Source organism: Streptomyces sp. NPDC052114 (genome assembly GCF_040680155.1).
Classification (GTDB): domain Bacteria; phylum Actinomycetota; class Actinomycetes; order Streptomycetales; family Streptomycetaceae; genus Streptomyces.
Genome location: NZ_JBFAWC010000008.1, coordinates 227582 through 342611, shown reverse-complemented (window position 1 = coordinate 342611; position 115030 = coordinate 227582). Strand labels below are relative to the sequence as shown.

94 protein-coding genes, 2 tRNA genes and 1 riboswitch (2 of these 97 cut by a window edge) are annotated in these 115030 nt (G+C 72.4%); of the genes, 41 read left to right on the top strand and 55 right to left on the bottom strand.

Annotated features, from left to right (window positions below):
* The 3 genes from AB0L89_RS20120 to hutU all read right to left on the bottom strand — a co-directional run.
* On the bottom strand, nucleotides 1–576 hold the 5' portion of the coding sequence (locus AB0L89_RS20120; protein WP_365142573.1) for a formimidoylglutamate deiminase. It extends 786 nt beyond the left edge of the window; only the first 576 of its 1362 coding nucleotides appear in the window; the start codon lies at nucleotides 574–576; its stop codon lies beyond the left edge, outside the window.
* Nucleotides 573–1775, bottom strand: coding sequence for an allantoate amidohydrolase (locus tag AB0L89_RS20115; RefSeq protein ID WP_365142571.1), 1203 nt, complete (start codon nucleotides 1773–1775; stop codon nucleotides 573–575). Before AB0L89_RS20115 ends, AB0L89_RS20120 begins: the two co-directional genes overlap by 4 nt.
* 101 nt (nucleotides 1776–1876) lie before the next feature.
* The gene (hutU, locus tag AB0L89_RS20110) at nucleotides 1877–3541 is read right to left on the bottom strand and encodes a urocanate hydratase (RefSeq protein WP_365142569.1); all 1665 of its coding nucleotides are present in this window, start codon (nucleotides 3539–3541) and stop codon (nucleotides 1877–1879) included.
* Nucleotides 3542–3689: 148 nt separating this feature from the next.
* Here hutU and AB0L89_RS20105 point away from each other — a divergent pair, with 148 nt between their 5' ends.
* On the top strand, nucleotides 3690–5108 hold the full coding sequence (locus tag AB0L89_RS20105) for a diaminopimelate decarboxylase (RefSeq protein WP_365142567.1): 1419 nt from the start codon (nucleotides 3690–3692) through the stop codon (nucleotides 5106–5108).
* A gap of 134 nt (nucleotides 5109–5242) precedes the next feature.
* Nucleotides 5243–6604, top strand: a complete 1362-nt coding sequence (locus tag AB0L89_RS20100) for an APC family permease (RefSeq protein ID WP_365142565.1) — start codon at nucleotides 5243–5245, stop codon at nucleotides 6602–6604.
* Between the two features lie 42 nt (nucleotides 6605–6646).
* On the opposite strand, the gene AB0L89_RS20095 is transcribed toward AB0L89_RS20100, so the two are convergent.
* Both AB0L89_RS20095 and AB0L89_RS20090 read right to left on the bottom strand, forming a co-directional pair.
* Nucleotides 6647–7480 carry a MurR/RpiR family transcriptional regulator gene (locus tag AB0L89_RS20095; protein ID WP_365142563.1) on the bottom strand — a complete coding sequence of 278 codons (834 nt, stop codon included), beginning with the start codon at nucleotides 7478–7480 and terminating at the stop codon, nucleotides 6647–6649.
* 10 nt (nucleotides 7481–7490) lie between these two features.
* Nucleotides 7491–9056 (bottom strand): aromatic amino acid ammonia-lyase, encoded by a 1566-nt coding sequence (locus AB0L89_RS20090; protein ID WP_365142561.1) that lies wholly within the window; start codon nucleotides 9054–9056, stop codon nucleotides 7491–7493.
* 164 nt (nucleotides 9057–9220) lie between these two features.
* Between AB0L89_RS20090 and AB0L89_RS20085 the strand changes: the two genes are divergently transcribed.
* Both AB0L89_RS20085 and AB0L89_RS20080 read left to right on the top strand, forming a co-directional pair.
* On the top strand, nucleotides 9221–10648 hold the full coding sequence (locus AB0L89_RS20085; RefSeq protein WP_365142559.1) for a cytosine permease: 1428 nt from the start codon (nucleotides 9221–9223) through the stop codon (nucleotides 10646–10648).
* Between the two features lie 11 nt (nucleotides 10649–10659).
* Nucleotides 10660–11076 carry a hypothetical protein gene (locus AB0L89_RS20080; protein WP_365142557.1) on the top strand — a complete coding sequence of 139 codons (417 nt, stop codon included), beginning with the start codon at nucleotides 10660–10662 and terminating at the stop codon, nucleotides 11074–11076.
* Nucleotides 11077–11355: 279 nt separating this feature from the next.
* Here AB0L89_RS20080 and AB0L89_RS20075 read toward each other — a convergent pair whose 3' ends face one another.
* Nucleotides 11356–12747, bottom strand: coding sequence for a cystathionine beta-synthase (locus AB0L89_RS20075; RefSeq protein WP_365142555.1), 1392 nt, complete (start codon nucleotides 12745–12747; stop codon nucleotides 11356–11358).
* Between the two features lie 154 nt (nucleotides 12748–12901).
* Here AB0L89_RS20075 and AB0L89_RS20070 point away from each other — a divergent pair, with 154 nt between their 5' ends.
* From AB0L89_RS20070 to AB0L89_RS20050, 5 genes are all read left to right on the top strand, one after another.
* Nucleotides 12902–13924 carry an SGNH/GDSL hydrolase family protein gene (locus tag AB0L89_RS20070; RefSeq protein WP_365142553.1) on the top strand — a complete coding sequence of 341 codons (1023 nt, stop codon included), beginning with the start codon at nucleotides 12902–12904 and terminating at the stop codon, nucleotides 13922–13924.
* A gap of 269 nt (nucleotides 13925–14193) precedes the next feature.
* Nucleotides 14194–15414, top strand: a complete 1221-nt coding sequence (locus AB0L89_RS20065; protein ID WP_365142551.1) for an acetyl-CoA C-acetyltransferase — start codon at nucleotides 14194–14196, stop codon at nucleotides 15412–15414.
* A gap of 249 nt (nucleotides 15415–15663) precedes the next feature.
* The gene (locus AB0L89_RS20060) at nucleotides 15664–16515 is read left to right on the top strand and encodes a hypothetical protein (RefSeq protein ID WP_365142549.1); all 852 of its coding nucleotides are present in this window, start codon (nucleotides 15664–15666) and stop codon (nucleotides 16513–16515) included.
* Nucleotides 16516–16555: 40 nt separating this feature from the next.
* Nucleotides 16556–17524 carry a class I SAM-dependent methyltransferase gene (locus AB0L89_RS20055; RefSeq protein WP_365142547.1) on the top strand — a complete coding sequence of 323 codons (969 nt, stop codon included), beginning with the start codon at nucleotides 16556–16558 and terminating at the stop codon, nucleotides 17522–17524.
* Nucleotides 17521–18042, top strand: a complete 522-nt coding sequence (locus tag AB0L89_RS20050; protein WP_365142545.1) for a hypothetical protein — start codon at nucleotides 17521–17523, stop codon at nucleotides 18040–18042. The genes AB0L89_RS20055 and AB0L89_RS20050 overlap by 4 nt, the downstream gene beginning before the upstream one ends.
* Here the strand turns inward: AB0L89_RS20050 and AB0L89_RS20045 are convergent.
* Complete coding sequence (locus tag AB0L89_RS20045; protein ID WP_365142543.1) at nucleotides 18039–18350, bottom strand: hypothetical protein; 312 nt, start codon at nucleotides 18348–18350, stop codon at nucleotides 18039–18041. The genes AB0L89_RS20050 and AB0L89_RS20045 overlap by 4 nt on opposite strands.
* A 102-nt stretch (nucleotides 18351–18452) precedes the next feature.
* On the opposite strand from AB0L89_RS20045, the gene AB0L89_RS20040 reads away from it, so the two are divergent.
* Entirely contained in the window at nucleotides 18453–18683 is a 231-nt protein-coding gene (locus AB0L89_RS20040) for a DUF4287 domain-containing protein (RefSeq protein ID WP_365142541.1), read from the top strand.
* 95 nt (nucleotides 18684–18778) lie between these two features.
* Here AB0L89_RS20040 and AB0L89_RS20035 read toward each other — a convergent pair whose 3' ends face one another.
* From AB0L89_RS20035 to AB0L89_RS20025, 3 genes are all read right to left on the bottom strand, one after another.
* Nucleotides 18779–19690, bottom strand: a complete 912-nt coding sequence (locus AB0L89_RS20035) for a Bax inhibitor-1/YccA family protein (RefSeq protein ID WP_365142539.1) — start codon at nucleotides 19688–19690, stop codon at nucleotides 18779–18781.
* Nucleotides 19691–19757: 67 nt separating this feature from the next.
* On the bottom strand, nucleotides 19758–21125 hold the full coding sequence (locus tag AB0L89_RS20030) for an aromatic acid/H+ symport family MFS transporter (protein ID WP_365142537.1): 1368 nt from the start codon (nucleotides 21123–21125) through the stop codon (nucleotides 19758–19760).
* 13 nt (nucleotides 21126–21138) lie between these two features.
* Nucleotides 21139–22326 carry a 4-hydroxybenzoate 3-monooxygenase gene (locus tag AB0L89_RS20025; protein ID WP_365142535.1) on the bottom strand — a complete coding sequence of 396 codons (1188 nt, stop codon included), beginning with the start codon at nucleotides 22324–22326 and terminating at the stop codon, nucleotides 21139–21141.
* Between the two features lie 215 nt (nucleotides 22327–22541).
* Between AB0L89_RS20025 and AB0L89_RS20020 the strand changes: the two genes are divergently transcribed.
* Nucleotides 22542–24230, top strand: coding sequence for an IclR family transcriptional regulator C-terminal domain-containing protein (locus tag AB0L89_RS20020; protein ID WP_365142533.1), 1689 nt, complete (start codon nucleotides 22542–22544; stop codon nucleotides 24228–24230).
* A 92-nt stretch (nucleotides 24231–24322) separates the two neighbouring features.
* Here the strand turns inward: AB0L89_RS20020 and AB0L89_RS20015 are convergent.
* Nucleotides 24323–24405 (bottom strand) — tRNA-Leu (locus tag AB0L89_RS20015).
* Nucleotides 24406–24816: 411 nt separating this feature from the next.
* Here AB0L89_RS20015 and AB0L89_RS20010 point away from each other — a divergent pair.
* Nucleotides 24817–25587 (top strand): ABC transporter ATP-binding protein, encoded by a 771-nt coding sequence (locus AB0L89_RS20010; RefSeq protein WP_365142531.1) that lies wholly within the window; start codon nucleotides 24817–24819, stop codon nucleotides 25585–25587.
* A gap of 108 nt (nucleotides 25588–25695) precedes the next feature.
* The gene (locus AB0L89_RS20005) at nucleotides 25696–28206 is read left to right on the top strand and encodes an FtsX-like permease family protein (RefSeq protein WP_365142529.1); all 2511 of its coding nucleotides are present in this window, start codon (nucleotides 25696–25698) and stop codon (nucleotides 28204–28206) included.
* 86 nt (nucleotides 28207–28292) lie between these two features.
* Here AB0L89_RS20005 and AB0L89_RS20000 read toward each other — a convergent pair whose 3' ends face one another.
* From AB0L89_RS20000 to AB0L89_RS19935, 14 genes are all read right to left on the bottom strand, one after another.
* Nucleotides 28293–29600 carry a cyclopropane-fatty-acyl-phospholipid synthase family protein gene (locus AB0L89_RS20000; protein ID WP_365142527.1) on the bottom strand — a complete coding sequence of 436 codons (1308 nt, stop codon included), beginning with the start codon at nucleotides 29598–29600 and terminating at the stop codon, nucleotides 28293–28295.
* 223 nt (nucleotides 29601–29823) lie between these two features.
* Entirely contained in the window at nucleotides 29824–31227 is a 1404-nt protein-coding gene (locus AB0L89_RS19995; protein ID WP_365142525.1) for an NAD(P)/FAD-dependent oxidoreductase, read from the bottom strand.
* A 470-nt stretch (nucleotides 31228–31697) separates the two neighbouring features.
* Entirely contained in the window at nucleotides 31698–32639 is a 942-nt protein-coding gene (locus AB0L89_RS19990) for a Ppx/GppA phosphatase family protein (protein WP_365142523.1), read from the bottom strand.
* Complete coding sequence (locus tag AB0L89_RS19985) at nucleotides 32636–33178, bottom strand: DUF501 domain-containing protein (protein WP_365142521.1); 543 nt, start codon at nucleotides 33176–33178, stop codon at nucleotides 32636–32638. The genes AB0L89_RS19990 and AB0L89_RS19985 overlap by 4 nt, the downstream gene beginning before the upstream one ends.
* A 23-nt stretch (nucleotides 33179–33201) precedes the next feature.
* On the bottom strand, nucleotides 33202–33681 hold the full coding sequence (locus AB0L89_RS19980; RefSeq protein WP_365142519.1) for a septum formation initiator family protein: 480 nt from the start codon (nucleotides 33679–33681) through the stop codon (nucleotides 33202–33204).
* 99 nt (nucleotides 33682–33780) lie between these two features.
* Entirely contained in the window at nucleotides 33781–35061 is a 1281-nt protein-coding gene (eno, locus tag AB0L89_RS19975) for a phosphopyruvate hydratase (RefSeq protein ID WP_365142517.1), read from the bottom strand.
* Between the two features lie 331 nt (nucleotides 35062–35392).
* Nucleotides 35393–36109: a transglycosylase family protein gene (locus AB0L89_RS19970; RefSeq protein ID WP_365142515.1), complete on the bottom strand. Its 717-nt coding sequence runs from the start codon at nucleotides 36107–36109 to the stop codon at nucleotides 35393–35395.
* A gap of 4 nt (nucleotides 36110–36113) precedes the next feature.
* Nucleotides 36114–36316, bottom strand: a riboswitch (cyclic di-AMP (ydaO/yuaA leader).
* Between the two features lie 194 nt (nucleotides 36317–36510).
* Nucleotides 36511–37596 carry a transglycosylase family protein gene (locus AB0L89_RS19965; protein WP_365142513.1) on the bottom strand — a complete coding sequence of 362 codons (1086 nt, stop codon included), beginning with the start codon at nucleotides 37594–37596 and terminating at the stop codon, nucleotides 36511–36513.
* A gap of 143 nt (nucleotides 37597–37739) precedes the next feature.
* Nucleotides 37740–39056: a cytochrome P450 gene (locus AB0L89_RS19960; RefSeq protein ID WP_365142511.1), complete on the bottom strand. Its 1317-nt coding sequence runs from the start codon at nucleotides 39054–39056 to the stop codon at nucleotides 37740–37742.
* Between the two features lie 140 nt (nucleotides 39057–39196).
* Nucleotides 39197–40207: a nucleoside triphosphate pyrophosphohydrolase gene (locus tag AB0L89_RS19955; protein ID WP_365142509.1), complete on the bottom strand. Its 1011-nt coding sequence runs from the start codon at nucleotides 40205–40207 to the stop codon at nucleotides 39197–39199.
* A 64-nt stretch (nucleotides 40208–40271) separates the two neighbouring features.
* On the bottom strand, nucleotides 40272–40937 hold the full coding sequence (locus AB0L89_RS19950) for a SurA N-terminal domain-containing protein (RefSeq protein ID WP_365142507.1): 666 nt from the start codon (nucleotides 40935–40937) through the stop codon (nucleotides 40272–40274).
* Nucleotides 40938–41140: 203 nt separating this feature from the next.
* Nucleotides 41141–42664, bottom strand: a complete 1524-nt coding sequence (locus AB0L89_RS19945; RefSeq protein ID WP_365142706.1) for a serine/threonine-protein kinase — start codon at nucleotides 42662–42664, stop codon at nucleotides 41141–41143.
* Between the two features lie 53 nt (nucleotides 42665–42717).
* Nucleotides 42718–43332, bottom strand: a complete 615-nt coding sequence (locus AB0L89_RS19940) for a hypothetical protein (protein WP_365142505.1) — start codon at nucleotides 43330–43332, stop codon at nucleotides 42718–42720.
* 100 nt (nucleotides 43333–43432) lie between these two features.
* On the bottom strand, nucleotides 43433–45496 hold the full coding sequence (locus AB0L89_RS19935; protein WP_365142503.1) for an N-6 DNA methylase: 2064 nt from the start codon (nucleotides 45494–45496) through the stop codon (nucleotides 43433–43435).
* A 205-nt stretch (nucleotides 45497–45701) separates the two neighbouring features.
* On the opposite strand from AB0L89_RS19935, the gene AB0L89_RS19930 reads away from it, so the two are divergent.
* Complete coding sequence (locus AB0L89_RS19930; protein ID WP_365142501.1) at nucleotides 45702–46493, top strand: hypothetical protein; 792 nt, start codon at nucleotides 45702–45704, stop codon at nucleotides 46491–46493.
* A gap of 21 nt (nucleotides 46494–46514) precedes the next feature.
* On the opposite strand, the gene AB0L89_RS19925 is transcribed toward AB0L89_RS19930, so the two are convergent.
* Genes AB0L89_RS19925 through AB0L89_RS19915 form a run of 3 tightly spaced genes read right to left on the bottom strand, consistent with a single transcriptional unit; the run spans nucleotide 46515 to nucleotide 48756 of the window.
* Complete coding sequence (locus AB0L89_RS19925) at nucleotides 46515–47264, bottom strand: N-acetyltransferase (protein ID WP_365142499.1); 750 nt, start codon at nucleotides 47262–47264, stop codon at nucleotides 46515–46517.
* Between the two features lie 53 nt (nucleotides 47265–47317).
* A complete protein-coding gene (locus AB0L89_RS19920) occupies nucleotides 47318–48037 on the bottom strand; it encodes an HNH endonuclease family protein (RefSeq protein WP_365142497.1) in 720 nt (239 codons plus the stop codon).
* A complete protein-coding gene (locus AB0L89_RS19915) occupies nucleotides 48034–48756 on the bottom strand; it encodes an MOSC N-terminal beta barrel domain-containing protein (protein ID WP_365142495.1) in 723 nt (240 codons plus the stop codon). The genes AB0L89_RS19920 and AB0L89_RS19915 overlap by 4 nt, the downstream gene beginning before the upstream one ends.
* A gap of 149 nt (nucleotides 48757–48905) precedes the next feature.
* Here AB0L89_RS19915 and AB0L89_RS19910 point away from each other — a divergent pair, with 149 nt between their 5' ends.
* The 4 genes from AB0L89_RS19910 to AB0L89_RS19895 all read left to right on the top strand — a co-directional run bounded on the left by AB0L89_RS19910 (nucleotide 48906) and on the right by AB0L89_RS19895 (nucleotide 51004).
* The gene (locus AB0L89_RS19910; RefSeq protein WP_365142493.1) at nucleotides 48906–49094 is read left to right on the top strand and encodes an antitoxin; all 189 of its coding nucleotides are present in this window, start codon (nucleotides 48906–48908) and stop codon (nucleotides 49092–49094) included.
* Nucleotides 49095–49233: 139 nt separating this feature from the next.
* Nucleotides 49234–49674 (top strand): nuclear transport factor 2 family protein, encoded by a 441-nt coding sequence (locus tag AB0L89_RS19905; RefSeq protein WP_365142491.1) that lies wholly within the window; start codon nucleotides 49234–49236, stop codon nucleotides 49672–49674.
* A 143-nt stretch (nucleotides 49675–49817) separates the two neighbouring features.
* Nucleotides 49818–50576 carry an SDR family oxidoreductase gene (locus tag AB0L89_RS19900; RefSeq protein WP_365142489.1) on the top strand — a complete coding sequence of 253 codons (759 nt, stop codon included), beginning with the start codon at nucleotides 49818–49820 and terminating at the stop codon, nucleotides 50574–50576.
* 53 nt (nucleotides 50577–50629) lie between these two features.
* Nucleotides 50630–51004 carry a MerR family transcriptional regulator gene (locus AB0L89_RS19895; RefSeq protein ID WP_365142487.1) on the top strand — a complete coding sequence of 125 codons (375 nt, stop codon included), beginning with the start codon at nucleotides 50630–50632 and terminating at the stop codon, nucleotides 51002–51004.
* Nucleotides 51005–51041: 37 nt separating this feature from the next.
* On the opposite strand, the gene mfd is transcribed toward AB0L89_RS19895, so the two are convergent.
* On the bottom strand, nucleotides 51042–54572 hold the full coding sequence (gene mfd / locus AB0L89_RS19890; protein ID WP_365142485.1) for a transcription-repair coupling factor: 3531 nt from the start codon (nucleotides 54570–54572) through the stop codon (nucleotides 51042–51044).
* 316 nt (nucleotides 54573–54888) lie between these two features.
* Here mfd and AB0L89_RS19885 point away from each other — a divergent pair, with 316 nt between their 5' ends.
* The 3 genes from AB0L89_RS19885 to AB0L89_RS19875 all read left to right on the top strand — a co-directional run bounded on the left by AB0L89_RS19885 (nucleotide 54889) and on the right by AB0L89_RS19875 (nucleotide 57628).
* Complete coding sequence (locus AB0L89_RS19885) at nucleotides 54889–55392, top strand: SigE family RNA polymerase sigma factor (RefSeq protein WP_365142483.1); 504 nt, start codon at nucleotides 54889–54891, stop codon at nucleotides 55390–55392.
* Nucleotides 55385–55795, top strand: coding sequence for a hypothetical protein (locus AB0L89_RS19880; RefSeq protein WP_365142481.1), 411 nt, complete (start codon nucleotides 55385–55387; stop codon nucleotides 55793–55795). The genes AB0L89_RS19885 and AB0L89_RS19880 overlap by 8 nt, the downstream gene beginning before the upstream one ends.
* A gap of 357 nt (nucleotides 55796–56152) precedes the next feature.
* Nucleotides 56153–57628 carry a DUF2079 domain-containing protein gene (locus tag AB0L89_RS19875; RefSeq protein ID WP_365142479.1) on the top strand — a complete coding sequence of 492 codons (1476 nt, stop codon included), beginning with the start codon at nucleotides 56153–56155 and terminating at the stop codon, nucleotides 57626–57628.
* Between the two features lie 72 nt (nucleotides 57629–57700).
* Here the strand turns inward: AB0L89_RS19875 and AB0L89_RS19870 are convergent, their stop codons facing one another.
* Together AB0L89_RS19870 and AB0L89_RS19865 are read right to left on the bottom strand one after the other, a co-directional pair.
* Entirely contained in the window at nucleotides 57701–60289 is a 2589-nt protein-coding gene (locus AB0L89_RS19870; RefSeq protein ID WP_365142477.1) for an FtsX-like permease family protein, read from the bottom strand.
* Entirely contained in the window at nucleotides 60286–61074 is a 789-nt protein-coding gene (locus tag AB0L89_RS19865) for an ABC transporter ATP-binding protein (RefSeq protein WP_365142475.1), read from the bottom strand. The genes AB0L89_RS19870 and AB0L89_RS19865 overlap by 4 nt, the downstream gene beginning before the upstream one ends.
* Nucleotides 61075–61441: 367 nt before the next feature.
* Here AB0L89_RS19865 and AB0L89_RS19860 point away from each other — a divergent pair, with 367 nt between their 5' ends.
* The 3 genes from AB0L89_RS19860 to AB0L89_RS19850 all read left to right on the top strand — a co-directional run bounded on the left by AB0L89_RS19860 (nucleotide 61442) and on the right by AB0L89_RS19850 (nucleotide 65106).
* Complete coding sequence (locus AB0L89_RS19860; RefSeq protein WP_365142704.1) at nucleotides 61442–62989, top strand: MDR family MFS transporter; 1548 nt, start codon at nucleotides 61442–61444, stop codon at nucleotides 62987–62989.
* A gap of 111 nt (nucleotides 62990–63100) precedes the next feature.
* Complete coding sequence (locus AB0L89_RS19855) at nucleotides 63101–63508, top strand: DUF485 domain-containing protein (RefSeq protein ID WP_365142474.1); 408 nt, start codon at nucleotides 63101–63103, stop codon at nucleotides 63506–63508.
* A 17-nt stretch (nucleotides 63509–63525) separates the two neighbouring features.
* Nucleotides 63526–65106, top strand: a complete 1581-nt coding sequence (locus AB0L89_RS19850) for a cation acetate symporter (protein WP_365142702.1) — start codon at nucleotides 63526–63528, stop codon at nucleotides 65104–65106.
* Between the two features lie 21 nt (nucleotides 65107–65127).
* On the opposite strand, the gene AB0L89_RS19845 is transcribed toward AB0L89_RS19850, so the two are convergent.
* The 3 genes from AB0L89_RS19845 to AB0L89_RS19835 form a co-directional block, all read right to left on the bottom strand.
* Nucleotides 65128–66027, bottom strand: coding sequence for a cellulose-binding protein (locus tag AB0L89_RS19845; protein WP_365142472.1), 900 nt, complete (start codon nucleotides 66025–66027; stop codon nucleotides 65128–65130).
* A gap of 260 nt (nucleotides 66028–66287) precedes the next feature.
* Nucleotides 66288–69137, bottom strand: a complete 2850-nt coding sequence (locus AB0L89_RS19840; protein ID WP_365142471.1) for an SUKH-4 family immunity protein — start codon at nucleotides 69135–69137, stop codon at nucleotides 66288–66290.
* Between the two features lie 7 nt (nucleotides 69138–69144).
* Complete coding sequence (locus AB0L89_RS19835) at nucleotides 69145–70140, bottom strand: SMI1/KNR4 family protein (protein ID WP_365142469.1); 996 nt, start codon at nucleotides 70138–70140, stop codon at nucleotides 69145–69147.
* 283 nt (nucleotides 70141–70423) lie between these two features.
* On the opposite strand from AB0L89_RS19835, the gene AB0L89_RS19830 reads away from it, so the two are divergent.
* A complete protein-coding gene (locus AB0L89_RS19830) occupies nucleotides 70424–70960 on the top strand; it encodes a YwqJ-related putative deaminase (protein ID WP_365142700.1) in 537 nt (178 codons plus the stop codon).
* Between the two features lie 52 nt (nucleotides 70961–71012).
* Entirely contained in the window at nucleotides 71013–71531 is a 519-nt protein-coding gene (locus tag AB0L89_RS19825; protein ID WP_365142468.1) for an SUKH-3 domain-containing protein, read from the top strand.
* Nucleotides 71532–71585: 54 nt separating this feature from the next.
* Here the strand turns inward: AB0L89_RS19825 and AB0L89_RS19820 are convergent, their stop codons facing one another.
* Nucleotides 71586–72914, bottom strand: a complete 1329-nt coding sequence (locus AB0L89_RS19820; protein WP_365142466.1) for a histidine kinase — start codon at nucleotides 72912–72914, stop codon at nucleotides 71586–71588.
* A gap of 167 nt (nucleotides 72915–73081) precedes the next feature.
* On the opposite strand from AB0L89_RS19820, the gene AB0L89_RS19815 reads away from it, so the two are divergent.
* The 7 genes from AB0L89_RS19815 to AB0L89_RS19785 all read left to right on the top strand — a co-directional run bounded on the left by AB0L89_RS19815 (nucleotide 73082) and on the right by AB0L89_RS19785 (nucleotide 78715).
* On the top strand, nucleotides 73082–73861 hold the full coding sequence (locus AB0L89_RS19815) for a hypothetical protein (protein ID WP_365142464.1): 780 nt from the start codon (nucleotides 73082–73084) through the stop codon (nucleotides 73859–73861).
* A gap of 11 nt (nucleotides 73862–73872) precedes the next feature.
* Nucleotides 73873–73943 (top strand) — tRNA-Gln (locus AB0L89_RS19810).
* Between the two features lie 169 nt (nucleotides 73944–74112).
* Entirely contained in the window at nucleotides 74113–75546 is a 1434-nt protein-coding gene (gene glmU, locus AB0L89_RS19805) for a bifunctional UDP-N-acetylglucosamine diphosphorylase/glucosamine-1-phosphate N-acetyltransferase GlmU (RefSeq protein ID WP_365142698.1), read from the top strand.
* A 115-nt stretch (nucleotides 75547–75661) separates the two neighbouring features.
* Complete coding sequence (locus tag AB0L89_RS19800; protein ID WP_150168841.1) at nucleotides 75662–76636, top strand: ribose-phosphate diphosphokinase; 975 nt, start codon at nucleotides 75662–75664, stop codon at nucleotides 76634–76636.
* 234 nt (nucleotides 76637–76870) lie between these two features.
* Entirely contained in the window at nucleotides 76871–77464 is a 594-nt protein-coding gene (locus AB0L89_RS19795) for a 50S ribosomal protein L25/general stress protein Ctc (RefSeq protein ID WP_365142462.1), read from the top strand.
* A gap of 94 nt (nucleotides 77465–77558) precedes the next feature.
* Nucleotides 77559–78161, top strand: a complete 603-nt coding sequence (gene pth, locus AB0L89_RS19790) for an aminoacyl-tRNA hydrolase (protein ID WP_365142460.1) — start codon at nucleotides 77559–77561, stop codon at nucleotides 78159–78161.
* Nucleotides 78162–78253: 92 nt separating this feature from the next.
* Nucleotides 78254–78715: a hypothetical protein gene (locus AB0L89_RS19785; RefSeq protein ID WP_365142458.1), complete on the top strand. Its 462-nt coding sequence runs from the start codon at nucleotides 78254–78256 to the stop codon at nucleotides 78713–78715.
* 222 nt (nucleotides 78716–78937) lie between these two features.
* Here AB0L89_RS19785 and AB0L89_RS19780 read toward each other — a convergent pair whose 3' ends face one another.
* Complete coding sequence (locus tag AB0L89_RS19780; protein ID WP_365142456.1) at nucleotides 78938–81937, bottom strand: hypothetical protein; 3000 nt, start codon at nucleotides 81935–81937, stop codon at nucleotides 78938–78940.
* A 172-nt stretch (nucleotides 81938–82109) separates the two neighbouring features.
* Nucleotides 82110–84854 carry a phosphoenolpyruvate carboxylase gene (ppc, locus tag AB0L89_RS19775; protein WP_365142454.1) on the bottom strand — a complete coding sequence of 915 codons (2745 nt, stop codon included), beginning with the start codon at nucleotides 84852–84854 and terminating at the stop codon, nucleotides 82110–82112.
* A gap of 262 nt (nucleotides 84855–85116) precedes the next feature.
* On the opposite strand from ppc, the gene AB0L89_RS19770 reads away from it, so the two are divergent.
* Together AB0L89_RS19770 and AB0L89_RS19765 are read left to right on the top strand one after the other, a co-directional pair.
* On the top strand, nucleotides 85117–86166 hold the full coding sequence (locus AB0L89_RS19770; RefSeq protein WP_365142452.1) for a fatty acid desaturase: 1050 nt from the start codon (nucleotides 85117–85119) through the stop codon (nucleotides 86164–86166).
* Nucleotides 86163–86849, top strand: coding sequence for a TetR/AcrR family transcriptional regulator (locus AB0L89_RS19765; protein WP_365142450.1), 687 nt, complete (start codon nucleotides 86163–86165; stop codon nucleotides 86847–86849). Before AB0L89_RS19770 ends, AB0L89_RS19765 begins: the two co-directional genes overlap by 4 nt.
* Before the next feature lie 15 nt (nucleotides 86850–86864).
* Here AB0L89_RS19765 and AB0L89_RS19760 read toward each other — a convergent pair whose 3' ends face one another.
* Both AB0L89_RS19760 and AB0L89_RS19755 read right to left on the bottom strand, forming a co-directional pair.
* Complete coding sequence (locus AB0L89_RS19760; RefSeq protein WP_365142448.1) at nucleotides 86865–87233, bottom strand: VOC family protein; 369 nt, start codon at nucleotides 87231–87233, stop codon at nucleotides 86865–86867.
* Entirely contained in the window at nucleotides 87233–88066 is an 834-nt protein-coding gene (locus AB0L89_RS19755; RefSeq protein WP_365142446.1) for a trans-aconitate 2-methyltransferase, read from the bottom strand. Before AB0L89_RS19755 ends, AB0L89_RS19760 begins: the two co-directional genes overlap by 1 nt.
* Before the next feature lie 98 nt (nucleotides 88067–88164).
* Here AB0L89_RS19755 and tamR point away from each other — a divergent pair, with 98 nt between their 5' ends.
* Nucleotides 88165–88662: a MarR family transcriptional regulator TamR gene (tamR, locus tag AB0L89_RS19750; protein WP_365142444.1), complete on the top strand. Its 498-nt coding sequence runs from the start codon at nucleotides 88165–88167 to the stop codon at nucleotides 88660–88662.
* On the opposite strand, the gene AB0L89_RS19745 is transcribed toward tamR, so the two are convergent.
* Complete coding sequence (locus AB0L89_RS19745) at nucleotides 88621–89397, bottom strand: response regulator transcription factor (RefSeq protein ID WP_365142442.1); 777 nt, start codon at nucleotides 89395–89397, stop codon at nucleotides 88621–88623. The genes tamR and AB0L89_RS19745 overlap by 42 nt on opposite strands.
* Before the next feature lie 274 nt (nucleotides 89398–89671).
* Between AB0L89_RS19745 and AB0L89_RS19740 the strand changes: the two genes are divergently transcribed.
* The gene (locus AB0L89_RS19740) at nucleotides 89672–90127 is read left to right on the top strand and encodes a GNAT family N-acetyltransferase (RefSeq protein ID WP_365142440.1); all 456 of its coding nucleotides are present in this window, start codon (nucleotides 89672–89674) and stop codon (nucleotides 90125–90127) included.
* A gap of 12 nt (nucleotides 90128–90139) precedes the next feature.
* On the opposite strand, the gene galK is transcribed toward AB0L89_RS19740, so the two are convergent.
* The 3 genes from galK to galT are packed head-to-tail and all read right to left on the bottom strand — an operon-like array spanning nucleotide 90140 to nucleotide 93315.
* Nucleotides 90140–91294, bottom strand: coding sequence for a galactokinase (gene galK / locus AB0L89_RS19735; RefSeq protein ID WP_365142438.1), 1155 nt, complete (start codon nucleotides 91292–91294; stop codon nucleotides 90140–90142).
* A gap of 3 nt (nucleotides 91295–91297) precedes the next feature.
* Entirely contained in the window at nucleotides 91298–92257 is a 960-nt protein-coding gene (gene galE, locus AB0L89_RS19730; protein ID WP_365142436.1) for a UDP-glucose 4-epimerase GalE, read from the bottom strand.
* Complete coding sequence (gene galT / locus AB0L89_RS19725) at nucleotides 92254–93315, bottom strand: galactose-1-phosphate uridylyltransferase (RefSeq protein ID WP_365142435.1); 1062 nt, start codon at nucleotides 93313–93315, stop codon at nucleotides 92254–92256. Before galT ends, galE begins: the two co-directional genes overlap by 4 nt.
* Before the next feature lie 212 nt (nucleotides 93316–93527).
* Here galT and AB0L89_RS19720 point away from each other — a divergent pair, with 212 nt between their 5' ends.
* Together AB0L89_RS19720 and AB0L89_RS19715 are read left to right on the top strand one after the other, a co-directional pair.
* Nucleotides 93528–95201: a sodium:solute symporter family protein gene (locus AB0L89_RS19720; protein WP_365142433.1), complete on the top strand. Its 1674-nt coding sequence runs from the start codon at nucleotides 93528–93530 to the stop codon at nucleotides 95199–95201.
* 23 nt (nucleotides 95202–95224) lie between these two features.
* Nucleotides 95225–95506 carry a hypothetical protein gene (locus AB0L89_RS19715; protein ID WP_365142431.1) on the top strand — a complete coding sequence of 94 codons (282 nt, stop codon included), beginning with the start codon at nucleotides 95225–95227 and terminating at the stop codon, nucleotides 95504–95506.
* A 36-nt stretch (nucleotides 95507–95542) separates the two neighbouring features.
* Here AB0L89_RS19715 and AB0L89_RS19710 read toward each other — a convergent pair whose 3' ends face one another.
* The 12 genes from AB0L89_RS19710 to rsmI all read right to left on the bottom strand — a co-directional run bounded on the left by AB0L89_RS19710 (nucleotide 95543) and on the right by rsmI (nucleotide 111591).
* Nucleotides 95543–96265 (bottom strand): response regulator transcription factor, encoded by a 723-nt coding sequence (locus tag AB0L89_RS19710; RefSeq protein ID WP_365142429.1) that lies wholly within the window; start codon nucleotides 96263–96265, stop codon nucleotides 95543–95545.
* Nucleotides 96266–96487: 222 nt separating this feature from the next.
* Complete coding sequence (locus AB0L89_RS19705; protein ID WP_365142427.1) at nucleotides 96488–98446, bottom strand: PQQ-binding-like beta-propeller repeat protein; 1959 nt, start codon at nucleotides 98444–98446, stop codon at nucleotides 96488–96490.
* 55 nt (nucleotides 98447–98501) lie between these two features.
* On the bottom strand, nucleotides 98502–100316 hold the full coding sequence (locus AB0L89_RS19700; protein WP_365142425.1) for a PQQ-binding-like beta-propeller repeat protein: 1815 nt from the start codon (nucleotides 100314–100316) through the stop codon (nucleotides 98502–98504).
* Nucleotides 100317–100475: 159 nt separating this feature from the next.
* Entirely contained in the window at nucleotides 100476–102293 is a 1818-nt protein-coding gene (locus AB0L89_RS19695; protein ID WP_365142423.1) for an ABC-F family ATP-binding cassette domain-containing protein, read from the bottom strand.
* Nucleotides 102294–102392: 99 nt separating this feature from the next.
* The gene (locus AB0L89_RS19690) at nucleotides 102393–103520 is read right to left on the bottom strand and encodes a DUF4328 domain-containing protein (RefSeq protein WP_365142422.1); all 1128 of its coding nucleotides are present in this window, start codon (nucleotides 103518–103520) and stop codon (nucleotides 102393–102395) included.
* Nucleotides 103521–103765: 245 nt separating this feature from the next.
* Complete coding sequence (locus AB0L89_RS19685) at nucleotides 103766–105145, bottom strand: acyltransferase (protein ID WP_365142420.1); 1380 nt, start codon at nucleotides 105143–105145, stop codon at nucleotides 103766–103768.
* A gap of 68 nt (nucleotides 105146–105213) precedes the next feature.
* A complete protein-coding gene (locus AB0L89_RS19680) occupies nucleotides 105214–106101 on the bottom strand; it encodes a 4-(cytidine 5'-diphospho)-2-C-methyl-D-erythritol kinase (RefSeq protein ID WP_365142419.1) in 888 nt (295 codons plus the stop codon).
* The gene (gene rsmA / locus AB0L89_RS19675) at nucleotides 106098–106964 is read right to left on the bottom strand and encodes a 16S rRNA (adenine(1518)-N(6)/adenine(1519)-N(6))-dimethyltransferase RsmA (protein WP_365142417.1); all 867 of its coding nucleotides are present in this window, start codon (nucleotides 106962–106964) and stop codon (nucleotides 106098–106100) included. Before rsmA ends, AB0L89_RS19680 begins: the two co-directional genes overlap by 4 nt.
* Before the next feature lie 477 nt (nucleotides 106965–107441).
* Nucleotides 107442–108959, bottom strand: a complete 1518-nt coding sequence (locus AB0L89_RS19670; RefSeq protein ID WP_365142415.1) for a ubiquitin-like domain-containing protein — start codon at nucleotides 108957–108959, stop codon at nucleotides 107442–107444.
* A 98-nt stretch (nucleotides 108960–109057) separates the two neighbouring features.
* Nucleotides 109058–109927: a TatD family hydrolase gene (locus tag AB0L89_RS19665; protein WP_365142413.1), complete on the bottom strand. Its 870-nt coding sequence runs from the start codon at nucleotides 109925–109927 to the stop codon at nucleotides 109058–109060.
* Nucleotides 109928–110076: 149 nt separating this feature from the next.
* On the bottom strand, nucleotides 110077–110496 hold the full coding sequence (locus AB0L89_RS19660; RefSeq protein ID WP_365142411.1) for a hypothetical protein: 420 nt from the start codon (nucleotides 110494–110496) through the stop codon (nucleotides 110077–110079).
* A 198-nt stretch (nucleotides 110497–110694) separates the two neighbouring features.
* Complete coding sequence (gene rsmI / locus AB0L89_RS19655; RefSeq protein WP_365142409.1) at nucleotides 110695–111591, bottom strand: 16S rRNA (cytidine(1402)-2'-O)-methyltransferase; 897 nt, start codon at nucleotides 111589–111591, stop codon at nucleotides 110695–110697.
* 62 nt (nucleotides 111592–111653) lie between these two features.
* Here rsmI and AB0L89_RS19650 point away from each other — a divergent pair, with 62 nt between their 5' ends.
* Both AB0L89_RS19650 and AB0L89_RS19645 read left to right on the top strand, forming a co-directional pair.
* Nucleotides 111654–113393, top strand: a complete 1740-nt coding sequence (locus AB0L89_RS19650) for a phospholipid carrier-dependent glycosyltransferase (protein WP_365142407.1) — start codon at nucleotides 111654–111656, stop codon at nucleotides 113391–113393.
* Nucleotides 113394–113513: 120 nt separating this feature from the next.
* Nucleotides 113514–115030, top strand: partial view of a penicillin-binding transpeptidase domain-containing protein gene (locus AB0L89_RS19645; protein ID WP_365142405.1) — the 5' portion only. The gene runs 124 nt beyond the window's last position; only the first 1517 of its 1641 coding nucleotides appear in the window; it begins with the start codon at nucleotides 113514–113516; its stop codon lies beyond the right edge, outside the window.

Here is a 115030-nt window from a genome sequence, read left to right as displayed (position 1 = left end):
GGCCCACGCCTGGGCCGTGCCGTCGGAGAAGCGGAGCTGGTGGCGGTTCGGCGGCTTCCCCTGCCGCTCGTCGAGGAGCCCCGACGCCACGTACGCCGTGTCGAGCAGCGTGATCCGGATGCCCGCGTCCGCCGCCGCCCGGATCAGGGCCTCGCCCATCGCGTTGGGGTCGGCGTACGGCGTGCCGCCCGGCGCGTGGTGCAGGTAGTGGAACTCCCCGACCGTCGTGATGCCCGCCAGCGCCATCTCGGCGTACACCGCCCGCGCGAGCGCGTGGTACGTCTCGGGGGTGAGGCGGTCCGCCACCGAGTACATGACCTCGCGCCACGTCCAGAAGGTGCCGGAGCCCACCTGGACGGTGCCGCGCAGCGCACGGTGGAAGGCGTGCGAATGGGCGTTCGCGAGACCGGGGAGCGTCAGTCCGCGCAGCACCGTCGCGCCGGGCGGCGGCGCGTCGACGCCGGTGCGGACCGCCGTGATCCGGTCGCCGCCCACGTCCACCGCGACGCCCGGCTCGACGTTCGTGCCGAGCCAGGCGTGCTCCAGCCAGTACGTGGTCTGCGTCTGAGTCGTCACCTGCACGCGAGCCCTTCCAGTACGTCCGCCAGTGCCGTCACCCCGGCCAGGCAGTCGTCCTCCGCGGCGTGCTCGGCCGGGGAGTGCGAGACGCCCGTGGGGTTCCGTACGAACAGCATGGCGGTGGGGACCGAGCCGGACAGAATACCGGCGTCGTGTCCGGCGCCGGTGCCGAGGACGGGCAGGGGGCGCTCCGCGCGGGCGCCCAGGATCGCGCCCAGCTCGTCGCGGAGGGCGTGCTCGAACTCGATCACCGGCGTGAAGGACTCGCGGACGACGTCGAGGTCGATGCCGTGCCGCTCCGCGTAGGTGCGGGCGGCCTTCTCGATGCCGGTGACGACCGTGTCCAGGGACTCCTGGTCGGGCGCCCGCGAGTCCAGCCAGCCGCGCACGAGCGACGGGATGGCGTTGACGCCGTTCGGCTCGACGGAGATCTTGCCGAACGTGGCGAGCGCGCCCGCGAGTTCGGCCTCGCGGCGGGCCGCGAGCACCGTCTCGGCGTAGCTCAGCATCGGGTCGCGGCGGTCGACGATCCGGGTCGTGCCCGCGTGGTTGGCCTCGCCCCGGAAGTCGAAGCGCCAGCGGCCGTGCGGCCAGATGGCGGACGCGATGCCGACGGGGTCGCCGGACAGGTCGAGGGCGCGGCCCTGCTCGACGTGCAGCTCCACGAACGCGCCGATGCGGGCGAGGCGTTCGGGGTCGGGGCCGATGCCGTACGGGTCGTAGCCCGCCGCCTCCATCGCCTGCGGCAGCGTGACGCCGTCGCCGTCGCGGAGCTTGTGGGCGGCCTCGATGGTGAGCTGCCCCGCGGCGAGGCGGGAGCCGACGCAGGCCAGGCCGAACCGGGCGCCCTCTTCGTCGCCGAAGTTGACGATCGCCAGGGGCCTGGTGAACTCCGCGCCCCTGGACCGGAGTTCGTCGAGGGCGGCGAAGGAGGAGACGACGCCGAGGGGGCCGTCGAAGGCACCGCCGTCGGGGACGGAGTCCAGGTGGGAGCCGGTGACGACGGCGTCCCCGGCGGCCGGGTCGCCCAGCCAGGCCCACTGGTTGCCGTTGCGGTCCAGTTCGTAGGTGAGGCCGCGGGAGTCCGCCTGCGCCTTGAACCAGGCGCGGCAGTCGGCGTCGGCGCCGGTCCACGCGTAGCGGCGGTAGCCGCGGCTCTCGGCGTCGCGCCCGATGGGCTTGAGCTCCCGCCACATCTCCTGGAACGACGGGGTGGAGGACTCGGGGCCCCGCCCCGGACCCCGCCCCTCGGACGCCGCAGGGGCTGGATTCTCAGCCCCCCGGCCGTGCGGCAGACTCACGCGTCCTCACCCTCGCGCATCGGGACCCGTACGCCCTTCTCGTCCGCCACCGTCTCCGCGATGTCGTACCCGGCGTCGACGTGCCGGATGACGCCCATCCCGGGGTCGTTGGTCAGGACGCGGCGGATCTTCTCGCCCGCCAGCTTCGTGCCGTCGGCCACCGAGACCTGGCCCGCGTGGATCGAGCGGCCCATGCCGACGCCGCCGCCGTGGTGGAGGGAGACCCAGGAGGCGCCCGAGGCCACGTTGACCATCGCGTTCAGGAGCGGCCAGTCGGCGATCGCGTCGGAGCCGTCGAGCATGGCCTCCGTCTCGCGGTAGGGGGAGGCGACCGAACCGCAGTCCAGGTGGTCGCGGCCGATGGCGAGGGGGGCCTGGAGCTCGCCGGAGGCCACCATGTCGTTGAAGCGCTCGCCCGCCTTGTCCCGCTCGCCGTAGCCGAGCCAGCAGATGCGGGCGGGCAGGCCCTGGAAGTGGACGCGCTCGCCGGCCATCTTGATCCAGCGGTGCAGCGACTCGTTCTCCGGGAAGAGGTCGAGGATCGCCTTGTCCGTCTTGTGGATGTCGGACGCCTCGCCGGAGAGCGCCGCCCAGCGGAAGGGGCCCTTGCCCTCGCAGAAGAGCGGGCGGATGTAGGCCGGGACGAAGCCGGGGAACGCGAACGCCCGCTCGTAGCCCGCGAGCCGGGCCTCGCCGCGGATCGAGTTGCCGTAGTCGAAGACCTCGGCGCCGGCGTCCATGAAGCCGACCATCGCCTCGACGTGCCGGGCCATGGACTCGCGGGCGCGGGTGGTGAAGCCCGCCGGGTCCTTGGCCGCGTACGACTGCATCTCGTCGAACTCGACGCCGGTGGGCAGGTAGGAGAGCGGGTCGTGCGCGGAGGTCTGGTCCGTGACGATGTCGATCGGGGCGGACTCCGCGAGCATGCGGGGCAGCAGGTCGGCCGCGTTGCCGAGCAGGCCGATGGAGAGGGGGCGGCGGGCGTCCCTGGCCTCGACGGCCAGCTGGAGCGCGTGTTCCAGCGAGTCCGCCTGCACGTCCAGGTACTTGTGCTCGATGCGGCGCTCGATGGCGCGCGGGTCGACGTCGATACAGATCGCGACGCCGTCGTTCATCGTCACGGCGAGCGGCTGGGCGCCGCCCATGCCGCCGAGCCCGGCGGTGAGCGTGATCGTCCCGGCGAGCGTGCCGTTGAACTTCTTCGCGGCGACGGCCGCGAACGTCTCGTACGTGCCCTGGAGGATGCCCTGCGTGCCGATGTAGATCCAGGATCCGGCCGTCATCTGGCCGTACATGGTGAGGCCGAGCTGCTCCAGGCGGCGGAACTCCTCCCAGTTCGCCCAGTCGCCGACCAGGTTGGAGTTGGCGATCAGGACGCGCGGGGCCCACTCGTGGGTCTGCATGACGCCGACGGGACGGCCCGACTGGACCAGCATCGTCTCGTCCTGCTTCAGCGTCGTGAGCGTGCGGACCATCGCGTCGAAGGAGCGCCAGTCGCGGGCCGCCTTGCCCGTGCCGCCGTAGACGACGAGCTTGTCGGGGTGCTCGGCGACCTCGGGGTCGAGGTTGTTCTGGAGCATCCGGAGGGCGGCCTCCTGCTGCCATCCCAGGGCGCTCAGCTCGGTGCCGCGCGGTGCCCTCACGGGCCGGGGTCCTGACATGGCGGTGCCTCCTCGCACGAAGCTGCTGTGAGCTTGCTCGCTGTGACCTTGTTATTCACATCCTGAAGTTCTGAATAGGACTAGTCAATAGCGAACGAATGCGCGAGTACGCCAGCGGGCTCACCCGCCGGGTGATTGGCTGGATCACATGGGGCACGTCGAGGAACACCACCAGGAACCGGACCGGACCCAGGTCATCCCGCCGGAGGCCGCCGCGGGCGCGGGCGCCGACTCCGCGGCCCGCCGCGACCTGGCCGTCCGCGCCGCCGTCGAACAGGGCGTCGTGGGGCCCGCCGCCCCCGTCGCGGGCCTGCTCGACATCACCGGCATCCGCGCGAGCGCCGCCGCCCTGCGCGCCGCCTTCGAGGCGGTCACCCCGCCGGGCACCCCCGTCCTGCACGCCTTCGCGGTCAAGGCGACCCCGCTCGTGCCGGTGCTGCGGCTGCTGCGCTCGGCGGGGATCGGCGCCGAGGTGGCGAGCCCCGGGGAGCTTGCGCTGGCGCGGGCCGCCGGGGTGGCGCCCGCCGACACCGTCCTGGACTCCCCCGCCAAGACCCGGGCCGAGCTGCGCGAGGCGCTCGCGCTCGGCATCGCCGTGAACGCGGACAACCCGCAGGAGCTGGCCCGGATCGACGCGATGATCCAGTCGGCCCCGACCCGCTCCCCCGTCGGCGTCCGCGTCAACCCGCAGATCGGCGGCGGCTCCATCGGCGCGCTGTCGACGGCGACGGCGACCTCCAAGTTCGGGGTGCCGCTGCGCGACGAGGGCGCCAGGGAGTGGGTGGTCCAGGCCTTCCTGGAGCGGCCGTGGCTGACCCGGCTGCACGCGCACTCCGGGTCGCAGGGCATGCCCCTGGAGATGATGGTGCGGGGCGTCGGGGCGACGTACGAACTGGCCGAGGAGATCAACGAACGCGCCGGGCGGCGGCAGGTCGACACGGTCGACATCGGCGGCGGTCTGCCGGTCAACTTCGGTTCGGACGAGGAGAGTCCGACGCACGCGCAGTACGCGCGCCGCCTCAAGGCCCGGGTGCCGGGGCTGCTCGACGGGCGGTACGGCCTGGTCACCGAGTTCGGCCGCTCCCTGCTGGCCAAGCACGGCACGGTCCTCGCCCTCGTGGAGTACGCGAAGCGGGCGGGCGGGCGCCCGGTCGCGGTGACGCACGCGGGCGTGCAGGTGGCGACCAGGACCGTGTACGCCCCGGCGTCGTGGCCGCTGCGGATCGCCGCGTACGACGCGAAGGGGCGGCCCAAGAGCGGGCCCGCCGTCGGCCAGGACATCGCGGGCCCGGCCTGCTTCGCGGGCGACCTGCTCGCCGAGAACCGCCCGCTGCCACTGCTCGAACAGGGCGACTACGCCGCGGCGTTGGACACCGGCGCCTATTACTTCGCCCAGCACTACTCGTACAACAGCCTGGCCAGACCCGGCATTTACGGCTTCTCCACGGCGGCCTCCGGGACCGGCGAGGGCGTGCGCTTCGCGACCGTGCGCGAGCCGCAGACGCTCGACGCGATCGTGGCGGAGGCGGGCGGCGGCGCGGAGCGGGACGCGCTGCGGGACCTCTGACGCGCCCGCGGGCCCGGCCGGGGCGCCCCTCGGGGCACCCCGGCCCCCGAGGCTCTGAGCTTCCTCAACTCGCGCATAGTGACGTGGATCACGGGCAGACCCACCCTCCAGGCCCGTTCTCGGGGGAGGCTCCTGTGACGACGTCCGACACGTCCACCACCGCACCACCGGCCGAAGAGCCGGCGCTGCACCGCGCCATCGGCCCCAAGCTGCTGATCCTTTTCGTGATCGGCGACATCCTCGGCACCGGCATCTACGCCACCACCGGCAAGGTCGCGGGGAAGGTCGGCGGCGCGCTGTGGCTGCCGTTCCTGATCGGCTTCGTCGTGGCGATCCTGACGGCGGCGTCCTACGTCGAACTGGTCGGCAAGTACCCGAAGGCGGCCGGTGCCGCGCTCTACACGCAGAAGGCGTTCAAGACGCCGTTCCTCACCTTCATCATCGCCTTCATGGTGATGTGCTCGGGCCTGTCGTCCGCGAGCGCCGCCGCCCGCGCCTTCAGCGGCGACTACCTCGGCGAGCTGACGAACGACGCGCTGCCGCCGACCCTGATCGCGATCACCTTCATCGTGCTGCTCGCGGCGCTGAACATGCGGGGCGTCTCGGAGTCGGTGAAGACGAACGTGGTCCTCACGCTCGTCGAGCTGACCGGCCTCGTGATCATCCTCGCCATCGGCGCGTACGCGGTCCTGACGGGGGACGGCGAGCCCGCGCGGCTCACCGAGTTCGAGTCGGACGGCACCGGATACGCCCTGATGACAGGGGTGTTGGGGGCGACCGCGCTCGGCTTCTTCGCCTTCGTCGGGTTCGAGGACTCGGTGAACATGGCCGAGGAGACCAAGGACCCGGTGCGCACCTTCCCCCGCGCGATCTTCATCGGGGTCGCGGTGACCGGCACGATCTACGTCCTGGTCGCGCTGGTCTCGTCGCTGCTGGTCGACTCCAAGACGCTGGAGGGATCGAGCGGCCCGCTCCTGGAGGTCGTCAAGGCGGGCGGCGTCGACTTCCCGCACAAACTCTTCGCCCTGATCGCCCTGTTCGCGGTCACCAACTCGGCGCTGATCAACATCATGATGGCCTCGCGGCTCTGCTACGGCATGGCCAACGAACGCATCCTGCCGCGCGCCATGGGCCGCGTCCTGCCCGCGCGCCGCACGCCGATCGTCGGCATCGTCTTCGTCTCGCTGCTCGCGATCGGCCTGGTCTCCACCGGCGAGATCGAGGGCCTCGGCGACACCACGGCGTTCCTGCTCCTGTGCGTGTTCGCCGTGGTCAACGTGGCGGTCCTGGTACTGCGCCGCGACCCGGTCGACCACAAGCACTTCCGTACGCCGACGGTGCTGCCGGTACTCGGCGCGATCACCGCCCTGATCCTCGCGAGCCCCCTGGCGGACCGCCCGGCGGAGGTCTACGTCCGCGCCGGTGTCCTGATCGCCATCGGGATCGGCCTGTGGGCGGTCAACAAGGTGGTCCTGAGGACCCGCGGCGAGGACTGAGCGCGGGGCCCGGCACGCGGGCCCCGCACCCGGACGCGCGGGTCACTCCACGAACAGGCCGCGTGCCGCCGCCCGTACGTCGAACTCCTCCAGGCGTGCCTGCGCGTCCGGCAGCCCGTCGCACATGGCCTCCAGGAGCACCCGGCCGAGCAGCATCGGCGCGCACGCCGTGTCGAAGGCGAGGCCCGTGCCGACCGCGGCGGGCAGCAGGAGGTCGGAGTGGGCGGCGACCGGCGCGAACGCGGAGTCGGCGACGGTGACCACCGTCAGGCCCGCCGAGCGCGCGTGCGCGAGGGCGTCGACGACCTCGCGGGGGTGGCGGGGCAGGGCGAAGCACAGCAGGGCCGTGGCGCCCGCCCGTACCGCCGCGTCGACGCGGTCGGCCAGCATCGTGCCGCCCTCGTCGAGGAGGCGCACGTCGGGGTGGACCTTGGCGGCGAAGTACGAGAAGCCGTACGCCTGGGAGGCGGCGGCCCGCAGGCCGAGGACCGGCAGCGGGCGGGAGGCGGCCAGGAGGCGTCCGGCCCGCTCGACCGGCGCCGGGTCGGCGAGGAGCTCCGCCAGGTGCCGCAGGTTCGCGATCTCCGCCTCGACGGCCTGCTGGTACTCGTTCAGCTCGTCGCCGCCTGCCGTCTCCGCGGGCGCCACGTCCCGCAGGTGCCTGCGCAGCGCCGGATAGCCGTCGAAGCCGAGCGCCACCGCGAACCGGGTCACCGAGGGCTGGCTCACCCCGGCGAGCTCGGCCAGCTCGACGCTGGAGAGGAAGGGCACGTCCGCCGCCCGCCGCACCATGCAGTGCGCGATGCGGCGCTGCGTGGGCGTGAGCCGGTGCCCCTCGAAGAGCACTTGCAGCCGTGCCGCAGGACTGTCACTCATACCGATCCCCTCACCACACCCGTTCCCTCGGCCCACCCGGTTCCTCGGTGGCCGTCGCCCGCCCGCCGTCCGGACCCGCCCACAGTTCGGTGAACCGGTCGAGCAGTCCGGCCGCCGCCGTCACATCATCCGTCAGCGGCCGGTCCGTGAGCTCCGGATCCAGCACGGCGGAGGCGAGTTCGTAGGCGCGCGCCAGCGGGACGTCGCGCTCGATGCGCAGCTCGCGCTCTCTCAACGCCCGTACCGCGGCGACCAGTTCGCACCCCACGACCAGCCGGAACGCGGCGCAGGCGCGCAGCGTCTGGCGGGCGGCGAGCGAGGCGAAGCTGGCCTGCTCCTCGACGCCGCGCGAGAGCACGGCGTGGCCGAGGGAGGCGGGCGCGGAGAAGGCGCGCAGATCGCCGAGGGCCGCCCCGGCCGCGTATTCGAGGATCATCACGCCCGACGAGGCCGCCTCGCCGTCGGCGAGGAAGGGGCGCAGGCGGGTGAAGCCCGGTTCGTTGAGGGTGGAGAGGCGGGAGGTGGAGAGACGGGCGACCTGCGTCACGGCGAGCCTGAAGTGGTCGAGCGCCAGGGCGAGTTGGGCGAGGTAGAAGCCGCCGTGGTGGTAGGCGGCGAGGTCCTCGGGGCAGATCAGCGGGTTCTCGGCGGCGGCGTTGATCTCGACGGTGAGGACGTCCTCCAGGGCGCCGGCCGCGTCGTGCGCGGGGCCGTGGATCTGCGGGAGGCAGCGGAAGCCGTAGGGGTCCTGGATGCGGCCGAGCGGCGGGGTGGGCCGGTCGGGGGCGCCGGTCAGGCGCCGCATGCGCGCGGCGACCGCGTAGGAGCCGGGGTGGCGGCGCGCCTCGTGCACGGGCAGCGCGTACGCCTCGTACGAACCGTCGACCGCCGTCAGGGACAGCGCGGCCACCACCTGGGTCGCGGCGATCAGGCCGCGCAGCTCGTGCAGGGCGAGCGCCGACTGGCCGAGGGTGAGGGCGTTGCTGCTGATCAGGGCGAGGGCGTCGTTGTTGTCGAGGGGCTGGGGCCCGGGGGGCGTGCCGGTGCCCTGCCAGGGGTGCTCGCCGGCGAGCGCGAGGCCGAGCTGGGCGAGGGCGGCGATGTCGCCGGTGCCGACCGAGCCGAACTCGTTGACGACGGGGTGGGCGCCGGTCTCCAGGGCCTGGCAGAGGGCCGTGACGACGGTGGGCCGCAGCCCGGCGCCGCCCGCGAGGAGCTGGTTGGCGCGGACCGCGAGCATCGCGCGGACCTGCCGGGCGGGCAGCTCGGCGCCGATGGCCCCGGCGTGCGAGCGCAGCAGCCTGAGGCCGTGGTCGGCGGCGGCCTCGGTGGGCACGTCCTCGGTGCGGTTGGCACCGACGCCGGTGGAGCGGCCGTAGACGCGGCCCCGGGCGGCGATCTCGCGTGCGGCGTTCCAGGAGCCCTCGGCGCGCTTCATGCCGTCGGTCGCCGGTACGGGCCGGGCGGCGGATCCGGCCAGGCGTACGACATCGGTGACCCGCAGGCCCCGGCCGTCCAGGACGACGACTTCGGCCGCGCCGGTGGCGGCACTGTCCGCGATGCGAGACGACTTCACGCGCTTTTCCTCCTCAACCAGACATCCCGTCTCAGCCATCGGCCACTTCGTGCCGGAGATTTACGCCGGAGCATTGACAACTTATTCAGACACCAAGAACTCTGCATGACCATATGCAGCCGGGCAAGGCGCTCCGGCCCACGCGCACGAGGGGAGCGGACGGCATGGCAGCCGAAGACCTGGTGGAGCGGCGCTCCATCGACGTCGTCCCGGACGAAGAACGGCACGGCACCGCGTTCAGCCAGTTCACGCTCTGGCTCGGCGCCAACCTCCAGATCACCGCGGTCGTCACGGGCGCCCTCGCCGTCGTCTTCGGCGGCGACGTTCTCTGGTCGCTGGTGGGCCTCGTGCTCGGCAATCTGCTGGGCGGCGCGGTGATGGCGCTGCACTCGGCGCAGGGCCCGAAGCTCGGGCTGCCGCAGATGATCCAGTCCCGCGCCCAGTTCGGCGTCAAGGGCGCCGTCGTCCCGCTGCTCCTGGTCATCCTGATGTACGTGGGCTTCTTCGCGAGCGGCAGCGTGCTCGCCGGACAGGCCACCGCCGAGCTCACGCACACGGACGACACCACCGGCATCGTGCTCTTCGCCCTGGTCACCGCCGTCACGGCGGCCGTCGGCTACCGCGTCATCCACGCGCTCGGCCGGGTGGCGAGCGTGATCTGCGCGCTCGCCTTCGTCTATCTCGGCATCCGCCTCCTGGAGCGCGTGGACCTCCCCGCGCTCCTGTCCGACGCCCGCTTCGACCTGCCGATGTTCCTGCTCGCCGTCTCGCTCTCGGCGTCCTGGCAGCTCGCCTTCGGTCCTTACGTCGCGGACTACTCGCGCTATCTGCCGCGGACGACCTCGGCGAAGGCCACCTTCTGGTGGACGCTGTCGGGCTCGGCGCTCGGCTCGCAGTGGTCGATGACGTTCGGGGTGCTCGTGGCGGCGAGCGCGGGCGAGAGGTTCCTCGCCGACCAGGTCGGCTACGTCGTCGGGCTCGGCGGCACCGGCCTGATCGCCTCGTTCCTGTACTTCGTGATCGCGCTCGGCAAGCTGACCATCAACGTGCTCAACACCTACGGCGGCTTCATGTCGATGGTCACGAGCATCAGCGGCTTCCGCGGCCAGAAGGTGCTCGGACCGCGCGGCCGGGCCGCCTACATCGCGCTGATCATGGTGGCGGGCACGGCGGTCGCCCTGCTCGGCAAGGACAGCTTCCTGACGTCGTTCAAGGACTTCCTGCTGTTCCTGCTGACGTTCTTCACGCCCTGGTCGGCCATCAACCTCGTCGACTACTACCTGATCTCGCGGGAGCGGTACGACATCCCCGCGCTCTTCGACCCGCGCGGGCGCTACGGCGCCTGGCGCTGGGACGCCCTCGTCGTCTACGGCGTCGGCCTCCTCGCCCAGCTGCCGTTCCTCGTCACGCACTTCTACACCGGGCCGCTGGTCGAGCCGCTCGGCGGCGCCGACGTCTCGTGGATCGTGGGGCTCGTGGTGCCCGCGGTGCTGTACTGGGCGCTGGCCGGGCGGAACGCGCCGCTCCCGGGGGATGGGCCCCGGACCGAAAGGGGGGTTAGCCCCACCGCCACCGAGGCCTCCGCGCCGTAACGTTGAGCGGTATGGAAGCCCGTGACGCGGAACTCAAGAAGGAACTCGACGCCACCCTGCACGCCCGCAGGGAACTGGGCGAAGAGTACGACTCCGCCTTGGTCGACTCCTTCCTCGGGAAGGTCGAGCAGCGCCTGGACGGCACGATCGACCGCCGTATGCGCCGTCACCTGGCCGAACAGCAGATGGTCGTCGCCCGCGGCGCCCGCTCCCCCGGCACCACCATGGACTCCTGGAGCGAGCGCTTCGGCTTCGGCGTGATCTCGCTGATCCTCGCGGTGCCGCTCTCCGCCATCGGCGCGGTCAACGCGGGCCTGACGGGCCTGGTCGTGACCTGGGCGGGCATCTTCGGCGTGAACGCGGTGCACTCGGTGCGCGGCGCGCACTTCGGCCGCCGCAAGGACCGCACGTCGGAGTGGGACGACTAGAGAGTGCTGCCGCGGGGACCGCCGCACCCCCGGTGACCCAGGGGGCGGGACGACGGCGGTCCCCGCGGGGGGACGCGCACCGGGTCAGGGCCAGGCCGCGTCCCGGCGTCCGTGGAGGTCCGGGAGCCGCTCCGGAGTTCCTGACGCCGATGAACCCCACTGTGCCGGAGCCGTGTTAAGCGGGTGCTGCGCGAACGTGTCGCGCTCGTACCACTTCCGCGAAGTTCACCCCACGGCCCCGGCCACCGCGGTCGCCGGGGCCGCCTCGGCGCCCGCGCGTCACTGCCCCTGCTGCTCCGCGAGGAACGCGAGCAGGTCCTGCCGGCTCACGACACCCGTCGGCTTGCCCTCGACCAGGACGATCGCCGCGTCCGCGCCGCCGAGCACCGACATCAGGTCCGCCACCGGCTCACCGGAGCCGACCTGCGGCAGCGGGTCCGACATGTGCTTCTCCAGCGGGTCGGAGAGCGAGGCGCGCTGCGCGAAGAGCGCGTCCAGGAGCTCGCGCTCCACGACCGAACCGATGACCTCGGCCGCCATCACGTCCGGGTGTCCGGCGCCCGGCTTCACGATCGGCATCTGCGAGACGCCGTACTCGCGCAGCACCTCGATGGCCTCGCCGACCGTCTCCTCGGGGTGCATGTGGACGAGCGAGGGCAGTTCGCCGCCCTCCTTGCGGCGCAGCACGTCACCGACGTCCGGCTGGTCGCCGTCCTGCTCCAGGAAGCCGTAGTCGTTCATCCACTCGTCGCTGAAGATCTTGCTCATGTAGCCGCGGCCGGAGTCGGGCAGGAGCACCACCACGACGTCGTCCGGGCCGAGCCGCTCGGCCACCCGCAGCGCCGCCACGACGGCCATGCCGCAGGAACCGCCGACGAGCAGCCCCTCCTCCTTGGCCAGGCGCCGCGTCATCTGGAAGGAGTCCTTGTCGGACACGGCGATGATCTCGTCGGTCACGTTCCGGTCGTACGCGGTCGGCCAGAAGTCCTCACCGACGCCCTCGACCAGGTAGGGCCGCCCGGAACCGCCGGAGTACACGGACCCCTCGGGGTCGGCGCCGACGACGGTGACCCCGCCCCGGGAGATCTCCTTCAGATAGCCGCCCGTACCCGAAATGGTGCCGCCGGTGCCGATGCCCGCGACGAAATGGGTGATCTTCCCCTCCGTCTGCTCCCAGAGCTCGGGGCCGGTGGAGTGGTAGTGGGAGAGGGGGTTGTTCGGGTTGCTGTACTGGTCGGGCTTCCAGGCACCGGGCGTCTCGCGCACGAGGCGGTCGGAGACGTTGTAGTACGAATCCGGGTGCTCGGGGTCGACGGCCGTCGGGCAGACCACCACGTCGGCGCCGTACGCGCGCAGGACGTTGATCTTGTCGAGGGACACCTTGTCGGGGCAGACGAAGATGCACTTGTAGCCCTTCTGCTGGGCCACGATGGCGAGACCGACTCCGGTGTTTCCGGAGGTCGGCTCGACAATGGTGCCGCCGGGCTTCAGCTCCCCGCTCTGCTCGGCCGCCTCGATCATGCGCAGCGCGATGCGGTCCTTCACGGATCCGCCGGGGTTGAAGTACTCGACCTTGGCCAGGACGGTCGCCTGGATGCCCGCGGTCACGTTGTTGAGCCTCACCAGCGGGGTGTTGCCGACGAGACTGATCATCGAGTCGTGGAATTGCACCGTTGTCTCCGGGCTGCGATGTAGTGCGACGAATTGATGCGGTCAGCCTAAGGCTCCGACTCATCCGTTCACCTCCGCTTGCGATTGGCCGACCGTGCTTACGGGGCAATGAGTGGATGACGGCGATACGGCTACGAGGAGGTGGCTGCGGGGCATGTCGAGGGCGAGGGTGGCACGGCGGATCGCAGCGGGCGCGGCGTACGGCGGCGGAGGCATCGGACTCCTCGGGGCCGCCACGGTGGGCGTGGTGCTCGCCGAGGTGCAGCTGGCGAAGCGGTCCGTGGGCGGCGGTGTGCACGGGGACCCACCACGGGCCGACGGCCGCTACGGCAGAGCGTTCGCCGGGCATCCGGCCCGGCCTGCGCCGTCCGAACCGGTGCGGTTCGCGATGCTCGGGGACTCCACGGCCGCCGGACAGGGCGTGCACCGGGCCCGGCAGACCCCGGCGGCGCTGCTCGCCTCCGGGCTCGCCGCGGTCGCCGAGCGCCCCGTCGACCTGCGGAACGTGGCGCAGCCCGGCGCCCAGTCGGACGACCTGGACCGGCAGGTCACGCTGATCCTGTCGGACCCGTCCTGGGTGCCGGACGTGTGCGTGGTGATGATCGGCGCCAACGACGTGACGCACCGGATGCCGCCGACGCGGTCGGTGCGCTGTCTGTCCGCGGCGGTACGCAGACTGCGCACGGTCGGCGCGGAGGTCGTCGTCGGCACGTGTCCCGACCTCGGCACGGTCGAGAACGTCTACCAGCCGCTGCGGTGGCTGGCCCGCCGGGTCTCGCGGCAGCTGGCCGCGGCGCAGACGATCGGCGTGGTCGAACAGGGCGGCCGTACGGTGTCGCTGGGCGATCTGCTGGGGCCGGAGTTCGCGGCGAATCCGCGGGAGCTGTTCGGTCCCGACAACTACCACCCCTCGGCGGAGGGGTACGCGACGGCGGCCATGGCGGTCCTGCCGACGCTGTGCGCGGCGCTCGGGCTGTGGCCGGAGGAGGAGCGCCCCGACGTCTCGCGGCGCGAGGGCTTCCTTCCCGTGGCCCGCGCGGCGGCGCAGGCCGCGTCGGAGGGCGGCACGGAGGTCACTGCCGCGATGCCGACGGGGCCTCGGGGGCCTTGGGCTCTGCTCAAGCGGCGCCGCCGTCGGCGCATCCAGACGCCGGAGCCGTCGCCGCTGCCGCACTGAGGGGCGACCGGTTGGTTCGTCGTCTGCGGGTCGGTGAGGGCTTGTCACGCAGTTCCCCGCGCCCCTTGAAGACTGCGATCAGCCCCCATCCGCCCGCAGCCACCTACGCACCCCTCCCGCCCAGGACCCCGAGAACTGAGCAAGCGCTTAGTAAAATGCGGTCGGCATCACATGCCCACGCCGGTGACCTTCGCCGTACGTACGGGTAACTTCCCAGGGAGTCCGCCCAGCCGCCGCCCTGCCCAGGGCGCCCCCGCCAGGAGTCCGTGATGCCCGAAGCCGTGATCGTTTCCGCCGCCCGCACCCCGATCGGCCGCGCCTTCAAGGGGTCGCTGAAGGATCTGCGCCCGGACGACCTGACCGCCACGATCATCGAGGCCGCCCTCGCCAAGGTCCCCGGCCTCGACCCCAAGGACATCGACGACCTCATGCTCGGCTGCGGCCTGCCCGGCGGCGAGCAGGGGCACAACCTCGGCCGCATCGTGGCCGTGCAGATGGGCATGGACCACCTGCCGGGCTGCACCATCACGCGGTACTGCTCCTCGTCCCTCCAGACCACGCGCATGGCGCTGCACGCCATCAAGGCGGGCGAGGGCGACGTCTTCATCTCTGCGGGCGTCGAGATGGTGTCCCGGAGCGTGAAGGGCAGCAGCGACGGCCTCCCGGACACCCACAACCCGCTCTTCGCCGAGGCCGAGGCCCGCACCAAGGCCGTCTCCGAGTCCGAGGGCTCGACCTGGCACGACCCGCGCGAGGACGGCCTGATCCCGGACGCGTACATCGCGATGGGCCAGACCGCCGAGAACCTCGCCCGCCTCAAGGGCGTCACCCGCCAGGACATGGACGAGTTCGGCGTCCGCTCGCAGAACCTCGCCGAGCAGGCCATCAAGAACGGCTTCTGGGAGCGGGAGATCACCCCGGTCACCACCCCGGACGGCACCGTCGTCGCGAAGGACGACGGCCCGCGCGCGGGCGTGACCATGGAGGGCGTCCAGGGCCTCAAGCCCGTCTTCCGCCCCGACGGCCTGGTCACCGCCGGCAACTGCTGCCCGCTGAACGACGGCGCCGCCGCCCTCGTGATCATGAGCGACACCAAGGCCCGCGAGCTGGGCCTCACCCCGCTCGCCCGCGTCGTCTCCACCGGCGTCACCGGCCTCTCCCCCGAGATCATGGGCCTCGGCCCGGTCGAGGCGAGCAAGCAGGCCCTCCGGCGGGCCGGCCTCACCATCGACGACATCGACCTGGTCGAGATCAACGAGGCCTTCGCCGCCCAGGTGATCCCGAGCTACCGTGACCTGGGCGTCGACATCGACAAGCTGAACGTCAACGGCGGCGCCATCGCCGTCGGCCACCCCTTCGGCATGACCGGCGCCCGCATCACCGGCACGCTCATCAACTCCCTCCAGTTCCACGACAAGCAGTTCGGTCTGGAGACGATGTGCGTGGGCGGCGGCCAGGGCATGGCCATGGTCATCGAGCGCCTGAGCTAGCCCGTCACCGCTGACACACAGTTCGCAGTACTGACGCTCTGTCTCTGCATCTGTTCGTGACCCAATCTCCCCCAGGATGTGACCTATCTCCTGGGGGAGATACATATGCCCAGCTCAGAGCGCATCTGTGGATAAACCCCGGGCCGAAAGACCTGTCCAATTCGTGACGTAATGCACTGACAGGCGGATCGTGCAGGCTTCAAGCTGATGTAGGAAGTCGGGGGTCGACTTGAAACCGGGAGTACGTCAGTGAGCGCCTTGCCTCTTGCCCTGCTGCTCTCCACGGCCGCTGCCACGGCCGTGGGCGCCGCCGCCCTGCACGCAGTGCACGGCCTGCGGAAGCAGCTCGCTGAGATAACAGCCCTGCGCACCGAGCTGGCCGACAGCCGTGCCGCGAGCGGCCCGCACCCCACGGTGCCGGGCGCCCGCACCACCGTGGACACCGAGGACATACGCGCGGCCGTGGCCGAGGCGCTCGCCGAGGAGCGGGAGCGCGAGCTGGCCGAGGCGCGCGCCTTCTGGGCCGCCCAGGAGGCCCGCGACGGCTCGGACGGGCCCTCGCTGCTGAGCGGTCTGCCCGGCATTCCGGACGGCATCGCCGACGAGCTGTTCCTGCCGCGCCAGGCCGACTTCGCCGGTCTGGAGGCGGACAGCCTGGAGCCGGTGATCGAGCCCTCCGCCGAACCGGCCGCCGACGAATTCGCCGGGGACTCCCCGGAGCTGGCCGCGGCCCGGCGCCGCCACCCCTCGCACCCGGACTTCGTGCCGGTGCAGAGCCAGAGCCCGGCCCCGGACGCGCCCGGGGACCACGAGCGCACGGTGGCCTGCCTGGAGGAGCTCGCCGTCGCCCGCACCGCCCTCGCCGACGTCCGCCCCGGCCCGCTGGGCACCCTGGATGTGTACGTCTTCGCGGACGGCACCACGCTGTGCATGACGCCCGGCCACCGCGAGACCGCGGAGCTGCTCGCCACCGCGCTGCGTGAGGGCCAGACCCCCTTCCTGCTCGGCGGCTCCGGGATCTCCGGCGCGTACGCGCTGACCTTCGAGTGCGGCGCGGAGAACATCTACATCCTGGCCGACCGCGTCATCGCCTCGGTCTGAGCGGCGCGCCCCCGCCAGGGGCGCGGCTAGGGTCTCCCCCGTGCCCCACCTGGAGATATCCGACCTGATCACGGCCTCGGACCCGCGCAGCGGCGAACGGCTGCCCGTACGCCGCGCCGACGTGGTCCGGCGCCTGGCCGAGGCCGGCGACGCACGCGGCGCCCGCATCGTGGCACGGCTGACCGCCGACCGGGACGGCATCCTCGACCCGCACGCCGTGGACCGCCTGCTGATCGGCGTCCACACCGAGATGCAGCGCCTGAGCGAGGAACTGCGCATCGGCGACCGGCTGCTGCACCTGCTCGGCCCGCTCCTCGACGCCGCCCGCGCGAGCGGCGCCCCGGGCCCCCTCAGGCTCGTCGACGTCGGCTGCGGCCTCGGCTATCTCGTCCGGCGCCTGGCGGCCACCGGTGCGCTCGGCCCCGACGTCGAACTCGTCGGCGTCGACCTGGACGCCGCCCTGGCCGGCGAGGCCGGCCGGCTGGCCCGCGCCGAGGGCCTGGACTGCCGCTTCGTGCACGGCAACGCCTTCGACCTGCCGGAGGCCGCCACCGTCTACGTCTCGACCGGGGTGCTGCACCACTTCCGCGGCCCGACCCTCGCGGAGTTCTTCCGGATGCAGGCCGCCTCCCCCGCGCTCGCCTTCTGCCACTACGACATCGCCGCGACCCCGCTCGCGCCGCTGGGCGCCTGGGTCTACCACCGCGCCCGCATGCGCCACCCGCTGGGCCGCCACGACGGCGTCGCCTCCGCCCGCCGCGCCCACTCCGACGAGACGCTGGTGCGCGCCGCCACGGTCCCCGGCATGCGCGCGCTGGTCTACGAGCCGCGGGGTCTCGCGAACCCCTTCTGCACCACCCTGCGCCCCGTCCTCGGCATCCGCCCGCACCTGGAGGCGCCGCTGCGCCACGCCCTGGGCCGCGCCGCGCGCCGCCTCGCGGGCCCCGAGGACCTCCTGCCCGCCGCACCCCCCGGCGCCACCGGCCCCGCCACCGGGACCCCGCGGTGAACCCCGCCCTGCCGCTCCTGGCCCTCGGCCTGACCGACGCGGCCTTCAGCGGCTTCCGCGCCTTCGCCGGCCGGGACGCCCGCATCCGCAAGGGCCGCGCCAACGCACGCGCCGGGCTGCGGGGCCTGGCCGTCGGCGCGGCCCTGCTGCTCGCGCCCGCCGCAACGGCCTGCGCGCTGCTCCTGGGCGCCTCCGACGCGGACCGCGTGTACGGCGCGCTGTCCGACGGCGCCGTCGGCTTCCTGGTCCCGCTCGCCGCGTACGGCGCGGTCGTCCTGGCCACGCTCGCCGGGTACTTCGTGCTGCCGTTTCGCGCGAGCACCCTCGCCATGGTCGTGGGCCTCGGCCCCCTGACCCTGCTGCGCGCCCCGGTGGTCGCGGTCGCCTGCGCGGGCTCGGTGCTGACCGGCGGCGGCGTGCCCGCGCTCCTGGTCGGCGTGGTGGCCGCCGCCGCGGTCCTGGCGGTCGAACCCCTGGTCCACCGCCGCTGGTACCGGGCCCCGCTGAGCGGCGGCTAGACCCCGGCCTTCTTCTGCGCCTCGGCCACCAGCCGCAGCGCGTCCTGGAGTTCGGCCTCGTCGCGCAGGACCAGGGCCAGGTCGCGGCCCGCGACGGTGATCTGGTCGGCGGCGGCGAACATGCCCGCGTCCGGCATCTCGCGCGAGGGCGTGTCCGGCTCCTCGATGTGCTGGGCGCGCACCGCCAACTCCCTGGCCAGGGCGAGTGCTTCGGTCGCCGCACCGCGCTGGAGGCGGCTCTGCGGGGCGGCCCGCAGGCGGTCGGCGAATTGGTCCACTGCTGCCGTCAAAGGCGTCGTATCGAGCACCCCGCGACCTTATGCGCCTTTCCGGGACTGTTGCCAACGCCCGAACGCTCAGGCACGGTGTCGTGAAGGACGGAACACATCGCGACGCGTCCGGAGGCGCCGATGTCCCAAGTCTTCTCCGAGGAGACCCACCGCAACCTGCTCGCACGAATCCCCCACTGCACCGGTCGTGAAGTCTCCGACTGGCTGCGCGCCGTGGACGAAGGACCCTCTCTCTTCCGCTTCGAGGAGAAGGTCAGCTGGCTCCGCGCCGAACACAACCTCGCGTACGGGCACGCGAAGGCGATCATCCACGAGTACGACCTCAGGCGGGCCGCCCGCAACCTCCGCTGACCGCGCGACTCCCCCGTCAATCCCTCACACGAAACGGCGGAAGGGCCCGCGGACCGATTCCGGTCCGCGGGCCCTTCCGCCGTTCAGTCGCCTCGTCAGTCGTTGCCCGAGAAGATCGCGATCAGGCGCAGGAACTCCATGTAGATCCAGACGAGCGTCATCGTCAGACCGAACGCGGCGAGCCACGCCTCTTCCTTCGGCGCTCCGTACGCGATGCCGTCCTCGACCTGCTTGAAGTCCAGGGCCAGGAAGCACGCGCCGAGCAGGATGCCGACGATGCCGAAGACGATGCCGAGGCCGCCGCTGCGGAAGCCGAGGCCGTCACCGCCGCCGAAGACCATGAACAGGAGGTTCACGGCGGTCAGCAGCAGGAAGCCCATCGCCGCGGCCATCACGAAGCCGTAGAAGCGGCGGTTGACGCGGATCCAGCCCGCCTTGTACGCCACGAGGACGCCGATGAAGACGGCCATCGTGCCGAGCACGGCCTGCATGGCCGCGCCGCTCGCGATGCGGTTGTCGACGACGCTGGAGACGACGCCGAGGAAGACGCCCTCAAGGGCCGCGTACAGCAGGATCAGCGCGGGCGAGGCCTTGCGCTTGAACGCCTGGACGAGGCCGAGCACCATCGCGATGAGGCCGGCGCCGATCGCGATGCCGTACGACTTGCTGATGTTGGCGTCGTCCACCGGCAGCAGCGCCCAGGCGATCGCGGCGGTGACCACGAGCGTGCCGAGCGTGGTGGCGGTGCGCATGACGACGTCGTCCATCGTCATGCGGCCGGCGGTCGTTACGGGCGCCTGCGGGGCGCCGTACTGCGCGTCCTGCTGGGCGTACGGATTCGTCGCGTAGGGGTTGCCCGCGGGGGCCTGCTGCCCGGCGTACGGGTTGCCCTGCTGGGTCTGGGTCGCGCCAACGGGTCCCCCGGCCTGCGGCTGCTGGCCGAAGCCGGCGAAGCCGTTGTCGCGGCTGAACCCCCGTCGCGAGAAGACCGGGTTACTGCTCCTCATTTCACTCCTCCACGGCCACCGTGTGTGGCCTCGGGTTCAAGAGTAATGCGTAGGCAAAGGGATGAGCCTAGTGCTTGGGGAGGATCTTTCCCTCACTGTGACGGAGAACGCCCGGGACCGGCCGTACTGTTCCCGGATCGGAACCGTTGCGCCGCGCGAGTGGCACCAGCGAGATGGCGACGGCGCCGAGGACCGCGGCGACGGCGAAGGTGGTGAAGCCGAGCGAGGCGTTGCCGCCCGCCACGACCGCCCCGCCGAGCCAGGGCCCGACGACCGCGCCGGTGCGCCCGACGCCGGTGACCCAGCCGAGCCCCGTGGCGCGCTGGGCGGGCGTGTACACGGCGGGGGCGGCCGCGTACACCATGACCTGCGCGGAGAAGAGCCAGATGCCGGTGACGAAGACGATGGCGTAGGCGACGCCGAGCGGCAGGTGGGCCTTGAGCAGGAAGGCGCCGCAGGCCGTGAGCAGGAACCAGACCGCGGAGACCTTCACGGCCCCGAAGCGGTCGGCGGTGCGGCCGGCGACGAGCATGCCGACGATGCCGCCCGCGTTGATCACCAGGAGGAAGGTGACGGAGGAGGAGAGGGAGTAGCCGGAGGCGCGCATCAGCTCGGGGAGCCAGGTGGAGACGCCGTAGACCAGGAGCAGCCCGGCGAAGGACGCGATCCACATCAGGGGCGTCGCCAGGCGCAGGCCGGGCCCGAAGAGGGAGGCGACGGCGGCGAGGCGGCCCTTGGCGCCGGCCTCGGGGGCCTCGGCGGGCGCCGGGTCCGGCAGCCGGAACCGGGCGGCGACCGCCCGCGCCTCTTCCGTACGTCCCTTGGCGAGCAGCACGCCGGGCGATTCGGGCAGCCACCTCAGGACCAGCGGGACGGCGACGAGGGCGGGGATCACACCGGTCCAGAAGACGACGCGCCAGCCGTGGTCGGGGCCGAGCGCGAGCCCGAGGCCCGTCGCCGCCATGCCGCCCGCGTGGTACGAGGTCATCATCAGGCCGGTGGCGAGCGCGGCCCGGCGGGGCGGGGCGAACTCGGCGACGATCGCGAGCCCGATCGGCATGAGCCCGCCGAGCCCGAGCCCGGAGACGAAGCGTCCGGCGCCGAAGACGGCGGCGCCCGGCGCGAGCGCGCACAGCGCGGAGCCCAGCGAGAAGAGGACGACGCTGCCCGTCACCATCGGCTTGCGCCCGGCCCAGTCGGTGAGGGTGCCGCAGCACAGGGCGCCGATCAGCATGCCGAAGGTGGTCCAGGAGCCGATGGTGCCCGCGGTGGAGGCGGTGAAGCCGAGGTCCTTGTCGTCGATGAGGTGCGGCATGACCGCGCCGTAGATGTTGACGTCCATGCCGTCGAAGAAGACGACGAGCCAGCACAGGCCTATGACGGGTGCGACGGAGCGGAAGGTGCGCTCGGGCGGGTGCTCGGGGGGTGGGTTCACGGGCCTCTTCCTTCTAGTCCTGCGGGTCCAGGGGGAATCCGGTGTAGGCCTCGGCGAGGTCGGCCTCGGCGGAGCGCGCGGTGGTGATCCGGTCGAGCCGGGCGCGCTGGATGCGGTCGTCGAAGCCGGTGGCGTCGGGGGCGCGGTGCAGCATGGTCGTCATCGCGTAGCTGAAGCGCTCGGCCTGCCAGACGCGGCGCAGACAGGTCTCGGAGTACGCGTCGAGGCGGCTCGCGTCGCCCTTGTCGCGGTACCGGAGCAGGGCGCGGGCGAAGGTGACGACGTCCCCGACCGCGAGGTTCAGGCCCTTCGCGCCGGTCGGCGGGACGATGTGCGCGGCGTCCCCGGCGAGGAAGAGGCGGCCGTGGCGCATGGGCTCGTGCACGTGGCTGCGCATGGGCGTGACGGACTTGGCGGTGACGGGGCCCCGCCGCAGCGTCCAGTCCGGGTCGTCGGTCTCCAGGCGGCGGTCCAGCTCGTCCCAGATCTCCTCGTCGCTCCAGTCGGCCGCGTCGGTGCCCTCGGGGACCTGGAGGTAGGCGCGGGTGACGGTCGGCGACCGCATGGACAGCAGGGCGAAGCCGCGGTCGTGGCGGGCGTAGACCAGTTCGTCGTGCGAGGGCGGGACGTCGGCGAGGATGCCGAGCCAGCCGTAGGGGTAGGTGCGCTCGAAGACCTGGGAGACGTCCTTCGGCACGGCCGTGCGGGCCACGCCCCAGAAGCCGTCGCAGCCGACCACGTAGTCGCAGACGAGGGTGTCCTCGCGCCCCTGGTGCCGGAAGCGGACCCGGGGGCTCTCGCTGTCGGCGCCCTCCACGGCGAGTGCCTCCGCCTCGAAGAGCAGCGGGCCGCCGTCCGCCAGCTGGAGCGCGATGAGGTCCTTGCAGACCTCGGTCTGGGCGTAGACGGTGACGGAGCGGCCGCCGGTCAGGGCCGGGAAGTCGACGCGGTGCCTGCGGCGGTCGAAGCGCAGCTCGATGCCGTCGTGCGGGAGGCCCTCGCGGTCCATGCGGGCCCCGGCGCCGGCCTCGCGCAGCACGTCGGCGGTGCCCTGTTCGAGGATTCCGGCGCGCTGGCGCCGCTCGACGTAGGCGCGGTCGCGGCTCTCCAGGACGACGGAATCGACGCCCGCGTTGTGCAGGAGGCGGGCCAGCAGGAGCCCGGCAGGGCCCGCCCCGATGATCCCGACGGTGGTGCGCATGCATCGCCCCTTCGACTCGGCCTTGTTCGCCTGGTGAACTTTCGTTCATAATGTGCTGACGGGAGTCTCGGGCCGGGCCTGTGCGCTGTCAACGGTCGTGCGGCACCCGATTTCGCGGGACCGGGCGGGACCGGATGGAACCCGCTGGGACCAGGTGGGACCGGGCCGGGCCCGGGAACAGGCACGGCACGGCACGGCACGAGGAGCGCGGCGCGATGGCAGAAGAGTCGGTACGTCCCCTGGAGCGCGGCCTCGCCGTCCTGCGCGCGCTCACCCTGGAGGACGGGGCCCGCGCCGGCGACCTCGCGCGCGCCACGGGCCTGGCCCGCTCGACGGTCGACCGGGTCGTGGCGACCCTGGTCCGGCTCGGCTACGTCCGCGTGCGCGGCCAGGAACTGCGCCTGTCCCCGCGCCTCATGGAGCTCGGCAACGCCTATCTCGCGGCCAGCGGCCTGACCGGCGAGGTGGCGGCGCGCACCGCCCGGCTCGCGGACGAGCTCGACGAGTCGGTGTCCCTCGCCGTGCCCGACGGCGACGGCGTCCGCTTCGTGACGCAGGCGGCGCGGCGGCGCGCGATGTCGGTGGCGTTCCGCATCGGCGACCTGCTGCCGCCCGAGCGGTGCGCGCCGGGCGCGCTGTTCGCGGACGCGTGGGACGCGGAGCGGTGGGCGGCGTGGCGGACGCGGGTGGCGGCGGGACCCGCCGAGGACGCCTTCCCCGCGCTGCCGCCGGGCCCGGCGCCCACCGCCGCCCCGGACCTCGCGACGCGCGTGGCCCGCTCGCGCGCGACGGGCTGGGCCCTGGACGACCAGCTGATCGAACCGGGCCTGATCGCGGTGGCGGTCCCGGTCCACGACACCGCGGGCCGCGTCCGGTACGCCCTGTCGGTGGTGAGCCACACGAGCCGGCACACGGCGGACGGCCTGGCCCGGGCGATGCTGCCGCGCCTGCGCGCGGAGGCGCGGGTGCTGGAGGAGCTGGACGGGCGGGAGGCACGGGAGGGGACCCCCGGACCCACCGCCTCCGCGCCCGCGCCCGCACCCACCCCCTCCCCCTCCCTCGCCACCGCCACCGCCACCGCCACCGCCACCGCCACCGCCACCGCCAAAGAAGAGCTCGGCCCCGGTTTCCTCCAGTCGCTGGCGCACGGGCTCGCCGTGCTGCGGGCGCTGGGCGAGGCCCGCGGCGACGGCCTGGCGCTCACCGCGCTCGCCGCGTCCGCCGGGCTGCCGAGGGCCACCGCGCGGCGCTGTCTGCACACCCTGGTGCGCGAGGGGTACGCCGCCCACGACGGCCCCCTCTACCGCCCCCTCCCCCGCATCCTGGAGCTGGGCCACGCCACCCTGTCCCGGCTCTCCTTCGCCGAGATCGCCGAGCCGCACCTGCGCGAGCTGACCGGCCGCGTCCACCAGTCCGCGTCGGTCACGGTCCTCGACGGAACGGACATCCTGTACGTCGCGCGCGCGGCGACCGTCCGCGTGATGAGCGTCCACATCACGGTCGGCACCCGCTTCCCGGCGTACGCCACCGCCATGGGGCGGGTCCTGCTCGCCGGGCTCCCGGCGGCCGAGCGCGTCCGCCGGCTCGCGGCCGCCCCGCCGCGCGCCCTCACCCCGCACACCGTGACCGACCCCGACGAGCTGGCCCGCGTCCTGGACCGGGCCGCCGCCGACGGCCACGCCACCGCCGACGAGGAGCTGGAGGAGGGCCTGCGATCGGTCGCCGTACCGGTCAGGGACGCGGCGGGCCGGGTGGTCGCCGCACTGAACATCGCCCGGCACGCGGGCACCGCACCCCTGGCCGACACCCGGGACGCCCTGCTCCCGGAGCTGCGCGCGACGGCCGCGGCGATCGAGGCCGACCTGCACACCGCGGCACGCTTCGACACCGTACGACTGCCCTAGAACATCAACACCGCTACAGGAGAGCCGATGTGACGTGCCGTCAGAGAGGCACGTCACCATGATCGGGAAGAGCGGAGAGAGAGCAGCGGATGTGCCCGGAGCCGGACTCGAACCGGCACGCCCCCGAGGGGCAGCGAGGTTTAAGCTCGCCGTGTCTGCATTCCACCATCCGGGCAGGCCATGGGCTCCGCATCGAGGATTCGACCCTATCGGGAGGCATCCCCCGAACAGCGGAAGGACTTCCCGATGTTGTCTTATTTTATTGACGTCTGAGGGTGCATCAGCCATCGGTACGCGCCATCGGTACTTGCCGGAGGCCTTTCCGCACTCCCGTGCGCCCCCTGCACCCTCTGCACGGAATGACGGAATTTAGCCGCCCGGCCGTTCCCCCCTCTCCGCGGCCCCGTTCCCGGGGTCCGCGTCCTCCTTTCCTCAGGGACCGACGTCATCCCCAGGTATGACACGGGGCCCCCGGGTCCGACTGAAGAGGGCCCCCGGAACCGGAACAGCGACTGACTACACGGCACTGATCGGCCAGCACGATGGAGTACGTCCCCACTCGTCGTCCCGACAGGAGCACCGTCCCGTGACCACCACCCCCTTCGCCGCCCGCGCCACCGCCGTGGCCGCGCGCGCCACGGATCTCTCCAAGGTGTACGGACAGGGCGAGACCCAGGTGGTCGCCCTGGACCGGGTCTCCGTCGACTTCGGGCAGGGCGAGTTCACCGCGATCATGGGCCCCTCGGGCTCCGGCAAGTCGACGCTGATGCACTGCGTGGCCGGGCTCGACAGCTTCAGCTCCGGGTCGGTGCGGATCGGCGAGACCGAGCTGTCCACGCTCAAGGACAAGCAGCTCACCAAGCTCCGCCGGGACAAGATCGGCTTCATCTTCCAGGCGTTCAACCTGCTGCCGACGCTGACGGCGCTGGAGAACATCACGCTGCCGATGGACATCGCGGGCCGCAAGCCGGACAAGCAGTGGCTGGAGCAGGTCATCGAGATGGTCGGCCTCTCCGGGCGGCTCGGCCACCGGCCCACCGAGCTCTCCGGCGGACAGCAGCAGCGCGTGGCCGTGGCCCGTGCGCTCGCCTCGCAGCCGGAGATCATCTTCGGTGACGAGCCGACCGGAAACCTCGACTCGCGCTCCGGCGCGGAGGTCCTCGGCTTCCTGCGCAACTCCGTGCGGGGGCTCGGCCAGACCGTCGTGATGGTCACCCACGACCCCGTGGCCGCGTCGTACGCGGACCGCGTGATCTTCCTCGCGGACGGGCGGATCGTCGACGAGATGCTCCGGCCCACGGCGGACGGCGTGCTCGACCGCATGAAGCACTTCGACGCCAAGGGGCGCACGAGCTAAGCGCTCAGCCGCTCCCTTCCTCTACTGCGGGCCGTCTGTGGCTGGTCGCGCAGTTCCCCGCGCCCCTGAAGGGGCGCTCCCGACCGCCCCACACCTGGACTCACACCCATGTTCCGTACCGCCCTGCGCAACGTGCTCGCGCACAAGGCCAGGCTGCTGATGACCGTGCTCGCCGTCATGCTCGGCGTCGCCTTCGTCTCCGGCACCCTGGTCTTCACCGACACCTTCGGCAACGCCTACAAGAACAAGTCGGCGAAGAGCTTCGACCACGTCTCCGTCGCCATCCAGCCCGACGGCGTCCCCGTCGACGCCGACAAGCAGCCGGGCCGCCTCACCGACGGCCTCCTGAAGAAGGCCGGCTCGCTGCCCGGCGCCGACTCCGCCATCGGCTCCGTCTCCGGCTTCACCGCGCTCGCCGACAAGGACGGCAAGCTGGTGGGCGGCGAGTGGGGCACCACGGGCTCCAACTACTTCCCGGGCAAGGACGGCAAGGACCCCCGGTACGACTTCACCAAGGGCTCCGCCCCGAAGTCCGCCGGTGACATCGCCCTGGACAGCAGGACCGCCGAGCGCACCGGCTTCCGGGTCGGCGACAACGTCCGCTACTCCACCGACGGCCCGGTGCGCACCGCGAAGGTCAGCGGCATCTTCGACACCGACGACGGCAGCGTCGTCGCGGGCGGCAGCCTGGTGGTCCTGGACAACGCGACCGCGCTGAAGGCGCTGGACAAGACCGAGTACGACGAGATCGACGTGAAGGCCGCCGCGGGCACCTCCGAGTCGGCGCTCAAGAGCTCGATCGAGAAGATCCTGCCCAAGGACACGGACGCCGTCACCGGCTCCCAGCTCTCCGCCGACCAGGAGCGGATGATCGAGCAGCAGACCAGCTCGATGAGCCAGGTCCTGCTGATCTTCGCCGGCATCGCGCTGTTCGTCGGCATCTTCATCATCGCCAACACCTTCACCATGCTGGTCGCCCAGCGCACCAAGGAGCTCGCGCTCATGCGGGCCGTCGGCGCCTCGCGCCGCCAGGTGACGCGCTCGGTCCTCATCGAGGCGTTCCTCGTGGGCCTGGTCGCCGCCGTCACGGGCTTCGTGCTCGGCCTCGGCGTGGCCGTCGGCCTGCGGACGCTGATGAACTCCGGCGGCGCTTCGCTGCCGGACGGACCCCTGGTCATCGCCCCCACGACGATCGTCGCCGCGCTCGTGATCGGCGTGCTCGTGACCATGCTGGCCGCCTGGCTGCCGGGCCGCCGCGCCGCGAAGATCCCGCCGGTCGCCGCGATGAACAGCGTCCACGCGACGCCCACCACGCGCGGCCTCGTCGTCCGCAACACCATCGGCTCGATCGTCGTCGCCCTCGGCACGGTCCTGCTGTTCAACGACGACAACTACGTGATGGCGGGCGGCGCGGCCACCATCATGGTCGGCGTCATCATCCTGACCCCGCTGCTCTCCCGCCCGTTCATCGCCGCGTCCGCGCCGCTCCTGAAGCCGTTCGGCGTCACCGGCAAGCTGTCGCGCCTCAACTCGGTGCGCAACCCGCGCCGCACGGCCTCCACCGCGGCGGCCCTGATGATCGGCCTGACCCTCATCACCGCCATGACGGTCGTCGCCACCTCCATGGGCAGCGCCATCAACAAGATGGCCGCGGGCTCCATGAAGGCCGACTACAGCGTCTCCATGGCGAACTACCAGCCGCTGACCCCCGAGGTCCGCGAGAAGATCGACAAGCTCCCCGACGTCGAGGCGACCAGCCCGCTGCGCACCGCGTACGGCGAGGCCGACGGCGGCTTCACCAACGTCAGCGGCGTCGACCCCACGACGTTCGGCAAGCTGGTCGGCCTCGACCTCACCGGCGGCTCGATGGACGCCCTCAAGGGCAGCGCCGCGCTGATCGACACGGACTTCGCCGAGGAGAAGGGCCTCAAGGCGGGCGACACCTTCCCGTTGAAGTTCGATGACGACAAGAAGACGGTCACGCTGAAGGTCGCGGGCGTCTACGAGAGCAACGAGATGCTCAACGGCCTCTTCACGCCGACGTCCGTCGTCGACCCGCACGTCTCCAAGGTCGCCGACAAGCAGGTCCTCGTGAAGATGAAGGACGGCGCGTCGGACAAGGCCGAGAACTCCATCGTCAAGGCGCTCGGCGACAACCCGGCCATCACCATCCAGGACAAGGACGCGATCAGCAACGCGGTCGCGGGCGGCATCAACATGGTCCTGAACATGCTGTACGGCCTGCTCGCCATGGCCATCCTGATCGCGGTGCTCGGCGTCATCAACACGCTGGCCATGTCGGTCTTCGAGCGCAAGCACGAGATCGGCATGCTGCGGGCCATCGGCCTCGACCGGGCGAAGGTCAAGCAGATGGTCCGCCTGGAGTCGATCGTGATCTCCCTGTTCGGCGCGGTGCTCGGCATCGGGCTCGGCCTCTTCATGGGCTGGGCCGTGGGCGGCAGCGTCGCCGACGCGGTCTCCACGTACTCGATGGAGATCCCGGTCGGCCGGATCGCGGTCTTCCTCGGGATCGCGGCCCTGGTGGGCGTCCTCGCGGCGATGTGGCCGGCGCGCAGCGCCGCGCGGCTGAACCCGCTCCAGGCCATCAAGGCCGAGTAGCTCCGCCCGGGTGACGGGTGACGCGTGAAGGGCCCCGGACGAGATTCCTCGTCCGGGGCCCTTTCGGTGCGTACGGTGCCGGGGACCTAGCGCCAGTCCCTCGCCCGCAGCGGCAGCCCCGAGGCGCCGCCCTCCGGGGTCTTCACCGCAAGGACCTGGTTGACGCCGATGCGGTTGCGCTCGAAGGCCAGCGCGGAGGCCGCCATGTAGAGCCGCCAGACCCGGGCCCGGCCCGGCGAGGTGAGCCGCCGGCCCTCCACCCAGTGCGCCTCCAGGTTCGCGACCCAGCGGCGCAGCGTGAGGGCGTAGTGCTCGCGGATCGACTCCAGGTCCCGCACCTCGAACCCGGCGCGCTCCAGGATCCCCACGGTGGTCCCCACGGGCGCGAGCTCACCGTCCGGGAAGACGTACGCGTCGATGAACTCGTCGACCGTGTACGCCGACTCGTCGGCCTGCGGGCGCCGCGCGATCTGGTGGTTGAGGAGCCGCCCGCCGGGCTTGAGGAGGGCGTACAGGTCCTGCGCGTACTCCAAGTAGCGCTCGGCGCCGACGTGTTCCGCCATGCCGATGGAGCTGATGGCGTCGTACGGCCCGTCGCGTACGTCGCGGTAGTCCTGGACGCGGATCTCGATCCGGTCCGTCAGGCCCGCGTCGGCGATCCGCTTCCTGGCGTAGGCGGCCTGCTCCCGGGAGAGGGTGACGCCGACGACGCCCACGCCGTACTCGCGCGCCGCGTGGATCGCCATGGAGCCCCAGCCGCAGCCCACGTCGAGCAGGCGCATGCCGGGCCGCAGGCCGAGCTTGCGGCAGACGAGGTCGAGCTTGTCGCGCTGGGCGTCCTCCAGGGTGGCGCCGGGCGCCTCCCAGTAGGCGCACGAGTAGACCATCGACGGGCCGAGGACCAGTTCGTAGAAGTCGTTGCCGACGTCGTAGTGGTGGCTGATGGCCCGCTTGTCGCTGCCCTTGGTGTGCAGGTGGAGGCGGCCGTGTCCGCGCATCTCCTCCGGCGGCGGGGACGGCGGCAGGAAGGGCGCGGAGAGGGCGAGCAGGGAGCGGGCGGCGGCGCGGACCCGCGGGTCGCGCAGCGACTCGCGCAGGCTCCTGGCCTTCCCCTCCTGCTCCGGGCCCCGCTCCCAGATGAACTCCGCCATCGCGTCCAGCGCCGCGTACAGGTCGCCGTCGACGTCCAGGTCACCGGCCACCCAGGCGCGGGCCAGGCCCAGTTCGCCCGGCTTCCACAGGAGGTGGCGCAGGGCGCGGCGGTTGCGCACGACGAGGACGGGGGTGCCCGGGGGGCCCGCCTCCGACCGGTCCCAGGCGCGGATACGTACCGGCAGCGGGGCTCCCATGAGCTGCTCGGCAAGGTTCTTCAGCCGCTGCGCGGCGTCCTGCATGGCGCACACCTCCGTGATGTCCTATCCCGGAACGGTCCAACACCACGTAAACACCAAAGAACCCGGCGCGCAGTCCCGGTTTCGCGTCACGGAACGGCAAAATAGATGTGCAGGGCACCTACCTGCGCGCGGGGACGCGGAGGCGCGTGCGGGTACGCCGAAGGGGGCCGCCCGCACCACGGATGGCGGACGGCCCCCTTCGGGGTGGATCAGTGACGCGAGGTCAGGAGGCCTTGGCCTTCTCCTCGTCCTTCACGGCCGGGGACGGCTCGGCCGCCACCGGCGGCTTCGGCGCCGGCTTGGCCGCCTCGTAGAACTCCTCGCGCGGCGCCTCCAGGGCACCGAGGGAGACGACCTCGCGCTTGAGGAACATGGCGAGCGTCCAGTCCGCGAAGACACGGATCTTGCGGTTGAACGTCGGCATCGCCATGCCGTGGTACGCGCGGTGCATGTACCAGGCGAGACGGCCCTTGAGCTTGATCTTCATCTTGCCCATGACGATCATCGCGACGCCCTTGTGCAGGCCGAGACCGGCGACCGCACCCTTGTTGGCGTGGCTGTACTCCTTCTGCGGGAAGCCCCGCATGCCGGAGATCACGTTGTCGCCGAGGACCTTCGCCTGACGCAGCGCGTGCTGGGCGTTCGGCGGGCACCAGGCGTTCTCGTTGCCCGCCTTGCGGCCGACGAGGTCCGGCACCTGGGCGTTGTCGCCCGCGGCCCAGATGTAGTCGGTGCCCTGGACCTGGAGGGTCGTCTGGGTGTCGACGTGGCCGCGCGGGCCGAGCGGCAGACCGAAGCGGGACAGCGCCGGGTTCGGCTTGACGCCCGCGGTCCACACGATGGTGTTGGAGTCGACCTCGAGGCCGTTCTTGAGGACCACGTGACCGTCCACGCAGGAGTCCATCGACGTCGAGAGGTAGACCTCGACCCCGCGGCTCTCCAGGTGCTCCTTGCCGTACTGGCCGAGCTTGGGACCGACCTCGGGGAGGATCTTGTCCGCGGCGTCGACGAGCACGAAGCGCATGTCCTCGCGCTTCACGTTGGTGTAGTACTTGGCCGCGTCGCGGGCCATGTCCTCCACCTCGCCGATCGTCTCGGCACCGGCGAAGCCACCGCCGACGAAGACGAAGGTCAGCGCCTTGCGGCGGACCTCCTCGTCGGTCGTGGAGTCGGCCTTGTCGAGCTGCTCGAGGACGTGGTTGCGCAGGCCGATGGCCTCCTCGATGCCCTTCATGCCGATGCCCTGCTCGGCGAGACCGGGGATCGGGAAGGTGCGGGAGACCGCGCCCATCGCGATGACGAGGTAGTCGAAGGGCAGCTCGTACGCCTCACCCACGAGGGGGGCGATCGTGGCGACCTTGCGGTCCTGGTCGATGGTGGTGACCCGGCCGGTGAGAACCTCGGCCTTCGGCAGTACGCGTCGCAGCGGGACGACGACGTGCCGAGGCGAGATGCTGCCGGCGGCGGCTTCGGGGAGGAAGGGCTGGTAGGTCATGTACGACCGGGGGTCGACGACCGTGACGGTCGCCTCTCCGTAGCGCATCTTCTTGAGGATGCGCCGAGCTGCGTACAGGCCTACGTACCCACCGCCTACTACGAGGATCCTGGGACGCTCCGTGGTGCTCATGCCATCGAGTATCCACCTGCCCGGCGGGGGTCGCTCGTGCGCCCCTTCACAAGGACGCACAGGGGCTCTGCTACACTTCGCCGCCCACGTGACGGAGGTCATGGCGCCGCACGGGAACCACGGTGTCACGCGAGTCGTTGCTCACCCCTTGTGAGCTGCCGCTCTGAGGCCTCCCCGCGAGTGGACCACCGGGGCGTGCCACACGCCCGTCACACCCGCGAAGCATCCCGGACACACCCCCGGGAGCGCCCGGAACCCCCTTTCGGCGGTCGTGCACCCCTGAACCTCGCCCATCAGGGCCGAATTCCTTGTGAAGAACTTCACGAAGTTTTCCGACGGCGTGTCGCCGAGAGCCCCTTTGGCCCCCTCGGAAGGGGGCTGAAAGGCCTCCGCCCGCGGGCCACATGGCCGCGGGCGGGCCTTCCGCGAGAGCACCGGGGCCCGCCCCTCCGCAGAGGGGCCCGAGCCCCTCAGGCGATGGACCAGCCGATGCCGTCGAGGATGTCGTGCTCGCTCACGACGACCTCCTCGGCGCCGATCCTGTCCATGATCCCGAGCAGCACGAGGCCGCCCGCCGCGATGACGTCCACCCGGCCCGGGTGCATCACCGGGATCGCGGCGCGCTCGTCGTGCGTGGCGCGCGACAGCCGGTCCACGATGGCGGCGACCTGCTCGCGCGGGATCCGCGCGTGGTGGATGGCCGACCAGTCGTAGCTCTCCAGGCCCAGCGCGATCGCGGCGACGGTGGTCACCGAGCCCGCGAGGCCCACGAGCGTACGGGCCTGCCGCAGCGGCACCGTCTCCTCGGCCAGGTCGAGCGCGGCCTCGATGTCGGCGCGGATCGCGTCGAGCTGCCCGGAGGTCGGCGGGTCGCTGACGACCCCGTCGCGCACGAGGTGGCGCTCGGTCATGCGCACGCAGCCCACGTCGACCGAGCGGGCGGCGTCGACGCGGTCCGTGCCCACCACGAACTCCGTCGAGCCGCCGCCGATGTCCACGACGAGATACGGCTTCGCGAGGTCGTCGCGGCCGGTCAGCTCCTTGGTCGCGCCCGTGAAGGAGAACTCCGCCTCCTGGTCGCCGCTGATGACCTCCGGCTCGACGCCCAGGATGTCCAGGACGCCGCGGACGAAGTCGTCGCGGTTCTCGGCGTCGCGGGACGCGGAGGTGGCGACGAAGCGGACGCGCTCGGCGCCGTGCTCCTTGATCACCTCGGCGTACCGGCGGCAGGCCGCGAAGGTGCGGTCCAGGGCCTCCTGGGCGAGGCGGCCCGTCTTGTCCACGCCCTGGCCGAGGCGGACGACCTCCATGCGGCGGTCCAGGTCGACCAGCTCGCCGGTCAGCGGATCGGCGTCCGCCACGAGCAGGCGGATCGAGTTCGTGCCGCAGTCGATGGCGGCGACGCGGGTCACTCGGCCACCTCGGCCCCGGCGTCCGCGCACGGCGTGACGCACGGGCCCTTCGCCCACCACTCCGGCAGCATCGCGAGCGCCTCGTCGCCCAGCGGGTTCACGCCGGGGCCCGCGGCCAGGGAGTGGCCGACCAGGACGTGCAGGCACTTCACGCGGTCCGGCATGCCGCCCGCGCTCGGGAAGCCCTCAAGGACCTCGATGGCGTCGCGGCGCGCGATGTAGTCCTCATGCGCCTTGCGGTAGGCCGCGGCCAGCTCCGGGTCCGTCCGGAGCCGCTCCGACATCTCCTTCATCACGCCGTTCGCCTCCAGCGTGCCGATCGCGGAGGCGGCCCGCGGGCACGTCAGGTAGTACGTCGTGGGGAAGGGCGTCCCGTCCGGCAGGCGCGGCGCCGTCTCGACGACGTCCGGCTGCCCGCAGGGGCAGCGGTGCGCGATGGCCCGCAGCCCGCGCGGCGGGCGGCCGAGCTGCTGCTTGAAGGCCTCGACGTCGGCGTCGGTCGGCTCGGTGCGCGGGGTGGGCGGCGGAGGCGTGTGCATGCCTGTCTTTCCATGTCCGTGGGTCAGTCGTCGGGGCGGTCGGCCTTGTCGACGCCGTCCCAGACGTTCGAGTACCAGGGACGCGAGGCCGCACCCTGGTCCGTGCGCCGGCTCGTGGCCGCCGCGGGGTCGATCACCGTGAAGCCGGTCTCGCCCGGCATCACGTAGTGCAGGCGGTCCCGGACGCGCTGCTCCGCGTACGCGTCGTCCTGCCAGCGGGCCTTCTCGTCGCGCAGCTTCTCGACGTCCTCCTGGCGCTCGGCCTTCTGCCGGCGCAGGTCGTCGATCTCGGCACGCTGCGAGACGTACTGCCTTATCGGGTACGCGAGCGCGACGACCAGCGAGCAGAGCACGAGGGCGAGGAGCGCCGCGCGGCCGGTGAGCCGGGAGCGGCGGGCCTGGCGCTTGGTCTGGGAGCGGTAGACGCGCTCCGCGGTCTGCTCGCCGAGCAGCCGCAGGCGGGTAGCCGTGGAGAACCGGTCCTTGGTCCCGGCCTTGGGCATGGTTCCGCCTCCCCGGCGCAGCGCGTCAACGTACGTACGTCCCCGCACACGGTACGGGACCGCGTGCGAGGACGTACGTAACTACGTGGCTACGAGGGCTCAGCCCTTGAAGCGCGGGAAGGCGCTGCGGCCGGCGTAGACCGCGGCGTCGTCGAGGATCTCCTCGATGCGCAGGAGCTGGTTGTACTTGGCGACGCGCTCGGAGCGGGCCGGGGCGCCGGTCTTGATCTGGCCGCAGTTGGTGGCGACGGCCAGGTCGGCGATGGTGACGTCCTCGGTCTCGCCGGAGCGGTGGGACATCATGCACTTGAAGCCGTTGCGCTGGGCCATCTCGACGGCGTCCAGCGTCTCGGTCAGCGAGCCGATCTGGTTGACCTTGACGAGCAGGGCGTTGGCCGAGTTCTCCTCGATGCCGCGGGCCAGGCGCTCCGGGTTGGTGACGAACAGGTCGTCGCCCACGAGCTGGACCTTCTCGCCGAGCTTCTCGGTGATGACGTTCCAGCCGGCCCAGTCGTCCTCGAACAGCGGGTCCTCGATGGAGACCAGCGGGTACGCGGCGACGAGCTCCTCGTAGTACTCGGTCATCTCGGCGGCCGAGCGGGACTTGCCCTCGAACTCGTACTTGCCGTCCTTGTAGAACTCGGACGCGGCGACGTCGAGCGCGAGCGCGATCTGCTCGCCGGGGACGTAGCCGGCCTCCTTGATGGCCTCGAGGATGAGGTCGAGGGCGGCGCGGTTGGAGTCCAGGTTCGGGGCGAAGCCGCCCTCGTCGCCCAGGCCGGTGGCCAGGCCCTTGCTCTTCAGGACCTTCTTGAGCGTGTGGTAGACCTCGGTGCCCCAGCGCAGGGCCTCGGAGAAGGACTCCGCGCCGATCGGGGCGATCATGAACTCCTGGATGTCCACGTTCGAGTCGGCGTGCGACCCGCCGTTCAGGATGTTCATCATCGGCACCGGCAGCAGGTGCGCGTTGGGACCGCCGAGGTAGCGGAACAGCGGGAGGTCGCTGGCCTCGGAGGCGGCGTGGGCCACGGCGAGCGAGACGCCGAGGATGGCGTTGGCGCCGAGCGAGCCCTTGTTGTCGGTGGCGTCCAGGTCGAACATGGCCTGGTCGATCAGGCGCTGCTCGGTGGCGTCGTAGCCGACGAGCTCCGGGCCGATCTGCTCGATGACGGCGAGGACGGCCTTCTCGACACCCTTGCCCTGGTAACGGTTCGGGTCACCGTCGCGAAGCTCGATGGCCTCGAAGGCTCCGGTGGAGGCGCCGGACGGGACGGCGGCACGACCCGTGCTGCCGTCGTCGAGGCCGACCTCGACCTCGACCGTGGGGTTGCCTCGGGAGTCCAGGATTTCCCGGGCTACGACGACGTCGATGGACGGCACGAGCATCTCCTTCTGGGATGTGACGCGTTTACGCGGGCCGCTTCGGCCCTGCGTCTCCTGAGCCTAACGGGCTCCGGAGCTTCGGCCAGCCGACCGCCCGTCCCGTGGGACGGGCCAGGGCCCAAATACCTGGGAAACGGGACGGAAGCCCGTGTTTCTACTGGCCGGTAGCTCGCTAGGGGCGAACACGGCCCCGCCCCGGCGGGCGGGAACGGAGGCGGACATGGCCCCGCCCCGGTGCGTACGGGGGATACGCGCACCGGGGCGGGGAGCCCGTGGGGACGGGGGCGGCCGTGCGTCCGCCGAGGCACGGCCGGGTGGGTCAGGAGCCTCAGCTCAGGTGCAGCTGCTGGCCCGGGTAGATGAAGTCGGCGTTGTCGATGATGTCGCCGTTGAGCTTGTACACCTTCTGCCAGCCGCCCTTGACCTCGTGGTCCTCGGCGATCTTGGACAGGGTGTCGCCCGTCTTGACCTTGTACTCGCCGTCGCCCTTCTTGACCGTCTTGCCGGTCGGGGTCTCGACGGTCTTCTTGGTCTCGGTCTGCGGCGTCGGCTGCGGCTTGGGGGCCTGCTGCGTCTGCTGCTGCGGGGCCTGCTGCTGCGTCTGCTGCGGCTGCGGCTTCGGCTTGGCCTGCTGCTGCGGGGTCTGCTCCTGCGAGCCGCCGCTGCTGGGCGAGGCGCCCGAGAGGCCGACGCCACAGCTCGGCCAGGCACCCTTGCCCTGGCCCGCGAGGACCTTCTCGGCTATCTCGATCTGCTGGGCCTTGGAGGCCTTGTCGGCGGTCGGGGCGTACTTCGTGCCGCCGTACGCGGCCCACGTGGAGGCGGAGAACTGCACGCCGCCGTAGTAGCCGTTGCCGGTGTTGATGGACCAGTTGCCGCCGGACTCGCACTGGGCGACGGCGTCCCACTCGGAGGTGGTGGCGGCGCTGGCCGAACCGGCCGCCATCAGCGGGGCGGCGACGGCGGCACCGGTCACGCCGACGAGCGTGGCGACGCGGGTGGCCTTGGACGGGCGACGGTGCTTGCCCTTGCCGGAAAGCAGCATGAGTTGATCCCCTCACCGACGCCTGCGAGGTGAGCTGTCGGGTTCGGGCCGATGTGGTTGCCCGGCCGCGCTCCTTGAGCGCGGCTTCACCCCTAGCCGTTTCCGCCCGTCTCGCGGCCGTCCAGCCTCGCGGCTGTCCGGTCGTCCAACGGGCGGGCCCGGCGCAAACCTTGGGTCCCCCGCTCCTGCCTACGGCGCTCGAAGCGACGACTGTTCCCGTCCGGCCGTTGGCAGGATTCGGCGTACCGACCGGCGGGGCCCACCAGTGGCGGGCGGTGATGACCGTAGACACGCGATCGCCGGAATTTCAAAGACGATCAGGGCTTCTGAGACCCATCTCTCACTCGCGCCAAATCGGACATTCGACGCGAAGGCCCCGGCGGACGCTTCGTCAACTTCCCTTACTTTTCGCCCAGATCGAGGCTCTGACCGGGGAGGATGAGGTCCGGGTCGCCTCCGACGGTCTTCTTGTTCTCGCTGTAGAGCTCGTGCCATCCGCCGGCGACGTCGAGGTCGTCCGCGATGACCGAGAGGCTGTCCCCGGAGCGCACCGTGTACGTGCCGCCGGCGACCTCGTCCGTGCGGTCGCCGCCGCGCGAGGCGTGCCGCCCGCCGCGGTCGCTCCCGCCGTCCGCGGCGGGCTCCTCGTCCGCGCGGTCGCCGCGGTGGCGTCCGGCGCCCTCGGAGGGCTCCGTGGCGTCCTCGGAGTCCGGCGAAGTGGCTTCGTCGCGGCCGGACTTGTCCGTGCCGTCGGACTCGCCCGCCTCGCCCTTGCCGTCCTTCTTGTCCCGGTCGCCGGACTCGTCGTGATTCTTGTCTCGGGACGCGTCGCCCTTGTCGGGCGTGTCGCTCGCGTCGCCGGAGGGGTCGGCGGAGCCGGAGGCGTCACCGGACGGCTCGTCGGCGTCCTCGGGGCTCGTGGAGCCCTCGGAGCCCTTCCCCTTGTCCTTCTTGCCGGAGTCCTCGGAGTTCTTGGAGTCCTTCGAGCCCTCGGGGTCCTTGGAGTCCTTGGAGTCCTTCGCGTCCCCTGAGCCGTCCGAGCCGGACGGGTCGGAGGTGTCGGAGGGCTCAGGCGTCACGGGGGCGCCCGGGTCGACGTCGGCGGCGGCGCCGTCCTGGGTGAGGCCCGCGATCGGGGCGCAGCTCGGCCACGCGGCGGTGCCCTGGTCCTTCAGGATCTGCTCGGCGACGGCGATCTGCTGCGAGCGGCTGGCCTGGTCGGCGGTGGGCGCATAGGCGAGGCCGCCGTACTGCTCCCACATCTCGCCGGAGATCTGGAGCCCTCCGTAGTACCCGTTGCCCGGGTCGGCGCTCCACGCGCCGCCGCTCTCGCACTCGGCGAGCTTCTCCCACGTCGTGGTCTCGGCGGCGCTCGCGCTGGTGGCACCGAGCAGGGGGATGGCGATGGCTGATCCGGTGACGCCTGCCGCGACGATGAGAGCCGGGGCCTGGCGGGGGCGTCGGTGACGACCATGACCGGAGAGCATGCGGTTGCCTTTCAGGAGACTGCGGCGACGACCGGGACACCGGGGGCGCCCAAGTCGTCGTGAACGTAGCCGCAGTCGAACGTCTGTCACAAGTCGATGCAGCGGAGATCACGTAAAAGTCACATTCGTGACGGTCCGTCAGTTCAGGGCTGCCGTGGCCCTGTTTCCTGTGCGGTCGTGAACTCCACCGGCAACGTGCGCAGTCCGCGCATGATCAGGCCGCCACGCCACCGCAAATCGGCAGGATCCGACGCGAGTTGCAGATCGGGAAGGCGCCGCAGCAGCGTCGCGAGGGCGGTCTGGCCCTCTAGGCGGGCGAGCGGCGCGCCGAGGCAGTAGTGGATGCCGTGGCCGTATCCGAGGTGCTGGTTGTCGCGGCGCGAGAGGTCGAGGGTGTCCGGGTCCTCGAAGCGGGCGGGGTCGCGGTCGGCGGCGGCGAGCACGACGAGCACGGGGTCGCCGGCGGCGATGTCCCGGCTGCCGATGGTCAGCGGCTCGGTGGCGAACCGCCAGGTGGCGAGCTCGACGGGCCCGTCGTAGCGGAGCAGTTCCTCGACCCCGGTCTCCAGGAGGGCGGTGTCGCCCTCGGCGAGGGCCCGCTGGAGGCGCTCGCGCTGCTCGGGGTGGGTGAGCAGGGCGTAGACGCCGTTGCCGATGAGGTTGACGGTCGTCTCGAACCCGGCGAAGAGAAGGATGAACGCCATCGCGGCGGCCTCGTTCTCGGTGAGGTGCTCGCCGTGGTCGGAGGCGCGGATGAGGCCGGAGATGAGGTCGTCGCCCGGGTCGAGGCGCTTGCGGTGGATCAGCTCGGCGAGATAGCCGCGCATCTTCTTCACGGACCGCGCGACACCGCCCCTGGGCCCGCCGCCGTGCCGGATCATCATGCCCGCCCAGTCGCGGAAGTCGTCCTGGTCCTCGCGCGGGACGCCGAGCAGGTCGCAGATGGCGTAGATGGGCAGGGGGAAGGCGAACTCGTGGATGAGGTCGGCGCTGCCCTCCGCCGCGAACCGGTCGATGAGCTGGTCCGTCAGCTCCTGCACGCGCGGCGCGAATTCCGCCACCCGACGCGGCGTGAACGCCTTGGAGACGAGGCGCCGCAGCCGCGTGTGGTCCGGCGGGTCGATGTTGAGCAGATGCGTCATCAGCTCGGCCTTGCGCTCACCGGGGATGCCGGTCTTGCCCTTGGCATGCGCGGGCTCGTCGTGGTGCGCGGGGTTCTTGCTGAGCCGCTGGTCGGCGAGCGCCTGCCGGGCGTCCGCGTACCGCGTGACCAGCCAGGCCTCCACCCCGCTCGGCAGGGTGGTCCGGTGCACGGGCGAGTTCTCCCGCAGCCAGGCGTACGCCGGGTAGGGGTCACTGGCGAACTCCCACGTGAAGAGTTCGGGCCCCTGGGACCCGGACGGCACCTCCGGGGTGCTCACGGCGGAGGCGGAGGAGGGCGCGGGCTGCTGGTCGTGCATGCCCCGACCGTATCCGGCGGGGGCGTCGACCGTTTTCCTGGTCCGGTCCCGGCCTGCGACGGCCGGGACCGGGGGCGCTGTTCGTCCGCGGGTGCGTCGTGGCCGGGCGCGCAGTTCCCCGCGCCCCTACGGGGCGCTGCCTACTTCCCCACTCCCTCGGCCGTCCGCACCGCGTCCCGGTAGGCGCGGGCCGCCGCGCGCAGGGCCGCTTCCGGGTCCACTCCCGCCGCCTCGGCCCGCAGGGCCAGGGCCAGGAGGTCGTACCCCACGCCCTCGCCCCGGGGCAGGGGGACGTCCAGGCCCGCCGTGCGGACGCGGGAGGCCAGCTTCGCCGCCAGGGCCAGGCCCGGCTGGCCGAGCGGGATGCCTTCGGTGACCGACGTGCGCTGCTTCTCCTCGGCCTTCGTGCGGCGCCAGTGCTCCTTGACCTCCTCGGGGGTCTGCGCCGAGTCGTCGCCGAAGACGTGCGGATGGCGGTGGACGAGCTTGTCGACGATGCCGCCCGCGACGTCGTCGATGGAGAACGGCTCGTCCTCGTCGCCGGGCCCGCCCTCCTCGGCGATGCGCGCGTGGAAGACGACCTGGAGCAGGACGTCGCCGAGCTCCTCGCGCAGCTCCTCGCGGTCGCCCTCCTCGATCGCCTCGACCAGTTCGTACGCCTCTTCGATCGCGTACTTCGCGAGGCCCTTGTGGGTCTGCTGCGAGGACCACGGGCACTCGTCGCGGATCCGGTCCATCACCTGGACCAGGTCGAGCAGGCGTGCGCCCGGCAGGTCGTACGACCCCGGGAGCAGCTCCAGGTCCGGCATGGCGACGCGGCCCGACCCGGCGAGGCGGGCCAGGCCGTCGGTGAGCGCGCGGTCGCCCTCGGCCGTGGCGACGACCAGGACCGTGCGGCCGCCCGCGCAGGCCGCCACCAGCTCCTGCGCGGTCGGCGACGCCTGCGCCACGGCCACGCCCGCCTCGCGCAGATACGGCAGCTGCGGATGGGTGGCGTCGGCGCACAGCACCTCGTCGGCGCCGTGCAGCGCCTGCCAGGCGGGCCAGGACAGGAGGCCGGGCGCGACGCGGTGGCTGGTCGTCAGCAGGATGACGCGGCCGACGGGCTCGTCGGCGGTGTCGGCCGGGGACGTGGTCTCGGTCTCGTTCACCCGTCGAACGTAACCCAGCCCACTGACAGTGCCCCGGCCCGCGCCCGGCTCCCGCCGGGCGCCGCTACGCCTGGTCCTGCGCCGCCGCTCCGGAGCCGGTGACCTCGCGCACCCACGGCGTCTTGCTGTCCGCGCGCTTGTTCTTGTCGACGTCCCACGTGCCGTAGCGCGGGTTGAGGTCGATGTCGAGCTTCTTGGAGGCCGCCGAGAGGGCCTTCCAGAACATCGCCTGGCCCTCGGGCGCGTTCATGTCCGCGCCCAGCTTCTTCGCGAGCTTCTGCGCCTCGATCTCGGTGCGCAGGCTGTCGTCCAGGTGGGCCGGGGCGACGCTGTACTGCTGGAGCCAGCCCTGCTCCAGGGCCTTCCTGCCGCCCGCCTGCTGCTCCAGGCCCGCCCGCATGGTCTGGATGTCGCGGCGCGTGACGCCCACCCCGGCGTCGGCGGCGGCGCGGTGCAGGACCTTGTCCAGGACCATCGTGTGCAGCGTGCTGCGCGTCAGCGTGCCGGACTTGGCGATGGCCTGCGAGTACTGCGCGTCGTCGGGGATGGCGGCCCGCTGCGCGGCGCGCACTTCGTTCACCCGGCTCTCCAGCTGCGCGACCGTGATGCGGTCGCCGCCGACGACGGCCGCGGCGCCGGGGTGCGCCTCGCTGCCGCAGGCGGTCAGGAGGGGGGCCGCGGCGATCGCGGCCGCGGAGAGGATGAGCGCTGTGCGACGACGGCGGTGCAAGTGAGCCTCCCGTTGGAGATTGTGCAAATCACTGTGGCGCGCAAGCGCCTCCACCTGGAGTGGTGGTCGGGCGACGGGCGGGCGCACAAAGTCTTGCGGTGATCGATGGTAGGCAGTGGCCGTCCTCCGGGCCAGCCATTCGACACCTATTCGACCAACGATTTCCCGGGAGTTGGGGCACCCTCGCCCCCGCCGTACGAGTGCTAACCGCGCACTTGTCCGAGCCACTGCAGGGTGCGCCGGATCTCCGCGGGGAACGGATGGCCGGGGCCGTGCAGCAGCTCCGCGTCGTGCAGCAGCCGGGCCAGCGTGTCGTGGGCGGCGGGCCGGTCGCCGAGGGCGAGCAGCAGGTGCCCGATGCGGCGGCGGATCTCCAGGGACTGGCGGCGGTCGTCCGTCGCGTACTGGTTCTCGTAATAAGGGAGGAGCGCGCGGTACTCGGCGAGGGCGGCGGCCGGCTCCCCGAGCTGTTCCAGGCACTGCGCGGCCTCGTAGCGGAACTGGAGCGAGTGCGGGTCGGCCTGGCCGGACTCGGCGGCGCGCTCGTCGGCCAGGCGCCGCAGCTCGGGCAGCGCGCGGCGGTACTGGCCGTCGTCCATGAGCGTGGCGGCGTACTGCTTGCGCAGGGTGCGCACGACGGGCGAGTGCTCGCCGTGCTTGGCGGCGGCGGCCGGGAGGATCGCGCCGAGGATGTCCACGGCCTGGGTGATGCGGCCCTCGCCGAGGAGGCGCTTGACGTCGTCGACGGCGCGGGCGACGTCCTGCTGGGGCGGTGAACTGGGCGGCTGCGTCGGCAGGTCGGGCGCGGGCGCGGGCGTCGCCGCGCGGTCGGGCCACGGCGCGTGCGGACGCAGGAAGGGGCGCGTGGGGTCGAGCGGGCGGCCCGACGGGATGCCGCGCGCGGGCAGCAGCGGCGCCAGTTCCTCGTAGACCTCCTGGGCGCTGCCGGGGCGGTGCTGGGGGTCCTTGGCGAGCAGCCGCAGGACCAGGGCCTCCAGGGCCTGCGGCACCTCGGGGCGCAGCCTGCGGACCGGCAGCGGCGGCTCGTACAGATGACGGTGCAGGACGCCGAGCGCGGTGGATCCGGAGAACGGCACGTCGCCGCTGAGGAGTTCGTGCAGCAGCACGCCGAGCGCATACAGGTCGGTGTACGGGCCGACCGCGCCGCCCATCGCCTGCTCCGGGGCCATGTAGGCGGGGCTGCCGATCGGAGAGCCGGTGTGGGTGAGGCGGGTGGTGTCGGTGTCCATGACCGAGGCGATGCCGAGGTCGAGGACGGAGACCGTGCCGTCCTGCTTGACCATCACGTTCCGCGGCTTGAGGTCGCGGTGCACGATCGGCACCGCGTGCACCGCGGAGAGCACGGCGCACAGCTGCGCGGCGACGGCGACGGCCCACTGCCAGGGGTAGGGGTCGTGCTCGGCGAGGTGGTCGCCGAGGTCCGCGCCGTCGACGTACTGCATGACGAGGAACAGGGCACCGTCCTCGGCGGGCTCGCTGCCCGCGTCGTGCACGGTGACCAGGCCGGGGTGGTCGACCTGCGCGGTGACGCGGCACTCGCGCACGAAGCGGCGGCGCAGCTCCTCGGCCTCGGCGCCCGCGACCCGGTCGGGGCGCAGGAGCTTCACCGCGACGCGGCGGTCGAGCCGCTGGTCGTACGCCGTCCAGACCTGGCCCATGCCGCCCTGGCCGATGAGCGTGGCGAGTTCATAGCGCCCGGCGACCACACGGCCGCCCCGTCCGCCCGCCGCCGCGTCCGGCGACGTCCCCGAGGTCACGGTCAGCTGCCGCCTTCCTGCTTGCGCAGATAGTCACTGAGCTCGTCCAGCTCGGCCCGGACCTGGTTGATGCGGGCGGGGGCGGGGCGCGTGGGCGGGGGCGGGGTGTGCGGGCCCGGCGTCTGCTGCTGCGCGGACGGGGGCTGCGGCTGCGGGAACGGCGGGGGGACCGGTCGGGTGGGCTGCTGGTGCACCGGTCCGGGTGCGGTCTGCTGCGGGTAGCCGTAGGCGGCCTGCGCCTGCTGCGGTACGTAGCCGGCGAACTGCGGGCGGCGGTACGGGCTGAAGTGGCGTATGTCCGCGTACAGGTAATAGGCGAGGGCGGCCACCAGGGTGCAGAGCAGGATGACCATGCCCACGTTGCCGGTGCTCTCGAACTCCTCCTCGCCCGGGTCGATCCCGACGAGCGCGACGGCCAGCACGTCGAGCGCCGTGACGAGGACGAAGAGGGTCCAGTCGAGCGCCCTGCGCGTCACGAGGGCGAGCCGCAGCATCGCGGCCCACGCGAGCAGCCCGCACGTCACCACCGCGAGCACCACGAACAGCACGCGCAGCGTCACATGCGTACCCCCGGAAGGGGGCTGTGGTTGCTGCGGCGCGTAGCCGTGGCCGTGCATGGCTGCTCCTGGTGCATGGTGAACGAACGGATGAGGGTTCGAGCGTATAGGCCGACCCGTACGACCGGTCCCGGGTTGTACCGAACCGTTGTCGTTCCGATCACGCCACGCCCGGCGGAAGGGTTCCTTCCGTCAGTCCGTCGTGCATGCCGCGCACCAGGCGCTCGCCGAGCAGGGACGCGTGGCGCACGGCGTCCTCGAAGGCGGCGAGCCGGCGGAAGCGCTCGCTGTAGCCGCGCTGCCCGGCGAGCGGCAGCCGGGGCAGCTGGAGGCGGCGCACGTCGAGCCGGGCGGAGGTGGAGGCGTAGCTGCTCGCCTGGCGGTGGTTGGCGGTGCCGCGCAGGAACCCGGCGAGGAACCACGGGTCGAGCGCGGCCGGGTCGGGCCGCAGCAGGGCGAGGCCGCGGCCGAGCGCCGCGCCCGCGGCGGCCTCGTCGATCACCCGGGCCGCGGCGCCGCCACCGAACACGGGCACGACGACGTCGCCGGGCGCGGTGCGCACCGCGCCGTCGTCCGCCGTGCCCTCGTGGCCGGTCCCGGAGGGCGCGCCGCCGGTCAGCACGTCGTGGTCGGTGAGGACGGGCAGGCCGCCGCCCGCCACGCCGGTGCCGGTGTGCAGCGACAGGGCGCCGGCGCGGGCCAGTTCGCCGACGGTGGTCAGCGGGGCGCGCGGCAGGTCGTCGGCGTCCGCACGCCCGGCCAGCGGCGGGGTGAGGTCGGCGGCCCTGCGCAGCGCCTCGCCCAGGCCCTCGCGCACGGTCGCGAGCTCGGTGGCGCCGCCGCCCGCGGCGGGCGGCGGCAGCCGGCGGGCGGGCGCCAGGTCGACCTCGTCGTCGAGGAGTTCGAGCACCGGCACGCAGCGGGCGAGGCCGGGGCGTTCGTCGAGGGTGCCGTCGCGGTCGAAGTCCCGCCAGGAGTCGAGCACGGCGTCGCGGACGGCGGGCCACAGCTGCCGGTCGCGGCCGTCGGCGGCGAGGGCGCCCGCGGCCTCCACGAGCAGCACCTCGGGCGCGGGCCGCGCCGCCGGTCCCGGCCTGCGCAGCACCCAGACGTGCAGGGGGAGGTTGTAGGGCGGCGCGACGCCGGGCGGCAGGGCGACGACCGCGCGCAGGGCGCCGCGGCGCAGGAGGTCGGCGCGGATGCGGCGGCCCGAGCGGCGGGACGCGGCGGCGGGCGGCATCAGCAGGACGGCGGTGCCGCCGTCGACGAGGCGGGCCAGCGCGTGCTGGACCCAGGCGAGTTCGGACTCGGCGCGGGCCGGGAAGCCGTACTCCCAGCGGGGGTCGTAGGCCAGCTCGTCGTGGCCCCAGTTGCGTTCGTTGAACGGCGGGTGGCAGAGCACGGCGTCGGCCCTGCGGTCCTCGTAGGCGTCGGCGCGCAGGGTGTCGGCGGCCATGGAGCGCACGGTCGCGTCGGAGTGCAGCGCCAGGCGCAGCGCGGTGAGCGCGGCGAGTTCGGGGGCGCTGTCCTGGCCGTGGAGGTGCTGGTCGGGGCGTGGGGGGACGGCGCGCAGCAGGGCGCCGGTGCCGCAGGCGGGGTCGAGGACGGTGCGGGCGGGGCCGGCGAGGTGGGCCATCAGCTCGGCGGGGCCCGCCGGGGTGAGCGTGTACTGGCGGGGGTTGGCGTCGGTGTACCGGCCGAGCAGGAACTCGTACGTCTGCTTGGCGCCCAGCTCGGCGGCGAGTTCGGCGACGCCGCGCAACAGCGGTACGGACGAAAGGAGTTCGGTGGCCTCGGGGACGCGGACGGCGCGCCTGCGGCGCACGCCGAAGCGCATCGTCACCACCTCGTCGAGCTCGCCGGGCAGCAACTGGGCCATCCGCTCGTCGGAGACGGCGCTCACCGCGAGCCAGGCGGGCGGCCTGTCGCGGACCAGGAGCAGGGCGCAGCCCGCGTGCAGCAGGGCGGTGACGGGCCCCGCCGGGTGTCCGGCGAGCTGCTGCCAGACGCGTTCGCGCAGGGGGACCTCGACGAGTTTGCCCTGGGCGCGCAGCCAGTGCTCGACCTCGGCGAGGGCGAAGGAGGGGCTGGTCTCGGTGCCGCCGACGGGCCGGGGGAAGTCGTCGTGCCTGCGGCGCCAGTTGCTGACGGCGGCCCGGCCGACTCCGGCGAGCCGGGCGATCCCGGCGGCGGTCACCTCGGTCGCGTCGTCCCGCGGCGTCATGTGCTGGCTCCGTCGTCCCGCGGCGTCATGTGCCGGCTCCCCTCGGTGGCGCGGGGTCAGTCGCGCGCGGTCGAGCATACCCAGGGAACGGCCGCACGCACTGCTTCACGTCCGTTAACCCATGATTCACAGAATCTCGTGTTGACTCGGTTCACACACTCCTGCTGTGATGTCTCCGTCGAACGACTTCCCTGGGGGGATCTCCATGCGTCATCACCTGCGTCCGCGCCGTACCGCGATCGCCGCCGTCTGCCTGGCCACCGCCGCGACCCTCGGCCTCACGGCCTGCGGCACCGAGAAGAAGGACGGGTCCTCGGACGCGTCGGACAAGGGCGGGTCCGCGGCGGCGAAGGAGCCCTTCGCCGGACTGTCCGGGGGCGAGATCGCCGAGAAGGCGCTCAAGGCGACCTCCGACGCCTCCTCGCTCCGCGTCAAGGGCGAGGTCACCGACGAGGCGTCCGGCCTGCTCCAGATGGACCTGGCCCTGGACACCAAGGGCACCTGCGCGGGCACGATGGGCACCGCGGAGGAGGGCTCGATCGAGCTGATCATCCCGGGCGGCACCGCGTACATGAAGTACGACGAGAAGTTCCTGCGCTCGCAGAGCAAGGGCGAGCCCGCGGCCGACGTCCAGGCGGCCGTGGACATGATGGCGAACCGCTGGGTGAAGACGAAGGTGACGAACGCCGACGCGAAGGAGGTCGCCGGGTTCTGCGACCTCGACTCCCTGCTCGGCGAGTTCAAGGACACCGGCTCCGCCGCCCGCAGGGGCGGCACGACCACGGTCGACGGCACCCCGGCGATCAAGCTCACCGAGAGCGACGGCAAGGACAAGTACACGATCTACGTCGCCACGGAGGGCAAGCCGTACCTGCTGAAGGTCGACAAGACCTCCGGCGGGGACCCGGAGAGCCTCGCCTTCACCGACTACGACAAGCCGGTCAAGGCGAAGGCGCCCACCGGCGACATCCTCGACCTGGACACGCTGTCGGGCTGACCCGCGCGGGGTGCGGTCCGCTCACAGGGCGTGCCGCACCCAGACGTTGGGCTCCACGTACACGCCGTAGCCGCGCGCGAGTTCGCAGTGCACGGGCACGAGCGCGCCCGGCACCTCGACCGGGCCCTCCTCGTCGAAGGGCAGCCCCGTCCACTCCCGCCACTGCGCGGTCGAGCCGGACACCGTCATCGAGGCGTGCGCGACCTTGTCGATGACACCGCCCGCCCGCACGTGCACCCGCAGCCACGGGTCGTGCGGCAGGCCGTCCTCACGGGTGCGGAACGCGTACTCGTCGATCCCCGCGGCCGGTTCGCGGTGCTTGGCGTTGGGGCGCACGGGCGCGACGACCTCCGTGAAGCCGCGGGCGCGGGCGTTGTCCCGCATCGCGGCGAGCATCAGCGCCGAGACGCCCTTGCCGCGCGCCGACTCGTCGACGGTGATCTCGATGGCGCTGACCGTGTCCGCCTCCTTGCCGTGCCGCAGGTCGGAGAAGGCCCACAGGAGCACCTGGTCCCAGCCGCCGTCGGGCAGCGCCCCGTCGCCGCGGGCGCGCAGCGCGAGCGGCACGCTGAAGCCGCGGGCCACGACCTTGCCGCCGGCGTCCGCGTCCGTCGCCACCAGCACGTACTCCGGAAGGTCCGCGACGATCCGGCCGATCAGCGACCAGCCGACCGGGTCGTGGAGGATGAACTCCGGCCAGTCCTCGGCCATGGACCAGAGCGGCCCCGCGAGTTCGGGCCGCTCGGCCAGGGTGGTGATCGTCAGGTCCATGGGCCGCACGCTAACCCGCGGGCGAACCGTCGCGTAACCGATTTATGCCGAGGTCAGCGGGCGTGGAAGCGGCCCGGTGCCGTGGTCGGGGAGCCGCCGGCCGGCAACTTCTCGTCCGGGCACGTGGACAGCACCTTCTTCATGGCGTCGCGCTCGGCGCCGGTCACCCACACCCCGTACTTCTTCTTCACCGCGACCTGCCCGGCCACATAGGTGCAGCGGTAGGCCTTGTTCGGCGGCAGCCAGGTCGCGGTGTCGCCGTCACCCTTGCTGCGGTTGGGGCCGGCGTCGACCGCGAGGAGGTTGAGCGGGTCGTTGGCGAAGGCGATGCGCTTGCTCGGCTCCCACTGGAAGGCGCCCTTCTGCCAGGCGTCCGAGAGGGCGACGAGGTGGTCGATGTCGACCTGGCTGCGGCCTCGCCGGAACGTCACGTCCTTGCCGCCGTAGGGGTCGGGGGCGAGCGTCCCGGAGACCACCTTGCAGTCGCCGCCCTGGTGGCGGACGTCCTTCAGGTCCCGCTTGAGGATGTCGTCCCGGGTCGGGCAGCCGTTGGAGTCCGTGTCGGCCCAGGCGCTGCCGAACCGGCCGCGGTCGTAACCGGTCTTCGGCGCGCGGCCCTTGACGGTGAGCGTGTCGACGGCGGCGAGCGCGGAGCCGGCCTTGGCGTCGGGCCCGGCGGCCCCCTCCTTCTCCTCGGTGCCCAGGTCGCAGCCGGTGAGCAGCGCGGGCACGGCGACGAGGGCGAGCAGCGCGGCGGTGGTGCGTCGGTTCACCGGGCGACCACCGTGTCGCCGAGGGCGAGCGGCGCGGGCGCCACGACTTCCGTGTGGATCCCGATGCACATGCCGCGGGCGGCGGTGAGGGTCTTCAGGATGCGGTTGTCCGCGGGCAGGCCGGTCTGGGCCTGGGTGACCATGACGCAGCGCGTGACGCGCTTGACGACGTGCAGCCGCAGCGGGCCCGCCCCCTCGCCGGACGCGCCGCCCCCGTCTCCGCCGAGGACGATCTCGCGGCCGACCCAGCCCTCCTCGATCCAGGGCTCGTCGGTCTCCACGACGATGTTCTTGCGCAGCCGCCGTACGTCGACGGGGTCGGCGTCACCGAGCAGGTCGCCGAGCGCGCGCAGCGAGGCGGTGCCGACCAGGGAGACGGCGGAGGCGTCCTTGTGGCCCTCCTCGCCCTCGTGGACCAACTCGACGCCCTCCCCGAAGCGTTCGGGGATGCGGGGGTCGCCGGGGCGCAGTTCCGCGCCGTCCGGCGCGGTGACGACGGGCAGTCCGTCCGCGTCGTAGGCGGCCTGGTGCTCCAGCAGTCCGGGGATGCGGCGGAAGCGGGGGGTGTTCTTCCCGCTGCCCAGCTTTCCGTCGGCGTACCGCAGGGCCCACCGCCGGTCGCCGACGGCGCCGCGCGCGTCGAACTCCAGCCGGTCGTGCCCCTGTCCGAGCATCGATTTCACCGGAAACCGGTTCAGCCCCACGACTGTGAGCGGCACGGCGCTCTCCCTCCCCTGGGCGACTCTCGCGGCCACCACCGTAGCGACCGAGTGGTCCAGACCATATCTCCCCTCGACGAGCAAACCGGACACCACGGACGTATCGTCGACCGTGAGTCCCCCTCCCCCGCCCGCAAGGAGTTCTCCGCATGGGCATCTTCGATAGGTTCAAGGACCAGGCCCAGGACAAGGCCAAGGACATCTCGAACGCGGCAGAAGAAGAGATCAACGAGAAGACCGGCGACAAGTACGCCGACAAGGTCGACAAGGCGCAGCAGCAGATGCACGACCGGCTGGGCCTCGGCGAGGACAAGCCGGAGGGCGAGCAGCCGTCCTGATCCCGGATCACCGCCGGACGATTGCCCCAGGGGCATTACCCCTGGGGTAATCGACCGTTCTCCTCACCCCCGGCAGGATCGTGGCATCGCGGGGAAACACCCCGCGGACCCCGCCCACCGGGCCCCCGAGGAGACCGAGATGACCGCCGACGCCCCCACCACCGACATCGCAGCGACCACCCGCGCGACCGTCCAGGAATTCCTCACGGCCCGCATGGCCGGGGACGCCGGGCGGATGGTGGAGCTCTTCGCCGACGAGGTCGACTGGCTGCTGGCCGAGAACCCCGTCGTGCCGTGGATCCGCCCCCGCTCCACCGGCGCCGAATGCGCCGCCCAGTCGGCCGAGTTGGCGGCCCACACCGTCCCCGAGGAGGCCCGCGCCTCCCTCGACACGTTCCTCGTCGACGGCGCGGACGCCGTCCTGATGGGCCACCTCTCGGGCCGGGTGCGCGCCACGGGCAAGACCTTCGAGGGCCCCTTCGCGCTGCGGCTCACGGTGGAGAACGGCCGCATCACCAAGCACCACCTCTACGAGAACAGCCTCTCGATCGCCGAGGCGTGCACGCCGGACGTCTCCTGAGGGCACGCCACCGGAACCTGCCGGACCCCTCCTGAGGGCACGCCACCGAACCCCGCCGGACCCCTCCTGAAGGCACGTCACCCAACCCAGCCGGACGGTCCCGCTTGACCCTGCCCCTGGCGTCAGGGTCCGACCCTCTCCCCATGAGTCCTCAGGAGAACACCACCCGAGTCGTCCTCGTCACCGGCGCCGGCACCGGCATCGGGCGCGCCACCGCCCACGCCTTCGCCGCCCAGGGCGCGCACGTCGTCGCCGTGGGGCGGCGTCCCGGACCCCTGGCACGGACGGCGGCCGGGCACGAGGGGTCGATCACCCCGCTCGCCGCCGACATCACCGCCGACGGCGCCCCCGAGCACATCGTCCGTACCGTCCTCGACACCCACGGCCGCCTGGACGTCCTGGTCAACAACGCGGCCGTGGTCCGCACCGCGCGCCTTGGCACCTACACCCGCGAGATCGTCGGCCTCCAGCTCGCCACCAACCTCGTCGCCCCCGTACTGCTCACCCAGGCCGCGCTCGACGCGCTCGCCGAGAGCCGGGGCGTCGTCGTGAACGTCTCGACGTCGGTCGGCCAGCGCGGCTGGCCGGGCAACTCGCTCTACCCGGCGACCAAGTCCGCGCTCGAACTCCTCACCCGCAGCTGGGCCGTCGACCTCGCGCCGCGCGGCATCCGGGTCGCCGCCGTCGCGCCGGGCGCCGTGGACACCCCGATCGCCGAGCACTCCGGCTTCACGTCCGAGGAGAAGGAAGCGGTCCGCGCGTGGCAGATCGCGCACACCCCGATGGGCCGGGTCGGCCGGCCCGAGGAGGTCGCCTGGGCGATCACCGGACTCGCCTCGCCTGGTGCCTCCTTCATCACCGGTGTCATCCTGCCGGTGGACGGCGGAGCGGTCGTCGCGTGACGGCGAGGGGGACGGCCGTGACGCCGTTGAGGGGCCACGGGGAGGCGGCACGCGTGCGGATCGGACAGCTGGCGGAGGCGACGGGCACGACACCGCGCGCCCTGCGGCACTACGAGGAGGCCGGACTCGTCGAGTCCGCGCGCACGCCCAACGGCTACCGGGTGTACGACGCCGGGCGTGCCGTCGTCCGCGTCCGCAACATCCGCTTCCTGCTCGACGCGGGCCTCACCCTCGACGACGTCCGCGTGTTCCTGCCCTGCCTGGACGGCGACGTCGCGGCCACCACGCCGACCGGCGCGGGCCTGCGGGTCGTCCTCGACCGCCTCGCGGTGATCGACCGCCGCATCGCGGCCCAGACCGAGGTCCGCGACCGCCTCGCGACGGCCCTGCGCGAGGCGACGGGCGACCGGATCCGTCCGGTGGCGTGACCGGGCCGCGGCCGTCCGCGACCCGGTCGAGGACGGCCTACGAACCCAGGATCGACGTCAGGAACTCCCCGACCCAGCCCAGGAGTTCGCGGCCGACCAGCGGCTTGCCGCCCACCTTCGCGGTCTTCGGGCGCGGGACCAGGACCTGGTTCGCGGACGGCTTGATGACCGTTCCCGGGTAGAGGCGCTTGAGGCGGAGTTCCTGGGACTCGCGCAGGTCCACCGGGGCGAAGCGGATGTTGTTGCCCTGGAGGACGATCTCGCCGACGCCGCACGCGCGGGCCAGCATGCGCAGCCCCGCGACCAGGAGGAGGTTCTCCACCGGCTCCGGCAACTTGCCGTAGCGGTCGGTGAGTTCCTCGCGTACCGCCTTGATGTCCTCCTCCGTGTTCGCGGAGGCGATCGCGCGGTAGGCCTGGAGGCGCAGGCGCTCGCCGGGGGCGTAGTCGTGCGGGACGTGCGCGTCGACCGGGAGCTCGATCTTGACCTCCAGCGGCGGCTCCTCCTCCACGCCGCCCTCCAGGGAGGCGCGGTAGTCGGCGACCGCCTCGCCCACCATGCGGACGTAGAGGTCGAAGCCGACGCCCGCGATGTGGCCCGACTGCTCGCCGCCCAGGAGGTTGCCCGCGCCGCGGATCTCCAGGTCCTTCATCGCCACGTACATGCCCGCGCCCATCTCCGTGTGCTGGGCGATCGTGGCGAGGCGCTCGTGGGCCGTCTCCGTGAGGGGCTTCTCCGGCGGGTAGAGGAAGTAGGCGTAGCCGCGCTCGCGTCCTCGGCCCACGCGGCCGCGCAGCTGGTGGAGCTGGGAGAGGCCGAAGTTGTCGCCGCGCTCCACGATCAGCGTGTTGGCGTTCGAGATGTCGATGCCGGACTCGACGATCGTCGTGGAGACCAGGACGTCGAACTTCTTCTCCCAGAAGTCCACGACCACCTGTTCCAGGGCCTGTTCGGACATCTGCCCGTGGGCCGTGGCGATGCGCGCCTCGGGGACGATGTCCCTGAGCCTCGCCGCCGCGCGGTCGATCGACTCGACGCGGTTGTGGATGTAGAAGACCTGGCCCTCGCGCAGCAGCTCACGGCGGATGGCCGCGCCGATCTGCTTCTCCTCGTACGGACCGACGAAGGTCAGGACCGGGTGGCGCTCCTCGGGGGGCGTGGTGATCGTGGACATCTCGCGGATGCCCGTGACCGCCATTTCGAGCGTACGGGGGATCGGCGTCGCCGACATCGTCAGGACGTCGACGTTCGCGCGGAGCTTCTTCAGCTGCTCCTTGTGCTCCACGCCGAACCGCTGCTCCTCGTCGACGATGACCAGGCCCAGGTCCTTGAACTTCGTCTCGGAGGAGAAGAGGCGGTGCGTGCCGATGACGATGTCGACCGAGCCGTCCTTCAGGCCCTCCAGCGTCGCCTTGGACTCGGTGTCCGTCTGGAAGCGGCTCAACGCCCGCACGTTGACCGGGAACTGGGAGTACCGGTCGGTGAACGTCCCGAAGTGCTGCTGCACGAGCAGCGTCGTGGGGACGAGGACCGCCACCTGCTTGCCGTCCTGCACCGCCTTGAAGGCCGCGCGGACCGCGATCTCCGTCTTGCCGTAGCCCACGTCGCCGCAGATCAGACGGTCCATCGGGACCGTCTTCTCCATGTCCTCCTTGACCTCGGCGATCGTGGTCAGCTGGTCGGGCGTCTCCGCGTACGGGAACGCGTCCTCCAGCTCGCGCTGCCAGGGCGTGTCGGGGGCGAAGCTGTGGCCCGGCGCCGCCATGCGGGCCGAGTACAGCTTGATGAGGTCGGCGGCGATCTCCTTGACCGCCTTCTTCGCCCGCGCCTTCGTCTTCGTCCAGTCGGCGCCGCCGAGCCGGTGCAGCGTCGGGGCCTCACCGCCCACGTACTTGGTGATCTGCTCCAGCTGGTCCGTGGGGATGTAGAGCCGGTCGCCGGGCTGGCCGCGCTTGGCGGGCGCGTACTCCACGACCAGGTACTCGCGCGTCGCGCCCTGGACCGTGCGCTGCACCATCTCGATGTAGCGGCCCACGCCGTGCTGCTCGTGGACGATGTAGTCGCCGGACTCCAGGGTCAGCGGGTCGATCGTCTTGCGGCGGCGGGCCGGCATCCGCTGGCCGTCCTTGCCGGCCGCCTTCTGGCCGGAGAGGTCGGTCTCGGTGAGCACGGCGAGCTTCAGCCCGGGGTCGACGAAGCCGAAGTCGATCGAGCCGCAGGAGACGTGCACCACCGACGGCGTCAGCCCGGTGAGGTCCGCGTCGAGGCGGGCCGCGATGCCCTCGCCGCCGAGCACCTCGACGGTGCGGGCCGCCGGGCCGTGCCCCTCGGTCACATAGACCGTGCGCCAGCCCTCCGCGAGCCAGCCCTTGGTGTCGGCGAGCGCCTTCGCGGTGTCGCCCCGGTACGTCTCCGGGGCGTGCATGCCGAGCTTGAGGGTGTCGTCGGACAGGTCCTCGTCCGCCGCGAACGGCGAGACCGACCACCACATCATGCCGAGGTCGCGCGCGTGGTCGCGGACGTCCGCGATGCCCCACAGCGAGGCCGCGCCCACGTCGATCGGCGCCTCGCCGCCGCCGGCCGTCGCCGCCCAGCTGGCCTGGAGGAACTCCTGCGACGTCGCCACCAGGTCGGCCGCGCGCGTGCGCACCCGCTCCGGGTCGCAGACCACCGCCATGGAGCCCTTCGGCATGACGTCGAGCAGCAGCTCCATGTCGTCGACCAGGACCGGCGCGAGGGACTCCATGCCCTCGACCGCGATGCCCTCGGCGATCTTCCCCAGCAGCTCGCCCAGTTCCGGGTGGAGCTCGGCGAGGGCCGCGGCCCGCTCGCGCACGTCGTCGGTGAGCAGCAGCTCACGGCAGGGCGGCGCCCACAGGCCGTGCTCGGCGATCTCCAGGGAGCGCTGGTCGGCGACCTTGAAGTAGCGGATCTCCTCGACGTCGTCGCCCCAGAACTCCACGCGGAGCGGGTGCTCCTCGGTGGGCGGGAAGACGTCGAGGATGCCGCCGCGCACGGCGAACTCGCCGCGCTTCTCGACCAGTTCGACCCGGGAGTACGCGGCTGCCGCGAGGGCCTCGACCGTCTCGTTCAGATCGGCGGAGTGCCCCGTGCGCAGCGCCACCGGCTCCAGGTCGCCGAGCCCCTTGACCTGCGGCTGGAGCACCGAGCGGATGGGCGCGACGAGCACGGAGACCGGGCCCGTCTCCGGGTCGTCCGTGCTGGGGTGCGCGAGCCGGCGCAGGACCGCGAGGCGGCGGCCGACCGTGTCCGAGCGGGGCGAGAGGCGCTCGTGCGGCAGCGTCTCCCAGGAGGGGTACTCCACCACGCCCTCCGGCGGCACGATCGTGCGCAGCGCCGCAGCGAGGTCCTCGGCCTCGCGGCCGGTGGCCGTCACCGCGAGGACGGTCCTGCCGGACTCTCGGGCCAGCGCCGCCACGGCGAAGGGCCGGGCCGCGGGCGGGCCGACCAGGTCGACGTGCGTGCGGTGGCCGTCGGTCGCGGCCTTGACCGCTTCGGCGAGTGCGGAGTCCTTGACGACAGCGTCGAGCAGACCGTGCAGGCTCATGGAAGGCTTTCCGTCCAGGTACCGGAGGGATCCGGTGGCAGATGGGCAACGCGAACCGCCCGGCACGTCGCACGGGCCGGGGGTCTCCAGCGTACGACTTGGCGCCGACAGGCGCGGCCCGGTCACCGTCAGGCGCGGTCCGGTCGCGGCGAGCCCTGTGCGCGGGTCCGCGCGCCCCCTGCCGGACAATGTCCCGAAAACGGCTGTCCGCGAGATTCCGAGAAATTCCGCGCCGCCCGGGTAAACCGGACGGGCGTGCCGGGCGTACTGCCCACGAGGAACCGCATCACCTGCACCGTACGCACCGGGAGACCACTTGACCGACGAGGAGTTCGAGGCGTTCTACGCGCACTCCGTGAGACCGCTGGTCGGGCAGGTGTATCTGATGACGGGCGACCTCCACGAGGCGCAGGACGTCGTCCAGGAGGCCTTCGTGCGGGCCTGGGCGCGCCGCGGGCGCCTGGAGCGGGACGCCGGGCCCGAGGCGTGGATCAGGACCGTCGCCTGGCGGCTCGCCGTCAGCCGGTGGCGGCGGCGCGGGCGGGCCGCGGACGCCTGGCGGCGCCGCCAGGGCGGGCTCGCGGGGTCCGTGCCCGCGCCGGATCCCGGCACGGTCGCGCTGGTCGCCGCGTTGCGGCGGCTGCCGGAGCGGCAGCGGCGGGTGGCGGTGCTGCACTACGTCTGCGACCTGTCCGTGCGGCAGGTCGCCGCGGAGACCGGGATCGCGGCCGGGACCGTGAAGTCCCACCTGTCCCGCGCGCGGGCCGCCCTCGCCCCGCACCTCGACGACACGCCGACCCCGGAGGAGCACCGTGACTGAGCCCCGGTCCACCGCCGACGACGACGGGCTCGCCGTCGCGCTGAAGCGGGCCGCCGCGTCGGGCGGCGGGCTCGCCTCGCCCGCCCCGGCGGGCCAGGTGGCCGCGCGGGGCGCGCGGCGCAGGCGGCGGATGTACGCGGTGGGTGCCGCGGCCGCCGTCTGCCTGGTGTCCGGCGCGGCGGCGGTCGTCGCGCTGCGGATGGGTGAGGGGGGTGCGCCGGTCCGGCCGGCGGCGCCGCCCAGTCCCACGTCCTCGGCGTCGCCGCCGGGCGCCTCCGCGCCGGAGGGGGTGCCCTCCCGGACTCCGTCCACGTCTCTTCCGCCGTCGCTCGCGCCGTCCGGTTCGCCGCCGCCGCCGACGGCGACGGGCGCGTCCGTCGCCGCCTCGTTCCCCGGGGGCTGAGTTCTTCCGTGTGCGCCGCCGTCGCACGGGGCTCCGCCCCGGACCCCGCTCCTCAAACGCCGGAGGGGCTGAAAATGACCGCCGCTCCCCCGACCCCGGGAGGCCGAGTTCCTTCGTGCGCGCCACCACCGCACGGGGCTCCGCCCCGGACCCCGCTCCTCAAACGCCGGAGGGGCTGAGAATGACCGCCGCTCCCGAACCTCGGAGGGGCCGGAAATGACCGTTGCTCCCCGAACCCCGGAGAGGCCGGAAACGACCGTCGCTCCCCCAACCCCGGAGAGGCCGGGAATTTCCGCCGCTCCCCCAACCCCGGAGGCGCCGGGAATTGCCGCCGCTCCCCGATCAGAAAGCCACCCCATGTCCGGAGCCCAGTCCGATGCCCCCGTCGTCGAGGGTGACGTCGATGATCCCGTCGGGAGGAGCGCGCCCGAGCCGATAACCCCGCGGGACCAGAAGAGCGCCCCCGACATCCGGGAACGTCTCTGGGACCGCGCCCCCTACCTCCTCACCGCCGCGCTCTTCGTCGCGTACGCCGTCGTCTCCGTCTGCCGGTACCGGCGGATGGAGAGCCGGTCCTGGGACCTCGGGATCTTCGAGCAGGCCGTGCGCGCCTACGCGCACCTCCAGGTGCCGGTGGCCGACCTCAAGGGACCGGGGGCGAACATCCTCGGCGACCACTTCAGCCCCGTCACCGCCCTCCTCGCGCCCGTCTACCGGCTCTTCCCCTCGCCCGTCACGCTGCTCGTCGCGCAGGCGCTGCTCTTCGCCCTCGCCACGATCCCCGTCACCCGCGCCGCGACCCGGCTCCTGGGCCGTGCCTCCGGGCTCGCCGTGGGCGTGGCCCACGGCCTGTCCTGGGGCATCCAGCAGGCCGTCGACTTCGACTTCCACGAGATCTGCTTCGCCGTACCGCTGATCGCCTTCGCGCTGGAGGCGCTGCTGCGGCAGCGGTGGCGGGCCGCCCTGCTGTGGGCGCTGCCGCTCGTCCTCGTCAAGGAGGACCTGGGCGCCACCGTCGCGGCCATCGCCCTCGTCGTGGCGATCCGGTGCCGCCGCACCGACCCGAAGTCCCTGCCCTACGCCCTGGGCGTCGTGGCCTTCGGCGCCGTCGCCACCCTCGTGACGCTGACGCTGGTCATCCCGGCCTTCAACTCGGTCGGGTCCTACGACTACTGGAACAAGGTCGGCGAGGGCGGCGCGACCGCCGGGCTCTTCGACGGGCTCGACACCAAGCTGCGCACCCTCCTGTGGCTGCTGCTGCCCACCACCGGGCTGCTCGCCCTGCGCTCGCCGCTGCTCCTGGTCGCGCTGCCCACCCTCGGCTGGCGCTTCCTCTCCGCCGAGGAGCACTACTGGGGCACGGACTGGCACTACAGCGCCGTCCTGATGCCGGTCGTCGCGCTCGCCCTCGTCGACGCCGTCGACATCCTGCGCCGCAGCGGACGGCCGTGGCTGCGCACGTACGCGGACCGGCTGCCGGCCTGCGCCGCGGCCGCCGCGCTCGCCCTGACGACCTCGCTGCCGCTGGCCGGGCTCACCGAGTCGGCGACGTACGAGAAGAGCCCGCAGGTCGCCGCGCGCGAGCGGCTGCTGGACCGGGTGCCCGACGGCGCCACCGTCGAGGCGAACATCGGGCCGATCAGCAGGCTCACCTCGCGGGCCCGCGTCTTCTGGGTGGGTACGGCCCGCCCGGTCGTCCCCGAGTACTTCGCCCTCGACATCCGCTCGGGGTGGACGAAGGACCCGATCGGCTACGCCAACAAGCTGCATCCGGGCGCCCGTTACGTCCTGGAGGACGACGCCCAGGGCTTCGTCCTGCTGCGCAAGGAGTGAGACAGGGGACGGCCCCGGCGGGTGCGGTGCGCACCCGCCGGGGCCGGCTCCCCCGTTCCCCCGTCCTGGTGGCTATTCGGTGGCGATCGCGTTCAGGACGTTCATCCGCCCGGCCCGGAACGCCGGAACCAGCGCGGCGAACAGGCCCACGAACGCCGACCCGACGAAGACCGCCACGATCGTCGGCCACGGGATCTCCAGGACCTTCAGGCCCTCCAGGGCGAGCAGCTTCTGGGCCGTCGCCCCCCAGCCCATGCCGAGCCCGAGGCCGAGCAGCGCGCCGAAGAGGGCGATGACCACCGACTCCATGCGGATCATGCGGCGCAGCTGGCGGCGCGAGAGGCCGATGGCCCGCATGAGACCGATCTCGCGGGTGCGCTCGACCACCGAGAGGGCCAGCGTGTTCACCACACCGAGGATCGCGACGATGATCGCGAGGCCGAGCAGGCCGTAGACCATGTTGAGCATCTGGCCGACCTGGTCCTTCAGCGTCTGCTTGAAGTCGGTCTGGTCCATGACCTTGTACTGGGGGTACTTCGCCAGGGAGTCCTTGAGGGACGCGTACGCGGCGTCCTCCTGGCCCTTGGCGGCCGTGGCGAACATGATGTCGTCCTGCGGCATCCGGTCGGGCGTCACGTACTCCTTGAGCGTCGCGGTGCTCAGGTACATCGCGCCCGTGTCGATCGCGCCGTCGTCCTTGGTGATCGCCGCGAGCTTCAGCTCGGCCGTCTTCCCGTGGTCGAAGGCGACCTTCAGCTCGTCGCCGACCTTCAGGCCGTGCTTCTCGGCGAACTCGTCGCCGACCGACATGGCGTCCTTGCCGTACGCGGCGCTCAGCGTGCCCGCCGTCGTCTCGCGGCGCAGGTCCTTGGCGTACGTCGGGTCGGCGGCGCTCAGGCCCACGCCGTCCACGGTCTTGCCCGCGGGCGTGGTCAGGTCCGCGTTGATCTGCTTGAGGTGCGTGAGGTGCCCGATGTGCTCGGCCTTCTCCAGGGCCCGCGCGGCCTTGGGGGTGATCGAGATGCCGGGCTGGGTGGGCTGGACGATGAAGTCCGCGCCGACCGAGCGGTCGAGTTCGTCGGTGGCCGAGGCGACCATCGAGGAGCCGACGACGGAGAGGCAGGCGACCAGCGCGAGGCCGATCATCAGGGCCGCGCCGGTGGCGCCGGTGCGGCGCGGGTTGCGCAGGGCGTTGCGCTCGGCCATCCGGCCGACCGGGCCGAACATCCGCAGGAGCACCGCGCTGATCACGCGGACCACGCCGGAGGCGAGCACCGGGCCGATGACGACGAAGCCGACGAGGGTGAGGACCACGCCGCCGCCAAGGAGGAGCGAGCCGTCGGACGCCTTGTCGGCCTGCGAGGCGGTGTAGAGGGCGAAGCCGCCGATGCCGGTGAGGACCAGGCCGATGACGGCGCGCAGCGCGCTCGCCCTGCCGTCGGCCGGGGTGCCCGCGTCGCGCAGCGCGGCCATCGGCGAGACCTTGCCGGCCCGTCGTGCGGGGAGGTAGGCGGCGAGGACGGTGACGACGATGCCGAGGACCATGCCGACCACGGGGGTCGTCCAGCTGACGGTGAGGTCGCCGGTGGACAGCTCCATGCCCATGCCGGACATGAGCTTCATCAGGCCGACGGCGAGGCCCACGCCCGCGCCGACGCCGAGGACCGAGCCGAAGACGCCGAGCAGCAGCGCCTCGACGAGCACGGAGCGGTTGACCTGCTTGCGGCTGGAGCCGATGGCGCGCATCAGGCCGATCTCGCGGGTGCGCTGGGCGACCAGCATCGAGAAGGTGTTGATGATGAGGAAGATGCCGACGAGGAAGGCGATCCCGGCGAAGCCGAGCATCGCGTACTTCATGACGTCGAGGAAGCTCCCGACGTCCTTGCGGTTGTCGTCCGCGGTCTCCTTCTGCGTCTTGACGTCGTAGGACTTCGCGGTGTCGCCGAAGGCCGCGGTGACGTTCGCCTTCAGGGCGGCGTCGCTGACGCCGGTGTCCGCGGTGAGGTTGACCTGCGTGAACCGGCCGGTGGCGCCGAGGAGTTGGCGCTGGGCGGTCGCGGTGTCGAAGTAGAAGATCGCGGCGCCGGGGTTGGTCACCTTGAAGGTGGCGATGCCGGAGATCCGCGCGGTGTGGTCGCCGGCGGCCGTGACGGCGCGCAGCTCGTCGCCGATCTCCAGGCCGTGCTTGTCGGCGGTGTCGGCGTCGACCATCACGTCGGTGGGGCCGCGCGGGGCGTGGCCGGAGGTGATGTCCATCGAACGCAGGTCGTTGCGCGTCCAGTTGCCGGCGATGGTCGGGGCGCCGCTGCTGGGGCCGAGGTTCTTGTTCCTGGAGTCGACGACGGTGACGCTCTCGCTGCTGACGCCGCCCTCGGCGGACTTGACGCCGTCGGCCCCGCGCACCTCGTCGACGACGGAGGCGGGCAGCGACTCGGGCTTGCCGGTGCGCTGGGCGCTGTGGGAGTCGTCGTCGGACTTGGGGGCGACGGTGACGTCGGAGGAGGTGGCCGCGAAGAGCTTGTCGAAGGTGGTGCTCATCGTGTCGGAGAAGACGAGCGTGCCGCAGACGAACGCCACCGACAGGATCACGGCGACCGCGGAGAGCGCCATGCGGCCCTTGTGCGCGAAGAAGTTGCGCATCGAGGTCTTGAGGACGGTCATGACGTACGCCCCCGCGCGTCGAAGGACTTCATGCGGTCGAGGACCTGGTCGGCGGTCGGCTGGTGCATCTCGTCGACGATCCGGCCGTCGGCCAGGTACAGGACACGGTCCGCGTACGAGGCGGCGACCGGGTCGTGCGTGACCATCACGATGGTCTGGCCGAGTTCGGTGACCGAGCGCCGCAGGAATCCCAGCACCTCGGCGCCCGCGCGGGAGTCGAGGTTTCCGGTCGGCTCGTCGCCGAAGATGATCTCGGGGCGCGAGGCGAGTGCGCGGGCGACGGCGACGCGCTGCTGCTGGCCGCCGGAGAGTTCGGTGGGGCGGTGCTTGAGGCGCCCGGCCAGGCCCACGGTCTCCACGACCTGGTCGAGCCAGCCGCGGTCGGGCCTGCGGCCCGCTATGTCCATCGGGAGCGTGATGTTCTCGATGGCGTTGAGGGTGGGGAGCAGGTTGAACGCCTGGAAGATGAAGCCGATCCGGTCCCGGCGCAGCTGGGTGAGCTTCTTGTCCTTGAGGCCGGTGATCTCGGTCTCGTCGAGGAAGATCTGCCCCTCGCTGACCGTGTCGAGGCCCGCGAGGCAGTGCATCAGGGTCGACTTGCCGGAGCCCGAGGGGCCCATGATCGCGGTGAACTGCCCGCGGGCGATGTCCACGTCGATGTGGTCGAGCGCGACGACGCGGGTCTCCCCGCTGCCGTACGCCTTGACGACCTGGCGTGCCCGTGCCGCCACGGCCGTACGCCCGCCAGTGCCCCCGTGCCTGGGTGTGGTAACAGCCGTTGTCACGGTACGTCTCCTATGTCGGTCATGCGATGAGTCGCCGGTGTTCGCCGGGCGGTTCAAGTCTGGTGTCGTGAGGGGGTCCGGCGCGCTGGTGCCCGGCGCAGTCTTCGGCGGGGGAAAACCCCACCCCCGTGGTGTGGTTGTCCGCGCCGGCCCCGTGCCCGGCGCGTAAGAACCATTTAAGGACCGGCCCCGGCCCGTCTCATCCTCCGGCGGGACGAACGCTCCCCTGGCCGCAGTACGGAGGTCCCCCTAGGGGTCGTCCACCCGTCGGTGGAGATCAACTCAGGGATGTCTACACCCTGCCCTCCACCCCCCACCGGGTGAGAAAGTGGCCCGCAGCAACTGGTTGCAGGGGGAAGGGATCTCGGTGGGTACGGGCGAGGGCGGGGGCCACGGCGCTCCCGGCACGACGGGACCGCGCGGCACGGTCGTCGCCGCGCTGATGCTGTCCATGGCGCTGGCCGCCCTGGACTCCACGATCGTGTCGACCGCGGTGCCGCAGATCGTCGGCGACCTCGGCGGCTTCTCCGTCTTCTCCTGGCTCTTCTCCGGCTATCTGCTCGCCGTCACCGTCAGCCTGCCCGTCTACGGCAAGCTCTCCGACACCTTCGGCCGCAAGCCCGTGCTCATCGCGGGCAGCGTCCTCTTCCTCATCGGCTCGGCGCTGTGCGCGGGCGCCTGGGACATGGCCTCGCTCATCGCCTTCCGCATCGTCCAGGGCCTGGGCGGCGGCGCCATCCAGGGCACCGTGCAGACCCTCGCCGCCGACCTGTACCCCCTCAGGGAACGCCCGAGGATCCAGGCGAAGCTGTCGACCGTGTGGGCCACCTCGTCGGTCGCGGGCCCGGCGATCGGCGGGCTGCTCGCCTCGTACGCCGACTGGCGCTGGATCTTCCTCATCAACCTGCCCGTCGGCGCGCTCGCCCTCTGGCTGATCGTGCGCCACCTGCACGAGCCGAGCCGCACCACGAAGCCGCTCGGCCGCGTCGACTGGCCCGGCGCGCTCGCCGTCTTCGCCTGCGGCGGCGCGCTGCTCACCGCGCTGGTCCAGGGCGGCGTCGCCTGGGACTGGCTCTCCGCGCCGTCCCTCGCGCTGCTGGCCACCGGGCTCGCCCTGACGGCCGTCGTCGTGCTCGTCGAGCGGCGGGCCGCGGAGCCGATCATCCCCGGCTGGGTCTGGCAGCGGCGCACCATCGCCGCCGTCAACCTCGCCCTCGGCGCGCTCGGCCTGCTGATGGTCGCGCCGACGGTGTTCCTGCCGACGTACGCCCAGTCGGTGCTGCAACTGGCCCCCATCGCGGCCGGGTTCGTGCTCTCCACGATGACGCTGAGCTGGCCGGTCAGCGCGGCGCTCAGCCAGCACGTCTACCGGCGGATCGGCTTCCGCAACACCGCGGTGCTCGGCACATCGGCGGCCGCCCTGCTCCTGTTCGCCTTCCCGCTGCTCCCCTACCCCGGCAGCGCCTGGCAGCCCGCCCTGCTCATGCTGCTGCTCGGCGCGGCGCTCGGGCTGGTCCAGCTGCCGCTGATCGTCGGCGTCCAGTCCACGGTCGGCTGGGCCGAGCGCGGCACGGCCACCGCGTCCGTCCTCTTCTGCCGGCAGATCGGCCAGACCGTGGGCGCCGCCCTCTTCGGCGCGGTCGCCAACGGCGTGCTCGCGCACCGCCTGGGCGGGGCGGGTTCGCTGGACTCGGTGGCCCGTTCGCTGGACGAACCGGCGTCCGTGGCCGACCCGGAGCGGCTGCGGCGCGCGGTCGACGCGGCCGTCGACTGGGTGTACGTGGGGGCGGGCTGCGCGGCCGTGGCGGCCCTCGCGGTGCTGCTGCTCGTGGCGCCGCGGCGCTTCCCCGTACTCCAGGACGGACAACAGCCATCCCAGCAGGAACGGCTGTCACCCACGCAACAGTCCGACTGAGTGGTTTGTCGAAAACCCCACACACCACCCCTACTTACAAGTAACGTCTCGGCTCCCCTCGCTCCCTGCGGTCCGCACCACCGGACCGGAAGCCGCGCAAGGAGAACCGGGATGACCCACCCTCCCCAGGAGCCCCACCTCACCTACCCCTGGCAGCCGCAGCCCCCGCCGCCCGTCCCCACGCCCCGCCCGCCCCGCCACCCGGCCCCCGGCCGCCACAGCGACCTGCGCAAACTGCGCGTCGCCTACCGCCGGCAGCGCCGCGTCGCCACCCTCACCGCCCTCGGCTACTTCACCCTCTTCCTCGCCCTGTCCGCCCTCGCGCCCACCCTGATGACCGGCACCGTCACCGGCGGCCTGAGCACCGGCCTGCTGCTCGGCCTGTGCCAGCTCCCCGTCACCTGCCTCGCCCTGGTCCTGTACGAGCGCACGGCGCGCCGCCGCCTGGACCCGCTGGCCGAACGGCTGCGCAAACAGGCCGAGTTGGCCGACGCGCGCGCGGACGGGAGCCGCCCGTGAGCGAGGACGCGCAGACGATGTCCCTGGTGGCCTTCACCGCCGTGGCCACCCTCACCCTGCTGCTGTGCGTCCTGGCCGTGCCCGACCGGGACGACCTCGACGGCTTCTACACCGGCTTCGGCGCGCTCTCCCCGATGCGCAACGGCCTGGCCATCGCGGGCGACTACATCTCGGCCGCCACCGTCCTCGGCACCGGCGGCGTGATCGCCCTGCTCGGGTACGACGGCGTGGTCCTCGCCCTGAGCACGGCCCTGTCCCTGACGCTGCTGATGTTCCTGCTGGCCGAACCCCTGCGCAACGCGGGCCGGTTCACCATGGGCGACGTCCTGGCGCGCCGCATGCCGGGCCGCGCCGTGCGGATCGCCGTGTGCGCCGCGACCCTGGCCGCGCTGCTCCCGCTGATGCTGGTCCAACTGGCGGGCGCGGGCGACCTGCTGGCCTTCGTCCTCGGCTTCTCCGGCGAGGGCCTGAAGACCGGCTGCATCGTCGCCCTCGGCGCCCTGATGATCAGCTACGCGGCGCTCGGCGGCATGAAGGGCACCGCCCTCATCCAGATCCTGAAGATCGTGACGCTGCTCGGCTCGGGCGTCGTGGTCGCCGCCCTGATCCTGCGCCGCTTCGACTGGGACGTGGGCGCCCTGCTCGCGGCGGCGGAGCGCGGCAGCGGGGCGGGCCCGGCCTTCCTCCGCTCCGGGCTGCAGTTCGCGGACAGCCCCTACCCCCGCCTCGACATGATCAGTTCGGAGCTGACGGTGGTCCTCGGCGGCGCGGCGCTCCCGCACGTCACGATGCGGATGTACACGGCGCGCAACGCCCGCGAGATACGGCGCTCCATGTCCTGGGCGGTCTCCTCGGTGTCCCTGTTCGTGCTGGTGATCACCGTGGTGGGGTTCGGCGCGACCGCGCTGGTCGGCAGCGCGGAGATCGCGAAGGAGGACCCCCAGGGCAACACGGCGTATCTGCTCGGCTCCCGCGCGGCCTTCGGCGTCCACACCTCGGCCGCCGAGACACTGCTGTTCACGACGGTCACCACGGCGCTGTTCCTGACGCTGCTCGCGTCGGTGGCGGGGATGATCCTCGCCTGCGCCAACTCCCTCGCGCACGACGTCTTCGCGCACGGCCGCCGCACACCCTCGCCGCGCCGCGAGATGGTGCTGGCCCGCGCCTCCGCGCTGGCCATAGGGGTGCCGGCGATCCTGCTCGCGGTCCTGGTCAAGGACCACAACCTCCAGCCCCTGGCCACCCTCTCCTTCTGCCTGGGCGCCTCCGCCCTCGCGCCCGCCCTGGTCTACGGCCTCTTCTGGCGCCGCTACACACAGGCGGGCCTGCTCTGCACCCTGCTCGGCGGGACGCTCGGCGCGACGGTCCTGATGACCGGCACGAACCTCGTCTCCGGCAGCCCCGGCGCGGCCTTCCCGCACCACGACTTCACGTGGTTCCCGTTCACCACGACGGGCCTCGCCTCGATCCCGCTGGGCTTCCTCCTCGGCTGGCTCGGCACCCGCCTGTCCCACCCCGGCCGGGCCGAGGAACAGCGCAGACGGTACGAGGCGGTGGAGGGGGCGATCCTGGCGGGCGCGGTACGGCGGAGCCGATGACCGCGCCGGACCGCGGCACCGCTACGGCGTCTCCTCCGCGGGCGCCCGGCCGGTCAGCGCGGCGAGGCTGCTGCGCACGTGGTCCATGTGCGCCCGCACCTCGTCCCACTGCTCGCCGTGCTCGCGCAGCACCCGCTCGGTCTCGCGGACCACCCGCTCCTCGCTCACCACGGCCGCCGCGACCAGCTCCGCGCCGCGCGCCTCTGCGTCCTCCTGGCGATGCCGCGCGGACTCCTCCGCCTCGGCGAAGGCCCGCTTGGCCTCGGAGAGCCGCGCCTCGGCGGCGGCCACCCGCTCCGCGTCCCGCGCGTCCGAGGCCGCCTCGCGCTCGGCCGCCTCCCGCTCGGCGGCCTCCCACCGCTCGGTCTGCTCCTTCTCCTGGTCGGCGAGCAGCCCCTCGCACCGCTGCCGCATCTCGCGCAGCGCGGCGAGCGCCTCGCCGCGCCACTCCTTCACGTCGTGCCGGGCGGCGACCCGCGCCTCGTCCGCCGTGCTCCGGTCGGCCAGCAGCCGCAGCCGCGCCCACTCCTCGGCGTCGGCGCCGACCCGCTCGGCGTGGGCGCGCGCGGCGTCCCGCGCCTGGCCCGCGTCGGCCTCGGCGGTCTCGGCCAGGCGCTGCGCCTCGGCCCGCGCCGCCTCGCCCAGGGCGGCCGCCTCCTCCTCGCCGAGCGCCAGGATCTGCCGGGCGCGCCCGCCGAGCGTCTCGTACGTCTGGGGGGCGAGCCGCGCGACCGCGTCCCGCAGGTGCTCCGCCTCCACCTCCATGTCCTTGGCGAGGACCGTCAGCCGGGCGGCGCGCTCCCACGCCGCGTCCCGGTCCCGGGAAAGGCCGTCGGCGTACGCCTCCACCTGCGCGGGACGGTAGCCGCGCCCGCGCACGGTGACGAAGCCGTGCGACGACGGTGCACCGCTGCTGCTCATCCTTTGGATCCCCTCTCCGACGTACCACGCGCGTACAAGCACGATTGGCGCACATCTTGATGGATCAAGCGGAAGTGCTCATAACGCGACACTCCGCCCACCCCACCCGGTCAAGGATGCGTCAATTGGCGCCAGAAGTCGGAATCGGAGGGCCGTGTCATCGGCCACCGGGCCCGCACGACGAAGGCGCCCGGCCCGTTCCCGGACCGGACGCCTTCGCCCTGCGCGTCATCCCGTACGCGGCCGCGCACGGCAGGCGGCTACAGCAGGCCGTCCCACATCTGCTCCAGGAGCACCGACCACCAGCTCTCCGGCGAGGCCAGCGCGGCCCCGTCCAGGGCGGCCAGCTGACTCTGGAAGTCGACGGTCCAGCGGCCCGCCTGCTCCTGGTTGAGCCCGAAGCGCAGCCGCCACATGCGGCCGAGCAGCGCCATGCAGCGCGCGAACTCGGGCAGCCCGGTGTTCACGAACTGCGGCGGCACCGGCGCACCGCCCGGACCGGCCTCCACCGGGACGGCCACGATGTTCGCCGTGCCGTACTGGACACAGAGCGCGCGGCCGAAGTCACTGCCCATGACCAGGTACGAGCCCGCGTCGGACGCCGGCTGCACCCCGCGCTCCTGCGCCAGCTCGGCCAGCGTCGGCACCGGACGTCCCGGCTGGGCCTGCGCCCAGAAGAACGGCCCGAAGTCGACGGGCAGGCCCGCCACCACGAGGGTGTGCGCCACGATGTCCGGCACGCCCTGCCGGGACACCGCGCGCTGGTCGAAGCGGAAGACGCCGGGGCCGAAGGCCGCGGCCAGCTCCTGCGCGATGCCCTCCGGCGGGATGGCCGGGGCGGGCGCCATCTGCTGGAGCGGGGCGCGCACCGGGGCCGGGCGGGCCGGGCCGTCCGCGACCTGGTGCAACTCGCCCTGGTGCGCGAGCAGTTGCTGCATGCCGCCCTGGCGGGACGCGTGGTCCCTGCCGTACGGGGCGATGGACGTGATCCGCGCCTGCGGCCAGGTCTCGCGGATCATCCGGGCGCAGTACGCGCCGGGCAGCTCGCAGGACTCCAGCTCGGTGTGGAGTTCGAGCACCTGCTGCGGCGGCACGTTCATGCCGCGCAGCTCGTGCAGGATCTGCCACTCCGGGTGCGGGGTGCCGGGCGCCGAGCGGCGGATGAGCTGCTGCTCGGAGCCGTCGGCCGCGCGGTAGCGCAGCACGGCCTGGTAGCCGGGGCCGACGGTGGGCTGGCCGGTGGGCGGCTGCGGATAGCCGTACGGCTGACCGCCGGGGGCGCCGGGGGCCACGGGCTGCCCCGGCGCGGGCGGCGGGGGCATGCCGGGCGCGCCGGGACCGCCGACGGCGGGACCGGCCAGCATCGTCGCGGCGTGGTGGACGCCGCCGCCGGGGGGCGGCGGAGTGCCGGGGGCGCCCGCGCCAGGAGCACCGGGGGCACCGGGCGCGCTCGGAGGCTTCAGCCCGCCGCCCAGGCTCGGGTCGGCCAGCATCGTGGCGGCGTGGTGGACACCACCGGGAGGCGTACCGGGAGCACCGGGCGGACCCGGAGGCTGCGGGGCACCGGGAGCGCCGGGCGCTCCAGGAGGACCGGGCGGCTGGGGCGCGCCCGGAGCGCCGGGGGCACCCGGAGGCTTCAGCCCGCCGCCCAGGCTCGGGTCGGCGAACATCGTCGCGGCGTGGTGCACACCACCGGGAGGCGTACCGGGAGCACCGGGCGGACCCGGAGGCTGCGGGGCACCAGGAGCGCCGGGCGGCTGCGGCGCGCCGGGAGCCGCCGGCGCCGCGGCGGGCGGCTTCGGCCCGTCGGGGCCGAGCGAGGAGACGAGCTGCGTCGGTACGTACCCACCGGCGGGCGTACCGGGCGCGCCGGGCCCCGAGGGCGGCGGCGTGCTCCCGGCGGGCGGGGGCGGAGCGGGCGAACCGGCGGGCGGCTGCGGCGCGTTGGAGCCGGGGGCACCGGCCGCGCCGGGGCCCTGCGGATAGCCGTACGCGGAAGCGTCGGCCGCACCCGGCGGGGGCGGCGTCGGCGAACCGGTCGGCGGCTGCGGCGCGTCGGGGCCCTGCGGATAGCCGTACGCGGAAGCGTCGGCCGCACCCGGCGGGGGCGGCGTCGGCGAACCGGTCGGCGGCTGCGGGGCGTTGGGGCCCTGCGGATAGCCGTACGCGGAAGCGTCGGCCGCACCCGGCGGAGGCGGCGTCGGCGAACCGACCGGCGGCTGCGGGGCGTTCGGCGGCGGGCCGGTGGGGGCCACGGGCGCCTCGGGGGCGTCCTGGCCCTTCAGGGCCGGGGCGATCGCCGTCGCCGGGAGTTGGCTGCCGCCGTGCATCAGGGCCGTCTTGGCCTCCGGCGCCACACCCGGCGGCGGGGTGTCGCCCTCGTCCAGCGACAGCGGCGGCGCGAAGACCGTGGCGGGCAGCGCGACCGAGTGGTCCTCGCCCTCGTCCTCGGCGTTGGTGTCCGTACCGGCCCACGGCGTCGCCCCCGCGGGCACGCCCGGCGAGGTCACCGGCAGGCTGTCGTCACGGGCGGGCTCGTCGTCCCCGCCAGGGGCCGCGGGCCACGGCGTGCCGCCGCCCGGCGCGCCGGGAGCCGGGCTCCCCGCGTCGGACGGAACGGCGTCGGACGGCGCGGCAGCGGCGGCAGCGGCCGGAGCGACCGGCTCCGCGTCCGCACCCGCACCCGCACCGGAGCCGGCGTCACCCGACGCCGAAGCCCCCGACCTGCGGTCCGGGATGCCCATCTTGTCCGCCGCTTCCTGGAGCCACTCCGGCGGGCTCAACAGGAACGACGTCTGATTCAGGTCGACCCGCTCGGGCGGCGGCGGCGCGGCGTCCCGCGGCGCGTCCGGCACGCCGTACTCCTCCTCGTACCGCCGGATCACCTCGCCCACGGCGAGCGCCGGCCACAGCGTCGCCTCACCGCTGTCGCGCGCGATGACGAGCCGCTGGCCGCCGCCGTCCGACACCGGACCGTTCTCCCGGTCCTCGGCCCAGACGACGAACCCCAGGTCGAACTCCCGGACCCGCACCTCACGGTGCTGATAGCCCGGCACATCGCCGTTGATCCATTCCTCGGCGCGCTCCTGCGCCTGCGCGAACGTCACCATCGCGTCGTCACTCCCCACCCGAGGACACGGGGACGGCCTGCGCGAAGCCGCCGTCCACCATCAGGTTCGCCACGGTCTCCAGCTCCGGCGGATTGCCCGCGAGCCGGGACAGGAAGGCGTCAAAGTCGTCGCCGCACGGCAGCAGCAGCCGCCGCACCCGCTCGTCCGGCGGCCACGCGGCCGCCTCCGAGACGTCCCGCACGTCGTCGTACGCGCAGAACCACACCGAACCGATCCGGTCACCCTTGACCTTCACGGCCAGCAGACCGCCCTGCACGAAACCGACCCCCAGATAGTCCTTGGTCAGGTGGTCGCGCAGGCACTTGTTGACGTACACCAGGTCATTGACCGCCGCCTCGTCCCGCACCGTGAAGAACGGCTGGTCCACCAGCAGCCCCAGCTCCGCGTCGAGCGCGGCACCGACCGGCGCACAGCCGCCCGCCGCCTTCAGGAAGGTGCGATAGGCACCGGGCAGGCGGTAGCCCAGGTCCTCCTCCACACCCTGGACCTGCTGCTCGGTCACCGCGACCGACGTCTTCGGCAGACCGAAGTGCGCGGGGCGCGTCTCCTGCAACGGACGCGTCCCCCTCTTGTCCTGTTCCACGGACGTCGTCGCGATCCCGCCGTGGTGCCGCAGCAGGGCCTTCACCTCGACCGGGACCAGCTCCAGACGACGGCTGTTCGGCACGTGGTGCCAGGTCCAGCCGTGCGGCGTCGCCACCGCGGGAATCGTGTCCCACAGCTCGTGGCCCGCCGCCGCCAGCGCCGCGTTCGCCGACACGTAGTCCGTCAGACGCAGCTCGTCGACGCCGAAGCCCTCCGGCGGCTCGGCGATCTCGGCAGCGGCACGCGCGTAGGCGGAGAAGTCCGGATAGCCGTGCCCGTCCACGCGCACCCCTCTGGGATGGCGGGCGGCACGGACCGGGTCCGGGAAGTGCACGACCTGCCCGGCGTAGGCCGCGTTCGGCGGCGCGGACTGCTGCCCCAGCCGACCTGTCGTCATGGCGGTTGCCCCCTGCGGCACTGTGGAAGGTTCTGGTTCTGGCGACACAGCCTATGCGCAAGGACGACACCGGTCATCGGGCCTCCGGTTCCATGACCAGCAGCCACCGGCCGGTCACCGTGCGGCGAAACCCGGCGGAAAGCCACGCGTGTCGGAGTGCCCCAGCTTCCGCACCACCCGCCCCATTTGGCAGGCTGTACCGCGCAACGCGGGGGCGTGGCAGACGCGGTGACGACCGCGGGCAGGGGGAGGGAAGACCAGGATGCAGACGGCACAGAGCGGCATGTCCGGCCATACGTTGTCCACGACCAGGACGAACGACGGCACCACGGCACCGGCCGCGGGAGACCCCCGCGTCGGCTGGAGCGCCACCGCCGCCCAGGCACCCGTGCTGCGCCAGCGCCGCGACGGCATCCTGCCGACCGTCGCCGCCGCCCTCTCCGTACGCGGCCAGACGACCCTCACCTGCACCCCGGGCCGCGGCGAGGAACCACCCGCCCTCCACCCGCTGGTCCAGGACTTCCTCGACGCCCTCACCAGCGGCCAGCGCGAGCGCTTCACCGGCCGCTGCGCCGAGGCCATCCTCGTCTCGCGCCACCTGACGGCCGCCGACGCCAGCCGCTCCAAACGCGCCTCGCGCAAGCCCATGACCAACGGAGAGGCCCGCAAGGCCCTGCGGCACGCCAAGCTCACCACCCGCCGCATCCGCGAGGACGGCGACCCCCTGCACGGCTCCTTCGCGCAGCCCTGCCGCTCCTGCACCGCCCTCACGGCGCACTTCGGCGTACGGGTCGTGGACCCGACGACCACCGACTCCTGACCGTCGCCCGTCCCCGACGACCGTCCGCACGACCGAACGAGGGCCACCCCACATGCACGCCGACCACTCCGCGACCGCCGCACCCGCCGCGGGCGGCAGCACCCGCTTCCCCGTCCCCGTCGACGCCGCCCTGCGCGCCGCCGGCTGGCGGGCCGGGCGCTGGGACATCAAACAGGCCGAGATCTGGGCCGACGCGCTGCGCGGCCACACCTCGCCCGCCGGACACCGGCACACCGTCTTCCCCGCGGCCGTCGAGGCCTGGGCCGAGTTCGGCGGACTGCAGATCGTGCCGCAGGGCCCCGGCCGCCAGATAGCCCCGGCCACCGTCCACCTCGACCCCATGTACGGCCTGCACCTGGCCCGCACCCTCGGCGACCTCGGCCGCGCCCTGGACACCGAGGTGTGCCCCATCGGCGAGGAGACGGAGACACAGGCGCTGCTCGCGATCGACGCGGAAGGCCGCGTCTACAGCCTCGACCACAGCGGCGACTGGTTCCTGGGCGCCCACATCGACCAGGCCCTGAGCACGCTCGTCACGGGCGCCCAGCCGATCCGCCTGACGGCGGGCTGAGCACGGACGGCCCGCTGAGCACTGACGGCGGGCCCGGGGACGTAACCGGAAGGGCTAGCCGGCCGCGACCGCCGCCGCGGGCAGCACCGCCGACACCCGGAAACCGCCGCCGTCCGTCGGCCCCGACACGAACACCCCGCCGAGCGCGGTGACCCGCTCCTTCATGCCCACCAGGCCGTTGCCCCCGCTGGGCAGCCGGGCCGCGCCCGCGCCGTCGGGCTCCGGCGGCGATTCGTTCTCCACCTGCATCGCGATCTCGGCCCCGCGGTGCGCGAGCCGCACATACGTCTTCGCGCCCGCCGCGTGCTTGTGGACGTTGGTCAGCGCCTCCTGCACCACGCGGTACGCGGTCTGCTCGACATCGGCGGCATAGTCGCGCGGCTCGCCCTCCACCGACAGGTCGACCGCCATGCCCGCGGCACGGGACTGCCCCACCAGCTCGTCCAGCTCGGCGAGGGAGGGGCCCTCCTCGTCCACCGCACGCGAGGCGGCCGCCGCCGCGGCGTACCCCACGGCGGCCAGCGGGACCGGCTCGGCGGGCTTCGCGCCCTTCGTGCCGTCGCCCGTGCGCAGCACACCGAGCATCTCGCGCAGCTCGGTCAGGGCCTGGCGGCCCATGTCACCGACCAGCGCGGCGTTCTTGACGGCCTTCTCGGGGTCCTTCCTCGCCACGGCCTGCAGGGCGGCCGCGTGCACCACCATCAGGCTCACCCGGTGCGCGACGACGTCGTGCATCTCGCGGGCGATACGGGTCCGCTCCTCGTTCCTCGCCCACTCGGCGCGCTCCTCGGCGCGCTCGGCGAGCAACTGGAGCTCCCGCTCCAGGCTGTCCGCGCGCTCCCGCATGCCCTCCATCAGACGGCGGCGCGTGCCCACGTACAGCCCGAGGAGCACCGGCGGCGCGGTCACGCCGACCGCGGCGGCCACGGCGAAGAAGGGGATGAACTCGCTGCCGACCGGCGGCTGCGCGCCGCCCTCCGACAGGTCCTGGCTGGCCCGCACCATCGCGACGATCAGGGTGCCGGCCATCGACATGCCGGCGAGGGTGGCGATGATGCGGCGCGGCAGCTCGGAGGCGGCCAGGGTGTAGAGGCCGACGACCGTCAGCAGGACGCCCATCTGGGCGGGCGTGATGGCGATCGATATCAGGACGACGGCGATCGGCCAGCGCCGCCTGAAGAGCAGCGAGGCGCCCGCGAGCACGCCGAAGCCGACCCCCACCGGCGTCGGCAGTCCCGCGTCGTGCGCGAAGGCGACGCCCTCGGCCCCGCACTCCAGCGCGGACAGGGCGGCGAGCCCCGCGTCGAGCGCGGCCCCGCGCCACCGGTCCCACCACCACGGCCCGGTCATGGGCGTGGTGCGCTCGTCCCCCGTCGTGGTCATGCCTTCCAGCGTACGGGCGTTGCGCCCCGGTTTTCCGGTGAGTTTCCGGGCCGCCGTCCCCGCACACGCGCCGTTCGAAGGAATACGAAACCTGCCGGTATCCCTCGAACTGTTGATCTCACCAAGATTCCGCCCCGGAAGCCCGCATTCCGGACGACGTTGTCCACATGACGGAGATCACGCCCGCCACGGGCGGCACGGGCAAGTACGGAGACTTCGAGGGGCTGCGGGAGAAGGCGGTGGCGTTACGCGGGGCGGGGCCGAGCCGCAGGGAGCGGGCACGGGAGCTGCGGCTCCAGGGATTCACCTACGACCGGATCCAGGTGGAGCTGGGCTGCTCGAAGAGTTCGGTCTCGCTGTGGGTGCGGGATCTGCCGAGGCCGGCGCGACGAGACCCGTCGGAGCAGGCGAAGCTGGCGGCGCACAAGCGGTGGGAGTGCGAGTCGGCGGCACGGGACGAGGAACGACAGCGCACGAAGGAGACCGCACGTCAGGCCGTCGGCAGCCTGTCGGACCGCGAGCTGTTCCTCGTGGGGGTCGGCCTCTACTGGTCCGAGGGCAGCAAGGACAAGCCGTACGCCAGGCGGGAGAACGTCACCTTCGTCAACAGCGACCCCGGGATGATCCAGGTCTTCCTCGCCTGGCTGGCAATGCTCGGCGTGGAACGGGAACGCCTGCGCTTCTGCGTCATGATCCACGAGAGCGCCGACGTGGCCGGCGCGGAGCGCTACTGGGCCGCCCTGGTCGGCGCCGACTCCACGGCCTTCTACAAGACGACGCTCAAGAGGCACAACCCGAAGACCGTCCGCAAGAACGTGAGCGACGCCTACCGCGGCTGCCTGATGGTCAAAGTGCGCCAGAGCGCCGACTTGTACCGTCGCATTGAAGGCGCCTGGTGCGGCATAGTGTTGTCCGCATGCCGTGCCGATCAGCAGAATCGGACATGACAGGCGAACCATCCCGGGTCGTCTAATGGCAGGACAAATGGTTTTGGTCCATTGAATGAGGGTTCGATTCCTTCCCCGGGAGCCGCACGGATCGGGTCCTGACCTACAAGGTCGGGACCCGCCCCCATTTCCGCCCCCCTACGCCCCGGTATCCTGCGGATGTCCACCCCCAGCATCCGAAGCCGAAGGGCATCCCCGTGAGCGCCAACCTTCCCCAAGCAGTCGGCTCCGCTCCTGCGGGGGAGACCCCGCTGGCGGCCGTCGTCGTCCTCGCAGCGGGTGAGGGCACCCGTATGAAGTCGGACCTCCCCAAGGTCCTGCACGAACTCTGCGGCCGCTCCCTCATCGGGCACGTGCTCCACGCCGCGTCCGCGCTCACGCCCGAGCAGCTCGTCACCGTCGTCGGCTACCAGAGCGACCAGGTCAAGGACCACCTGCGCACCATCGCCCCGGAGGTCCGCACCGCCTACCAGGCCGAGCAGAACGGCACGGGACACGCCGTCCGCATCGGCCTGGAGGAGCTCGGCGGCACCGTCGAAGGCACCGTCGTGGTCGTCTGCGGCGACACCCCGCTCCTGACCGGCGCCACGCTCCAGAAGCTCGCCGCCACGCACGGCGGCGACGGCAACGCCGTGACCGTGCTGACCGCCGAGGTCCCCGACGCCACGGGCTACGGCCGCATCGTGCGCGACAGCGCGAACGGCGCCGTCACCGCGATCGTCGAGCACAAGGACGCCACCGAGGCCCAGCGCGCGATCCGCGAGATCAACTCCGGCGTCTTCGCCTTCGACGGCCGGCTCCTCGCCGAGGCGCTCGGCAAGGTCCGCACCGACAACAGCCAGGGCGAGGAGTACCTCACCGACGTCCTCGGGATCCTGCGCGAGGCCGGGCACCGCGTCGGCGCCGCCGTCGCCGACGACCACGAGGAGATCGCGGGCATCAACAACCGCGTCCAGCTGGCCGAGGCTCGCCGCACGCTGAACGACCGGCTGCTGACCGCGGCCATGCTCGCCGGCGTCACCGTCGTCGACCCCGCCTCCACCTGGGTCGACGCCACGGTCACCTTCGACCGCGACGCGATCGTGCACCCGGGCACCCAGTTGCAGGGCACCACCCACCTGGCCAAGGGCGCCGAGGTCGGCCCCAACACCCGCCTGACGGACACCGCGGTGGGCGAGGGCGCCCGCGTCGACAACACCGTCGCCAACAGCGCCGAGATCGGGGCCGGGGCGAGCGTCGGGCCGTTCGCGTACCTGCGGCCGGGCACCCGGCTCGGTGTGAAGGCCAAGGCGGGTACGTACGTGGAGATGAAGAACGCGACGATCGGCGACGGCTCGAAGGTGCCGCACCTGTCGTACGTGGGCGACGCGACCATCGGCGACCACTCCAACATCGGTGCCGCGAGCGTCTTCGTGAACTACGACGGTCAGGCCAAGCACCACACGACGGTGGGTTCCCACTGCCGTACCGGTTCGGACAACATGTTTGTGGCTCCTGTCACGGTCGGGGACGGTGCGTACACCGCCGCCGGGTCCGTGATCACGAAGGACGTGCCGGCCGGTTCACTGGCCGTCGCCCGGGGCCAGCAGCGGAATATCGAGGGCTGGGTGGCCCGTAAGCGTCCGGGGAGCGCGGCCGCGAAGGCGGCCGAGGCGGCGTCCCGGGAGACGGACAGCGGAAGCTGACCGGAAACAGGTGCGCCTGACACGGCGTACCGTGATAGGTGCACACATCGGCCGACTCGACGCACCGGGACGCGTGAGTACGGCAGCGGGACGAACTCTCTGAGGAGACAGTGCTGTGACCGGGATCAAGACGACCGGCGAGAAGAAGTTGATGCTCTTCTCCGGCCGCGCCCACCCCGAGTTGGCCGAGGAGGTCGCACACAAGCTGGGTGTCGGCATCGTGCCGACGAAGGCCTTCGATTTCGCCAACGGCGAGATCTACGTCCGCTACCAGGAGTCGGCGCGCGGCGCCGACTGCTTTCTGATCCAGAGCCACACCGCTCCGATCAACAAGTGGATCATGGAGCAGCTGATCATGATCGACGCGCTGAAGCGCGCGTCGGCCCGCTCCATCACCGTCATCGTGCCGTTCTACGGGTACGCCCGTCAGGACAAGAAGCACCGTGGCCGCGAGCCGATCTCGGCCCGCCTGATCGCCGACCTGATGAAGACCGCGGGCGCCGACCGCATCCTCACGGTCGACCTGCACACCGACCAGATCCAGGGCTTCTTCGACGGCCCGGTCGACCACCTCTTCGCGCTGCCGATCCTCGCGGACTACGTGGGCGCGAAGGTCGACCGCTCGAAGCTGACGGTCGTCTCGCCCGACGCCGGCCGCGTGCGCGTCGCCGACCGCTGGTGCGACCGCCTCGGCGCCCCGCTGGCGATCGTCCACAAGCGCCGCGACAAGGACGTCGCCAACCAGGTCACCGTGCACGAGGTCGTCGGTGAGGTGAAGGGCCGCGTCTGCGTCCTGGTCGACGACATGATCGACACGGGCGGCACGATCTGCGCCGCCGCCGACGCCCTGTTCGCGCACGGTGCCGAGGACGTCATCGTGACGGCCACGCACGGCGTGCTCTCGGGCCCGGCCGCCGACCGTCTGAAGAACTCCAAGGTCAGCGAGTTCGTGTTCACGGACACGCTGCCCACCCCGAGCGAGCTGGAGCTCGACAAGATCACGGTCCTGTCGATCGCCCCGACCATCGCCAACGCGGTGCGCGAGGTCTTCGAGGACGGTTCGGTGACGAGCCTCTTCGACGAGCAGTAAGGCGCTGGAGGGCCCGGATCCCGGGCTCTCGAAGATCCTTTTGGGTGTGGCCTCCCGGCCGAGTAGACTTCTGAAGTTGCTCGGCGAGGGAGGCCACACCTTTTGTGTGTGGCGGTCCGTTATCGACGCGCTCTTCGTAGCAGGCCAGTAAGTCGTATGGCCGGGTGACCGCCCCAAGCTCTCACGGAGCAGGGGCACCCCTTCATCGATATCTCTGACCTCCGAGGAGTAGTCATGGCTGAGATCAAGCTCGCCGCCGAGGCCCGCACCGAGTTCGGCAAGGGTGCCGCCCGTCGCATCCGCCGCGAGAACAAGGTTCCCGCGGTCGTCTACGGCCACGGCAACGAGCCGGCCCACATCATCCTGCCCGGCCACGAGCTGAACCTGGCCCTGCGTCAGTCCAACGTCCTCCTCGCGATCGACGTGGACGGCAAGCCCGAGCTCGTGATCCCCAAGGCCGTCCAGCGTGACGCCCTCAAGGGCTTCCTGGAGCACGTCGACCTGCTCCTCGTGAAGCGCGGCGAGAAGGTCACCGTCGAGATCCCCGTCCACACCGAGGGCGAGCTGGCCCCGGGCGGCAACCTCCTCGAGCACGTCCTGAACGCCCTGCCCGTCGAGGCCGAGGCCACCCACATCCCGGAGTCGGTCACCGTCTCCGTCGCGGGCCTGGACGCCGGCGCGTCGGTCCTGGCCAAGGACATCACCCTGCCGTCCGGCGTCTCGCTGGCCGTCGAGGAGGACGCCGTCGTCCTTCAGGTCCTGGCCGCGCAGGCCGAGGAGGCCCCGGCCGAGGGTGCCGAGGGCGAGGGCGAGTCCGCCGAGGCCTGAGCCTCACCAGACTCACATCAGTGACGCCGGCCGCCGCTCCCGCTGGGAGCGGCGGCTGCCGCGTATGAAGAAGCCATACGCGCACGAAGGAGACATGCACGTGACGACCGACGCCAACGCCCCCTGGCTGATCGCCGGCCTCGGCAACCCCGGCCCCGAGTACGCCATGAACCGGCACAACGTGGGCTTCATGGTGGCCGACCTGCTCGCGCACCGGATGGGCGGCAAGTTCAAGCGGGCCGCGAAGGCGCAGGCTCAGGTGGTCGAGGGCCGCATCGGCGCGCCGGGTCCGGCGAGCCGCCGGGTGATCCTGGTGAAGCCGATGTCGTACATGAACGTCTCGGGCGGGCCCGTGACGGCGCTGCGCGACTTCTACAAGGTGCCGACCGAGCACATCGTCGCCGTCCACGACGAGCTCGACATCGACTACGGCACGCTGCGGCTGAAGCTGGGCGGCGGCGACAACGGCCACAACGGTCTGAAGTCGATGACGAAGGCCATGGGCTCCGACTATCACCGGGTCCGCTTCGGCATCGGGCGCCCGCCCGGCCGGATGCAGGTCGCCGACTTCGTCCTCAAGGACTTCTCCGCCGCCGAGCGCAAGGAGCTCGACTACTTCGTGGACCGGGCGGCCGACGCGGTCGAGGCGCTGGTCACGGAGGGTCTGGAGCGGGCGCAGAGCACGTACAACTCCTGACGCCGACTTCTGGGGTTCGCCCCGACATCCTGCCCGGGGTCCGTTGTGCCCACGGTTGACTGAGCGAAGTCAAGTGGCCAAGGATCCCGGCCATGAATCTGCTGCTCCTGGGGCGCCGCACCGCCATGGGCGCGCTCGCCGTGCTACTGCTCGCCGCCGGTGTCTGGGCGTCCTGGGGCACCGCGCGGCACGTGATGCTGACCGAGGGCCGTGAGCGGGGCGTGATGACGGTGACGCGGTGTGGGGCCGACGCGTGTGTCGGCTCGTACGTCTCCTCGTCCTCCGGTGCGGGGCGGCCGGCCTCCGTCGTGATCGACCGCTCGATCGCGGAGAAGAAGGGCGAGCGGATTCCTGTGGCCCTCAAGCCGGGCACGCGGGAAGCGGTCCGCACGGGCGGGCCGGGCTTCCTCCATGCGTGGCTCCCCCTCGGGGGTGCGCTGCTCCTCGCCTCGGTGGTCGTCGCGGGCGGCCTCCGCCTGCCCCGCCTGGCCTGGTCCCTCGCCCTGACGGGCGGCGCACTCCTGACGGCATCATTCGTGACGCTGGCCTTCTGACCCCACGTGCGCGTCCGCGGGCGCCCCGTCAGGGGCGCGGGGAACTGCGCGCTCGGCCACAACGCACCCGCGGACGAACGGCGAGGGGTGGCGCCCCTTGAGGGGCGCGGGGAACTGCGCGAGCAAGCACGGCCGACCCGCGGACGGACGACGGCGGGGGCGCCCCGATCAGGGGCGCGGGGAACTGCGCGAGCAAGCACAGTCCACCCGCGCCCGAAGGGGCTAGGAGTGCCGCCCCCACCTCTGCCGCGTAGCGGCGAAGAAGACTCCGCCCGCGACCAGCAGCCCCGCGGCGAGCGCGGCCACCAGCGGCGCGAAGGAGGACCCCGTCTCCGACAGCTCCGGCGGCTCGCTCTCCGACGGAGACCCCGTGGGGGGCTCCGTCGGCGGCTCCGTCGGCGGCACCGTGACGGGAGGCTCCGACGTCGTCGGCGGCTCGGACGTGGGCGGCTCGGTCGGCGGCTCCGACGTGGGCGGCTCCGTCGGCGGCTCGGTGGGAGGCTCGGTGGGCGGCTCCGTCGGCGGCTCCGTCGGCGGCTCCGTCGGCGGCTCCGTCGGCGGCTCCGTCGGCGGCTCCGTCGGGGGAATCTCCGGAGACTTCCCGACCTCCGCGACCACCCACGGCGCCTCCGTCGCGAGCAGCGGACGGAGCGTCCCGTCCGGCTCCCGCCGGTCCCCGGCGATCGCGATCTTGTTCCAGGTCCGCTCCCCGCCGTCGAAGGGCGTGTCGTCCGAGACCCGCTCCGGCACCTTCATCCGCCAGCGCAGCGTGTACCGCTCGCCGGCCGTGAACACATGCCCGTCGAAGTCGAACCGCACGGAGCGGATCCCGCTCCAGTCGGTGACCCGCGACGCGGGCACGAAGCTCGCGTCGGGCTTTCCGCCGCAGTAGAAGGACGCGCTGTGGTCGGGGGTGTTGTCCATCTCGGGCCGGCACGGATCGGCCTTCGTCGAGTAGGTGATGGTCACCGGCGCCGACCCCGCGTCGATCGGCCCGGTCAGGACGGGCCGCCACTCGCTGGTCGCGTCGTCGCCGTAGCGGCCGCTGGTGACGCCCTTGGTGCCGGGCTCCGGCAGCACGTCGTACGCGACGACGTTGGTGAGGTCGGTGTTGCCCATGTTGCCGAGGACCGTGCGGTAGTCGACGGTGCCGCCCGCGGTGGACTGCCCGACCTCGTCCTCCTTGCCGGGCACCTCCGCCGAGCCCTGGAACTCGCTGTCCTTGTCGCCCTTGACCTCCTTGGTCACGAACAGCGACGCGGACTGGGCGATGGCGAAGTCGTCGGTGGCCTCGGCGACGTTCTCGGTGGTGTTGCCGTCGCCGTCGATGTCGTGGGTATCGGTCTGCCGGGTGTTGATGGGGCGCTGCGCGTCGTAGAGGCCCGCGCGGTTGCCGGCGTAGTCGGCGTCGTTCGGGGTCCCGCTGTACGTACCGCTGGCGACGCCGGGCTTGACGGTGGTGCGGAAGGTGTAGACGCACGCCGTGTCGTTGGCCGGGATCTCGGCGCCGCGTGCGGCGGTCAGTTGGACGCGGGTGCGGCCGCCGGGTCCGGCGGTGACCGTCTCGGTGAAGCGGTCGGCGGCCGGGCAGGTGGCGGGCTGTCCGTCGGCGAGGGTCCAGGACCCGGTCTCGTAGGTGAGCTGGCGCGGCACGAGGTCGACGAAGCGGGGGCGCAGCGGCGAGGAGTCGGTGCGGTAGCGGTCGTTGCGCAGGGTGACGCGCCAGGTGTGGGTGCCGCCGGGGCCGACGGGGGCCGGGTCGGTGGACTTGGTGAGTTCGGGCTGGGAGACCTCGGGCTCGATGCGGAAGTCCGCGCAGGACTCCTCGCGTGCGTCGGCGCCGCCGCTGCCGGTGAGTTCCAGCTGCGCGCAGTTGCGTACGTCGCCGCTGCCGCCGGGGACTTCGGAGGCGTCGGCCCGCCCGGTGAACTGGGCGACGAGGTCGGCGCCCGCGGCGAGCCCGGGGACGTCGATGCGCACGGACACGGGGTCGGTGCCGAGGTCGGCCTGCTGGCCGGTGGGCGTGAGCGTCTCGGTGGTGCCGTCGCGCCGGGTGACCCGGACCGTCCAGTCGCCGGAGTAGGTGCCGCCGGACGGTGTGGACAGGCGCAGGGTCTGGGCGTCGAAGCCGTTCGGCAGGGCGTCGGTGAGGCGGACGTCGGCGGCGTCGGTGCCGGTGTTGCCGAACCGCAGGACGTACGAGAGGCGCTGGCCGTTGCCCGCGAGCGGGGTGTCGACGGACTTGTCGAGGGTGCCGGAGACCTCGCCGGAGCCGGTGCCGACGGTGGTGTCGGCGGTGGCGCTCTTGGAGATCTTGTCGGTGTCCGGGCCGAAGGGGTCGCCGGTGATGGTGGCGGTGTCGGTGAGGACGGTGCCGTCGGCGACGTCGTCGCGGACCTTCACCCTGATCTCGTGGACGACGCCGTAGGGGTACTCCTTGACCTGCGCCAGCTGGTCGCCGGGGCGGCCGGGTTCGGTGTCCACGGGCCAGCTGATGGTGCGGGTGGCCGGGTCGTAGGTGTAGCCGGCGGGGGTGGCGTCGACGAGGTCCACGCCCTCGGGGAGCACGTCGGTCAGGACGGTGTTCTCCAGGGCGAGGTTGCCGCGCGGCCGGTTGGCGTCGCGCGGGTCGTTGGTGGCGGTGACCTTGTAGGCCACGGTGTCGCCGGGCCTCGCGGCCTTCGGGCCCTCTTTCCTGATCGCCGGGTTGGGCGTGGCGGTCACGGTGACCGAGGCGTCGTCGGTGCTGGGGTTGCCGTCGCCGTTCGTGGCGGTGGCCGACATGCCGGCGGTCTGCGCGCCGGGCGGCGTCCAGTAGTCCGCGGTGGGCCAGCTGACGGTGAGCTGCGAGCTCTGGCCGCTGGCGATCTTGTCGTAGGTGACGGTGACGCTGCCGTCGGCGTTCGCGGTGACGTCGGTGACGCCGGGCGGGTAGGGCTGCGAGACCTGGCCGGGCCCCGAGGCGCCGTCCGGTGGCGTGAAGGTGACCGTCACGGACCGGCAGTCGCCCGGGATCGAGCACTGGATGTTCGCGTTGTACGTGACGTGGTCGCCGGCCGGCACGGGCGAGGTCGCCGGGTCGAGCCGGACGGCCATGCGGGCGTCGGCGTGGGCGGTGCCGTACGGCACGAGGGCGAGCGCCGCGAGGAGCGCGAGGAGGACGGCCGTCGCCGCGGTGGATCTGCGGCGCGACCGACGGGGAACGGGGGGCAGCGCAGTCACGGGGCTCCCGACGACCGAGGGAAACATGAGGGCCCGCCAACTGTGCTCCCCCGGGCGGCGCGAGAAGGCGCATGACAAGACCGTACGACCGCCGTTTCACCTGATTAGGTGCCGATCGGCACATGCCGGGGCCCCGCCCTCCCGGAGGAGGACGGGGCCCGGGAGCGGTGTGTCAGCCGGTGTTGCGCAGGCCCGCCGCGACACCGTTCACGGTGAGCAGCAGCGCGCGGCCGAGCAGCGGGTCCGGCTCGGTGTCGGCGGCCGCCGCGTCGCGCTGGCGCTTGAGCAGCGCGACCTGGAGGTAGGAGATCGGGTCGAGGTAGGCGTCGCGGATCGCGAAGGTCTGCTGGAGGACCGGGTTGGAGTCGAGCAGTTCCTGCCCGCCGGTGATCCGCAGGACCTCGCGGACGGTCCGCTCGTGCTCTTCCTCGATCGTGGCGAAGACGTGCTTGAGCTCGTCCGGCACGAGGGTGTCCACGTAGTGCCTGGCGATCCGCAGGTCCGTCTTCGCGAGCGTCATCTCGACGTTGGAGATGAAGTTGCGGAAGAAGTGCCAGTGCTCGTGCATCTCGTCAAGCACGGTGTCCAGGCCGGCCTCGCGCAGGGCCTTGAGGCCCGAGCCGACGCCGAACCAGCCGGGCACGATCTGCCGGGACTGGGTCCAGCCGAAGACCCACGGGATGGCGCGCAGGCCGTCGAGCGAGACGCCGGAGCCGGGGCGGCGGGAGGGCCGGGAGCCGAGGTGCAGGTCGGCGAGCTGGTCGACCGGCGTCGACGCGAGGAAGTACGTCGGCAGGTCCGGGTCCTCGACCAGCTTGCGGTACGCGGAGTGCGCGGCGTCCGAGACGACGTCCATGGCGGCGTCCCAGCGGGCGAGGGCCTCGTCGGACTGGCGCGGCGAGGTGTGCAGCGCGGAGGCCTGGAGGGTCGCCGCGACGGTCAGTTCGAGGTTCTCGCGGGCCAGCGACGGCACCAGGTACTTGTCGGAGATGACCTCGCCCTGCTCGGTCACCTTGATCTCGCCCTCCAGGGTGCCCCAGGGCTGGGCGAGGATCGCGTCGTGCGAGGGGCCGCCGCCGCGGCCGACGGTGCCGCCGCGGCCGTGGAAGAGGCGCAGGCGCACGCCGTAGCGGTGGGCGACGTCGCGCAGCCTGCGCTGGGCGCGGTGGATCTCCCACTGGGAGGTGGTGATGCCGCCGAACTTGGAGGAGTCGGAGTACCCGAGCATGACCTCCTGGACGTCGCCGCGCAGGGCGACGAGCCGGCGGTAGGAGGGGTCGGCGAGCATCTCGTCGAGGATGACGTCGGCGGCGCGCAGCTCGTCGGTGGTCTCCAGGAGCGGCACGATGCCGATCTTGGCCCAGCCGGCGTGCAGGTCGATGAGGCCCGCCTCGCGGGCGAGGACGGCGGCGGCGAACACGTCGTCGGCGCCCTGGCACATCGAGATGATGTACGACTCGATGACCTCGGGTCCGAAGACTTCGAGGGCCTTCTTGACGGTGAGGAAGACGCCGAGGGTCTTCTCGCCGGCGGCGTCCACCGGCGCCGGGGAAGGACCGAGCGGGCGCCGCGAGCGCAGCTCCTTGGCGAGCAGCTTCTGCCGGTACTCGCGGGGCATGTCGGCGTACCGCCAGGACTCCTCGCCTAGGCGGTCGAAGAGCTGGCCGAGCGCGTGGTGGTGGGCGTCCGCGTGCTCGCGTACGTCCATGGTGGCCAGCTGGAGGCCGAACGCGGCGAGGGTGCGGATGGTGCGGTTCATCCGGCCTTCGGCGAAGAGGCCGCCCTTGTGCTCGCGCAGCGAGGTCTGGATGAGCGTGAGGTCGTGGAGCAGTTCGGCGGTGCCGAGGTAGTCGCGGCCGTCCTCGTGCGCGGTGCCCTTGGCCAGGCGCTCCTTGGTGTTCTCCAGCTTCTGCCGGACGCAGGTGGCCTTGAGGCGGTACGGCTCCTCGGCGTTGAGGCGCTTGTAGCGCGGGCTGATCTCCGGCAGCCGCTCCAGGTCGCACTGGAGGGAGGCCTTCAGCTCCTCGGTGGCTCCGGTGTAGCGGATGGAGTTGGAGAGGAAGCCGCGCAGCTCGTCGATCATGTCGAGCGCGTCGTTGATGCCGTGTTCGTGCTGGAGGATCAGGACGTCCCAGGTGACCTGGGGCGTCACGTTCGGGTTGCCGTCGCGGTCGCCGCCGATCCAGGTGCCGAAGGTGAGCGGGCGGGTGCCCTCGGGCAGCTCGACGCCGACGCGCTCCAGCTCGGCGGTGAGGTCCTCAAGGACGTCGCCGACGGCGCCGGCGTGCAGCTCGTCCAGGTAGTAGATGGCGTTGCGGGCCTCGTCCGCGGGCTCCGGGCGCACGACGCGCAGCTCGTCGGTCTGCCACACCAGGTCGATGTTCTCGGCGAGGCGGGTGTCGTGGCGGCGGCGGTCGGACTCGATGACCGGCGTCTCCAGGAGCTCGGCGACGCGGCGGAGCTTGTTGAGCACGGAGCGGCGGGCGGCCTCCGTGGGGTGCGCGGTGAAGACGGGGCGCACGTTGAGGTGCTGCACGGTCTGGCGCAGGTGCTCGGGGTCGGCGTCCTTGAGGCGGTCCGCGGTGCGGGCGAGGAGTCCGCCCTCGGCGGCGCGCTTGGCGCGCAGCTCGCGGCCGCGGTGGACCTGCTCGGTGACGTTCGCCAGATGGAAGTACGTCGAAAAGGCGCGGACCAGCTTGGCCGCGGTCTCCAGCTCGGTGCCGCCCAGCAGCCTGGCGGCGGCCTCGCCGTCCTCGCGCGTCAGACGGCGGACCTTCTCGACCAGTTCGAGGAGCTCGGGGCCCTCCTGGCGTACGAGGGTCTCGCCGAGCAGGTCGCCGAGGCGGCGGATGTCGGCGCGCAGCTCGGTGCTGGCGGTGCTGGTGGCCTGCTGGCCCTGGTCGTCGGCACTGCTCACAGGTGCGGCTCCTTGCAGTGGTGAAGCACGTCTGGGAGGGGTCCCGGTTGGGGATCCGGGGGAAATAACAGAGCGGACCGCGCTGTCCGACCGTTTCCAAGGATAGGTGTCACTCCGGGCACGAAGCTCGCGGCCTCTTGCCGCCCGCCTCCGCGCTGCCATACTTACGTCGCCGTAGGTTACGGAACCGTAGGAAACCACCGGACCGTTCCCTCGTGCCTGCGGACCACCCTCATTCCTCGACCCCACAGGGGACGTGCCCATGACGACAACTTCCGATGCGTACTCCGACACCGATGTGATCGAGGACGCTCCGCGGGCGGCGGCGGCCACCCCCACCGCCACCGCTGCCACCGCCACCGCCACCGCCATCGACCCCGCCCCGGCGCCCTCCGCGACGCTCGGCGGCGAGCAGAAGCGGTCGCTGGAGCAGGTCACGCTGCTCCTGTTCATCACCGTCCCCTTCCTCGCCCTGGTCGCCGCGGTGCCGCTGGCCTGGGGCTGGGGGGTGAGCTGGCTGGACCTCGGCCTGCTCGTCTTCATGTACTTCCTGGGCTGCCACGGCATCACCATCGGTTTCCACCGCTACTTCACGCACGGCTCCTTCAAGGCGAAGCGGCCGCTGCGCATCGCGCTCGCCGTAGCGGGTTCCATGGCCGTGGAAGGCCCCCTGGTCCGCTGGGTGGCCGACCACCGCAAGCACCACAAGTTCTCGGACGCGGAGGGCGACCCGCACTCCCCCTGGCGCTTCGGCGAGACGGTCCCCGCCCTGATGAAGGGCCTGTGGTGGGCGCACATCGGCTGGATGTTCGACGAGGAGCAGACCTCGCAGGAGAAGTACGCCCCCGACCTGATCAAGGACCCGGCGATCCGCCGCGTCTCCCGGCAGTTCCTGCTCTGGACGATCGTCTCGCTGGCGCTGCCGCCGCTGGTCGGCGGTCTGGTCACCATGTCCTGGTGGGGCGCGTGCACGGCGTTCTTCTGGGGCTCGCTGGTCCGCGTCGCGCTGCTGCACCACGTCACGTGGTCGATCAACTCGATCTGCCACGCGGTCGGCAAGCGCCCCTTCAAGTCGCGTGACCGCTCGGGCAACGTGTGGTGGCTGGCGGTCCTGTCGTGCGGCGAGTCCTGGCACAACCTCCACCACGCCGACCCGACGTCGGCGCGGCACGGCGTGATGAAGGGCCAGGTCGACTCCTCGGCCCGGATCATCCGCTGGTGCGAGCGGCTGGGCTGGGCGTACGACGTGCGCTGGCCGTCGAAGTCGCGCATCGAGTCCCGCCGCGTCCCCCGCGCCGCCGACGCGGCATGATGGACGACGTGGCGACCGACTCCAGCAACACCAGCCCCTCCGGCAAAGAGAAGCAGCCCCGGCGCACCCGCCGGACCCGGATGACGGGTGCCGAGCGCCGGGAGCAGCTCCTCGACATCGGCCGCACGCTGTTCGCCGCCAAGGGCTTCGAGGGCACGTCGGTCGAGGAGATCGCGGCGAAGGCCGGGGTCTCCAAGCCGGTCGTGTACGAGCACTTCGGCGGCAAGGAGGGGCTGTACGCGGTGGTGGTCGACCGCGAGATGCGCCAGCTCCTGGACATGGTGACGGGGGCGCTCACCGCCGGGCACCCCCGGGAGCTCCTGGAGCAGGCCGCCTTCGCGCTCCTCGACTACATCGAGACGTATACGGACGGCTTCCGCATCCTGGTCCGCGACTCCCCGGTGGCGCAGTCCACCGGCACCTTCGCGTCCCTGATCTCCGACATCGCCACGCAGGTCGAGGACATCCTCGGCCAGGAGTTCAAGACCCGCGGCTTCGACCAGAAGCTCGCCCCGCTCTACGCCCAGGCGCTGGTCGGCATGGTCGCGCTGACGGGCCAGTGGTGGCTGGACGCCCGCAAGCCGAAGAAGGCGGAGGTGGCCGCGCATCTGGTCAACCTCGCCTGGCACGGCCTGGACGGCCTGGAGCCGAAGCCGCGGCTGATAGGGCACAGGAAGAACTGAGCGCCCGGTGCCGCCTCAGTCGCCGGGGCGCGGCTCCAGGAATTCGAGGCGGTTGCCGACCGGGTCCTGGGAGTAGAAGCGCCGGTGCCCCGGCAGATCGTCGTCCCAGACGACCTCGGCGCCGTGCGCGGCGAGCCGGTCCGCATACGCCTCGATGTCCCGCACGAGCAGCCCGGGGTGGGCCTTGCGGGCGGGCCTGAAGTCCTTCTCGACGCCCAGGTGCAGGCGCACGCCCCCCGCCTCGAACCAGCAGCCCCCGCGGGCCGCGAGCACGGGCGGCTTGGGGGTCTCGGTCATGCCGAGCACGCCCTGGTAGTAGGCGCGCAGGGCGGGCTCGCTGCCGGGCGGCGCGGCCAGCTGTACGTGGTCGACGGCCGCGAGCATCAGACGCCGCCTTCCTTGCGGGCCACCGCGAAAACCCGCCGGAACGGGAAGACCGTGCCGTGGTCCGTCGCCGGGTACGCCTTGCGCAGCAGCTCCCGGTACTCCGCGAGGAACGCCTCCGTCGCCGCCGGGTCGTCCGCGAGTGCGGTGAGGACGGGGCGCAGGCCGGTGCCCTTGACCCAGTCCAGGACGGGGTCCCGGCCGGCAAGCAGATGCTGGTACGTCGTCTCCCACGCGTCGACCTCGCAGCCGAGGTCCGCGAGGCTTTCCAGGTAGGCGCCCGGCGAGAGCACCGCGTCCGCGTGGCGCAGGAGGCCGCCGAGGCGGTCCCGCCAGCGGTCGGACTCGCTCAGCTCCCGCATCAGGACGTGGCTGGGGGCGTCGAAGTTGCCGGGGACCTGGAAGGCGAACGTGCCGCCGGGCACCAGTGCGTCGATCCAGGCGGCGAAGGAGTCCGGGTGGCCCGGCACCCACTGGAGCGTCGCGTTGGACAGGATCAGGTCGTACGTGCCCGGGTCCGGTGTCCAGTCGGCGGCGTCGGCGTGGGCGAAGTCCAGGTGCCCGCCCTGCCCGGTGGGACCCGCGAGGTCGGCGGCCCCGGCCAGCATCTGCGGCGAGTTGTCGAACCCGGTGATGTGCGCGGTGGGCCAGCGCTCGGCCAGGAGCCGCGTGACGTTGCCGGGGCCGCAGCCGAGGTCGGCGACGCGGGGCGGGCGCCCCTCGGCGGGCAGCTCGGGGACGCGGGCCAGCAGGTCGACGAAGGGCCTGGCCCGGTGGTCGGAGTGGCGCAGGTACTGCCGTGGATCCCAGGCGGTGGCGTCGGCTGCGGGCATGGATGGCCTCCTCGAAACGTCCGGTGACGTCATCCTGAACCCCGAGATATCTTGACGTCAAGAGACTTCATGTCGACAGACCCCCTACACTGATCGCCATGGAGGACGAGGTCGATCGGCTGGTCGCGGCGTGGCGCCGGGAGCGCCCCGACCTCGACGTGGAACCACTCGAGGTACTCAGCCGCGTGAGCAGGCTCGCGCGGCACCTGGACCGTGCCCGCAGACTCGCCTTCGCGGAGCACCAGCTGGAGCCGTGGGAGTTCGACGTGCTGACGTCGCTGCGCCGCGCGGGCGCGCCCTACCAGCTCTCCCCCGGCCAGCTCCTGACGCAGACGCTCGTGACGTCCGGCACGATGACCAACCGCATCGACCGGCTCGCGAAGAAGGGCCTCGTCGAGCGCCTGCCGGACCCCAGTGACCGGCGCGGCGTGCTCGTGCGCCTCACCGACGAGGGCCGGGACCGCGCGGACCAGGCCCTCGCCGGACTGCTCGAACAGGAGCGGGCGATCCTCGTGGAGCTCTCCCGCGCCCAGCGGGGCGAACTGGCGGGACTGCTACGCCAGTTGACCGCCCCGTTCGACAACATCCCCGGCTAGGTCGACCGGGCCGACGCCCGCGCGCCGGGCCAGCGCCACCGCCGCGAGGGTGGAGTGGACGCCCAGTTTCCCGAGGACGTTCTGCATGTGCGTACGCACCGTGTGCGGGGAGAGGAAGAGGCGCTCGGCGACCGCCTTGCGGCCCAGACCCGCCACCATGCAGCGCAGGACCTCGCGCTCGCGCGGGGTCAGGGACTCCACCAGCCGCTCGGACTCGGTGCGGTGCTTGCGGGCCGCGGTCAGCTCGCGCAGCACGCCGGTGAGCAGGGCGGGCGGCAGATGGGTCTCGTCGCGCAGGACACCGCGGATCACCGTCAGGAGCCGGGACAGCGAGCAGTCCTTGGCGACCCAGCCGGAGGCCCCGGCCTGCAGCGCGAGGGCCGCGCGGCGCGGGTCGTCCTTCTCCGCGAGCACGACGGTGCGCACGGCGGGCTGGCCCGAGCGGACGCCCGCCACCAGGGAGATGCCGTCCACGAGCCCGTCCGCGTTGCCTTCCTGTACCGGCACCGCGGGGCGGTTGCCCTGCAGGGCGCTCGCGGCGCTGCCGAGGTCGGCGTCGACGAGCAGCACGTCGTATCTGCGCCCCTCGCCGACCGCACGCTCCAGGCAGCGCAGCGCCGCCGGGCCACTGCCGGCCGCGGACACGTCGACATCGGGCTCGGCCGCGAGCGCGGCGGCCAGCGACTCGGCGAAGATGCGGTGGTCGTCGACGACCAGGACTCGAATACGGACCACAGAAACCCCCTTCCCCGCGCTCCCTCCATGGAGCCGGGGATGTCCCCTTCGGAAGATCGCCGGAGAACGATCGGCGCGGGTACGGCGCCCGGAACGGAGATCGCGGCAGTCGCACGGCCGCCGCCGCGCACTGCTGTGCCACCCCCACGCCGGGCGTCGTACCCGACTGTCTCGCCCCCTGATCAGCGCCGGCCCCCACCGGCACTGCCCTTCAGAGTAGGGCCGGAGGCCGGGAGCGGAAGCTGATTTGCAGAACTGATTGGCCGACGCGTTTATGGTGAGCCGTATGTTTCGTATTGAGACAGGAGTCGACAAAGAGCGGCTTGGTCTGCTTCGCTCGCGGCTGAGCGAGACGAACACGGCGGCCTCCCCCGCACTGCGTGCCCTGCGCGGGACGGGTGCCGACCAGGAAGTGCCGCTGGCCCTATGGGCGTTGGACGAGCGGGGCGGTCTCGCGGCGGGGCTCGCCGCGCACACCTGGGCCCGCTGGCTGCACGTGGACCAGCTCTGGGTCGAGGAGCGGCACCGCGGCGCGGGCCTCGGCTCGCGGCTGCTGGCCGAGGCGGAGCGCACGGCCCGCGAGGAGCGCGGCTGCCTCAACTCCCGTGTGGAGACCTGGGACTTCCAGGCCCCCGGCTTCTACCGCGACCAGGGCTACGAGCTGGTGTGCGTGATCCCCGACTACCCCGAGGGCGTCAAGGAGTTCACCCTGACGAAGCGGCTGGCCTAGGCCCGCCGGGGCTCACACCTCCCGGCGCGCCCCCGCCGAGGCCACCGCCGGGAAGACCCGCGGCGCCGTGAAGCCCGCCGCGTCGAAGGCCGCGAGGACGGACTTCGTGACCGCGTCCGCGTCCGCCTCCTCCACCAGGACGATCGCCGAGCCGCCGAAGCCGCCGCCGGTCATCCGGGCGCCGAGCGCGCCCGCCGCGTTCGCGGAGCTCACCACCAGGTCCAGCTCCGGGCAGGAGATGCGCAGGTCGTCGCGGAGCGAGGCGTGGCCCTCGGTGAGGACGGGGCCGATCGCGCGGGCGTCACCGGCGTCCAGGAGCTCGATGACCCGCTCGACGCGGTGGTCGTCCGAGACGATGTGCCGCACGTACCTGCGGATCTTCTCGTCCGTCAGTTTCCGCAGCGCGTCCGGCAGTTCGGCGTAGGGAACATCGCGCAAATGGGAGACCCCGAGCGCCCGCGCGCCCGCCTCGCACCCGGCGCGCCGCTCCGCGTAGGCGCCGTCGCCGAGCGCGTGCTTCACCCGGGTGTCGACGACCAGGAGCCGCAGCCCCTGGGCCGCCAGGTCGAAGGGCACCTGCCGTATCGAGAGGTCGCGGCAGTCCAGGTGCAGGACGTGGCCCTCGGTGCAGCACGCCGACGCAGTCTGGTCCATCACGCCGCAGGGCACGCCGACGAAGGCGTTCTCGGCGCGCTGGGCGAGGACGGCCACCTCGGGCCGGGCGAGCCCGAGTCCGTACAGCTCGTCCAGGGCGAGGGCGGTGACGACCTCCAGGGCGGCGGAGGACGAAAGGCCCGCGCCGGTCGGCACCGTCGACGCCAGGTGCAGGTCCGCGCCGGTGACCGCGTGCCCCGCCTCCCGCAGCGCCCAGACGACCCCGGCCGGATACGCGGCCCAGCCTCCGTCGGACAGCGGCGTCAGCTCGTCCACGCGCAGTTCGACGAGCGGGGCGTCGATGTCCGCGGAGTGCAGCCGCAGCACGCCGTCGGTGCGGCGCGCCACGGCGGCGACGGCGGTGTGCGGCAGGGCGAGCGGCATCACGAAGCCCTCGTTGAAGTCCGTGTACTCGCCGATGAGGTTGACCCGGCCGGGGGCCGACCAGACCCCGTCCGGCGCGTACCCGTACAACTGCCGGAACTGCTCGGCGACTTCGGATGCCGTGCCCATGGACTACCCCTTTCGCCGGGCGAATGCCCAGGCGTCGGCGACGATGCCCGCGAGGTCCGCGCGGGACGGGTTCCAGCCGAGCTTCTCGCGCGCGGTGGCGGCGGAGGCGACCAGGGTCGCCGGGTCGCCGCCGCGGCGCGGGGCCATCACCTCGGGAATGGGGTGGCCGGTGACCTCGCGGACGGTCTCGATGACCTCGCGCACGGAGAAGCCGTTGCCGTTGCCCAGGTTGCAGATGAGGTGCTCGCCGGGGGTGGCGGCCGCGACCGCGAGGAGGTGCGCCTCGGCGAGGTCGGCGACGTGGATGTAGTCGCGTACGCAGGTCCCGTCGGGGGTCGGGTAGTCGTCGCCGAAGACGTTGATGGCCTCGCGGCGGCCCTGCGCGACCTGGAGGACCAGCGGGATGAGGTGCGACTCGGGGTCGTGGCGCTCGCCGTACTCCCCGTACGCGCCCGCGACGTTGAAGTAGCGCAGCGAGACCGCGCCGAGGCCGTGGGCGGCGGCCTCGCCGGTGATCATGTGGTCGACGGCGAGCTTGGACGCGCCGTAGGGCGAGGTGGGGGCGGTCGGGTCGGTCTCCGTGATGGGAGTGTTCACGGGCTCGCCGTACGTCGCTGCGGTGGAGGAGAAGACGAGCCTGCGCACGCCCGCGTCGCGCATCGCGGCGAGCAGCGCCATGGTGCCGCCGACGTTGTTGTCCCAGTACTTCTCGGGCTTGGCGACGGACTCGCCGACCTGCGAGAAGGCGGCGAAGTGCAACACGGCGTCGTAGGAGGAGTCCAGCCACTTGGCGGCATCGCGGATGTCGCCCTCGACGAAGGTGGCGCCGGCGGGGACGCCCTCGCGGAAGCCGGTCGAGAGGTTGTCGAGGACCGTCACCTCGTGCCCGGCCTCGATCAGATGCTGGGCCACCACGCTTCCGACATAGCCCGCTCCACCGGTGACCAGGTACTTACCGCTCATGAACTCGCTACCTCTCGCAGTCGCTGGGCCGCGGCTTCCGGCGGCACGTCGTTGATGAACACGCTCATGCCGGATTCGGAACCCGCGAGGAACTTCAGCTTGCCCGAAGTGCGGCGAATCGTGAAAAGTTCAAGGTGGAGGGCGAAATCGTCACGATTGATCCCGTCATATCCCTCCAGGGGCCCGAAGGGTGCCTGGTGCCAGGCCGCGATGTACGGGGTGGGCGGTTCTCCCTCGCCGAAGATCCGGTCGAAGCGACGCAAGAGTTCCAGATAGATCTGTGGGAACTCTGTGCGCGCGGCCTCGTCGAGGGCGAGCAGGTCGGGCACCCGGCGCCTGGGGTAGAGGTGCACCTCGTAGGGCCAGTGCGCGGCGTACGGCACGAAGGCCACCCAGTGCTCGCCCTCCAGGACGACCCGCTCCCCCGCGCTCTCCCTGGCGACGACGTCGTCGAAGAGGTTGCCGCCGCCCGAGGACTCCTTGAAGGCGGCGAGCGAGCGGAGCATCAGGGCCGTGCGCGGGGTGACGAACGGATAGGCGTAGATCTGCCCGTGCGGATGGCCGAGGGTCACGCCGATCTCGGCGCCGCGGTTCTCGAAGCAGAACACCTGCTCCACGGAGGGCAGATGGGAGAGCTCGGCGGTGCGGTCGGTCCAGGCCTCCAGGACGAGCGCGGCCTGCCCGGGGGTGAGGTCGGCGAAGGACGCGTCGTGGTCGGAGGTGAAGCAGACCACCTCGCAGCGGCCCGCGTCACCGGCGAGCGAGGGGAAGCGGTTCTCGAAGACCACGACGTCGTAGGAGGAGTCGGGGATCTCGCTGAGCCGGTCCCCGGCGGAGGGGCACAGGGGGCACTCGTCGGCCGGCGGGTGGTAGGTGCGGCCCTGGCGGTGCGAGGCGATGGCGACGGAGTCGCCGAGGAGGGGGTCCCTGCGGACCTGTGACGTGGTGGAGACGGGTGCGAGCGGGCGCCGGTCGACGGCCTCGCGGACGGCGTCGTCGCGCACGTCGTAGTGGATGAGCTCACGACCGTCGGCGAGACGGGTCGAGGTCTTCTTCACGTTCAGGGCTCCTCATCAACACCCACCAAACAGAACCGCACATAACAAACCACGACCGACCAGGCCAGTCAAGGGACTGCCCGCACACCGTGGGCGACTACGGCGAGGTTCCGGTCACAATCAAACAAAGAACATCACGGGAACTGTTCACTTATTGAAAAGCGGGGCGTAGGTTCCCGTCTGATCAGTTCGCGCAACGAAGCGAGTTCCCCATGCAAACCCTGGCCGAAGGGCTTCGGCTCCCCACCAACGGGCTCGATTACGCGATCCTGGCGATCTACTTCGTGGTCGTCCTCGGTATCGGATTCGCCGCCCGCCGCAGCGTGAAGACCAGCCTCGACTTCTTCCTCTCCGGCCGTTCCCTGCCCGCCTGGGTCACCGGTCTCGCCTTCGTCGCCGCGAACCTGGGCGCCACCGAGATCCTGGGCATGGCCGCCACCGGCGCGCAGTACGGCGTCGCGGTCGTCCACTGGTACTGGATCGGCGCCATCCCCGCGATGGTCTTCCTCGGCCTCGTGATGATGCCGTTCTACTACCGCAGCAAGGTCCGCTCCGTCCCCGAGTTCCTGCTCCAGCGGTTCGACAAGTCCGCCCACCTGCTCAGCTCGGCGCTCTTCGCCTTCGCGGCGATACTCATCGCGGGTGTGAACCTCTACGCCCTCTCGATCGTCGTCGAGGCGCTGCTCGGCTGGCCGCAGTGGGTGGCGATCGTCGTCGCGGGCCTGTTCGTCCTCGCGTACATCACGATCGGCGGACTCTCCTCGGCGATCTACAACGAAGTGCTCCAGTTCTTCGTGATCCTCGCCGCGCTGATCCCGATCTGCGTCATCGGCCTGAAGAAGGTCGGCGGCTGGGACGGCCTGACCGGCTCCATCGAGAAGCAGCACGGCGACAACTTCCTGACTGCCTGGGGCGGCACCGGCATCGGTGACGCCAACCCGCTCGGCGCCAACTGGCTGACCATCATCCTGGGCCTCGGCTTCGTGCTCTCCTTCGGCTACTGGACGACGAACTTCGCCGAGGTGCAGCGCGCGCTCTCCGCGAAGAACCTCTCCGCCGCCCAGCGCACCCCGCTGATCGCCGCCTTCCCGAAGATCTTCATCGTCTTCCTGGTGATGATCCCGGGCCTGGTCGCCGCCGTCCTCGTCCCGAAGATCGGCACCGCCGGATCCGGCCTGACGTACAACGACGCGATCCCCTACCTGATGCAGGAGCTGCTGCCCAACGGCGTGCTCGGCATCGCGGTCACCGGTCTGCTCGCCGCGTTCATGGCGGGCATGGCGGCGAACGTCTCGTCCTTCAACACCGTGTTCACGTACGACATCTGGGCCAAGTACGTGGTCAAGGACCGCGAGGACGTCTACTACCTGCGCTTCGGCCGGCTCATCACCGCGATCGGTGTGATCGCCTCCATCGGCACGGCCTTCATCGCGTCGAGCTTCTCGAACATCATGGGGTATCTGCAGACCCTGTTCTCGTTCTTCAACGTCCCGATGTTCGTGGTCTTCATCATCGGCATGTTCTGGAAGCGGGCCTCGATGAAGTCCGGTGTGTGGGGCCTGCTCGCGGGCACGACCGCCGCGATGGTCAACTACTTCTGGATCTACAAGCAGGGCGTCATCGACATCCCGACCGACCAGGGCGCCAACTTCGTCTCGGCGATCGTCGGTTTCGTCGCCGGTGCCGTGGTGATGGTCGTCGTCACGCTCTTCACCGCCCCCAAGCCGGAGGCCGAACTGGCCGGCCTGGTCTACGGGACGGCCTCGCCCGGTCTTGAGGACGACGGCGTGGAAGAGGGCGACGACGCGTGGTACCGCAAGCCCGCCCTGCTCGGCTGGGGTGCGATCGTGCTCGCCGCGGCCTGCTACCTGCCGTACTCGCTCTAGCCCCGATCGGAGGACCGAACACCATGTCCGACCTGCACAACGAAGTCTCCGAGCTGGAGCGCAAGTCCGCGACGGCGGCCCGCCTCTTCGACATCCGGCGGATCATCGGCGGCCTGTTCGTCGTCTACGGCGTCATCGTGACGATCGCCGGCATCACCGCGTCCGACGCCGACCTCAAGAAGGCGGAGGACATCAACATCAACCTCTGGACCGGCCTCGGCATGCTCGCCCTCGGCCTGTTCTTCCTGGGCTGGCTGTGGCTGCGCCCGGTGGCCGCGCCCGCCGAGGAGCCCGAGGACGACTGAGCCCGCCAGGACGGCACGGCCCGCACGGGGCCCGGGTCACTTCGGTGACTCGGGCCCCGTCGGCATGTCGCCGTTGTCCGTGTAGACCGACGGCGGGCGCTCGGCGCGCTCCAGGAGGCCGGTGCGCGCGGCGAGCGCGGCGGCCTCAAGACGCGAGCCGACCCCCAGCTTCATCAGGACCCGCTGCACATGCGTACGCGCCGTGCTCGGGGCTATCCCCATGCCGGCGGCGATCAGCCGGGTGTCCTCGCCGTCCGCGACCCGCACCAGGACCTCGACCTCGCGCGGGGTGAGCATCTGCAACAGGCGCTGGCCCTCGTCGTCGGGCTGGGCCGCCGGGTTGAGCAGTTCGCTGAAGGCGCCCTGCAACAGCTGGGGTGCGACGGCGGCCTCGCCCGCGCGCGCCTTCATGATGGCGCGCTCCACTCCTTCTATGCGCTCGTCGTGGCGCACGTACCCGGACGCGCCGCAGGCGAAGGCCGCGGCGATGCCGCGCGGGCTCGGCACCGGGCCGAGCACCACCACCGCCACCTGCGGACGCTCCCGCTTGATCTTGACGACCGGATCGAACATGCCCGGCTCCGCGGGCGTGGCCGTGCCCAGGAGGCAGACCTCCGGCGCCCTGCTGATCACCAGCTCCGCCGCTCCCGCGGCGGGCGCGGCCGCGGCGAGCACCCGGTGCCCGCGCAGCTTCAGCGCCGAGGCGAGCGCCTCGGCGAGCAGTCGGTGGTCGTCGACCACCATGAGCCGCACACCCATAGCAACCCCCCAGTTCCCCCAGGCCCCCCGGCCTCCATCTCCCGGAAGCTACACGCTTGTTCGACGTTGCGCGCCCCCTACCGGCCAGAAGCGGCCCGGAATGCCGAAATCCAGGCCATTCAGGGGTGATTGGGCGCACCGAGTGGTACACGAACGACGGCGGCCGCCCCCTCGTGCGCCGAGGGGGCGGCCGCCGTGCGTGGCCCGCGGTGGGGCGCCGCGCTACTTCGCGACGAAGCCGATCGCCACGTACTCCTTCTCGCCCTTCGTGAGGGGCCTGCTCAGCAGCTTCTTGCCGAGGAACAGGTGGCCGTTCCCGTAGAGGAGTTCGTTGGACTTCGGGACCATGCCGCTGATCGCGTCGGTGACCGCCTCGGAGCCCGGGGTCTCCAGGAGCTTGGTCTCCTTCATCGTCTTGCCGTCGAGCGAGACGACCTGGGCGCCCTTCTGGTAGCCGTGCGCCTTGTACGCGAGGACGTTGCCGCCGTCCATGCGGATCGGGAAGATCTCGCCGTTGTCGCCGGCGACCGCGCGGTCGCTGGTCGGCTTGCCGGTGGCCAGCGAGAAGGACACGATCTCGTTGGTGCGGTTGTAGCTCTCACCGGTGCCGTCGTGCTGGCGGGTGGGGACGTACAGCCGGTCGTTGCCGACCGCGATCGCGCGGCAGTCGTTGACCATGTTGACGCCGCAGTCGTGGTCGTACTTGCCGTCCTCCAGCGAGATCTTGGTGCGCAGCTTGCCGTTGCTCCCGAGGGAGAAGACGTCGGTCACGCCGGAGGCGGTGATCTCGGTGGTGTCCTGGCCGAAGACGACCGGGTTCGTCGAGATGATCTTGGCGTTGTCGACGCCGGGGGCGATCGGGTACGTCCACTTGTCGTCGCCGGTCTTCGGGTCCAGGAGCTGGACCTTCAGCTTGTAGTCGCCGTACGTGCCGCACTTGCGGACCGCGACCAGCTGGTCGCCGCCGGCGTAGCCGACGTCCTGGCACTTGCCGACCTTCGGCGTCCACAGGGACTTGCCGGTGACGTCCCAGGCGGCGCCGCCGCTGGAGGTGCCGGCGCCCGCGGCGATCGTGGTGCCCGAGATGGTGACTTCCTTGAACGTCGCCTTCATGCCGTTGGTCTCGGCGCTCTCGGTCCAGAGCTTCTTGCCGGACTTCAGGTCAACCGCGGAGACGTTGGTGCACTGCTGGTAGTCACCCTTCTTGTTCCGCTTGGCCTCTTCGGTGACGACCGCGGCGATGCCGTCCTTGGTGACCTCGCGCGACATCGCGCAGGTCATGCCGGAGAGCGGGATCGTCCACTTCTTCTTGCCGGTGTCCGGGTCGTAGCCGTTCAGCTCGTTGACGCCCGCCTTGGCGTAGACGTCGTCGGTCAGCACGGAGCCCGTGGCCGTCCAGATCTGGTCCTTGGGGACCTCCGGCTGCGGGAGCTGCATGAGGACCTTGGCCGCGGGGTCGGCCGGGGCCTTCTCCTTGGCGTCGCCCTGCTGGGGCAGCGCGTCGCCGCCCTCCCCCTTGCCGTCCTTGCCGCTCTTGCCGTCCTTGCCGCCGGACTCCTGCGCGGTGGTCTTGGTGTCGCCGTCGTCCTTCGACGTGGCGTAGTAGACACCGCCGCCGACGATCAGCGCGATCACGGCGACCGCCGCGACGATGATCGTCATCTGGCTGCTGAACTTCTTCTTCCCCTCACCGGAGCCGCCCGCGGCCTGCGGCTGCATCGGCATGGTGGGGGGCTGCGGCTGGTACTGCTGCGGGTAGCCCGGCTGCTGGTAGCCCTGCTGGTACTGCGGCTGGCCGGGCTGGCCCGGGTAGCCGTAGCCCTGCGGCGGCTGAGGTGCCTGGGGCGCCTGGGGCGCCTGGGGGTAGCCGTAGGTGGGCTGGCCGGCCGGGGGCGCGGGCGGAGCGGCCGGCGGCGCCGCGGGCGGCGGGGTCTGCGGCGGCTGTCCCGGCGGGGCCGGGGGCTGCGCGGGCGGCGGGGTCTGCGGGGCCGGGGGCTGCTGGGCCGGCGGCTGGGGCGCCTGCGGGTAGCCGTACGACGGCTCCGGGGCCTTGCCGAAGCCTCCGGGCGGAGGGTCCTGCGGGGCACCGAAACCACCGGCCGGCGGTTCCTGGGGCGCGCCGAACCCTCCCTGTGGGGGCTCGTTCGGCGGCTGCTGCGGAGGCTGGGGCGGCTGGGTCATGACGTCGTCGATTCCTTGGGGACGAGAGCGGTCGAGCGGAGGTCCGAGCGGGGGATCACTTGCCGTAGGCGAGCATCAGCTTCGCCTGGCCGGACGTGCTCATGAGACTGGTGGTGGAGATGTAGAACCGTCCGTCCACGTAGTCGACGTCCTTCGAGTAGAAGCCGCTCTCGATCTGCGAAGTGCCCTTCGGGTGCTGCAGAAGGGTCTTGGGCGTGTGCGAACCGGAGGTGGCGATGGAGACGACCCGGCCGCCGGAGTCGTAGGCCGGCGTGACGTACGCGATCAGCTCGCCGTTCTCGACCTTCATCGGCAGCATCGTTTCGTCCATCGGCGACTTGGTGCGCCAGGCCTCCTTGCCGGTGGCGAGACTGAACGCGACGACCGAGTTGGCGCCGCTCTTCTCGTCGGTCGGCAGGTACAGGTACTTGTCGTCGGCCGTGGCGCCCAGGCAGCCGCCGAGCGCGCGGTCGAGGATGGAGGTGCCGCACTCCGGGGCGAAGTTGTCCTTGGTGGTCAGCTCGGAGCGGACCTTGTCGCTGTTCTCCTTCAGCACCGTCACGTTCCACTTCTTCTTGTCCTCGTTGGTGAGGTACACGACCGTGGGACTGACGGAGTAGACCTTGCCGATGCGCCAGCCCTTGGGGAACTTCTTGGTCCACAGGGCGCGGCCGGTCTTCGGGTCGAGCTGCTGCAGCTCGTCGTGCTCGCTGGGCGTGCTCGCGCCGCAGGACAGGGCCATGAGGAGCTGCTTGCCGCCGGCGAAGCCGTTGGGGAAGCAGCTGCCCTCGTCCTTCTTGTCCGCGACGTAGAGCTTCTCGCCGTCGCTCATCCGCAGCGCCGTGCCGGACTGGTCGCGGCCGACCATCAGGACGTCGCCGACGAGGACCAGGTTGGTCTGGAGGGCGAAGTCGAACAGGCCCTCCTCCTTGACCGGCTTGCCCCAGCCCTTGTCGCCCGTCTTCAGGTCGATGACCTGGAGCTGGTTGCACTTGGCGCTGCTCTTCACGCCCTCCTTGTACGCCACGACGATCTTGCCGTCGTCGGTGGCCGTCTGGGTGGCGGCGCAGATCTTCTGCGGGAACGTGATGGCGGGCCAGGCGACCTTGCCGGTCTTCACGTCGTAGGCGAGCAGCTGCTTGTACGCGGCCTTGACCGCGACGTCGCCCTCGACCCACATGCCCGGGGCGTCGCCGCCGGAGCCGGGGACCTTGGGGGCCTCCTTGTACCAGAGGACCTTGGCCTCGCCGGCCTGGCGGCCCTCGTTGAGGTCCTCCTTGCCCTCGTTGCCGTCGCCGCTGCCGTCGCCCGGGTTGGCCGGGGCGGACGCGGAGGGCTTGGGGTCCTTGTTCTTCGCCTCGGACTTCTTCCCGTCGCCGTCGTCACCGCCGACGACGGCGTAGGTGACACCGCCCGCGACGAGCAGCGCGGCCACGGCCGCGGCGACGATCACGACGAGCTTGTTCCGCTTGGCCTTGCCGTCGCCGGGCGGGGTGCCGGGCACGCCGGGGCCGGGGTACATCGGCTGCGTCGGCGGCTGCTGCTGGTAGCCGTACTGCGGCTGGCCGTAGGGACCGGGCTGCGTCGGCTGGTTGTACGGTCCCGGCTGCTGGGGCTGGCCGTAGGGGCCCGGCTGGGCCGGCTGCTGCGCGTACGGGTTGTCGGCCGCGGGCGGCGGAGTCTGCGGGTAGCCGTAACCGGGCTGGGGCTGCCCCGGCTGCGGGGCGGCGGGCGGCGGGGCCTGCGGCGGCTGACCGGGAGCCTGCGGCGGCTGGCCCGGCGGCTGCGGCGGCTGCTGCGCGCCGCCCTGCCGTGGATCCTGCGGAGCTCCGTAGCCGCCGTGCGGCGGCTGGTTGGGCGGCTGAGTCATCAGCGCTTCCCCCTTCACTGATTTTTCGGCACGCCAAAGGGTGCTCTCAGGTCAGCCTTTCTATCACTCTGACCGCACCCCGCACGGGGTCGGTCCTGCCCCTGTTCCCAAGGGAGGACCGGCCCGTGATGCGTCCGTTACGCGAGCTGCACGGGAGCTCTACGCGTCCTCCGCGAGCTCCAGCCAGCGCATTTCCAACTCCTCGCGCTCGCCGATCAGTTCGCGGAGCTCCGCGTCCAGTTTGGCCACCTTTTCGAAGTCCGTGGCGTTATCGGCGATCTGGGTGTGCAGCTTGGCCTCCTTCTCGGAGACCTTGTCCAGCTGCCGCTCGATCTTCTGCAGCTCCTTCTTGGCGGCGCGGGCGTCGGCGGCCGAGACGGTCCTGGCCGCGGCGGCCTGCGCGGGCGCGGCCTGCGCCGGGGTCGCGGAGGCGGCCGCCTCCGCCATCCGCTGCCTGCGCTCCAGGTACTCGTCGATGCCGCGCGGCAGCATCCGCATCGTGGCGTCACCCAGAAGCGCGAACACCTTGTCCGTCGTCCGCTCGACGAAGAACCGGTCGTGGGAGATCACGACCATCGAGCCGGGCCACCCGTCGAGCACGTCCTCCAGCTGCGTCAGCGTCTCGATGTCGAGGTCGTTGGTGGGCTCGTCGAGGAAGAGGACGTTCGGCTCGTCCATCAGCAGCCGCAGCAGCTGGAGCCTGCGCCGCTCGCCACCGGAGAGGTCGCCGACCGGCGTCCACTGCTTCTCCTTGTTGAACCCGAACGTCTCGCAGAGCTGCCCCGCCGTCATCTCCCGGCCCTTGCCGAGGTCGACGCGCTCGCGCACCTGCTGCACGGCCTCCAGGACCCGCAGCGTCGGCTTCAGCTCGGCGACCTCCTGCGACAGATAGGCCAGCTTCACGGTCTTGCCGACGACGACCTTCCCGGCGGCGGGCTGCACGTCCCCCTCGCTGCGGGCCGCCTCCGCCATGGCGCGCAGCAGGGAGGTCTTGCCCGCGCCGTTCACCCCGACCAGGCCGATGCGGTCGCCGGGGCCGAGCTGCCAGGTCAGGTGCTTGAGCAGCATCTTGGGACCGGCCTGGACGGACACGTCCTCCAGGTCGAAGACGGTCTTGCCGAGCCGCGTCGTCGCGAACTTCATCAGCTCGCTGGTGTCCCGGGGCGGCGGCACGTCCGCGATCAGCGCGTTGGCCGCCTCGATGCGGAACCTCGGCTTGCTGGTGCGGGCGGGGGCGCCGCGGCGCAGCCAGGCCAGCTCCTTGCGCATGAGGTTCTGCCGCTTGGTCTCCTCGGTGGCGGCGATGCGCTCGCGCTCGGCGCGGGCGAACACGTAGTCGGAGTACCCGCCCTCGTACTCGAAGACGGAGCCGCGCTGCACGTCCCACATGCGGGTGCAGACCTGGTCGAGGAACCAGCGGTCGTGGGTCACGCACACGAGCGCCGAGCGCCGCGCCCGCAGGTGCCCGGCGAGCCAGGCGATGCCCTCCACGTCGAGGTGGTTGGTCGGCTCGTCGAGGACGATCAGGTCCGGCTCGCCGATGAGCAGCTTGGCCAGCGCGATGCGGCGGCGCTCGCCACCGGAGAGCGGGCCGATGACGGTGTCGAGCCCCTGCGGGAAGCCCGGCAGGTCGAGCCCGCCGAACAGCCCCGTGAGCACGTCCCTGATCTTGGCGCTGCCCGCCCACTCGTGGTCGGCGAGGTCGCCGATGACCTCGTGCCGGACGGTGGCCTCGGGGTCCAGCGAGTCGTGCTGCGTCAGCACGCCGAGCCGCAGCCCGCCGCTGTGCGTGACGCGCCCGGTGTCCGCCTCCTCCAGCTTGGCGAGCATCCGGATCAGGGTGGTCTTCCCGTCGCCGTTGCGCCCGACGACGCCGATCCTGTCCCCCTCGGACACGCCGAGTGAGACGCCGTCGAGCAGGGCACGGGTGCCGTACACCTTGCTGACTGCCTCGACATTGACCAGATTGACGGCCATTTCACTCCTGACAGGGGGGATCGATCGACCCTCAAGCGTAGTCGCCCGCGCGGGGCGCTCCTCGGCCGCGCCGTGATCTCGGGTCCACCGCCTCCGTGATCACCAGCGGGGCGGGCCCGGCGGCGGGGGTCCGGGCAGGCCGGGGCGGACGAAGCCCAGGCGCAGGTCCTGCATGGCGGTGACCGCGCGGATCATGAGGATGCCGCAGACACCGGCGGCCATCAGCGCCGCGTCCGAGAGCATGAACATCACCAGGGCGGAGCGGCCCTGGCCGATGTCGCCCTCGTCGGCGGCGAAGAGCAGCAGCCATCCGATCGCGCTCGTCACGCCGGACGCGACCCAGGCGGCCCACCACGCGGTGACGGCGCCCTGCCCCGGCCGGTACGGCGCCTGCTCGCTGCCGTACGGACCGTACCGGCCGTACGGCGCGGGGGCCGGGGTCGGACGGGCCCCCGCCGGGTCGCTGGCCGCGATGATGTCGTCCGTCATCTGCTTCGGTATCCACCAGTTGGCGAACGGGATGAACCAGGCGCCGACCGCCATGCCCGGCGGCTGGCGGTGCCGCCCCGGCGCGAACACCTCCGCGTTCGTCCGTACGCGGTGGAACCAGGTCAGGAAGACGGGGATCGCCCCGAGGAACCCGAGCAGCAGCAGGAAGACGGCGAGTCCCCAGAAGGCGCCGACGTCGTCGTCCCGGTAGAAGGCGTACCACCTGCTGCCCAGCGTGTCGTACAGATCGAAGTCCGCGACGAGCCGCACCAGCGCGAGCCCGGCGACACCGCCGAACAACAACATGGCCGCGGTCCCGAGCCCGCCGACGGGGGCGGGGCGCGGCGGGATCGGCACGTAATAGCGCGGGTACGGGGGTGCGAAAGGAGGCGCGACGGGCCCGGGTGGCGGCCCGGCGGGTGGCGGCCCGGCGGGCGCGGGTGGTGGCGCCGGTGGGGCGTCCGCCCGCGGCGGGCTCGGCGCCGCGGGTCCCGCACCCGTGATTGGCGGCATCCAGGGCTTCCGCTCCCCCGCGGGCGGCCCGTCGAAGGGCGGCGCTCCCGGCGCGGACGTGTCCGGCGCCTTGGACAGCGTCACGTCTCCCGAAGCCGCCTCCCGCGCAGCCGCCGCCTGCGCCGCCCCCGCCTCGTCCTCCGGTGGCAGGTCGATCGAGCGGTCCTTCGGCTGCCCGCCTTCCGGGCGGCCCGGCGCATGGTCGTCCCCGCTGTGATCCGTCATGTCCCCCGCTCCCCCAAGCCCTCCGGCCCTCCGGCCCTCCGGCTTCAAGCTCTCCGGCTTCAAGCCCTCCGGCCCCACACGGCCGTTCAGAGATCAGGTTAGGACCGCCCCCGGCACCGCGTCCGCCTCAGGGACAACTCCGTGGACAACTCAATGACTGTGGAAATCTCCCTGCCCCGAACGAGTCCTTCCGGACCGAGTCCTGCCCGCCCGATTCCTGCCCGACCGAGTCCTGCCTGACGGGCCTACCCGCTGACACGCGCGCCCCTGACACCGGCGCCCCGCACCCGGGCGCCCCGCCCCGCCCTCTCCACCAGCAGCCACCCCGCAAGGGCCATCCCCACCGCCACCGGCGCCGTCACACGGACCGCGATCAGCAGCGCCGTGCGACCCTCCAGGAGGCCGCCGAAGCCGACCATCGACAGGCCGAGCACGCCGAACAGGCACAGCGTGACGCCGAGCGCCGCGGCCGGACCGGACACCGGACCGCCCGACGCGTCCGGCTCCCGCGCCGCACCCGGCCGTTCGAAGCGGCGGAAGGCCGCGACCAGCACCGCGGTGAGCGCCGCGGCCGCCGCCATCCGCGGCGGCACCTGCGCCCACCACGCCCCCGTCGCCGGCTCCGGCAGCGGGACGTCGAGGGCGAGCAGCATCCCGTACACCCCGAGCATCGCCGTCAGGTGCCACAGGAACGCCGTCATGGAGATGCCGTTGGCCGCCACCACGCCCCGCCAGACCCGGGGCCGCGCCAGCCACCGCGTCGCGGGGGCGCGCAGCAGTTCCACGGCGCCGACCAGCCACAGGCCGTGGCAGAGCAGGGCGAAGGTGGGCGGTGCCATGTTCGAGACGCGCTCGCCGGGCATGCCGACCATGGAGAGCGGATAGGGGCCGAGGGCCACGAGCAGCGAGGCGCCCGTGAGTCCCGCGCCCGCCAGGACGTACGGCATGCGCAGCCGCAACCGCCCGTCCGCGCGCAGGAACCCGAGCTGGTGCACCGCGAGCCAGACGAAGGCGAAGTTCAGGAACTCGACATAGGGCACGCCGAACGCGAAGCGGGCCAGGTCCACCGCGCCCGCCGCAGCCACGAGCGCGCCGAACGCGCCCCACCCCCAGCGCTCGTGCAGCCGCAGCAGCGGCGGGGTGAACGCGACCATGGCGAGGTAGATGCCGATGAACCACAGCGGCTGCGCCACGAGCCGCAGCGCGACGTCGAGCAACCCGCCGCTCCCGCCGCCCAGTTGGAGGATCAGCGCGCCCGCACCCCACACCCCGATGAAGACCATGGTGGGCCGCAGCAGTCGCTGGAGCCGGGCCCGCAGGAAGGCCGAGTAGACGGACCCGCCCGGCGACTTGCGCAGCAGCGAACGGTACGACAGCGCGTGCGAGAAGCCGCCGACGAAGAAGAAGACGGGCATGATCTGGAGCGCCCAGGTGAGGAGTTGGAGCTCCGGCACCACGGCGAGGAGGTTGCCGACCTCGGCGTGACCGTCGTCGCCGACGGTCACGGCCGCCATCAGCCAGTGCCCGACGACGACCGTGCCGAGCGAGGCGACCCGCAGCAGGTCGATGTACCGGTCACGCCCGGAGGGCGTCTGCGCGGCCAGTTCGCGAACACTTGATCCCATGCACGTACGGTCGCGCGCCGCACAGGACCGGCGTCAGCGCCGCCGTACTCAGATCCGTACCTGAGTACCTAGAGCGGCGTGGCGCCCGGGGCGGGCGACTCCGCGACCCGCGCCGCACGGCAGGTCCCCGACGCCAGGAGCGCGTCCGCCACCTTCCGCGCCGCCCCGGCGTCGCGCGCGAGGAACGCGGTGGTCGGGCCGGACCCGGAGACGAGGGCGGCGAGCGCGCCCGCGTCCGTGCCGGCCGCGAGGGTCTCGGCGAGCGAGGGGAAGAGCGAAAGGGCCGCGGGCTGGAGGTCGTTGGCGACCGACGCGGCGAGGGCGTCGACGTCGCCGGTCCGCAGCGCCTCAAGGAGCACGGGCGAGGCCTCGGGGGCGGGGGCCACCGGGGTCAGCCGGTCGAACTCGCGGTACACGGCGGGCGTGGAGAGCCCGCCGTCGGCCACGGCGAACACCCAGTGGAAGGTGCCTCCGACGGCGAGCGGCTCCAGCTTCTCGCCGCGCCCGGTGCCGAGCGCGGCGCCGCCGACGAGGCTGAACGGCACGTCACTGCCCAACTCGGCGCAGATGTCGAGCAGTTCGCCCTGGGAGGCGCCGGTCCCCCACAGCGCGTCGCACGCCACGAGCGCGGCGGCGCCGTCGGCGCTGCCGCCGGCCATGCCGCCCGCGACGGGAATGTCCTTGGCGATGTGGAGGTGCACGTCGGGGGCGATCCCGTACCGCTCGCCCAGCAGCTCGGCCGCGCGGGCCGCCAGGTTCGTACGGTCCAGCGGGACCTGATCGGACCCGGGCCCCTCACACGTCACCCGCAGCTCGTCGGCGGGTGTCACCGTGACCTCGTCGTAGAGGCCGACGGCGAGAAAGACATTGGCGAGGTCGTGGAAGCCGTCGGCGCGGGCGGCGCCCACCGCCAGCTGGACGTTGACCTTCGCGGGAACCCGTACGGTGACGCTCACGCGCCCGTCTCCTTGTGCTCGGCGATGCGCGCGAACTCCTCCACGGTCAGCGCCTCGCCGCGCGCCTGGGGCGAGACGCCGGCGGCGACCAGGGCGGCCTCCGCGGCGGCCGCGGAGCCGGCCCAGCCCGCCAGCGCGGCCCGCAGCGTCTTCCTGCGCTGCGCGAAGGCGGCGTCGACGACGGCGAAGACCTCGCGCTTCGAGGCGGTGGTCTTGACCGGCTCGTCCCGCCGCACCAGGGAGACGAGGCCCGAGTCGACGTTCGGGGCGGGCCAGAACACGTTGCGCCCGATGGCTCCGGCGCGCTTCACGTCCGCGTACCAGGCGGCCTTCACGGACGGTACGCCGTACACGCGCGAGCCCGGTCCCGCGGCGAGGCGGTCGGCGACCTCCGCCTGGACCATCACGAGCGTGCGCTCGATGGTCGGGAAGGTGTCGAGCATGTGGAGCAGGACGGGTACGGCGACGTTGTACGGGAGGTTCGCGACCAGGGCGGTCGGGGCGGGGCCCGGCAGCTCCTTCACCAGCATGGCGTCGCTGTGCACCAGCGCGAAGGAGTCGGCCTTGCGCGGGAGGCGGGCCCGGATCGTCGCGGGCAGGGCCCCGGCGAGGACGTCGTCGATCTCCACGGCGGTGACGTGGGCGGCGGTCTCCAGCAGGGCCAGCGTCAGGGAGCCGAGGCCCGGGCCGACCTCGACGACGACGTCGTCCGGGCGGACCTCCGCGGTGCGGACGATGCGGCGGACGGTGTTGGCGTCGATGACGAAGTTCTGGCCGCGCTGCTTGGTCGGGCGGACGTCCAGGGCGGTGGCCAGTTCGCGGATCTCGGCGGGGCCGAGGAGGGGGCCGTGCTCAGTGCTCACCGCACCAGGTTAAGGGGCCCGGGGCCGGTGCCCCTTTCCCCGCCGCTCCGCCCCGGGGCCGGCGCCCGCCCGCGCCGGGCCTGGGCCCCCCTCATCGCCGCCCCGCACCGTCCGGCTGCGCCGGGGCTGGAGCCACCTTTATCGCCGCCCGGCCCCGGGGTTCGTCCCCGCCTGCGCCGGGGCTGGAGCCACACTTATCGCCACCCGGCACCGGGGGCTGTGCCCACCCGTTCCGCCCTGCGGAACGCCTGCCCACAGCGGGAGCGGCCACATGCCCACCGCGCCGCCGCCCACAGCGGCGGGACCGCCACCGGCCTGCTGCCGCCCCACGGCCCGAGGGGACGTGGGGGTATGTGCGAACGGAGCACCGAGCCAGCTCTGGCGTCTTTGGGCTTGGGGCGGGGCGCAGGGATGGCGAGTACGCACATACCCCCGCGGCCCCGCCCCACCGACGAACAAAAGGCGCGGGCGGTGGTGTTACAGGTGGCGGCCGCAGTGGGGCCAGGGGCTGGCGCCGCGCTGGACGTACAGCTTCTTCGCCCGGAACGTCTGTTCCTCCGCCGGCGCGTCCTGCGGACGGCCCGATCCGCCGAGGCCCTGCCAGGTCCTCGTGTCGAACTGGTACAGCCCGCCGTACGTCCCCGACGCGTCCACCGCGCCCGGCCGCCCGCCCGACTCGCAGTGCGCCAGCGAGCCCCAGTCCAGCCCGTCCGCCCCGGCCACGGACGTCGGCATCTGCTTCGTGCCCACCTTCACGACCCGCTTCTGCGGCTCCCGCACCACCTCGGACCGGACCCGCCGCGGCCTCTGCTTCACGCCGTTGACGGTCCGCACCGCGTACGTGACGCGCCGCACCCCCGCCTGCCCCGACTGCGCCACGACCTCCGTGCCCTTGAACAGCGATGCGTCCTCGGTCTTCTCGACGTCGAAGGGGATCGGCTCCTCCCGCACCTCCTTCGACCCGGTGACCCGCATGACGGTCACCGTCTGCCCGTCACGCGGAAAGCTGCCGGGCGCCACCGACGTGGTGTCCTGCCCCCGCAGCGTCACCCCGGACTCCTCGACGGCCTCCTGCACGGTCGCCGCGTTCGTACGGATGGTCCGCTCCCGCCCGTCCGCCATGATCGTCACGGTGCGCTCCGTGCGGACGTCCAGGTCGAGCCCGCCCCGGTCGATGCGCCGGCTGCGCGAGGCCGACAGGTGGGCGCCCTCCGCCCGCACCCCGAGCTGCCGCAGCGCGCCGTCGACGGTCCGGGCCGTGGTCCACACCTTGCGCCGCTCGCCGTCGAGCGTGAGGTGGACGGGCCGGCCGTAGCGGACGGCGATCTCGTCGCCGCTGGCGAGGGTGGTGGGGGCCGCGGGCGCCACGATGTCGTGGGCGCCGACGTCCACGCCCTCGTCGGCGAGGAGTTCACCGACGTCGTCGGCGAAGGTGTGCAGGGTGCGCGGCTTGCCGTCGACGATGAGCTGGACGGCCTTGTCGTTGGCGACGAACGCGGACGTGCCGCCCGCGAGGAAGGCGACGACGAGGGCCTGCGGCAGCAGCCGGCGCATCGGGTCGGACCGGTCCGACCGGTCCGACCGGTCCGACCGGTCTGACCGCTCGCTCACGGCGGCGGCCCGTGACGTCTTCCGGCGCCGCGCGGCCCGCCGCGCCTCGGCCCGCCCACCGGACGGCTCGTCGGGCTGCTCGTCGAACGGCTCGTCGGGCTGCTCGTCGAACGGCTCGTCGGGGGCAGGTGCCTGACGGGGGAGGTCGACCTCGTCGCTCCCGGCCATCTCGTAGGAGGGCCGGTAGGTGTCACCGCCCTCGCCCGCGTACCCGCCGTAGGAACCATCGACCGAGGTATCGAAAGAGGCCCCGTACGAACCACCGTACGAATCCACGTACCCCGTACCGACCGCTCCCCCGCCGGCCGCCTGGTCGTACGGCGGCGCACCGCCCCACGCCTCGAACTGCGGCGGCTCGTACGTCTCGTACGGCGAGTTGCTCACGATGACGCTCCAGGGGTCCGGTCCGGGCGGACAGAACCTAGCGGAGCTCCCGTCACTCTCCAAAGCGGCGCAGCTACGCTGCGTCGCGGCGTTATCGGTCAGTAACCGAAAGCGCGCGCGGTGTTCGCGGAGACCGCCCGGGCCATGGCGTCCTCGCCGATGCCCCGGACCTCCGCCATGGCGCGCAGCGTGACCGGAACGAGATACGGCGCGTTGGGCCGTCCGCGGTACGGCGCGGGCGTCAGGAACGGCGCGTCCGTCTCCACGAGGACGAGTTCGAGAGGTGCGACGGCGAGCGCGTCCCGCAGCCCCTGCGCGTTCTTGAAGGTGACGTTGCCGGCGAAGGACATGAAGTACCCGTGCGCGGCGCAGATCTCGGCCATCGCCGCGTCGCCGGAGTAGCAGTGGAAGACGGTGCGCTCGGGGGCGCCCTCCTCCTTCAGGACCCGCAGGACGTCGTCGTGCGCCTCGCGGTCGTGGATGACGAGCGCCTTGCCGTGCCGCTTGGCGATCTCGATGTGGGCACGGAAGGACCGCTCCTGGGCGGCCATGCCCTCCGGACCGGTGCGGAAGTAGTCGAGGCCGGTCTCGCCGACGCCCTTGACCTCGGGCAGCGCGGCGAGCCGGTCGATCTCGGCGAGCGCCTCGTCGAGCGCGGCGTCCCCGCCGGCCACCCGCGCCCCCTGGCGCGACCAGCCGTCCGGGTCGCCGTGGACGATGCGGGGCGCCTCGTTGGGATGGAGGGCGACCGCCGCGTGGACGCTGTCGTACTCCGCCGCCGTCCGCGCGGCCCACTGCGAGCCGCGCACGTCGCAGCCCACCTGGACCACGGTGGTCACGCCGACGGAGGCCGCCTTGGCGAGGCCCTCGTCGACGGTGCCCGCCTGCATGTCGAGGTGGGTGTGCGAGTCGGCGACCGGTACCCGCAGGGGTTCGGGGAGCGGCGGCGCAGCGTCTTTGTCAGCCATGCCGCGATCCTACGAAGGCCTTCGTCCCGACCTCACGAAGGCCCCCGTCACACAGGACGCCCCGGCCCGCTTCACCAGGGCGCCCGGCCCGCCTTGCCAGGGCACTCGGACCGCCCTGCCGCGACGCCCGGCCCGCCCTGGCGGGACGCTCAGCCCGCCTTGCGGTGGAAGACGTGCAGCAGGTCCGAGAGGTGCCAGTGGTGCGGGTGTTCCTCCTTGCCGTCCGCCCCCGCCCCCTCCGACGGCTCCGACGACTTCCTCCCGCCGCGCGAGGCCGGCACTTCGTGCTGCCGGCGCATCATGTCGAGCACCGACGACACCTGCCCGGCCCGCATGATCCGCACGACATGGCCACCGCAGTTCAGGCACGTGGGCCGGGTGAGCGGCGACGGCACGTGCAGGCCGTCCGCGCGGTACATCACGAATTCCTGGCCCGAGGCGTCCACGTGATGCTCTATCTCGTACGACTGCTCCCAGCCGTGCCCGCACTTCATGCAGGCGAAGGCGTACGACTCATGAACGACGTTGGTCGCCGTGGTGGTGTGGCCGGTGTCTGCGATCTCACTCATGCCAGCTGCTCCTCTTGCCCGAGGGACAAGCACTACCGGGGTTCGGGGGTCATCCCGGACCGGAAGCGTGGGGACGGGTGCGTCCCTTCAACCAGTGGACGCCTTTCCCGGAGCGAGCGCATCAGACCTGTCGAGCATTGGAGCCGATTTGGCCTTTCCTTAGGAAAAAAGCCTGGTGCGCGGCCCGCGCTTTGCCTTTCACGATAGTCCTTTGCCCTTCGATGGGCTGCCTCGATCCGCATTCTTTGCCGCCACCACGGCATCGAAGACGGCACGCTTGGGCAGGCCCGCGTCGGCGGCCACCGCGGCGATGGCCTCCTTGCGTCGCTCCCCCGCCTCCTCGCGCACCCGCACCCTGCGCACCAGCTCGTCCGGGCCGAGATCCCCGGCGCTCTTCTCGGGGGCGCCCTCGACCACGACGGTGATCTCACCGCGCACGCCGTCGGCGGCCCATTCGGCGAGCTCCTTCAGCGGGCCGCGCCTGACCTCCTCGTACGTCTTGGTGAGCTCGCGGCAGACCGCGGCCCTGCGCTCCTCGCCGAACGCCTCGGCCATCGCGGCGAGCGTGTCGTCGATGCGGTGCGGGGCCTCGAAGTAGACGAGGGTGCGGCGGTCCTCGGCGACCTCCTTCAGGCGGGAGAGCCGCTCGCCCGCCTTGCGCGGCAGGAAGCCCTCGAAGCAGAAGCGGTCGACGGGGAGCCCGGACAGGGCGAGCGCCGTGAGCACCGCGGAGGGGCCCGGCACCGCGGTGACCCGCACGTCCCGCTCGACGGCGGCCGCGACGAGGCGGTACCCGGGGTCGGACACCGACGGCATCCCGGCGTCGGTCACGAGCAGCACGCGCGCGCCGCCCGCCAGCGCCTCCACGAGCTCGGGCGTGCGCGCCGACTCGTTGCCCTCGAAGTAGGAGACGACCCGGCCGCCGACCTCGGCGCCGAGCGCCTGGGCGAGCCTGCGCAGCCGTCGCGTGTCCTCGGCGGCGACGACGTCGGCCGCCGCCAGCTCGGCGGCGAGCCGCGGCGGGGCGTCGGCGACGTCACCGATGGGGGTGCCCGCGAGGACCAGGGTTCCGGGGGAATCAGCGCTTCCTGTCACGGATCCATCCTCGCAGGGCCCACGGGCGGGACTCGCACAGTCTGGTTCCCTACGATGGCGCGGTGACCAGTACCGCGTCTTCCCCGGACACCCGCCAGGGCCAGCCGGCCGAGGAGCAGCCGCCGTCGTGGCAGCGGCGGCTGCGCCGTTTCGGCTACGTGGCGCGGCCCAGAGAGGACGTCACGGCGCGTCTCGTGCCCCCGTACACGGAGCCGAGCCCCCGGCTGTGGATGACGCTCGGCCTGACCGAGCGGGCCGCCGACGAGGTGGTCCGCCGGGCCGCCTGGATCGGTCCGCTGCTGATCACGCTGGTCGCCGGTGTGCTGCGGTTCTGGAATCTCGGCAGCCCCAAGGCCGTGATATTCGACGAGACGTACTACGCGAAGGACTCCTGGGCGCTCATCCACCGCGGGTTCGAGGTCAACTGGCCGGACAAGATCAACGACGATGTCCTGCGGCAGGGCAGCGACATCGCGATCCCGCACGACGCGGCCTATGTCGTGCATCCGCCGGTCGGCAAGTACGTCATCGGCATCGGCGAATGGATGTTCGGGTTCGACCCGTTCGGCTGGCGGTTCATGACGGCGGTGCTCGGCACGCTGTCGGTGCTGATGCTGTGCCGGATCGGGCGGCGGCTGTTCCGCTCCACGTTCCTGGGATGTCTGGCGGGCGCGCTGCTCGCGGTGGACGGCCTGCACTTCGTGATGAGCAGGACCGCGCTGCTCGACCAGGTCCTGATGTTCTTCGTGCTCGCCGCCTTCGGCTGCTTCCTGATCGACCGGGACAAGGCGCGGGCGCGGCTCGCGGCGGCGCTGCCGGCCGACGAGGACGGGCGCGTGCGCCCCGACGTGTACGTCGCCGAGACGGCGCGCCTGGGGTGGCGGCCGTGGCGCTGGGCGGCCGGTCTCTGCCTGGGTCTCGCCTTCGGGACCAAGTGGAACGGCCTGTACATCATGGTCTTCTTCTGCCTGATGACCGTGTTCTGGGACGTCGGCGCGCGCCGGGTGGCCGGGGCGGTGCGGCCCTACCGCGCGGTCCTGCGGCGGGACGTGCTCCCGGCGTTCGTGTCGACGGTGCCGGTGGCGCTCGCGGTGTACGTGGTGTCCTGGCTCGGCTGGATCCTCTCGCCGACGGACGGCACCGGCGGCTACTACCGCAACTGGGCGGCGACGGACGGGCAGGGCGGCAGCTGGACCTGGCTGCCGGACTGGCTGCGCAGCCTGTGGCACTACGAGCACGCGGTCTACAAGTTCCACGTGGGCCTGTCCTCGCCGCACACCTACCAGTCCAACCCGTGGAGCTGGATCGTCGACGGCCGGCCCGTCTCGTACTTCTACGAGTCGCCGCTGCCCGGCAAGGACGGCTGCCCGGCGGACACCACGGAGAAGTGCGCCCGCGAGGTCCTCGCGCTCGGCACCCCGCTGCTGTGGTGGGCGGCGGGCTTCGCGCTGCTGTACGTCCTGTGGCGCTGGGCGTTCCGCCGCGACTGGCGCGCGGGCGCGATCGTGTGCGGGGTCGTGGCGGGATACCTGCCCTGGTTCTTCTACCAGGAGCGCACGATCTTCTACTTCTACGCCGTCGTCTTCGTGCCGTTCCTGTGTCTCGCGCTGGCGATGATGATCGGCGCGATCCTGGGGCCGCCGGGATCGAGCGAACGGCGCCGCGTGGCGGGCGCGGCGGCCTCGGGAGTTCTCGTCCTCCTGATCCTGTGGAATTTCATCTACTTCTGGCCCATCTATACGGGCACCGCCATCCCGATCGATTCCTGGCGGTCGCGGATGTGGCTGGATACGTGGGTGTAGGACACACCCAGGACACCGTCGGATAACGACCGGCCCACGCGTCACCCCACCCCCTTAGGGTTCAGGAGGAAAACACTTTCCGAACATGTTCGGGAAGACTCCTGGGGAGGGGAGCGCCCAGTGCGCAAAGGGGTGAGGACCGCCGTCGTCGGCGGGGTGTTCGCCGTCATGGTGGGGGGTGCCGGATACGGCGCCTACAACCTGGTGAACGGCGTCACCGGAGGTGGCGGTTCGGCGGACGGGGAGTCCGCCGAGGTGCGGACGGGGCCGCCCACGAGCGGTGAGATCAAGGAGACCACGCGGAAGTTCCTCGCGGCGTGGGCCGACGGCGACGCCCGTCAGGCCGCCGCATACACGAACAACGCGGAGGCCGCCGCCGTCGCCCTGACCGGCTACCGCGAGGACGCGCACCTGACGAAGGTGAAGCTCACCGCGAAGGAGGCGTCCGGCGCGCGCGTGCCGTTCTCCGTGGCGGCGACGGTGTCGTACAAGGGGAAGAGCCAGAAGCTCGCCTACGACTCCCAGCTGACCGTCGTGCGCGGCAGGAGCACCGGCCGGGCGCTCGTCGACTGGCAGCCCTCCGTCGTGCACCCCTCCCTGGAGAAGGGCGACACCCTGGTGACGGGCGAGGCCGCCGCGCCGCCCATCCAGGCGGTGGACCGGTCCGGCGCGGTCCTGGACAAGAAGGCCTATCCGTCGCTCGGCCCGCTCCTGGACCAGCTGCGCACGAAGTACGGGGACACGGCGGGCGGTACGCCGGGCGTCGAGCTGTACGTCCAGCCGGAGAACGCCGAGAGCACGGGCGCGGGGACCCGCACGCTGCTCACCCTCGCCAAGGGCAAGCCGGGCACGCTGCGCACCACACTCAGCGCCGGCGTGCAGAAGGCGGCCGAACAGGCGGTCCTGCGCAGCGACGAGTCGTCCGTGGTGGCGGTGCGGCCGAGCACCGGCGAGATCCTCGCGGTCGCCAACAACCGCAAGGACGCGTTCAACGCGGCGTTCCTCGGCAAGGTCGCGCCCGGCTCCACGATGAAGATCGTCTCGGCGGCCATGCTCATCGACAAGGGCGCCACCAAGGCGGGCGGTGCCGCGCCCTGCCCGGCCACCGCGACCTGGCAGAGCCAGACGTTCCACAACCTCAAGGGCATGACGCCGAACGAGTCCGCGACGTTCTCGGAGAGCTTCGCGCGCTCCTGCAACACCGCGTTCGTGAAGCTCATCGACGAGGACGGCCTGACCGACGCGTCCCTCACCGAGGAGGCACGGGACGGCTTCGGCCTCGGGCAGGGCGACTGGAAGGTGGGCGTCCCCTCCTTCGACGGCTCCGTCCCGGCCTCCGCGGGCCCCGACCGCGCGGCGAACGCGCTGGGCCAGGGCCAGGTCCAGATGAACCCCCTCAACATGGCCTCGGTCACGGCGACCGCGATGACGGGCACCTTCCGGCAGCCGGTGCTCGTGCCGAAGTCCCTCGACGACCGGCGGCTGGCCACCGCGCGCGGCCTGCCCGCGTCGACCGTGCAGCAGCTGCGCCAGATGATGAACCGCACCGCGCTCAGCGGCACCGGGGCGCGCGCCATGGCCGGGCTCGGCAGCGACATCGGCGCGAAGACCGGCTCGGCCGAGGTCGACGGGCAGGA

Bases quoted from the DNA above. Each gene is read 5' to 3' on its own strand.
- AB0L89_RS20115 (WP_365142571.1), bottom strand. From the start codon at position 1,775: ATGTGGCGGGAGCTCAAGCCCATCGGGCGCGACGCCGAGAGCCGCGGC.
- hutU (WP_365142569.1), bottom strand. From the start codon at position 3,541: ATGTCAGGACCCCGGCCCGTGAGGGCACCGCGCGGCACCGAGCTGAGC.
- AB0L89_RS20105 (WP_365142567.1), top strand. From the start codon at position 3,690: ATGGGGCACGTCGAGGAACACCACCAGGAACCGGACCGGACCCAGGTC.
- AB0L89_RS20095 (WP_365142563.1), bottom strand. From the start codon at position 7,480: ATGAGTGACAGTCCTGCGGCACGGCTGCAAGTGCTCTTCGAGGGGCAC.
- AB0L89_RS20085 (WP_365142559.1), top strand. From the start codon at position 9,221: ATGGCAGCCGAAGACCTGGTGGAGCGGCGCTCCATCGACGTCGTCCCG.
- AB0L89_RS20080 (WP_365142557.1), top strand. From the start codon at position 10,660: ATGGAAGCCCGTGACGCGGAACTCAAGAAGGAACTCGACGCCACCCTG.
- AB0L89_RS20070 (WP_365142553.1), top strand. From the start codon at position 12,902: ATGTCGAGGGCGAGGGTGGCACGGCGGATCGCAGCGGGCGCGGCGTAC.
- AB0L89_RS20065 (WP_365142551.1), top strand. From the start codon at position 14,194: ATGCCCGAAGCCGTGATCGTTTCCGCCGCCCGCACCCCGATCGGCCGC.
- AB0L89_RS20040 (WP_365142541.1), top strand. From the start codon at position 18,453: ATGTCCCAAGTCTTCTCCGAGGAGACCCACCGCAACCTGCTCGCACGA.
- AB0L89_RS20035 (WP_365142539.1), bottom strand. From the start codon at position 19,690: ATGAGGAGCAGTAACCCGGTCTTCTCGCGACGGGGGTTCAGCCGCGAC.
- AB0L89_RS20025 (WP_365142535.1), bottom strand. From the start codon at position 22,326: ATGCGCACCACCGTCGGGATCATCGGGGCGGGCCCTGCCGGGCTCCTG.
- AB0L89_RS20020 (WP_365142533.1), top strand. From the start codon at position 22,542: ATGGCAGAAGAGTCGGTACGTCCCCTGGAGCGCGGCCTCGCCGTCCTG.
- AB0L89_RS20005 (WP_365142529.1), top strand. From the start codon at position 25,696: ATGTTCCGTACCGCCCTGCGCAACGTGCTCGCGCACAAGGCCAGGCTG.
- AB0L89_RS20000 (WP_365142527.1), bottom strand. From the start codon at position 29,600: ATGCAGGACGCCGCGCAGCGGCTGAAGAACCTTGCCGAGCAGCTCATG.
- AB0L89_RS19995 (WP_365142525.1), bottom strand. From the start codon at position 31,227: ATGAGCACCACGGAGCGTCCCAGGATCCTCGTAGTAGGCGGTGGGTAC.
- AB0L89_RS19985 (WP_365142521.1), bottom strand. From the start codon at position 33,178: ATGCACACGCCTCCGCCGCCCACCCCGCGCACCGAGCCGACCGACGCC.
- AB0L89_RS19980 (WP_365142519.1), bottom strand. From the start codon at position 33,681: ATGCCCAAGGCCGGGACCAAGGACCGGTTCTCCACGGCTACCCGCCTG.
- AB0L89_RS19970 (WP_365142515.1), bottom strand. From the start codon at position 36,109: ATGCTGCTTTCCGGCAAGGGCAAGCACCGTCGCCCGTCCAAGGCCACC.
- AB0L89_RS19965 (WP_365142513.1), bottom strand. From the start codon at position 37,596: ATGCTCTCCGGTCATGGTCGTCACCGACGCCCCCGCCAGGCCCCGGCT.
- AB0L89_RS19960 (WP_365142511.1), bottom strand. From the start codon at position 39,056: ATGCACGACCAGCAGCCCGCGCCCTCCTCCGCCTCCGCCGTGAGCACC.
- AB0L89_RS19940 (WP_365142505.1), bottom strand. From the start codon at position 43,332: ATGCACGGCCACGGCTACGCGCCGCAGCAACCACAGCCCCCTTCCGGG.
- AB0L89_RS19935 (WP_365142503.1), bottom strand. From the start codon at position 45,496: ATGACGCCGCGGGACGACGCGACCGAGGTGACCGCCGCCGGGATCGCC.
- AB0L89_RS19930 (WP_365142501.1), top strand. From the start codon at position 45,702: ATGCGTCATCACCTGCGTCCGCGCCGTACCGCGATCGCCGCCGTCTGC.
- AB0L89_RS19925 (WP_365142499.1), bottom strand. From the start codon at position 47,264: ATGGACCTGACGATCACCACCCTGGCCGAGCGGCCCGAACTCGCGGGG.
- AB0L89_RS19910 (WP_365142493.1), top strand. From the start codon at position 48,906: ATGGGCATCTTCGATAGGTTCAAGGACCAGGCCCAGGACAAGGCCAAG.
- AB0L89_RS19905 (WP_365142491.1), top strand. From the start codon at position 49,234: ATGACCGCCGACGCCCCCACCACCGACATCGCAGCGACCACCCGCGCG.
- AB0L89_RS19900 (WP_365142489.1), top strand. From the start codon at position 49,818: ATGAGTCCTCAGGAGAACACCACCCGAGTCGTCCTCGTCACCGGCGCC.
- mfd (WP_365142485.1), bottom strand. From the start codon at position 54,572: ATGAGCCTGCACGGTCTGCTCGACGCTGTCGTCAAGGACTCCGCACTC.
- AB0L89_RS19875 (WP_365142479.1), top strand. From the start codon at position 56,153: ATGTCCGGAGCCCAGTCCGATGCCCCCGTCGTCGAGGGTGACGTCGAT.
- AB0L89_RS19870 (WP_365142477.1), bottom strand. From the start codon at position 60,289: ATGACCGTCCTCAAGACCTCGATGCGCAACTTCTTCGCGCACAAGGGC.
- AB0L89_RS19855 (WP_365142474.1), top strand. From the start codon at position 63,101: ATGACCCACCCTCCCCAGGAGCCCCACCTCACCTACCCCTGGCAGCCG.
- AB0L89_RS19850 (WP_365142702.1), top strand. From the start codon at position 63,526: ATGTCCCTGGTGGCCTTCACCGCCGTGGCCACCCTCACCCTGCTGCTG.
- AB0L89_RS19845 (WP_365142472.1), bottom strand. From the start codon at position 66,027: ATGAGCAGCAGCGGTGCACCGTCGTCGCACGGCTTCGTCACCGTGCGC.
- AB0L89_RS19840 (WP_365142471.1), bottom strand. From the start codon at position 69,137: ATGGTGACGTTCGCGCAGGCGCAGGAGCGCGCCGAGGAATGGATCAAC.
- AB0L89_RS19835 (WP_365142469.1), bottom strand. From the start codon at position 70,140: ATGACGACAGGTCGGCTGGGGCAGCAGTCCGCGCCGCCGAACGCGGCC.
- AB0L89_RS19830 (WP_365142700.1), top strand. From the start codon at position 70,424: ATGTCCGGCCATACGTTGTCCACGACCAGGACGAACGACGGCACCACG.
- AB0L89_RS19825 (WP_365142468.1), top strand. From the start codon at position 71,013: ATGCACGCCGACCACTCCGCGACCGCCGCACCCGCCGCGGGCGGCAGC.
- AB0L89_RS19820 (WP_365142466.1), bottom strand. From the start codon at position 72,914: ATGACCACGACGGGGGACGAGCGCACCACGCCCATGACCGGGCCGTGG.
- AB0L89_RS19815 (WP_365142464.1), top strand. From the start codon at position 73,082: ATGACGGAGATCACGCCCGCCACGGGCGGCACGGGCAAGTACGGAGAC.
- AB0L89_RS19795 (WP_365142462.1), top strand. From the start codon at position 76,871: ATGGCTGAGATCAAGCTCGCCGCCGAGGCCCGCACCGAGTTCGGCAAG.
- pth (WP_365142460.1), top strand. From the start codon at position 77,559: ATGCACGTGACGACCGACGCCAACGCCCCCTGGCTGATCGCCGGCCTC.
- AB0L89_RS19785 (WP_365142458.1), top strand. From the start codon at position 78,254: ATGAATCTGCTGCTCCTGGGGCGCCGCACCGCCATGGGCGCGCTCGCC.
- AB0L89_RS19770 (WP_365142452.1), top strand. From the start codon at position 85,117: ATGACGACAACTTCCGATGCGTACTCCGACACCGATGTGATCGAGGAC.
- AB0L89_RS19765 (WP_365142450.1), top strand. From the start codon at position 86,163: ATGATGGACGACGTGGCGACCGACTCCAGCAACACCAGCCCCTCCGGC.
- AB0L89_RS19760 (WP_365142448.1), bottom strand. From the start codon at position 87,233: ATGCTCGCGGCCGTCGACCACGTACAGCTGGCCGCGCCGCCCGGCAGC.
- AB0L89_RS19755 (WP_365142446.1), bottom strand. From the start codon at position 88,066: ATGCCCGCAGCCGACGCCACCGCCTGGGATCCACGGCAGTACCTGCGC.
- tamR (WP_365142444.1), top strand. From the start codon at position 88,165: ATGGAGGACGAGGTCGATCGGCTGGTCGCGGCGTGGCGCCGGGAGCGC.
- AB0L89_RS19740 (WP_365142440.1), top strand. From the start codon at position 89,672: ATGGTGAGCCGTATGTTTCGTATTGAGACAGGAGTCGACAAAGAGCGG.
- galK (WP_365142438.1), bottom strand. From the start codon at position 91,294: ATGGGCACGGCATCCGAAGTCGCCGAGCAGTTCCGGCAGTTGTACGGG.
- galE (WP_365142436.1), bottom strand. From the start codon at position 92,257: ATGAGCGGTAAGTACCTGGTCACCGGTGGAGCGGGCTATGTCGGAAGC.
- AB0L89_RS19720 (WP_365142433.1), top strand. From the start codon at position 93,528: ATGCAAACCCTGGCCGAAGGGCTTCGGCTCCCCACCAACGGGCTCGAT.
- AB0L89_RS19715 (WP_365142431.1), top strand. From the start codon at position 95,225: ATGTCCGACCTGCACAACGAAGTCTCCGAGCTGGAGCGCAAGTCCGCG.
- AB0L89_RS19710 (WP_365142429.1), bottom strand. From the start codon at position 96,265: ATGGGTGTGCGGCTCATGGTGGTCGACGACCACCGACTGCTCGCCGAG.
- AB0L89_RS19705 (WP_365142427.1), bottom strand. From the start codon at position 98,446: ATGACCCAGCCGCCCCAGCCTCCGCAGCAGCCGCCGAACGAGCCCCCA.
- AB0L89_RS19700 (WP_365142425.1), bottom strand. From the start codon at position 100,316: ATGACTCAGCCGCCCAACCAGCCGCCGCACGGCGGCTACGGAGCTCCG.
- AB0L89_RS19695 (WP_365142423.1), bottom strand. From the start codon at position 102,293: ATGGCCGTCAATCTGGTCAATGTCGAGGCAGTCAGCAAGGTGTACGGC.
- AB0L89_RS19690 (WP_365142422.1), bottom strand. From the start codon at position 103,520: ATGACGGATCACAGCGGGGACGACCATGCGCCGGGCCGCCCGGAAGGC.
- AB0L89_RS19685 (WP_365142420.1), bottom strand. From the start codon at position 105,145: ATGGGATCAAGTGTTCGCGAACTGGCCGCGCAGACGCCCTCCGGGCGT.
- AB0L89_RS19665 (WP_365142413.1), bottom strand. From the start codon at position 109,927: ATGGCTGACAAAGACGCTGCGCCGCCGCTCCCCGAACCCCTGCGGGTA.
- AB0L89_RS19660 (WP_365142411.1), bottom strand. From the start codon at position 110,496: ATGAGTGAGATCGCAGACACCGGCCACACCACCACGGCGACCAACGTC.